Consider the following 115343-nt stretch of genomic DNA (forward strand, 5'->3'; position numbering starts at 1 on the left):
TCAGCGTATTGGCCTCAAGCGAGAGAAACCAGAAAAAGATGTTATTGACCATCCCCGCCAGCACCCCGAACAGCAAATAGTTGACCAGCGTCCCAGCCCGCTTTTTCTCAAGAAACATCATCGCCGGCAACCCGATCATGAACATCAGGATGTAAGCCATTGTAATGCCGATAAACAGCAGCATCCCGATAGAAGAGATGCTCATAAACGAATCTTCAATATTGATGATCGGCGAAAGTAAAACAAAGAAAATGACAAGCACTAGAATACCGAGAGGAGGGGCGATAAAGCACACATACCCCATCCGCGTCTTGACGGTCACTTCCGTAAGCCTCTGGATTTCTTTTTCAACCAAAGCTTGATTGGGGGCATCTCTGCTCATAGTCCGCTATTGTAAATCAACCCATAGAGGATTGTCAGCGGAAATATTCAAATCTTGCGCTTCCTCAAGACATCGCCATGCGCCGGAAACCCTTCGTAGGCAGCCAGAGTCTCAACATCCTCCTTAAGGGCCAGAAATCCTTCTTTATCGCACCGGGAAATCGACGTACGCTTCAGAAAATCCCAAACAGAAGTACAGGAGTAGGTATGCGCCCACCCACCAGTCGGTAACACATGATTAACACCAATTCCATAATTACCCAGAGAGGAGGGCGTATATTCCCCGACAAGAATTTCCCCGGCATTCCTAATGCCCTCAACCATATCCTGGCCGTTTTTAACCTTTAAATGCAGGTGTTCCGGCGCGTACAGGTTGGCAAATTCCAGCGACTCCTGCAAACTGTCGGTCAAAACGATACCTCCGTAATCGCGCATAACATGGCGACAAATCCCTCGGTGCGGCTCCGGCAAGGACTCAATCACTTTTGACATATTGTCCCGCACATACACGGCGAGAGGCTCGTGATGGGTAACCAGCAAGGCCGCCGAATCCATCCCATGCTCAGCCTCGTTAAGAATATCAAGAATCGTATTGTCCGGATCCGCACTCTCATCCGCAAGAACAATGGACTCGGAAGGTCCGGCCGGCATCCCCGGATCAATCATATCGGACAAAAGCTTCTTAGCCGCTGCCACATACGGACTGCCCGGCCCCAGAACTTTTCGAACCTTGGGAACACTCTTCGTGCCGTAAGCTAAAGCGGCAATCGCCTGCGCGCCCCCGCATTTATAGACATTCTCAACCCCGCACAAACGCGCCGTAAACAGGGTCGCGGCATCAGTGGTCCCCTCCGCCATCGGCGGGCTGACGATGACGATCTCCCCGACTCCCGCAATGACGGCAGGTACGGCCAGCATATAAAGTGCAGACGGAAAAGCCCCCTTGCCCCGCGGCACGTACAGCCCCACAGAGTCAATCGGCGCCACCTGCTCACCCGCCCACACGCCCGACTCGACCTCCACCATCCACTGTCGCTCGACCCGCCGCATTTGTTCCGCATGAAACGCCTTCACGTTTTTCACGCATCGCCGGATCGCCTGTTTCAGGCGCTCGTCCAGTTGGCGTTCAGCGGCGTCGAATTCTTCATCAGAGGCCTTAAGCGAGGATAATGAAGCCCCTTCGAACTTTTTCGCATAATCGATAAGCGCCGCATCTCCGCGCTCACGAACATCAAGAATGATCGGACGCACCTGCTCGGTCACCGCCTCAATATCCGCCTGCGCCCGCCGCAAAATGCGCAGCCGCGTGGCATCATCGGTCTCGTTCCAGCGGTAAAATGCAACAGTCATTGTGTCTTGTATCTCTTTACAGTAAAACAGGGAAAATCCCCGCCCGGACATGGGAAGGACATACAACGAAAAGCGGCCCATGGCAAAAGAAACTGTTGTGATCATCGACTACGGCTCGGGCAATCTGCGCTCGGCGGCCAAGGCCTTCGAGCGGGTCGGGCGCGATGAATCCCTTGATCTCGATGTAAGAGTCTCAAAAGACCCCGATGATATTCGCAAGGCCACACGAATTGTGCTTCCGGGGCAGGGCGCTTTCGGCGACTGTATGCATGGCCTTTCAGAAATTCCGGGCATGATAGAAACGCTCAAGGAGACCGTAAAGAAAAACGCCACGCCTTTTCTGGGAATCTGCGTGGGGATGCAACTCATGGCCACCCGCGGTCTCGAGCACGGCGCCCATGCGGGATTGAACTGGATCGAAGGCGAAGTGGTGCCTATACAAACCGATGACCCGTCCCTGAAAATCCCGCATATGGGCTGGAATGATCTCGCGTTTCCCTCGGCATCCATCCAGCAGGACAACCGCCATTTTGTGCTCCGCAACATAAGTTCTGTAGATAATTTCTACTTTGTTCACTCTTTTGTGTTCAAATGTAAGCAGACGCATCACGTTCTGGCCCTGACGGATTACGGCGGTTTTCAAAATGCGATCGTCGGCAGGGATAATATGATCGGTGTGCAGTTTCACCCCGAAAAAAGCCAGAAGGCAGGACTGAGGTTAATTGCAAATTTTCTGGAATGGAAACCATAATAACGCAAACCGCGAATGATTATTTAGGAGACGATCGAGGAGTAGCCCACGGATGAACGAGAAAAAAAACGTCAAGACTCTGCCACCCGTCTTGAAAGTTGAGCATTTGAATACCCTCAACCGCGGCGACTTGAACGACCTGTGCGATGCGACCAACGCAGCCATCGAAAGTGGTGGCGGTTTCGGCTGGGTTCGCCCCCCCGAACGCGATGTCCTCGAACGATACTGGCAGGGCGTGGTCACCATGCCATCACGCATACTTTTTGTCGCACGTCTTGATGGCGTCATTTGCGGAACCTGTCAGCTCCTCAAGCCTCCCCAGAACAACGAGGCGCAGAGCTTCGCCGTTCAACTGACCACCAACTTCGTCGCGCCATGGGCGAGGGGACATGGGCTGGCAAAAATGCTCCTCGATGAAGTCGAGAAATACGCGCTTGAACAGGGATACGCCGTCATCAACCTCGACGTGCGGGAAACCATGAGCGCAGCGATAAGCCTTTACGAAAAGCAGGGCTACACCCGAATCGGGTTTCACCCCTGTTACGCCCGCGCAGAGGGTAAAATTCTTAAGGGGTTTTATTACTACAAGGTCATAGACGCCAAAGCCGTTCAACAAGAACCTTGAGTCCCTGCCCGTTTCGTTATATCCGTAAGGCATGATTATCTACCCCGCGATTGACCTGAAGGGCGGCAAATGTGTGCGCCTCTACAAGGGCGACATGAAGCTGGACACCGTCTATAGCGACGACCCGTCCGCGCAAGCGCTCGAATGGGCGCGTTCCGGTTTCTCATGGATTCATATCGTGGACCTCGACGGCGCGATTCAGGGAAAATCCATGAATGCGGCCTCCGTGCGGTCGATTGTCAAATCAGTGGACATCCCCGTTCAACTCGGCGGTGGCATCAGGAGCCTGGAACAGATCAAGCAATGGCTGGAGGAGGGTATAAACCGCGTGATTCTAGGGACGATCGCTGTTGAAGACCCGGCCCTGGTCATCGAAGCCTGCCGCTACTATCCCGGCCAGATCGCCGTGGGCATCGACGCCCGCGCAGGCAAAGTGGCCGTGCAGGGCTGGGTCGAGGACTCCGAGGTCAAAGCCACGGAACTCGCCAAAAGATTCGAGGATATCGGCGTCAGCTGCATCATCTATACGGACATCGAGCGTGACGGCACCGGCATCGGCCCGAATATCGATGCCACCATCGCCCTCGCCCGCGCCACCTCGATCCCCATTATCGCCTCGGGCGGTGTCGGCTCCCTTCAAGACCTCACGCGCCTGCGCGACGCCGAACATGAAGGCATCGATGGCGTAATCATTGGCAAAGCTCTGTACGAGAAAAAATTCACGCCCGCCGAAGCCCTGAAAGCCGTAGCGCCGCTGCAGACGGAGATAATATCTTGATAGAGAGACTAAATGCTTAAAACCCGCATCATTCCCTGTCTGGACGTCAACGAGGGCCGCGTGGTCAAGGGCGTGAATTTCGTCGATCTCATCGATGCCGGCGATCCTGTGGAACAGGCCAAAATCTACGATCAGCAGGGGGCGGACGAGTTGTGTTTCCTCGATATCACCGCCACCAGCAATAACCGTGAGACAATCTTTGATGTCGTCCGCCACACCGCCGAGGAAATCTTCATCCCATTGACCGTAGGCGGAGGCGTACGCACCCTTGCCGATATCCGCAGATTACTGGAAGCAGGAGCGGATAAAATCTCCATCAACTCGGCGGCGGTCAACAACCCGGAATTCGTGAAGGAGGCTGCCGAAAAATGCGGCAGCCAGTGTATCGTGGTGGCTATTGACGCCAAGGCGCGGACGGATGGAACAGGCGGCTGGGAAATCTATACCCATGGGGGGCGAAAACCCACAGGAATCGATGCCATCGAATGGGCCGTAAAAATGGCGGAATACGGGGCAGGGGAAATTCTGCTGACGTCCATGGACAGGGACGGAACCAAGCAGGGCTTTGATCTCGACCTGACGCGTACAGTCGCGGATGCCGTCAAAATTCCCGTCATCGCCTCGGGAGGGGTAGGAAATCTCACCCATCTGGTTGAGGGCATTACGAAAGGCCATGCCTCGGCGGTCCTGGCAGCCTCAATTTTCCATTTCGGCGAATATACAATCGCCCACGCCAAGAACGAAATGAAAAAGGCAGGAATTCCCGTACGATGAGCAAAGATATTCTTGCAGAACTTTATGAGGTTCTTCAGCAAAGAAAAGCTTCAAGCCCCGAAGATTCTTACGTTTCCAGCCTTTACGCCAAGGGCGTACGCAAGATGGCCGAAAAAATAGAGGAGGAGGCAAAGGAGCTGATCGAAGAGGGGCGCAACCTAGAAAAAGACCATGAAAATCAGGATGTACGCCTAAATCTTGTAGAAGAGGCCGCAGACCTTCTGTTCCATACCTTTGTTCTGATGTCTTTTTTCAACATCCCACCACAATCAGCCTTGGACATTCTGGAAAAACGCTTCGGAACGGGCGGACACACGGAAAAAGCTAGCAGACCCCAAAAAAAATAAAACTAGGGATCCCGCTCCAATGCGGGAATATGCTGCGCTTCAATCGCACCATCATTCTTGATCTTAAAGAGCACCCCGCTCAAATCACCCCCGAAAACATAGGTATTAGGGCGTTCACTCAAAGCTTTGTGAAACTTCGGATCGGCATTCCAGAACCTGTACGTACGCCCCTTGAAATCGACGTCATGAACGGGTTTTTCAAAATCGGCATATCTTTCCGAGGAACTGAAAAACATCCCCTCGCCCACAAAAACTGTGGCGCGGCGAAAATCCCCGATGAGATAAACGATATCCTTGTTTTTTGCCATAACGAAATCGCCCTAAGAAACTATACGCCGTGAAAAGGAATATTACAAATTTCTTGGCATAATACAGATGAACGCACTATGATCAACAGAGAAGTCGGAAAAGACAATGCCAGACCCGCAAGAGCAAACAACACCCCCTCTAGCCCCGCCTCCGGCCACACAACCGGAGCAGGGCGCATTAACCCGCACATTTCAGCGGGAGGGAGGCGGTTTTTTCAAAATTGACCTTGAACCCTATACATTCAATCCAAACGAATTGTCGCTCGAGGAAATCCATACGGACCCGAGCTTGTCGCGCCATTTGATCTCCAGCCCGTATATATACACCGACGCACTTAATGGTCACCTCTTTACGCCGGAACTCAGAAGACAGATCGAAACCCTGACCGACACTGGCGGAAAATCGCTTGAAGCGCACTACCTTGCGAACAGGGAGCAGCTGCGCGGCACCCTGATCGGCTCCGGGGAACAATTCATGAATAACCTCCGGGAGGCCGCGCCCGAATTGCACGGTTTGCTTGAGCGGGACATCAGCCAGAGAATGGATGAAATGTCAGTCGCGGGGGCAGGGCGGTCTGCGCAAGACCTCACAACAGAAGAAATGCTTGCCCTCGAAAGGCTCAGCAGGGCAAATAGCTTTCTCAATAACTACTTTGTCGACACCTTTTATCTAAGGGAGCCTCCGTCACAAACAGCGGAGGCGAACCCGTTGGACGGACAAGCCGCCGGAGGCCCGATAATATCTAAGACAGTGATCGCCTTTCTGCCCGGCGCGAATTTCTCTTTCGCCGAAAACACTAAAAGACACCCGTCTCTCCAGCAAGCAAACACGCCGCCCCCGGGCACGAATGAACAATGGGCCGCTCTCGTCGCCGCCCATGAGACGGAGCATTTCATCGACGCATCGAAAGACAAAGACCCTAAAATAATGCCGCCAGAAGTGAAGGCTGTCATGAAAACTCTTGACGGTCAGGGATCAAAGATGTTGGCAGCCATGGAACCCATCATGGCGAACTTGCGCGAGACGGAATCCGATATGTCCGCGATGCAGGCCCTAGAAGGGAGGATAGACCCGCAAATCCCGGCATACTGGGCCGCTTTAAGAATCGGTGACAGCATGATCGAGGCGCTTCCGAGGCTGACAACCCAGAAACTGAACACGACCGAGAATAATATCTTCGTCTCGGGAGGAACTCTGGGTTCTCATGACACGGGATATTTCCTTTCGGAATACAACGAAACCGGAGCCATCCCAGACTACCTCACCACAGCCCCGACCGTGATGGGCTTCTATGAAAAAACGGCGGAGCAGTACGCGGAACGCGTTAAACAAGCAGCAGGCGAGGCAGGCATTCAAGGCAACAGGCTTACGGAGATCAAGCCGCTGACCCTCTCGGAGACCGTCGATCTCGTACAGAGGACGCTGGCGCAGGACCCTCCGGTCTACACGCCTGCAGAGGCGCAGATCGCGCAGACCTTTGTCCAGAGCATGACCGAACAGCTGGGAATAGAAAGAGGGAACTTGGATCTGGCGATCAGAAACAACCTACAGTCGCTGCCGCTCGCTCCGGCAACAACACCGCCAGCCCCTGCTCCTGAAGTGCAAAGGCCCGCGCTCTAAAAACTAACCGCTCTGGCGGCTCTTCGGATAGTGTGACAGGCGCTGTAAGACCTCATCAAGCTGATCGAGGGTCTTGAACTCGATTTTAAGAACGCCGCTGACTCCGTCATTGGTATCGATCGTAAACTTCAAACCCAGCAGTTCGGACATGGTCCGCTCAAGCTCAAGCGTATCGGCATCCTTCGTGCGGACAACCGTCACGCCACGCCCCGAGCCCTTCCGGCTGCGCTCTTGTTGAACGCGTCCACTTGAATCGGCGGCCAGCTTCTCCGCCTCCCGGACACTGAGACCGTCACGGATAATCTGTTCGGCAAGACTTTCAGGGTTTTCGACGGTCACGAGCGTCCGCGCATGCCCCATCGAAAGCTTGCCCTCGCTCACCTGCTCCCGCACGGCTTCCGGCAAAGCCAGCAAACGAATCATATTGGCGATGTGCGAACGGCTCTTGCCAACGGACTTCGCGAGCTCGTCTTGTGTCTGCCCGTACGTCTCAAGCAGTTTAAAATATCCTGTCGCCTCCTCGATCGGATCGAGATCCTCGCGCTGCAGGTTTTCGATCAAGGCGATCTTCAGCGCCTCGATATCATCCAGATCAAGAACAATGACCGGAACTTCATGCAGCTGAGCAAGCTGGGCGGCGCGCCAGCGGCGCTCCCCCGCAATAATTTCATAGCCGCCGGAACCTTCACGGACGAGCAGGGGCTGCAGAATTCCATGCTCACGAATAGATAAAGCCAACTCTTCGAGAGCCTGCTGATCGAAATGCTTGCGCGGTTGCTGTGGCCCGGGCGACACTTCGGCCACACCAACAGTGATTCGCGTACGCCCCTTCGCGGCAGCTGCCGCTTCGTCATAACTCGGGTAATCATGCTCCTCATCTTCGAAAAGCGCATTCAACCCGCGCCCTAAACCGCGCAGTTTAACCAGTTCGTCGGATTTTTGCTTCGCATCGGTCATCAGAATCTAAGCCACATTTTGTTGTCGAATAAGGTCTCGCTCGCGTCCAATGACTTCTTTCGCCAGATGGATGTACGCCTGAGCGCCGGGAGATTTCATATCATAGATAATGGCAGGCAGTCCATAAGAAGGCGCCTCGGAGAGGCGAACGTTGCGGGGAATCTGGGTTTGATAGACCTTATCGCCGAAAAACTTCCGCACATCCTCCGCCACTTGCCCGGAAAGATTATTCCGCCGATCCACCATCGTCAGGACAATTCCCTGAATATCCAACTCGGGATTCAGCGTCTTGCGGACACGCCGGATAGTCTTGGTCAGGTGGCTGAGGCCTTCCAGAGCGTAAAACTCGCACTGCAGAGGCACGATCAGCGACTCGACAGCGACAAAAGCATTAAGGGTCAGCAGGTTAAGAGAAGGGGGGCAATCCACGATCACATAATCATAAGGTAAAGGCCGGCGAATCGCGTTTTTAAGACGGTACTCGCGGTAATGCGCCGTCACAAGCTCAATCTCCGCTCCCGCTAGATGGATAGAAGAGGGGACGACAGAAAGATTCCGAACCTTGGTCGGCAAAGCCACATCGGTGACGGGAACATCGTCAAACAACACATCATAGATGCTTTTCTCAATTTCACTGCGCTTAACGCCTAATCCCGTCGTTGCATTCCCCTGCGGGTCGAGATCGATTAACAGGACTCGCTGCCCGACGGCACAAAGAGCCGTAGAAAGGTTAATGGCGGTCGTCGTCTTGCCGACACCGCCCTTTTGATTTGCAACCGCCAGAAGGCGGGGATTTAAATGATTATTCATGACAGAGACTTAACGGGACGTTTAATCAAAGGATGTTAAGGAAAAATTAAGGAATCGATAAGGCAGCATCGCACAAATTCGCCAAAAAAATCAAGAAATTCAAAAGCCTGAAATACCATTACTCACAAGACAAATGAGAAATCCTTAAGATCCGAGCCTTCGGGTGAGTCAGGCTTGGAAACGATTCGACCGAGAGCGAAAAGCGCGTACGGGCATTTTCAATTTCATCGTCGGCGTTTTCTCCTTTCAGGAGAATCAGTTGCAGGGTCTTGTTTTTACGATTCCATACGGATGATAATTCCAGTATGGCGGAGATATCAGCAAAGGCTCGTGCCGTGACAATTTCAGGCACAAATGACTCCCTGACTCGCTCGATGCGCCCATGATGAATCGAAACGTCAGTATCTGTTTCACGTGAAACAGTCCGCAGGAAAAGGCATTTCCTCTCATCCGATTCGATCAGGTTCATATCGAGGTCAGGGTTCAAAATCGCCAGAACCATGCCCGGAAAGCCTGCTCCTGATCCTAAATCAGCAACAACCCGCCTATCCTTCGGTAAATACTGCAAGATTTGAGCTGAGTCATAAAAATGCCGATGCCAAGCTTCAGGCAGGGTCGAATCAGAGACAAGATTAATACTCTTTTGCCATTTAACAAGAAGGGAGTGATAAATGCACAACCTCTCCATCACGGATGAAGAAAGCGAAAGCTCCCTTCTCAAATCTTCAGGAGTAAACGCCTCAGGCCGCATCTTGATCCGAGGGCTTGTTACGGACAAAACGGAGCAGGGCGATGACCGCGGCCGGAGTCACCCCCGGAATACGCGAAGCCTCCCCAAGCGTCAAGGGCCGGACACGTTCCAGCTTCTGCCGGACCTCGTTGGACAAACTGCCCACTTTGGAATAATCAAGATCGGCGGGAAGTGTTAACCCCTCATCCTTTCGGTAAGACTCGATATCCGAACGATGCCGCTCCATATACCCCGCATAAAGCGCATCAATTTCAATCTGCTCCCGAATGGCGGGCAAAATGTCACAAAGCTCAGGCCAAAACCCCGCCAGCTGCTCCCATGTAACGTGCGGAAACCCCAAAAGGGAGGCCGCTGATCGCCGAATTCCGTCCTGATTGATGTTAAGCCCTTGTTTTGCAAGGAAGGTTGGCGTAGCCTGCAGCGAGGAGACCAACGCCCGCCCCTCGGCCAGCGCCCGCGCCTTGTCCGCCCAAGCCGCATCCCGCGCAGTGCCGATACAGCCCACAACAAGCCCTTTATCCGTCAAGCGTTGATCGGCATTATCCGCCCGCAGCCACAGGCGGTATTCCGCTCGGCTGGTAAACATCCGGTAAGGCTCCGGCGCCCCCCGCGTGGTCAGATCGTCGATCAGAACCCCGATATAGGCGTCCGCCCGGTCCAGAATAAAGGTTTCCGCATCGTTACGGGCCTCAATCCCCACTCCACCTTTCGCCTGAAGAGCCGCATTGATCCCCGCCATCAGTCCTTGCGCCCCGGCCTCCTCATACCCCGTCGTCCCATTGATTTGCCCGGCCAGAAACAGCCCCGGCAAGCGCTTGGACTCCAGCGTTTTCTTTAAATCTCGTGGATCGACATAGTCATATTCGATGGCATAGCCCCATTCCATCACAGAGACCCTCTCCAGCCCCGGAATCGTGCGGATCATGGCGTCCTGAACCTCAGAGGGCAGGGAGGTTGAAATCCCGTTCGGATAGACGGTCGAATCGTCCAAACCCTCCGGTTCCAGAAAGATTTGGTGCCGCGGCTTATCGGCAAAACGGTGGATTTTATCCTCAATGGACGGACAATAACGCGGCCCCGAACTCTTGATCCGCCCGGAATACATCGCCGAACGGTGGATATTCTCCTGAATAACCCTGTGGGTAGCTGCGGTCGTATACGTCATATAGCAGGAAACCTGCGGCACCGTGACTTTATCCGTCAATGTGGAAAACGGCACCGGCGGATCATCGCCCTTCTGTTCCTCCAGAATCCCCCAGTTAATCGTCCGGCCGTCCAGCCGTGCCGGCGTTCCCGTCTTCAGCCGCGCCAAGGGAAAACCTAGCCTTTCCAAAGTCTCGGCAAGGCCGATCGTCGGCTCTTCCCCAACCCGTCCGGCGGGCTTGGTTTCCTCGCCCCGGTGGATCAGCCCGCGCAGAAAGGTTCCCGTAGTCAAAACCACGGTCCGGCAGGTAAATTCCCGTCCATCCAGCGTCCGTAACCCGCAAACAGACCCCTGTGAATCAAGAATCAGATCTTCCGCCGCCCCGGCGACAAGACTGAGATTCTCTATCCCGCCCAGAAACTCCTGCATGGCGGACTTGTAAAGCTTCCGGTCGGCCTGCGCCCGGGGTCCGCGCACCGCCGGCCCCTTGGAGGCGTTCAGCATCCTGAACTGAATACCGGCCCGGTCGATCACCCGGCCCATAAGACCGTCCAGCGCGTCGATCTCCCGCACCAGATGCCCCTTGCCCAGCCCCCCGATCGCCGGATTGCAGGACATGACCCCGATCGTCTCGATCCTATGAGTGAGCAGGGCGGTTCTGGCTCCGATCCGCGCAGAAGCCGCCGCAGCCTCGCATCCCGCGTGCCCACCCCCGACAACGATGACATCAAAATCCGTTTTCATAGCGCCGTGTTATACAGATTTTCCGTGCCAAACGCCATAAAAGAACAAAGCAGCTACTTCCCGATACAAAAATCCCGGAAAACGATATCCAGAAGATCCTCGATATCCACCCGCCCGGTAATCCGCCCCAGATGCCGGACCGCCAGCCGCAAATCCTCTGCCAGCAGTTCCGGCAAGCGGGCCTGCTGACAACGCCACAACGCCTCCAGACAGGCATTTAACGCCTCCCGATGCCTGAGGCGCGTAAGGGCAGGAGCCTCGGCAACCCTCTCACCGAAGGTAGAGACAATAAGCCCCTCCAAGGCCTTAAGAAAAACATCCAGCCCCTCTCCCGTCTTGACAGAAACAGGAATAAACGGCTCGGACAAATCAACCCTGACGCCGAGATCGCTTTTATTGACAACCCTTAGGCTGAACGAATGAGCCAGAACCTCTGTAGAAGGGTCAGGCTGCACCTGCGTCCCATCATAAACCAGCACCCTTATATCCGCCGAAAGCGCACGCTCTCTCGCTCGCCGGATTCCTTCCGCCTCGATTTGAGCATGGCCCTCATCCGAAAAAAGCTCCTCGGGCCGCAGCCCCGCCGTATCACTCAGAACAACCGGATACCCGCCAATATCCAGATGCACCTCGATAATATCCCGCGTTGTTCCAGCCAGATCGGAGACAATCGCCACGTCCCTTTGTGCTAAAGCATTGACAAGGCTTGATTTTCCCGCATTCGGCGCCCCAATGACCGCCACGCTGACCCCCTCGCGCAACCGCTCACCCCGCCGCCCGTCATTCAAATGCCCGAGCAAGGCTCGAATAAGCTCCTGAAGGTCAGGAGTGACATCTTCCAACAGATTACGCGGCAAATCCTCGTCGGGAAACTCGATCTCCGCCTCCACATAAGCTAGAATTCGGCTCAATTCCTGCCTCCACCCGTCATAAAGACGCGAAAGCGCCCCGCCCATCTGCCCCAGAGCCTGTTCTTTTTGTAAAACCGTTTCGGCATTAACCAGATCGGCAACGGCCTCGGCGGCGGTTAAATCCATCTTGCCGTTTTCAAACGCCCGCCGGGTGAATTCCCCAGGCTCCGCCATCCGATGCCCGTTCTGCTGCCCCAACACCTCAAGCATCTGACGAACGACCGCCGGACTGCCATGGAGATGATATTCCACCACATCCTCACCCGTATAGCTCCCCGGGCCCGGAAAGGCGACCACCATCGCCCGATCGATGGTTTCACGTGAAACGGGCTCCCGGAGACTCTTACAGAGGAGTTGACGAGGAAAAAAATCAGAAACTCCAGCCAGCGTCCGCAGACTTTCAAGTGCGTCCGGCCCCGAAACCCGGACCACCGCCACCCCGGCCCGTCCGGCTCCGCTGGCCAGGGCAAAAATCGTATCCCTCATTTTTTATCTTTGTCTTTTTCCGGTTTAATCCCCATGGTGCGCGCCGTTTCCATCTGCGACCAGAAGATTTTCTGGAATTCCGTCATGCTCTGCAGGGTCAGCGGCATCCAGGTCTTGACCATCTCCTCGGGACTGAGGCTGCGGATATTATCCTGCATCTTCTTCTCAAGTTCCTTCATCATCTTTTCCTGCAGTGGCGCCACGTTGGGCAACCCGATGAACAAACGGGCCTCCTCGGGCGTGCACTCAATATCGAACTTGAATTTCATGGTCTCCCTTTCTTGCGGCAAAGCCACAGAGCCTCTATAGTGATGGCATGATCTGAAACTAGCGCAGTTTAAACCGCAGGCAAAGACGTTATCGTGACCGACACCCCCGAAAACCCTTTTGAAAACCCTGAACTGCCCGAAACCTCTCCCGCAGAGGGTCAGGAAACGCAAAGCCCGACAAAGGTCAAAATCCACAAGCTCGAAATCGACCCGGATTATAAAAACAAGGCGCTGGAGCGGGTTCACAAGATTATCGAGGGCAATAAGTACGATCTCGAAAAAGTCCTGCTGGTGAATTTTGAGGGCGAGATTCTTCAGTTCCCCGCCGAGACCACCCTCAAAGTCTCAACCAAAATCAGCAAAAAGAAAATGCCCGGACGTGTGAAGGGGCCGGTACTTGTCGATAACGAACAGGCGCTGAAGGTCGCCTTTGCCAAGGAATACGACAAGCTCGCGCAGGATCCTGAAGCAATCCGTCAGATCACGGAAATCGCCACAGCCAGGGAGGATCGCTGCTTCGCGCAGCAAAATCTGGTCCTGCAACTGCCTTTCTGGAAAAAGGAATTCGTCTGGTTCGAAGGCTGCACAAGCTGCCGCACGACAGGTAAAACGAAATGCCAGCGCTGCGCCGGAAAGGGCGTAGACCAGTGCCCGCGCTGCAATGGCTCGGGAATGTGTCCTTGCACCCAATGCCGCGGCGCCCAGATGATCAACGGTCCGCAGGGGCGCAAGATGCAATGCCCGACCTGTCATGGTCGCGGCCGCATGAGCTGCGTCCTCTGCAGCCAGAGCGGCCGTGTTCAATGCCCGGTCTGCCGCACGAAAGGTTTTACGGTCTGTCCGGTTTGCCAGGGCAACGGTTGGAGCAGCAATCTGGAAATCATCGAGATCGAGGCCAAAACCGACTTCACCTACCCGGAAGAGGAACTGCCGGAAAAAATCGCCGCCCTGATGAAGGAACTCGGCCCGAAAATGAGTCAGCACGCTCAGATTCAACTTGTTCTCCCCGAGGACGACCCCGAAAAAATCAAACTCGAAGAGGAGAACAAAACCGAGGAGGAAAAAAAGAAAGACCGTCAGAACATCGACGTTTTCACCATTCCCATCAAATACGACGTCCTGCTCCCGTACGGCCATGTCGAATTCGATATCGGCGGCCAGTCCTATTACGCCTTCATGTTCGGCCACACGGGCACGGTCATCCACGTCTCACCCTTCCTCGAGGAAATCATAAGTAACGGAATCCGCAAGCTGGAAGACGCCGTGGACGGACGTGGCGACGTCGCTGCCAATCTCCGCATGGCTGCGGAATACAGAACAATCAAGGACGTCATCATCTGCGCCGCTCGTCTGCCGCTCATCAAGGCCATCGAAAAGGTGAAGGAAAGAAATTCTCTCGGCATCCGTGACGAAACAGTGAACGATCTCGTCGTCAAGGCCGACCGCGCGATCAAAAAGATCACCGACCGCCCGCGCTTCTTTGGTCTGCTGACGGGGCTGACGCTGAACGCGGGCCTGTTCGGCGCTTATTTCCTCGGCCCTGTGCGGGGAATATTGGGAACCAAACTTCCCGCCGAAATCCTCCTGAACCTCGCCGACTTCGCCCTGCTCGGTATTGGCATCTACATGGGCATCCTGCTCATGAAGTCCTTCGCCTCCGGCGCGATAAAAAAGGCAATGGCGGGCATAGTACCGAAGGGCAAGGAAGGCAAGATGACGCCCAAACTAGGCACCAAGGGCTTCTGGGCCTTCATTATGATCGCCGCCCTGTTCTTTGTATGCGTGGAAACAACCCGCCACACACCGGGCGCCACAACCCCAGGCTGGTACCAGGGCTTCATCGGTCGCCTGATCCCCGGCAGCGTCCCAAAACCTTAGTTAGCATCACAGACTCACAGCTTTTATAAAGACCGTGTTTGCAGGTCTTTATAAAAGCCGTGGATTTTGAGCTAAAAAAAATCGGCCGTTCTGAGCCCGAAGGCTGCAGAACGACCAGCGACGTGAGGGACGTCTAAAAACCCGCCGCGATTGGCGGGGTTCGCTGCTACCGGCTCCACCGGAAAGTCTGGGACAGGTCGCGCAACGCCATCTCTTTCCGGCAATCACGGTACAGGGCGACCGCGAGAGCAGAGCGGTGGCCGTTGACCGCGTCCGGGGAGTACCCGACGCTGAGCAAAGTCTCAGATTTTTCGTTTCCGGCCCTCTCCAGCGGTCCGGGGGCAAGTCGGACCCCGAGAAGCAGGCCAATCACAGCAATTTGTCCAGCCGGGCGCTGGCTTCGATCGAGAACGGATGGTGGGGAGATGTGAGGGATGGATGTGAGCAGGGGAAGGCATTCATCCGCGTTCGTCGAGGTAGGAACTTGTTTAAAAATGTCTCGCGCATGATCTTCGGGAAATGCGCTGGGGCTTTGAGGGTCGTTAAACGGCAGGGACGCCTTGAGCGGTCCATACGACCAGGCGCTGCCGACGGGGAAACTGATAAGGGCGAGGGCGATAAGCGGGCGCACAGCCTTACGTACCGTCTGCACAGACGGGCGGAAAAGAGGGGTGCTGTTGATACGCCGTGTCATAATTACCACCGTGTTTTTCTCTGGAGCGGCGCTTTCCGCGCCTGTGTTATTTCCCCTTTGGTGGGGACAGAGAAAGAAGCATTCACTTCCCTAATTTGACCACAGCAAATGTTTTATGACAAACATTTTCGTTTCGGATTTTTGGCGGTTTTTGCTGGAATATCAATGAAATAAGAAGAAAATTTATCGCTAATTTTATCCAATGAATAAAACTGCTACCTCGAGATATGAACCTCCTCTTCGTCTGCACCGCCAACAAACTCCGCAGCGCCACCGCCGAAACCGTCTTCAACGAAGTTGAGGGCATCAACGCCATCGGCGCCGGAACCGACAAAACCGCCCCCACGACAGTCGATAGCGACCTCATCGAATGGGCGGATGTAATTTTCTGTATGGAACAAACCCACAAGAACAAGGTCAAACGGCTGTTTCACAGCCTCCTGAAAAACAAGCGCCTCGTGGTTCTGGGTATCCCCGATGATTACGATTATATGCAACCCGAACTCATCCGGCTCCTGAAGGCGCGGGTCAGGAAAAGCATCAACTATTCTTTCTCCGTCGCGGACTCCTGAAAAATCGCCCCCAGAATCCTGAATTTCTCCCCCTGCGGTCCCCGGATCATCTCATCCAGACTCTGATCCAGTTGAACGGATTTCATCCCGGCCTCCTCCAAAATCCGCACAATCTCGGCCTCATTCTTCCCGGCGGCCAGCGAAAGATTCCGCACCGGCAACGCGTTCAGGCGGTTAATGATCGCCTTCGGCCCGCCCCCGCCCCCTTCTTGAGGAAAAAGATTCAGGAACGAAACCGAAAGCGCCGCCACGAAAACGCCGATCAGCCCCAGCTTCACCGGATCCTTAAAATGCAGCCGGAACGACCGGAAATGGGAAACGATATGCGCGAACGCCGCAGCGACAAAAACCAGCCCGCCCCACTCATGCACGGTCTTGTTCAGCGGCGTCTCCAGATGAAAAAACATCAAAACCCCGGTGACGCCCATCAATGCCAAACCGCCGATCATTAGCGGCGTCGCCCAGTCTCTCAAACTCCTGACCATGTCCTGCTCCTCGTTATACTCCAGCGCAAATGATACGGCACAAAGCCGTGCAAACATCCGCGCAGCAAAGAAAGACTAGCCCGAAATGACCGGAAAGACTTTGACCAAGGTCAGGAGTAAAGGCGGATACAGAATTTACTGTCGGTCAAACAAATCTCTCCAATGTGTAATGAGCCAGCGCCATTGCTCCTCCGTATCCGGCACCGGGCATCTCCGCGCTTCGGAAACCCGCGCAAACGCCTGTTCCGGCGTAAAACCCTCTAGTACAAGAACACTCGCAGCCGCCAACCCCGAACGCCCGATCCCGGCGCGGCAATGCACGGCGGCATGGGCGCCGCCCTGTACCTGCTCATACAACGATAAAATGAAGGCTTTAAAGCGGGCAAGAGACTCCGGCAAGCCCCGGTCCTCTATGGGAAAGGACAGAAAAGCAATTCCATGCCGCTCGGCGATCTCCTTTTCACCCTGCAAACCCAGTTCATAGGCTTCAAATTCCTCCAGCAGGGAAACAATAAGGCTGATCCCGCTATCCCTGTAAAACCGGAAATCGCCTTCCAGCCATTCCCCGGCAACGGGCTTGGCCATCACGCAAAGCGACCCAAGACCGATGGTCTTGATCTTGTATATTTGGGGTTTCATGAAATTTTATTAGGAAGAGATTTTAATAGCTCTCTTAATTCCTCATACTTGCCTAAAGGAAAGCAGTGGGCGTTCCATTTTTTCTTGTATCCATTCAAACACCAGATCGAAAGCAGATCGTCCATAGACTGATTGAAAGCCAATGCAAAATCATGAAGCCCCGATGTTTCATCGAAGATGACTTCGCCAATATCTTCTGGTTTCCGACGGTAAGGCGTACTCCTGAACATGGTTACTTTTATTGATACTTTTTCAGATGAAATTTTTCTGATTTGCCACAAATATTCTCCGGGTTCCTCAGGAAAGCTAAAGCTTTCAAACTCAGAACCTTTAAGCAAATTGATGACGGCTGTATAAAAATCAAAAAGAATGTTCGAAAGGTAAGACCCGCGCATACCACGGCAGACGGAATCTATAGATATGATGCACCAACACCATCCTAATCCGATTAGCTCATAGGAAATTTTTACGGTCACATTTCAAGGTCTAAAAGACCAAAAGCTACAGACTTACTTACTGATTCATGCTCGAGAAGAACTCGGAATTGCTCTTCGTATTCTTCATCTTGCTGAGCAGGAATTCCAGAGCATCGACAGTGCCCATCGGATTGAGAATCCGGCGCAGCATCCACATCTTCTGCAGCATATCTTTATCCACCAGCAGCTCTTCTTTCCGCGTACCGGATTTCTGGATATCGATCGCCGGGAACACGCGCTTGTCCGCCAGCTTGCGGTCCAGCACGATCTCGGAGTTACCCGTACCCTTGAATTCCTCGAAAATCACCTCATCCATCCGCGATCCGGTGTCGATCAGGGCCGTGGCGATGATCGTCAGGGATCCGCCCTGCTCGATATTCCGCGCCGCCCCGAAGAACCGCTTCGGACGCTGGAGAGCATTGGCGTCCACACCCCCGGTCAGAACTTTACCGGAGGAGGGCACAACGGTGTTATAAGCCCGCGCCAGACGCGTAATCGAGTCAAGCAGGATCACGACGTCGCGCTTGTGTTCCACAAGGCGCTTGGCCTTCTCCATCACCATCTCGGCTACCTGCACGTGGCGGGACGCCGGCTCGTCGAAGGTGGAGGACACAACTTCCCCCCGCACACTCCGCGCCATATCCGTCACCTCTTCCGGCCGCTCGTCGATCAGCAGAACGATCAGATAGGCATCCGGGTGGTTGATGGCCACCGAAGTCGCGATATTCTGAAGCATCACCGTCTTACCCGTCCGCGGCGGCGCCACGATCAGGGCGCGCTGCCCGAACCCGAGCGGCGAGGTCAGCTCGATCACGCGTTGAACCCGGTGATCTTTGGTCGGATCGTCGATTTCAAGGGTGATTTTTCGTTCGGGATAAAGGGGAGTAAGGTTATCGAAATTGATGCGGTGGCGGACTTTCTCGGGCGTTTCGTTGCCGATGGACCCCACTTTCAAAAGCGCAAAATATCGCTCGGAATCTTTCGGGGCGCGGATTTCACCTTCGACGATATCGCCAGTCCGCAGACCGAAACGGCGCACCTGACTGGGCGAAACATAAATGTCATCCGGTCCCGGCAGGTAATTTTCCTCAGGGGAGCGCAGGAACCCGAAACCGTCCTGCAGCACTTCCAGAACCCCGACACCCGAGATTGGCACACCCTGCATCGCCAGCTGCTTGAGAATGGCAAACATCATGTCTTGCTTACGCATCGCGCTGCAATTTTCGATGTCCAGCTCCTCGGCAAACGCCAGCAACTCGGCAGGCGAGCGGGTCTTTAATTCCTGTAAATTCATGGGATACTCATGGTTTTCGTTAAATCAATCAAAAGGAAATCTCACAACGGTGTGAAAAGATGTCTGCAGTCCCAGCACAAGGTTCTTAAAAACTATTTTTTTCTTACTGCGCTGACCTCTGCCAAATCCTTTTGGCGAAAAAATCGGTCGGCGGCATTTCTTGGATTTCTCTACTAGACACGTCCCTTATATCCATGGCCCTTAAGCCTGTCAAGAGATTATGTCTACGTGTAAAGCATATCCTTTATACTCTACAACCAAATTGAAAACAAGTCTGAATAAATTACTGTTATAAAAGGATTATTACTTCCCGAAAGACGGTTCCACCACAGCCAGAATGATGATCACAATCATCAGAATAGTCGGAACTTCGTTAAGAATCCGGAAAAATTTCGCGCTTTTTTTATTCTCGTCCCGTGCAAAAACCTTCACATGTTTGGCCAGCATCCCGTGAACGCCGGACATGACCAGAACCAGCAACAGCTTCGTATGCATCCACGGCGCACTCTTGTAAACCGCCCAGTTGGAATAAAGCATCAGCAGCCCGAACACCCACGCCGAAATCATGGCGGGGTTAATGATGATTTTCAGCAGCCGCCGCTCCATGATCTTGAACGTCTCCGATTTATCGGAACCGATCTCCGCCTCGGCGTGATAAACAAACAATCGCGGCAGATAAAGCATCCCCGCCATCCACGCCATGACGCTGATGATATGCAGGGCGCGAAGCCATTCGAAATACGCGGTCAGGAAATCATCCATAACGCTCTCAACCCTCAGAAAAGTTGCAAAAATGCGGAATTTTTGACATAAGAAACGCTTATCCGCGACAACGCCTCAATGGACCACAACGCATCGACAAAAACAAGGCCGCCATGACCACGGAAGAAAAACAGAAAAAATCAGATACCCAGGTCGCAGGCCTCGTCTCCGCAACCTATGTCGGTCTGGCCGGAGCCTTCGGGAAGGGCGCCGCCGAACTGGTCAATACGCCCAATGAATTTGCAACGCCTTATCTGGCCATCGCGGCGCTGGCCTGTCTTTTCCCCGCGCTAAGAACGGCCCGCGACTATAAGGACGAAGTGCCGCTGGAATTCGCCAAGGGCATGGTCATACCCTTCCTCGCCCTCAACCTGATCTGGGGTAAAATCGAATACGACCACAACCCGGATGATTTTTTTTCCCGCTACGAACAGCGGACAGTAGCACCGGACGCAGGGAAGAATTAAGCAACGCCATGAAAAAGCCCCTCCAGCAAAGGCCTAAGATTGACCTCTTCAGGTTAAGCGGAGTGGCTTTACTGATAGAATATCCTAGCGGCGTTCGATACTCCAATCAGGTCGGCGGTCATTCGACCAATCATCCCTTCATCGAAGGATTTATCGTTCCTTTATCGACAGGTGGATCTGCCCAAAACATTGAAAACTTATGTCCCCTGGCCGTAGAGCTTTTTGAATACTTCTTTCGAGGACCAAAATGGAAAGGCAACTGCTACCTTGGTCGCATGGATGAAGAAACCGCAGATGCTTTAGATACCTTGTTCAAAAAATACAAACCGACACAACATATACTGGTAAACCGCAACCGCTTATATGACTCTTGCGAATCCTGGGTCCATGTAACCCTGCATTACCCGGATGAAAAATATTCATTATTTAAAGACTTACCATTCAAGCGCGGCATCTTGACTTGGCCGAACAGTGATTAAAACCCAAGGCCGTTTGAAGCCCCATACAACACCGCCCGAACGCCTCCGGGCAAATCCTCTTCCCGCCTTCCGCGCAAATTCCCTGACGCCCGAGATGATCGCGCACCAACGCCGCCAGCCCCTCGATAAAAGCCCCGTGCGTCCCCGCCGTTTGGGCCCGGTAATATCCCGGCAGCTTCAATTCCTCCGCCTTATGACGATATTCGATATCCAACTCCACCAGCGTCTCCACATGCTCCTGCGTAAAGGCGTGCGGATAAATCACCACCGCCTTCTTGTCCGCCGCCGCCTTTTCCAACGCCTCCTCAACCGACGGGCCGATCCATGTCAGCGGCCCGACCCGGCTCTGATAGCAAATCTGCCAATCCAGCGCCTCAATCGACAGCGCCCCGCGAACTTTCTCAGTCATCGCCCGCGCACTCTGCTCACACTGCCACTGATACGGATCGCCGCCTTTAATCACCTTCTCCGGCAACCCGTGCGCGGAAAATAAAACCCGCGGCGCTTCATGCCCGTCCGCCTGCGCCTGTTTATAAACGCTCACGATATTTTCAACCGAAGCCTCCACAAACCCGGAATTTTCAGGATAGCAGCAGATCACACTGGCCGGCGGATGATACCCGGCAATATCCGCAGCCTTCTTCCAGTTCTCCAGCGACGACCATGTTGTTGTCGTCGAAAATTGCGGATAAAGCGGCAGGAACACAACTTGGTCCGCCCCCCAGTCCCGCACCTCCCGCACCACCTGCGCCGCCATCGGATGCCAGTACCGCATGGAGACAAAAACCTTGAAAATCTCCCCCGCCGCACCTCCGTTCAAAACCCTCTCCAGCGCTTGCCCCTGCGCCCTCGAATTTTCAAGCAGGGGAGACTTGTCGCCCAGAAGCCCATAACTATCAGAAGCTTCCTTCTTTGACCTCTTGCCGCTGATATACGCGGCAATAAAGCAGCGAAGGGGAATAGGGGCGCCGATAATATTTTTATCCATGAAGAAATTCATCAGGAACGGTTTGATCGCGCCCCTGGAATCCGGCCCGCCGAGATTGAACAACACGACGGCGATCTTGCTCATCCCTTCATCTCCCGCAGGCACTTCACCAGCAGCGCGACATTCTGAACGGGCGTATCCTTGTGAATGCCGTGTCCCAGATTGAACACGAACGGCCCGCCCGCGAAATCATGAACGATTTTTTCTATCGCCAGGATCAGCGCATCACCACCCGCCATCAGACAGACCGGATCAAGATTCCCCTGAACCGGAACCGAACTCTGCAAAACCCGCACCGCCCACTTTGTCTCAATCTGCGGATCAAGCGACAGCGCATTGACGCCCGTATCCTGCAGGTAGGAGATATAATTCACCCCCGCCCCGCGTGGAAACCCAATAATCGGAACATTGGGATAGGCCTCGCGGACCAGATCAACGATCTTACGCGTAGGAACGCTGACCCATTTTTTGAACTGCTGAGCATCAACGATCCCCGCCCAGCTGTCAAAAATCTGCAGAACCTCGGCCCCCGCCTTGACTTGTCGGATCAGATAAGCCGCCGTCCCCTCAACCAGTAAATCCATAAGCTTTTCAAGTAACTCAGGATGCTGATACGCCAGTTTTTTGATCTCAAGAAAATCCCGGCTCGATCCACCCTCAACCATGTAACACGCAACCGTCCAGGGCGCCCCGGCAAACCCGATCATCGTCGTTCCCGTAAACCCCTCGGACTCAAGCCCGGAACGCACTTTTTTCACGGTTTCGTAAACAGGAGATAGTGTCTGGTCAAAAACACTGAAATTCAATTTTGCGATATCGGACCCACTCCGCAAAGGCTCCAGCTTCGGCCCTTCGCCCTCGACAAATTCAAGCTTCTGCCCCAAGGCTTGCGGAATAACCAGAATATCTGAAAACAAAATCGCCCCGTCCATTCCGAACCTGCGGATCGGCTGCAACGTCACTTCCGCCGCCAGATCGGGATTATAAACCAGATCAAGAAAACTTCCCGCCTTCGCCCGCACCTCCCGGTATTCCGGCAGATACCGCCCTGCCTGCCGCATCAGCCAGACCGGAACATGATCGGGCTTGTGCTTCCGAAGTGCTTCGAGCATATTTTTCTTAATCCCACGCATACAGACATTTCCCTTTCTGAAAACGCCATCAGAATATCCCTAAAAATAAAAATAAAAAGATATTTTAAAAAGGTATTTTTAGATAGTAGGGGCTGTGCAAATCGGGGATCAAATTTATGCCGGATTCTATGCACAATTTAACGGAGTTGAAAACCCTATAAGCGTTCACGATTCGCTATGATTCCTCCCCGTACACGAGATTAGCCCTCAGGATCTTTTCTACAATAGGATAAGCCCCCCAATCGGCCTGATGATAGATTCGGGGTAACTTGATCCTCAGCTTCATACAAAAACAGTTCTTCGATTCCCGCACAGACTTTTGCAGAGACGTTAGGGAAAAATTAATGTATTTTATGTCAGATACAGGGCAGGGAAGAGCCAAAAAGACCTTAAGATTCGCGAATCGAAAAATGTTCAAGGAAGCCTTTAAAAAACTGGAAATGGAGGAGGTGGCCGCGATCGTGGATCAGGTCAACAAACAGGTGGACGGCAGCCTGTTTGACCCCCTGGAAACAACGGTTTTATCCTTCGATCTCTCCTTCTATCCTGGTTATCGGTTTCTCGACATCTCCGACCACGCCACGAACCCGCCGCTCCAGCGCTACGTCCTGCACAAAGATGAGAATTACACGCTTCTGGACTGGACCTACCGCCCGATCTACAAAACCAACGAACAGGCGCCAATTAGCCTCAACCCGAGCAATGTCTTGGATTACGTGCGCTTTTTCTTCTCCAACGTTCGCGGCCGTCACGGGCGTTTTCACATCATCGAAAGCCTTGAGAATATTAACTGGAAGGAAGAACCGTCCCCCTCCGAACGTAAATCCTACGGCAAGCTAATCGCCCCTATGAAAATCGTTGATAAGCTCAAACACGGCGTCTTTAAACTCGAAGCCCGCATGATGCTCAAAGCCACGCTTTTCAAGGCCGATATCTACGTCGAACCGAATGGAAAAGCCGTTTTGGCCAACCACGATATCCTGCAGGAAAATATGCCGGTCCTCGACCATGTGACGGGCCAGTAACCCTCCAAAACCCCCTTTTATTAAACCTTCGTTAATCACAGCTTAACTATCTGTTAAGTCATTGTGAACAATAGAAAATTTTTTCAAAAAAAAGAGCCGATTTTTTTACCTTGGTAGGAAAGCTTTAACATCTCACGCGCATAATGAACTCATACCCTAGGAAATCCGCGGGTTTCAGAGTTTTGAGCAGGGAAATCTGGATCAGGTATGAGCGACATTATTGAAAAAACCTTTGGCCAAAGAGGACAAAACGACCGCGTTTGCCGCGTGGCCTATACGCTGAACCATTCACAACCCATCCTCTGCACGATTATCGACGACACGCCCCTCTTTTATTTTGACGAAGATCCCTGCGACGATGAAATGGACATCGGCCAGTTCGAGGGCACCGCGCTCGAGCGGGAAATCCAGCTCCTCAAGGAAGAAATCGCCACCTATGACCGTTACGCCTTATTCAGCAAGAAAGATGAGGAAAAACGGCTGCAGGAATTTTCCGAAAATTTCACGTCAATCGAAAATTTTCACACAGGTGAAACAAGCGAAGACATCAACCCGCTTCTGTCGATTCTTGAAAAAAGCAGATTGGCTTCGGCATTCTTGGAGCTGGCAGAAAAACACAAAATAACGATTAAAAAAAGCCGTCAGGTCGAAGACGTCTTTTACGACCGCCGCGCCGGAACAATTCTTCTGAATCCTGAAATGAGCGAAGAGGATCAAATCCTCCTCCTCTCCCGCGAACTGCGCCGTCACTGGCAGCACCGTCAGGGCGCATTGATCAACCCGCTGCTCTTTCATCCCGACAACGCCATTCTGGTCAATCGACTTCAGGAAGCCGACCTGACCGCTGCGATGGTCCGCATCGGATGGGAACTTCAGCTCTCGGGCAATCGCACCGTCTGGGACCGGATCGAGGATTCACCGATGAGCGACCTCGCCCGCGCTTACGTCCGCGAAGCCAATCAGGATTTCCGTACAATCAACAACGGCACCGCCAGCGCGGCCGTCTTCGAGGCTTGGTTCCTCTCCGAACGTTGCCGCCAGCAGGACAAAAAACTTGTCCAGGCAATGCTTGCCGACTATAACGGTTACGTCTTCGAAGACATTCAGTCTTCTCGCACCTTAACCGCAGAATTGATCTCAGGATTGGGCAGTATGCCATACGGCAAAAATTACCTGTCGGTCCATGCCAACATCATCATGAACGACCCGATCTTCACCGAAGTTCGTGACCGCTCAAACGCGAATTTCCTATGGTTTATAAAATTCGAGCGCTCCTTCAAGGAAACGGAACACGAATTGCAAAACGATCCTGACTTATCCACACACGACATTCGTCATGTGGTCAAATCTCAGACTCAGGATCCCCTCCATGCAAGCGAACCAGCCGCAAAAATTGTCCAACTTTTCGGAACTCAAGAGACAGATTCAAAGACAGAGAATTCAGGAAAGCCCTCTCGTCGTTTTGCCAAGACCGGAAAAAATGACAGACACCTTCAGCCGGGAAAGGGTGAAAATATCATCCACCTCCGGTTCGGTTCCGAGGAATGACGATCCTGTCTGCGAAATAGAGTTTTTGAAGAGTAACGGGTACGCTCAAGTGAAGTCGAAATGGACTCCAAAAAATACCTATGACCTGATCGCCGAAGATCGCGTGTTTGGCTTCTCGGAGCTTGAGCGTTGGACTCTGGGTACTCTTCTTCAAAATACCCAAAACCTCGAAACCGACCGGGATCTCTGCTCCTACGGCGAAGTGCTGGCCCACTGTTTCGGCCTCATCAACGAAAGCCCAGCCGCCCGCCTGATGATTCAAGAAGCGGTTGCAGGAAAATGGCAGATCACGCTTTTCGATCTTAAAGGCGGAGATTACTGGATCGACGTCGAGGAAAAGCTGATTCTCCTCGACAGCAACGCCTTGACGCCCGCAGCCTTGGGTCGGTCAGTCTATTTCAAAAACGCCGTGATCGTAACGCTGATTAAGGCGTTGCGCGATATATGGCAGGAAAAACGCCACGGCGGCTTCGATGAGAAATACCGCACCGAATTCGTCCTGACCATGGAGCGCATCCGCTCCGCCGATTGCGATGTTCTTTCAATTCTTGTGGCCTGGGAGTTACGCAGCGGCGCTTATCCCGATCTCTGGCGCCACCTGATCGGTTCTGAAAACGGCGACATGGCGATGGCCTTTTCCGGCTTCCTTGAGCGCAATCCGTCCGGCCAGTTCAACGGTCAGGCGCTGGCGGCGTCTTTCCGCCAGTGGTTCCGCTGCGAACACCGCGTCAATACCTGCGACCACAACACGCTGGAAAATCTTGATGACATCCTCAGAGAGACACAGGAGCAAAATCCTTTCGGCGAGAGAAAACCAAAAGCCGTTGAAATTGAGATGCTCTCCTGCCTGCCCGACCGCACAGCCTATCTGCAGGGCTACGGCGCGGAAATTCTCTCCGATCCCCTGTTCTCCGGCATGGACGACCCGATCAACCAGTCGCATCTCTTTCATATCCTCTACGATCTGGAAGCCACCATCATAGAAAACGTGCCCTTCCGGGACTCCGAACTGGCGAAAAAAATATTCCCCATGCAGCCTTTGCTGCTCGAAAAGAAAACCACAAAAGCCGATCAGTAGAAAGTCAGCCCGTTTCTTTAAGTTTCTTCCACAGCGGGTCTTTGATCCCTGCAATCATCTCCTCATGCGCGGTCAATTCCTCGGCGCTTGCCTGATGCGGGCGGGCGGGTCGGAGGGGTTTTTCGCCCGTAACCCTGGTCTGAGAGACACGTTGAGTCGAAGTGTTCTCGGTCATCAGGCCAAGCCCGTGCTGCCGGCCTCCGAGCAGTTCAAGATAAACCTCCGCCAGTAATTCGGAATCCAGTAAAGCCCCGTGGAAAGTACGGTTGGAATTATCGATCCCAAATCTTCGGCAAAGCGCATCAAGATTGGCGGGCGACCCTGGAAATTTCTTCCGCGCCAGTGCTGCTGTATCCAGCGCACGGCTCCAAGGCAAGGGAGAGTGCCCAACCTGCTTGAGTTCCGCATTCAGGAATTTCATATCGAACTCGGCGTTATGAATGACCAGTTTACTGTCGTCACCGATGAAATCCAGAAACTGTGTGTATACCTGCGAAAAGACGGGCTTGTCTTTAACAAACTCATTCGTAATCCCATGAACGGCGATGCTCTCATGCGGAATATCCCGTTCAGGATTGATATAAAGTTGTAACGTTTTTCCCGTAGGCACATGGTTAAACAACTCCACGGCCCCGATCTCCAGCACTCTGTGACCTTGCTCAGGGTCCAGCCCCGTCGTCTCCGTATCCAGAACGATCTCACGCATGGGAAAGCCCCTCCAGCCACTCGCGCAGGAAAAGCGCATTTTGTTTCTCAAGCGTTGCCGCATAAGCGGCGGTATCACGCCTCAACTCCTCAAGTTTAGCGTTTACATCGCCCAAACTTTTCAAATCTTCGGTGAAATCCTCGAAGCACCCGCAGAGCTGGTTTTCACTGATCTCGGCATGAAATTGCACGGCTAAGACATTTGACCCCATTGAAAAAGCCTGATTTCTGTAGAGATCGCTCGATGCGAGTAGTGCGACTCCCTCTGGCAAATCGAACGTATCCCCATGCCAGTGGAACATATTCGTATTTTCGGCCGCAAGATGTCTTAAGGGAGATGTCTTTCCTTCTTCGGTAAGGCGCAACGGTCGCCATCCGATCTCCTTGCCTTTCGGCCCTTTATAGACTTCGGCCCCCAGCGCAGCCGCAAGAATCTGCGAACCAAGACAAACACCAAGAGTCGGTTTATTCGCATCGACCCTTTTGCGGGCGATTTTAATTTCCTCGAGCAGATGAGGATGAGCCTCCGTTTCATAAACCCCCATAGGCCCGCCCATAATGACCAGAAGATCGGCCTTCATGATCTCTTCTGCATCGAGGGCTTCTGTGGGCGTATTGATATACCGATAAGAATACCCGCACGCGCTCAGGATCGGTGCGAAGGTGCTGAGGTCTTCGCCGTCATAATGCCGGAAAACAAGCGCGCTTCGCGTCATCTCTTACCTCTGGATGGGCATCGTCAGGGGGTTGGTATCTGCAATATTATCTCCCGCGCTATCGCCGTAAACCTCCTGACGGATACTCTCTAGAATCTCCTTAAGCGAACTGAAACTATGCGCTCGCCCAAGCCCTGTCTGGATGACGAAATCCGACCGCGCCCGCTTTTCGGCATCCGGCATTTGCCGCGACAAAATCGCATGAAATTTTTCCTCGCTCATATCCGGCCGTGCCAGCACCCGTGCCCGTTGCAGAAAATAGGGGGCGCTCACGGTGATCGTATAATCGACCCGCGCCTCTGCACCGGTCTCAAACAAAAGCGGAATATCCAGAGCGGCGATCCGGGCACCTTTGATTTTCGAAGCTCTCAAAAACTCTGTCTGCGATTTTCGCACCATCGGATGGATGATGGCTTCAAGCCGCTCCCGTGCCTCATCGTCCGAAAAGACGATTTTTCCCAGTTCGCGCCTGTTGATATTATAGGTTTTTTTCTCATAAATTTGCGGATATTGATAATGAGGAAAAGCGGCAGCGATGGCCAGCCGCGCCTCGCTTTTCGGCTCCAGCAGACGATGCGCCGCAAGATCGGAATCATGGACGGGAATGCCCAGAGCGTTCATCATCGCCGCAACGGTCGATTTCCCCATGCCGATAGAACCGGTAAGGCCCAGAACGATCATCGCGTGACAAGCTCCGTAAGTTCATCGGTGACTTCGGGCATAATCCCGTGCCAGCGGGAAAACGCGGGCCGCGCCTGATGCAAAAGCATCCCGATCCCGGTCACGATGGGATTTCCTTGCTTACGGGCCGAAATTAAAAACTCGGTCATCAGCGGCGCATAGACGATATCATGCACCAGCGCCTTGGGGTTTAATAACGAAAGATCAATCTCCAGCTTCGGCTTCCCCGTCATGCCCAGGGAGGTGGTATTGACGATCAGGTTCGCCTCTTTCAACGCTTTCGCCGACTCTCCGCTATTCCATCCCAGCCGAACAATTTTCGCGGGCAGCGAGGAAGTTTCGATCAGCGTATCCGCTTTGGCCGCAGTCCTGTTACTCAGCAGGATCTCGGGAACACCCTCCTGCAGCAATCCTTGGACGATGGCCCGCGCCGCGCCCCCCGCGCCAAGAACGACGGCGGGTCCGGCGGTAAAATCGAAATCCGGCGCATGGCTCTTGATATTCTCGATAAACCCGAACACGTCGGTATTGGTGCCGATCAGACGGCCTTTCTCAATCGTCACGGTATTGACCGCACCCACGACCCGCGCCAATTCATCGACCTCGTCACAAAGTTCAAGCAAAGCCACCTTGTGCGGAACCGTCACGTTAAATCCCCGGAAACCGTCCGCCTTGATTTTTTTAATCCCGCTTTCTAGCGCCTCGCAAGCGAGATCGACCAAAGTATAACTTCCGTTCAAACCGTGCTTCCTGATCCAGTACGAATGGATCAGCGGCGATTTGCTGTGGCTGACCGGATGACCGATCAGTCCGGTTTTAGTCCCTGTCATGGCCCGATCCTGTGTTCCTCATAAAGATAACCCAGAAGCGGCAGCAAAGGCATCCCCATAATCGTAAAAAAATCGCCCGTGACCTTGCTGAAAAGCCATGCCCCGGCTCCCTCGATCTGATACGCCCCAACACAGGAAGTCAGGGCATCGCCCGCTGCATCTGCGTAGGATCTTAAAAAATCCTCATCCAAAACCCGCATGGTCAGATCGGCATGATCGGCATGATCCCAGAGGACTTCGCCTCCCCGCGCGACGGCAACGCCAGAGATCAGGCGGTGCGTCTTCCCGCTCAGCATCCGCAGCTTTTCGAGAGCATCCTCACGGCTCTTCGCTTTGCTGAAAATGATTTCGCCAAGACAGAGAATTTGATCCGACCCGATGATCAGCGCATCGGCTTTTTCACGTGAAACATTGAGGGCTTTCTCACGTGCCAGAAACAAAGCCTTCTCGGCCGGACTATCTCCGGCGCGTTCCTTCAAAAGCTCGGTTTCGTCTATTTTCGCAGGAAGGATATCAAAATTTAACCCGGCTTGCCGCAACATTAACTGCCGCGCCGCGCTGCCGGAGGCCAGGATCAAGGAAGTTTCATCAGACTTGGTCGAATGTACCGGACGCATCGCCGCTCTCGCGCTCTCGCTTGGCCTGAAGTAGACTCATGATCTCTGCGGCGGTCTCCTCGACGGATTTTTTGGTGACGTCGATGACCGGCCAACCGTGCCGACCGAAAATTTTTCGGGCCTTGCGGATTTCATCTTCGATTTTCTCCTCATCAAGATAAAGGTTTTCAGAAAGAATTTTCTGATCGGCCTTATCGGATTTCAGACGCGACTTTCGGATATGCATCAGCCGCTCAGGCGTGGCAATCAGCCCGACATAAAGCGGAAATTCAAAATTCAGATGCTCCTCGGGAACGTCCACCCCGGGAACCAAAGGGATATTAGCGGCTTTGATCCCGCGCCGCGCAAGAAAAACGCACGTCGGCGTCTTGGACGTTCGTGAAACGCCGACAAGAATGACATCGGCCTTTTTCAAGTCTTTGAGATTGCGGCCATCATCGAACCGCATGGCGAAATCAACCGCCGCCACGCGCTTGAAATAGGCATCGTCCATCGTGTGCTGCAAGCCAGGAACTCCCTTGGGCGAACGCCCCAGAAAGGTCGAAAGCCCATGAAAAATCGGGTCGAGAACCGGAATGCAGGGAACGCCAAGATGCTCACAGCAATCAATCACCCGCCGCCGCATCTTTTCATTCACGAAAGTGAAAATCACCGGCCCCGGATTTTCCTCAATCCTCTGGATCACTTTCTCAAGTTGTTTTTCCGTACGCACCAGCGGCCAGAATTTTTGATTCGGCTCGATATGCTCGAATTGTGCAAGGCAGGCCCGCGAAAGCCCAAGCAGGGTCGTACCCGTCGCATCGGAAACAAGGTGCAGGGTGAACTTTCGCGCCTTCATAATCAGGCCGCCTGTTCGGAGTTATCTGCGCCCTGCAGACGGTCTTTAAACCGCTCCAGATAAAGCGCGTGAAAATCCACGGGCGAAAGAAGAACAGGCGGAAATCCGCCCTGCTGCGTCAATGCGGACAGTATCTGCCGGACAAAGGGAAACGAAAGGCGGGGAACCTCGATCAGCAGGATCGGGTGGTGCTGCTCATGCGGGACGGCATCGCCGATCGAAACGGTCGAGCAATAAACGACTTCTGCGATGAAAACCGTGTCCTTTCCGCGCCGTGCATTGACATGGGCGCTCAGGGCGACCTCGAAATAATTATCGAACTTGGCGTGTTTGAGCTTCCGCGCATCCATGCTGATATTGATCTCCAACTCCGGGACAGGAAGATTTCCGCTCAAAGCCTGCGGAGCATGGGGGTTCTCGAAGGAAAGATCCTTCACATACTGGGAATGGATCGTCACCGGAATATTCCTGACTTCCGTCTTGTTTTCGCTCTCTTGGGGATGTCCCGATCCGTTCGTCTCGCTCATAAAGTTGTCCTTACTGAAGATAAATATGTCATTTTAACTGCACCTGATTAGCACGAAGTCTTAAGGGTTCTCAAGCGCAAGCCTATTTTGAGCTTGAGTTTTTCCTGTTTTCCGTCTCATCCAGCCGCTCATACTCCCCCTCAATAATGCTGGGATCGTTGGCCGGACTGCGCGTATAAGGGCCACGGTATTCTTGCGAAAAATGCGCGGCACGAAATGTGGCCGAACGCTCCAGCCTTTTTCGCAGTATCGCCCGCACGGGCGGCAGCAGCAAAAGCACACCGAGAAAATCCGTAATGAACCCCGGCGTCAGAAGCAAAGCCCCCGCCGCCACAATACAAAGCCCGTCGAACATTTCTCGGGAGGGAACACCCCCGGTCATCATCTCCGCTTGGGCAGACCTAAGCGCATTTAAGCCTTGCGCCCGTACCATGCTCCCGCCGATCAACGCGGTCAAAAAACACATCAACAAAGTCGTGCCCAGCCCGATAAAACGGGTGACCGTCAGAAAAACCCACAATTCCAGCAGCGGAATAACAATAAAAATCAGAAAAAACGGCATCGACAGGCTCCTAATCATAAGCGGCCCAGCAGTATGCCCCGAATCACGCTGAAACCAAAGAAAAACTGTGGTAATATGATCGTTTAGGCGCTAACGTAGGCGCTGGAATAAAAGCATAGGATAAGCCCTTGCCCGCAGATCTGATTGTATACGCCCTTGTCGCCGCCGGCCTGATCGTCTGGCTCAGAAGCATCTTGGGAACCCGCCACGGCGATGAGCCCGAGCGCCCCGCCCCCTACCTCAAGCCCGAAGGCCAGTCCGGCCGCATGGAATTGCCTGGCCCGTCTCGGGAGAGTAAAATCGGCCCGGAGGATCGCATTGCCGAACTCGCCCGAACACCCAAGGGCAATATTTCGATCGCCAACACCGCCACCGAACTGGGCTTGATGGAAATCGCCCGCGCCGACCGCACCTTTGACGTCGATCACTTCGCGCAGGGCGCACAGGACGCCTTCGTCTATATCGTCGAATCCTTTGCCGACGGTGACCGCGAAACGCTCAGGGATCTGCTCAGCCCACCCGTTTTCGCCGCCTTCGATGAGGCGATCACGGCCCGCCAGCAGTCCGGCCAGACCCTCCACGCCGAGATCAACGCGATCAACAAGGCCGAGATTGTATCAGCCCAGATAGAAGGCCGCTTCAGCAAAATCACCGTCCGCTTCCTTGCCGAGGAAATCACCTACACCAAAAATGCGCTCGGCGACGTGATTGAGGGCCACCCCGAACGCATTACGCAAATGCGCGACCTCTGGACCTTTTCACGCGAAACGAAATCCCGCGACCCGCGTTGGCTGGTGGTAGCCACCCTGATCGACACCGAAAGCGATAACGATACGTTGCCGAATTCCTCTTCCTCCTGATTTTTTATCCGCGCTCCTTTTGAAGCGCCAGCAGGCATGATAAACCATCTCCATGCGCCGCTTCCTTCTCATCCTGATTCTGGTCCTGACCGCGTGCGGTGAGGAGGAATCGCCGCAAAAAACGGAGGCCACTATGCGACTGGTTCCCGCGTCTTTTTCCGATCTTCCCGGCTGGGCGGACGACGATCTGCAGACCTTTTCCGTGGCCTTTGCCCGCACCTGCACACGGATGCTCAAGGCGCCGCCCGAAAAACCCCTCGGCCCGCTCCCGCAGGCCGGAACCTACGCCGACTGGCAACCCGCCTGCCGCGAATTCAGAAGCCTGAAGGATATCAAGCCCCAAACACTCCGCGCTTTTTTGGAAAAAAACTTCACCCCCCACGCAATCTGGCTGGGGGAGCAAAACACAGGCCTCTTCACCGGCTATTACGAAGCTGCCCTCAACGGCTCAAGGACGCGTGAGGAACCGTATACGATTCCCCTCTACCTTCGCCCCGATGATCTCGTGATGGTCGATCTGGGACAATTCAGGGAGGAGCTGAAGGGCCAGCGGATCGCGGGCCGTGTGGAGGACGGCAATCTCAGACCTTACGAAACCCGTGAACAGATCGTGGCGGGGGACTGGCCGCATAACGACAAGCCTCTGGTGTGGGTCGATGACGCGGTGGACGCCTTCTATGTCGAAATTCAGGGCTCGGGCATCGTGACATTGCCGGACGGCTCCGAAATGCGGATCGGCTACGCGGGCCAGAACGGCCACCCTTATACCGCCATCGGCAAGGAACTCATCGCCCGCGGCGCCCTGACGAAGGAGAACGTCTCCATGCAGGCGATCCGCGAATGGCTCTCGGCCCATCCCGATCAGGCCACCGAAATCATGAACGTCAATAAATCCTACGTCTTTTTCACCGAAACCAAGGGGGAGGGGCCGCTGGGCGGCGAAAATGTACCCTTAACGCCCGAACGCTCGATGGCGATTGACCGCTCATTGTTTCCCTACGGCCTGCCTTTTTGGCTGGAGGCCGGGCACCCGCTGGAGAAAACCAGACCAATCCGCCGCCTGATGATCGGGCAGGATACCGGCGGCGCTATAAGAGGGGCTATAAGGGGCGATGTCTTCTGGGGCCACGGACCGGAGGCCGAACACCACGCCGGCCCGATGAAATCACAGGGCCGCTATTGGGTTCTGTTGCCGAGGAAATTATAGCCATAAGGCACAGACAATGACTCGATATAAAAACCTGACAACAAAAGTACTCATAGAAGCAGCTTATAAAGAGGAAAACGAGGATGACTTTTGGGAAATGATCCTTGATCTCAGTTCCCGCGCCTCTGACACCGAACTGGCTGCTTCTTTGGATTTGATAAAATCAGACGATCCTATTTATAGACAAATCGGCGCTCAGATTCTTTCCCGGCTTGACCCGGGAAAGAAGACTTATCACGAACAGGCTATCGAGGCACTTATCCCGCTGTTAAGTGATAAAGACGAAGATGTAATCGAGGTCGCTGCCTTTGGCTTGGGCCATCGTCGGGACACAAGAAACGTCCCACATCTTTTGAAGTTTATTGAGCACCCGAACCCCAACATACGACATGGCGTTGTTATGGCATTAACCGGATTGGAAGATCCTGCGGCACTAGACGCTCTGATAAAGCTTTCCGCCGATAGCGATTATGATACACGAAATTGGGCAACGTTCGGCCTTGGTCAACAGTGCGACGTAGATACGCCGGAAATTCGCAAAGCCTTAAGGGAAAGATTGTCTGACGAAGACTCCGAAATAAGAGGAGAAGCACTGATCGGCCTTGCCAAGAGAAAAGACGCTCAGGTTAAACAAGCGATAATAAAGGAGCTAACAGGTGAGTTTCTCGGCTCATTGGCAATAGAGGCAGCCGGTCTCTTGGGAGACCCGGACTTTATTCCCCTTCTGGAGGAAATAAAACAGGCCGAAAAGGATAATCTCCCTGACTCTATGCTTCGAGACATAGAAGAAGCGATAGAAATATGCACTAAAAAGGCGATAACTAAAGGCAAAAAATGAAGCGCCTTGCGGCGCCTCACCATGACTCTACAAAACGAAGCCATCCAATCACTGAACGGCGTGTTTCTTCTTATGATCGCGGATGTCTTCCCGGTGGTCGCGAAGATCTTCCTTCCGGTCGGCGATCTGCTCCTTTTTATCGAGAATATCTTCGCGCTCATCCAGAACATCTTCCCGCGCATCGCGGATATCCTCAAGCTTGTCCTTTTTCCCGCCGTCATGCTGGGCATCCCGGATATCCTCTCGGGCATCGCGCAGATCTTCTTTTTTATCCGCAATTTGCTCTTTCTTGTCGCGGATATCTTCCCGATGATCCCGAATATCTTCGCGGTGGTCGCGGAGATCCTCGGCTTTATCATGGATCGGCGGCCGGACCTTAAGCCCGGGCTTGGGGGCATCGGCAGAGGCGGGGGTCACCGCGCCACTGAAAAAAACAAGCGCCAGAGCGCAAACACAGGCAAGTAACTTCATATTAACCTCTCGTTAATAAATTAAGGAAATAAAGGCATTTCGAGTTCTACGCGCGGGGAACCAACCACCCTTCGCTGAAACCAGAATAATCAAAGAAGATGAAAATATGATTATGAAAAACTAAGTTGGTCCTGCCCCGGGTACAGGCGGCTCTTCCGCGCCTTTTGGCTGAAAAAGAAGGGTATTCCCCGGCCCGAGCGTGAAATTCGCTCCGGATCGTAAAACTTCTCCGACGGTCAAAGGACCGCCGCCGGAGGGCCGGATATGCTTGGCCAGCAGCCCTGTGACCTCGTCGTTAGAGCTTCCCAGTCCCTCGCCTAAATCATCGCTCAATTTATCAAGCATCTCATTCAGCAGATCGACCTGCCCCTCCGGAGACAAATGAGGAAACACCGTCTCAAACGCCTCCTGCCTCTTGGGTTCGTCGCTCACGCCGATCAGACAGAAGACCATCCGGTCCGCAAGCGTATCGTTAAGCGGCTCTTCCTGGGCGATGCGCCGCACCGCCTCAAGCGTGGCTCTATCCGTCACGCTGCGGGCATTCTCGGAAATCCCCTCGGTGCTGGAGAGTTCGTTGACGTCATTCAGCACATCGACAAGGTCGGAAAGGGCAAGCCGCAGCGTCTGAATCTGCTCCCCCCTGACCAGTGAGGTCACCATCTCACGCTTAAGTCCAAAATCCGTCATAAAATCACCCCATCGTTGTGAATAAACTATCACCCCTAGCACGGCGGACGCAAAAACTTTGTTATTGCCAAAGAAGTCGCGTATAAAATACAAGAGTTACAATAACTTAAAACAATTTGACGGCCCGTCAAACCCCATGTAAAATTATGGGAACTAAAGCGGGCCATAAGAAAAATGAGCGGAAAATCCTTCAGAAACTGGGCGGCGGGGCTGACGATTGCGGCAGCAGCAAGTTATATGCTCGTATCCGGCGATCCGCAGACGGAAGACGGTCTGTCCGAAACCCCGGCGGCCGTAACGCCCGCAAAACAGACGCCTCCGGTTCCGCAAGCGAACGCCTTCCCTCCGCCACTCCCCGGACGGGACGAAACGGCAACCGCAGAGAAAAAAGTCGAAAAGGCCTGGTCGCAGGCATCCAAACCGCCTCAAACCGCCGCAAAGGATCAACCCTCTTGGGTCGCGCAGGCGCGGGCCAAAAATTTCTATGAAAAGTTCAAGAGGGAAAACGATTTTGCAAAAAAACTGGAGTACCTTGATTACATCTTTGACGCGTTGAACAGTGATATCAAGAACGCCTCCATTCTTGGCTTGAAGCCGGAGGAATTGGCAAGCACGATCAGGAATACCGCGCACCGGGCATTTCAGGATTTATCCTATCGCCAGTCGCCAGAAACAGCCCTGGATCAGCTTTTTTTGGCAAATGATATGAGGATCGCGCATCGCCTGTCGGGTTTGAAGGATGACGGCTCATTTGACGAGACCTATGCCGAGCAAATCACCGGCATAAGCTACGATGCGGTCAATAGCAGAAAAAAAGAGGTGGCTGTTCCGGCGGCGGGCGAAGCCCTTGCACAATTAAGGAATTTGGAACATCAGGCGCTCGTTGCTCCTCAGGCTCTGCACAGTCTGACGGACGAACAGATTCAGGAATACTTTACCAGGTTCAATCTGGTTCAGTATGTTCTGGAATCATACGATCTGGATGAACAGCTGATCCAGAATCACGGAACCTCAAACAAATTTACAGCCCTAAATTTAAACCGCACACAGTGGCAAGACCTGTTGGATAACCTGGGCGAATCGCTTTTTAACGTAGAAAAAGAGCGCCTGCGGCGCCAATTCGGCAACCCTCTCCTGGCCCCGGAGCCCGGAAACTAGGGCGCGGCCACCGCCATAAAACTCTTCCACCCGCCCGCCAGCGATTTCTGCGCGGCGTTGGCCACCAGAGTCCGCTCGATCTTGAGCATATCGTCCGAAACGATATTCGCGGGGTTCGCAGGATCGGTCAGGCTCGAACTCTGGAAATCGGTAGCCAGATAAACCAGAACCTCCCTGATATGGGTTTCCAGATCCTTGCTCTGCGCCAGCGGCTTCTGGCCCTTTAAGGCCTCGATCACCGCAAGCTCCAGCAGGAAGGAGGGAAAGAAAATATCCTTGGAATTGCGCCAGAGCTTCATCAGCCGGATTTCGCTCAATCGTCCAGACAGCGCAACATACTGCGTATGGGTCTGCAGATTGGTCACCGCCCATTCTCCCGTCTTCCGGTTGAACACGCGGTGATTCTCGCTGCGGGAATCAGCCCGCCGTGCGGGGATCAGGTCGATCTCATGCCCCTGAACGGTCACGCGAATCGAAATGTGGTTGGCGCGGGTGCTGGGGTATCCGTTCCGCCGCAGATACTCGAACAAACCCCTGTAAATCGTAACAGGCGCATAATTGTAATCATGAGCCAGGGAGATCAGAAGGTCCGAATCCGCCCCGCCGGGCACATTAGTCCCTTTAGCGAACGACCCGATCACCCGCGAATACTCAATAGCCTCGCCGCCCCACTGCTTCACATCGGGCAGCAGGGTCTTTAAAGCATCCTTGACAGTGCGGAAGCCAGCTTCCTCTGTCCTTTTTTGCGTAAAAACTTTCATAAGACCTTGGCAGGAACTGCCCGGAATGAAGAACAAGTGCGAATCAAGTATACAGCTTTAGTAAGGAATCGGGAAGTCCCGTCTAACGGTGTCGATATCCGCAAGCACTTCGGGGCCGAGCGTAAGATTGATCGAATCGATATTGCTCTTAAGCTGCGTCATGCTTGTCGCCCCGATGATGTTCGACGTCACGAAGGGCCGGGAATTTACGAACGCCAGCGCCATCTGGCAAACATCCAGCCTGTGCTTTTTTGCCACCCCCATATAGGCCTTGACCGCTTTATTGGCTTGCTCGGTATCCCGTGCGGAGCCACCAGCCAGCAACGTCCAGCGCGACCCCTTGGGCCGCTTGCCGCCCAGGTATTTTCCACTGATCATGCCCGTGGCCAGCGGTGACCACGCCAGCAACCCGATATCCTCCGCCATCGCGACTTCATGCATATCCGGTTCGAACAGACGATAAAGCAGACTGTATTCATTCTGAATCGACGCCATGCGGGGCAGGGACTTGTCCTCCGAGAGCCGCAGCCACTTCATGGTTCCCCACGCCGTTTCATTGGACAGGCCCGCATGGCGGATTTTCCCGGCCTTGACCAGTTCCCCGAGAGTCTCCAGCACTTCAAGGAAATTATCCTCAATCTTTTTGGAATCGAACTTGGGCGTATAGGTCCAGAGCTGGTTAAAGGCATAAGACCCCCGGTTCGGCCAGTGCAACTGGTAAAGATCGATATAATCGGTTTGCAGCCGCTTGAGGCTACCCTCGACCGCCTCCAGAATGTTTTCCCGGTCGATCTTGGCCTTCCCGCCGCGCACCCACGGCAACCCCGGTCCTGCCACCTTGGTCGCCAGAACAACTTTGTCCCGGTTCTTCTTGGCCTTGAACCAAGTCCCGATAATCTGCTCGGTTTTGCCGAAAGTCTCCGCATTCGGCGGCACGGCGTACATCTCGGCGGTATCGAAGAAATTCACGCCCCGCTCCAGTGCATAATCCATCTGGGCATGGCCCTCGGCCTCGCTGTTCTGCCGGCCCCACGTCATGGTACCCAGGCAGATCAGGCTGACGTTAATCCCGGTGCGTCCAAGAGGGCGGTAATGCATAAATCACCAGCTAGCGTCTCGAAAAGAGAGGCTTTCTGAAACGGTCGATTTCAAATTGTATATCTTCCAGGCTATCCGGTATAGGCATAGGCAGGGTAAGATCGGGAGGATACTTAACGAGATACGGGATGGCAAAATTAAATCTTTCGACAAGCTTTGGATCAACACTCAGCTTTCCAACCTTCGCTTCAGCCAGAATCAAGGAACCAGATTTTTCGTCCTTGGCAAACATACAGACAAAAGGCTCCAAACGGTAAGAGCCAAAAGAGTCAATATGAGTAAACCAAATTCGAACGCCCCCATTCCTAATAGTACTGACTTCACTCAGCAAAATAGTATCAGGAAATGTAACATTCAACTCGATAAAGGTCTTGCAGATGCCGTAAGGAAGTCCGCCTTTAAAGGGGGCAAAAAGAAAATAGAAAAGATAAAATACCAAACAAAAACCGACAAACTTGGCAATATTTTTATACTGCTTTTTCTTTTTCTCGGCCTTTTTTTCCTTTAACTTATCTGACAAGGAGACAGCTTGCCCAAGAGCAGTATCCTCAAAAGCGGTCTGTTGAGCTATAGCCTGAGCCTGTTTGATATCCTTGATAATTTCACTCATCTATCTTTCAGACTTATACGCTTCCCTTCTTCTCTCTCTTGAATTTTTTTGCTTTCCTCAACAAGTTCATTAACAATTTCCTCGATAACGGCGCTGATCATGGCCTGCCGCGAATCTCCAGTTTCGCTGTTTGCAAGAACACGCCTTCTAATTTCATTGCGAGCACTACCGCCCGGGTAGGCAAAAGAGAGCATTTGCCGCGCACGCGAAGCGCCAAGATAAGTGTAAAGTCGATTTCGAATAGCCACGTCCTCAGCAGAGGTGTTCAACGACCACAACTCAATCGGCCCAAGAGTATTATAAAGATGCTGCTCGTAACGGCCCGATGTCGTTCCCAGAACCAAAAGACACGGAGCTCCGATAGACTTAGGACCCGTTAGACGGTAACGTATAACGTGCCGTGCGGTATTAGAGAGACCGAACCTCTGGACAACATCGTCAACAGCCTTATCGGAAATCGCTGTACCGAGAACCCAGACACCCGTAGCCAGATCGACCATATCCTTGTCGAAGTCATCAAGAAGCTGGGAGGTGAGAACAATCTGAACGCCGCGCTTCCGGCCCTCACGAACGTCACGTATGACCTGCGCACGAACTGAATTCGATTTGCTCGTTCTATGAAACTCGTCAAAGTTGAGTCGCTTTGGCGTTTCAGCGACTTCTTGCAGTCTCAGGGAGTGGAACTGCTGGAACTTCTCAGGAATATGCTGAATGGACTCCTGACTCATCCACCAAGAGCGCACCAGCGCATGACGGGCCAGCATATACATGATCGAAGTCTGACGATCCGCCGCCTCGTCGCCTTGAGGGGCGACGTCCATCAAGTCCAGCGAACACAGGCGGGTATCGGCGATATCGAACTGGGTAACAGAAGAAAGGATCGGATACTCGCGGATGGCCGAAGTAACCATACGCTCAAAAGCGCTAAGGACAGTCTCTGCACTAAATCCAACGGAAGTTTCTTCAAGCAGGTTTCTGATCTGCGGCCGTCTCGAGGCGGTAATAGAGTCATTGAGAGTCGGAACGGCATGACGCTGTGCAACGTTGGCCAAATGAAATTGTTCGAGTTCGAAGAGTTTGTCAACGATATCCCACCAGAACGGATCAGTGGGCAGATGGATATTATACTTGTTGATGGCCGCGTCAATGTCGGCTTCCAAGCGGGGCAGATAAGGCCTTGCCTCGGCGTTCGCAGCCGAATCATCTCTCCATCGGAACATCTCATCAACCACCAAGCCGCAAAGCTGCTGCATCCCGTCATAAGGTTTGTCATATCCTGGGGGCGTAGTCAAAAGAGTAAGCAATTCAACAAGATAAGAACGCTCGTCAGGGAGAGGGTAACGACAGCCTAACTGCGTATCGAACGGGTTGATGGCGTACTGGTGAGCCATCTGCAGCCTGAAGTAGGAGGCTTCATGATGGCGGGCCAAAGGCAAAGCCTCTTTGATCAGGGAGACAAGACCGGAAGACGATGGCCCAATATCAACAACTGCGACATAAGGCAGCTTCGAAAGCCCAGGAGAGATACAAGTGCCTAAATTGAGAGAGTTAAGCAATACGGACTTTCCCGCCCCAGGTTGGGCGAAGATCAAATCAAACCACGTCGTTGTAAGATTCGTTCCAGTTTGATAGGGCCAAAGTTTACCATCAGGAGTTCTGAAGATAATAGCTCCCTCATCGAAGGGACTCGAAGGCCGCTGCCAAGGCAACAGCTTCATAATCTCAATCATCGGGGCAATCCCGGTTGGGGCGGTGCCACCGCAATGAATACCCATGGCGGACGACATAACACAATCAAGCGGGTCACCGGAAAACTCGCTCACCTGAGCGTAGCCCCAACTTTCAATGGCCTGAAGGAGTACTGACAGACGGTCCAGGATTTTATCTTTTTCCTCGATCACACACCAAGTGGCAAAGGAAAGCCTGAATTTTACGACAGGCTCCTTACGCGCCAGAGCCATCAGACTTTCCAGAGAGTACTTAATTTGTTTGTTTGAACCATTGGTAGGCCCAAGTATCGTGGCAGCAAAAGCCCGAAAGGCCAGTGCGGATGCGCCGCCACCCTCGATCAGAAAAGATATCCTGAAGGGAATATCTGCTTCAACCAAACGGTTCATAAGAATGGGAAAAGCCGTCGAATCCATCGGGCCCAAAGTCATATCGCCCCCGGCCCATAAAAGGTTGCCTATCCTGACCACTGACTTGCCAAGAACGCGAGCGTCTGCAGCAGTAATCTGGTTAGGAAGGGTGGGCCACAGGATATCCGACATATCAACAGTGCTTTGCGGCGCACGCGGAGGGATCGGATCACCAGGAAGACAGGCCCGCCAGTTCTCATTGGCACGATCAGGAAACATATTATTGCGAACGGCTGTGATGGCATCGTGAACTTCCATAAGTTTGCATCCGATGCCCATCTCATCCAATCCCGACAAAATAGCGCTCACAAAACTTTTATGTCGGGTTCGTAGGGGTTCCATAACTCCGAGTGGATACTGGGCGTGCCCAGCCGGAAGCCAGTTCTTAGCTTCATCTTTAACGCCCTGCACAGCTCTCTTAACTTCGCTCTTGCTGAGGATTAATGGCCTAGTCCACACAACAAAATAACACTCCTCATGCGTACAAAAACGCTCAAGGTTCTTGATCCTCTCCTCCAAAAGATCATCAACTTCCAATCCAATATTACTCGCAGAGGTACGACTGGGTTTGACATAGTTTTCCAGCATCTGTCGAACCCTGCCAGGATCTCTAACAAAATAGACCTGCATGGCATGACCCTGTCGGTCGAAACGCGAGCCAATCTTGATAGTTGAAGAGCTGACAATAGTGTTATACTCATCATCACCGATTATCTGCCTGCTGCCTTCAATTTTAATGTAAGAAAGCAAAGAACCGTCAGAGGAAACGATGGTCGTCTCATTTTCCATCGTTTCAAGTCGGATGAACGACGAAACTGAGAACTTTAGGCCTTTTTGAAAAGGCAAAAGCATTTTATCAAGTAACTTCATGTGCGGCTGTGAATGTGTTCTTCCCAAGAGTACTCTTGTCTGATCATATTACACAAACAAAATAAGAAGGAAAGGCTTAAGAAAAAACAGAGCCCGATTCGTAAGGTTAATAAAATTAACTGCTATGAATGCTGTTATAAATACTGAACCATTGCTGTGGAGGCTTGCCGCCGAAAGGCCCGTCCTTTGAACGCCAATAGGCAAGAATTTGAGGAAACTGATTAAATTCAAGATCTGCTTCCTTAATAATACGGCGATCAAGTGGAAAAAGCTTGACACCCTCAAGTTTCTGGGCGCGGATACCGTAGTGATGGTCGCTTAGATAATCCTTCAAAACCGTTGCGAGGGTATAAGCGTCATCAGTTCCAATTCTCTTACGAATAGGATCCCTTCTTTTCATAAGTCCATCCAGAGCTTTTCGGGCAGCCTCTGCGATCGGTCCCTGAGAAATTCGAGCAACATAAATAGCGCGGGCCATATGATGGAGATCAGCTTGATCAATCTCAGGTAGCCACAACAAAACACCCGACTTCATAACTCCGACTTGATCTAGGTTAAAGCACTGGTGACAAAAAATACACACCGTGGCGAGGTTGCCCTCACTGATATCCGCCACGTCACCATTAACCTGGATGACTTCCTGATATTTCTTTGACTGGAACCCGCAGCACCTACAAGAAAAACCATCGCGTTCGAATATTGTTTGCTTAAGGTCTTTCGATACAGCCTCTCTAGCAGAAGAGGAGCCGGAATCTCCGGCTCCCTCCTTTTTCTTTTTTGACCTTCCGGTAAACTTGGAAAGCCCCAAAGTGATCGGTATACGATCCACTTCTTGTTCCTGACTTAAGAAACGTTAAAGCTGACAGAGTTCATAAGAGCAGCAGAAGAGTTCTGACCTTGGTTACCGCTGTCAAGCGTTTCTGCCATCGCTTCCATCAGGATCGGGAGAGCGAAGAGGATACCACCGGCAGCAAGACGGATCGCACCATCTTTCAACGGGGTCTGGGTGGGGTTTTCAACGTGGTCTTTAATCTTCAGAACACCGAGAACGCCAAGGAGCAAACCAAAAAGGTAGCAAAGAGCGGTCAAGAGACCGGGGATGCTGGCAATAGACGTTGTGATGTTTTGAGCGATAGAGCTGAAGTTGTTCGCGCCCCCTGCTGCAGCGTACGCGCTGGTAGCAGAAGATGCAATAGCACCAGCCGTCATGGCTGCGCCGAGTTTGTAGTATGTGAGTTTGGTTGTCTTGAACATTTAAGTTCCTCCTCTTACCAAAGTTTTGCTTACTTAATAACCAATAGTAACAAGAATAACATAATTTTGCCACAATTATTTTTGGCAAAAACTACAAAATTTTGAGAAAAAGAAACATTAAGGAACTATTAAGCGAAGGTTACGCCAAAGGCTGTAATTCCTATTGTTTGCTGGACAGCGTTAAGAAGGGGCCCGAGATTGACCGCCATAGCGCCGCCGATGATATGAGTCATTGACGACATAAGAGAAGCTTGCTGGTTGCCCTCGGCAACCTGTCTCATGATAAACAGACCGCGGACGAAACTGATCGAGCCCACAATAATCATAAAACGGAGGATGGCGCTGACGACATGGTAAACGGCGTCGGTCTCTGCAGCAGCCATACCGGCGGTGTAAGTTAAAGTAGCGAAAGTAGCCGTCTGCGGGTCTCCGAACAAAGTCGAAGAAAAGGCGCGCATGATAACGTTCGCAGAAATAAGGATTCCCCCAATCGTAAAAGTAGACACGGTGCCCATACCGCCCGGCCCCCTCGGGCCGTCTTGTGCAGTTTTGACGAGCCTCGAGATGCCGATCATGATGAAAATCATGCCAGCAACAAAACAGAAGAAGTTAAGAACAACCTGGCTGGGGCCAAGAACCTCACCCATGAAACAGGCCATGACCATATCAAGGGAATTAGTGCCCACGCCGCAAGCATTGGCACCGAAAAGAAGAGAAAGATCCCCCTCGTACCCAGTAGTAGTGCCAAGCCCAGGTAAGCGATAGGCATTTAACGGAGAAAGATCGGGTAGAAAAGTCATTTGAAAAGCAGAAACTACAGTGGGGAGGGAGAAAAAAGCGCCACCCGCAATTAACCTGGAAACCCCATCCCACAAAGAAGTCTGCTGGGGGTTTAAAACATGGTTCTTGATTTTTACCAAAGCCCAGACCCCGAAGACTAAGCCAAGCATATAAGCAATTCCCGACAAAAATGCAGCGATACCTGAGGAATTTAGCCATGCCGCGCAAATGACCTCACCGACCCTGGTTGGAGCCGTCGCGGTCAGGGGGTTACAGGCTATACCTGTAGAAAGCGTCACATAAAGCCAATCGTCAGACGCAAAGGTAAACGATGCAACGTTAAGTAAGCCCGCCGTAACCTCCCAAACGCCGAGCCCCCCTCCGCCTACAGTGTTCCACATAGCTTCAAAAACCGCAGGCAGACCGAACATGGCACCGCCTATAATCAGGTTAATGACACCCTCCTTGAGAGAAACCCGAGCGGGATCCTCCACATGATCCTTAAGCTTAAGAATACCGATAACCCCCATGAGCAGACCAAGAAGGTATGCAACAGCGGTAATAAGACCGGGCAGCAGTTGGGTTTCGGCGACGATATAGGACAAGAGAGAGTTGAAATTCATACCGCCAAGGCCTGTAAAAAGCCCCAAAAGTGCGGAGGCACTGTTAAAGAAAGTGACAGTATCAACACCAACCCAACCACCACCGCCGTAAATAGTTTCCGTCATGGCCTCGTAAACGATAGGCAGGGAAAAAAGCGCACCGCCAGCGATATAACGGACAACGGGAACGCGAAAAGGGGTCTGATTCGGATTGTTGACGTGCTCAATAGTCTTCATGACCGCCTGGTAGGCGATATAAAGCCCGAGAGTATAGGAAAAGGCCGTAATCAGTCCCGGAATGAGGGACGCTGAGGTAGTCATATTCTCCGCGATATCGTCAACACCCTGCGCCCACGCCGAACCGGATAGAACCGCAGAAGCAAAAAAAGCTGAAAAACCAGCAAAAAAACGCGAAAAAAGGCTATTTCTCATCATGACACACTTCTTCTGCCTAAGTATTCCCTTGCTCCATTAGAGCATAACTAAGCTCTAAAACGCAAACTTTCTGTTAACCAAGGAGCAAAGTCCATACCTTAACTCCCCATCAAAAACAGTACGATAAAAGCGAACAAAAGTTAACAAAAAATTAACTCTTACTGGCTTAGGCTCCCCATCGTACCTTTGATAACCCACTTACCGTTAACTTTGGTAATGGATTTAATTTTACCGAAACCCGCAACGCGGTCCCCAATTTCAACAGACTTCACATCTCCAGTACGGCTGTCATAAAGAACGGCACTACCGGGTTGTGCGGACCTTAACTTCCAAGAGGAAGCAGGGGTGGTTTTCTTGGAAACGACAACGGGTTTCTGTGGCGATGTTTCGGCTTTTTTATCGGGGACAACTGGGTTCTGTGCCAGCATTTCCGGCTTATCGACGCTAACATCCACGGCCTCAGGTTGAACTCCGCTGTTCGAAGACGTCCCACCAGTGCTATCCTTCGCGGGAACCAAAGACACAGAAGGAGAAGGCGAAGCAAGAGGCTCAGAAGCCGATATCTGATCTGGTTGTTCGTTCAAATCGCCCAAAGCGGAACTCTCGGCGAGATCACCATCGCTGACCATTTCCAAATCTTCCTTGTCGGAGCTTTCTGAAACGGCCATAGGAGAATGATCTGAATTTTCGGGTTGCTCCAGAGAAGACAAGTCGTCCGGCTGAGTCAAGACACCGCCTTTCTCAGCTGTCAGGTCAGCCGAAGCGGCCAAAGAAGAAGAGGCCGCGTCAAGGCTACCGTTCAAAGTTTCGGCAGATTCCAAAACCTCATCGACCTGTTTGCCGAGATCTAACTCACTCAAAGAATCAGACTCGGAAGCAATAACAACAGTATTCTCTGTCTCCGGGGTCTGTAAATCAACCGCCTGCCCGTCAGAAAGGCCGACGTCAGGTAAAGACTCACTTTCGGAGCCTGTCGAGGCAATAGTCCCAGGGGCCACTTCGGGAGCAAGTACCTGACCCGAAGGATCCTGAGCCAACATTCCATCTTTTTCAGCCAGAGGAGCAATCTCTCGGATCTCCCCGTCAGCCATTTCTAAAGGCTGCAAATCTGAAGTTGAAACATCAGCACCAGGAAACGGAGTCAACACACCATCCCCATCGCTGTCGCCAGTCAAGGAGGTTGAATCAGTCGACACGCCGGCGGCATCACTTTCATTGGACGTCGGACCCTCTTCCTTGGCAGATTCCAGATCCAGCTCTTGCGGAGCAGAGCTATCCTGCGGCATAGGGGGCAAATTCTGTAGCTCTGAAGATGTTAATGAGTCGGACGATGAAGGTATCGCTTCCTCTATTACAGACGAACTCGCAGAAACGGCAGAAACACTTTTTTCAGTCTCCAATCCAGGGATAAGCTGGTTCTGGTAGGCGTACCAAGAGCCCCCACCCAAAAGTGAAATCAAAACCAGGCCAAATAACAATCCACCAGAAGACCTCTTTTTAGCACCGCGCAAAGCGTCTTCAGGCGAGGAAGCGCCCCCCTCAGAAGCTACAGCACTATCAGTCTCCTCACCCCACTGATCTTCATCAATAGTATCGAGATCGTCGAAATTTTCGACCTTTCCCTTGCCTGTCATCAGCGAATCCTCTTCCGCTCAAATATTAGAGAAAGCCACAAGAGCACTTAAACTCAAGAATAAAAACCAGCTTAAGGACTAGGTATCGTCATTCTCAGAAGTCACAGCCTCAGTAAAAAGAATCCCGATAGGTGTACCAGCATGGATCTTCACGAGAACCTGAACATCATCATTGATCTCTTCAATAATATCTCTGACTTCCTCACCAGCCTCTTTCACACCAAGAGCAACCTCCTCTTCTGTGTCTAAGTCTTGCTGTGTATCAGTCGTAGTCGTGCCGCTCGATCCCGTTTCGATAACGATGCTCGTGGCGTCAGATTGTGCGATGGCTTCGGAAAAGCCCTCGATAAAAGCCGCCGCCGCAGGCAAAAGAATTCTCTGCAAATAACGGTGATCGACTTCCGTGGCCATACCAGGCAAAGAAGTGTCAGGATCTAGAGCTATGGCAGAAATTCTGCTGTCACGCCCGTCGACGACAATTCTATCGAACTGTAGGGTAAGGTAGTCGTTCTGAACAGTGAACGAGCCGATCATTTTCGAGCCTCTCAAAGGGCCGGAAACGAGAAGTACGAGAACGGGACCAGGTATGTCAGAGTTAGCCTCAAGTAAAAGCTGACCATATTCAATCTCTCCGGCAGGAATAATAATCTCGGGGTCGACCTCTTCTTCCTCTCCGTCGAACTCTCCATTCCCCTCAGCGTCACCTTTAGGGGCGCCTCCACCTCCGCCGGCTCCTTCAGCTTCAACTTTATAAATGCGCTTATACTGCATACGAATACGCTCACCTTGGCGGGAGAGAACATTCTGCATCTGCTTGGCCATGGAGTCAGCCATCTGCTTCATGGCTTCATTCTGCTGTTCAGAATCAAGAACAGTAACCGGCTCTACATCCTCAGAGTCGCCAGTATCCCTAAGAACGCGCTCTTCCTGCAGACGTCTCCACCGATGTAGAGGATCCTCCGTCTCCTCCTGCTCCTCAGGAAGCTGAAGACGGTCGGAGGGGGTTTCAACAGGGACAGGAATGGTACTTTCTCCAGTCTTTATAGCCTTCTCAAAATCGGCCTCGTTAGCTTCTTCAACTGCCTCGACATAAGCAGGCGAAGCCTCGGCACCGCCCGGCGGGGAGTTCACCTGTGACGGCGCAGGAACCATAGACTTCTTAACCTCGTCAGGTTTAGCCCCAAAGAAGTAAAGAGCGCCAATAAAAAGTGCAACGACACCAAGAACGACCCCGACCTTTACGACCGGACTGTTCCGCCACATATCTCCAAGAGTGTTCTTCTGTACAAACTCACCAAACCCCTCTTCAGAGCCAATGATTTCCTCGTCAAGATCGTCATTCATCTAGCAACTCCTCACGCTCAGAAAGATAAGCACGAACCATACGCCCTTTATCGGACAACAGAAGGACAGGGGCATCGGCAAGCGCATAAACTCTAGTCCCATCAGCGGACGACACTGAACTCTCCCAGCCGGGCGACAAAAGCGTCAAAGGTGTCCGCACGTAAGTATAGTTATTATACTTAAAAGCGCTTGTACGGCCGTCTACGCCGGTAACGGAAAGCTTCACAGCTTCCTTAGGCATAACCCCGGATAAAGCCGCCGACATATCAACATCTCCGGCCGCCAAAGTCACACCGGGCTGCATAAGGGGAGCTTTGGCAAAGGGCCCGTTACCAGGAATAACAGCATCAAAACGGTAATAGACAATATCCCTGTTGGTCTCCAGAGTGAAAATAATAGGGGTATCAAGACCAACCATCTTCATGGACATATTGCCGTGACCGAAATCGTTCTGTGCTGAAACCCGCACCATATTCACAAGATCAGCCTTCCCGTCACTCTGAATTGCAAAGTTGCCAACCCACGAAATATCCTCAATAGGCCAAGGTGACCCGGAGCTGTCGACCATACTGATGCTGGTAACATACCCGAAGGCTAGCTTTATGGTAAGAGGGGGGCTTCCAGGATCAAGGGAGATGTTCTGAACTACACTCTCAGGCCTGGGATAAGGATGAACAGGCGTCTCGGTAGACTCTACAGTCCTGTCCAAGCGCTCAAGCAGGGTTCGAATTTCATTTGGCCGCAAAGGAAGAATTCTGTTAAGAGCAGCTTGAAAAGCACCCTTTCTGAAATCATCCTCAAGCTGCTCGGAGGTTTTCTGAAATTCATCAAGACCCTCATCTTCCTCAAATTCAAAAGGATCCTTCTCAGGATTTTCAACATCGAGAGCTGGCATAGACTCAAGCACACTCTCATCAGGAGCATCATTCTTATCACTATCCTGGCCGACAACCTCTGCCGACTCGCCACCGCCGACTCCATCTTCCAGATCGGAAAGGCCGCCATCTTCAAGAGCCCCATCACCAGAAGAATCGTCGTCGACGGCTGGAGAGCCTAATCCCCCTGCGGCATCCTCGACCTCAGAGGTTGGAGATGCGCCCCCATCCTCCTGCGCGTGAGCCGGAAACGCAAAGGTTGCAGAAACAAAGAAGGCACCAGCAGACAAGCAACTGGCGACCCCAACTAATAAGAAATTAAAATTCGATGTTTTATTTTTCATGACGAAAGATCTAACCCAGAAACTCAAAAACTTCGTTAAACGATACAATGGAAAATTCTGATTGTCACGTACTATCAACACCGTATCACAAATAATATTAAAACAAAACAACAACAACGCTGACAGAAGCTAAGAAAAAACTAAACTTAAGGCATGGTCCATGCTGCAGCTTAGGGAGCAGGGGGGGGCGGTGCCCAAAAGCAGGTTAGCGGGGAACCGCGACCCATTGCTCAATACCCACACCATTGGGGCTTTCAAGGCGGGGGACGCGAACAACAACAACCGTTACGAGCAGTCCCGTATTCTGTGTGCGGGCTCCGGATTGATAAGTTAAAATCAGTGGAACCTGAACCACCCACTGGTAGCGGCCAGCAACCAGCCCTTCAGATTCAAGAATGGGGGCACCTTTGGGGGCGGCGGTAAGAACCTGCTGATTGACTTCCACCATTTCAATAATTCTTGATCGTTGAAGTGCTTGTGTAAAGCTCTCCCATCCGCGCTTGGTAAAATTACGCGACGCCTCTTGGAGCCTCCGGCGGTAATCGCTAAATCCGAAAGTCATGACCTCGGTGGAGGCTTGGGCAACCCAAGACATGAGCGCTGGAGCGCTAAGGTTGGGTTGATTAAGGGGGACCATAGGAACAAGGCGACCGTCCTCTGTTGTCGCAAAATATCGATGCTCGGGCTGGTGGGCGTAGATGACATAATACATCGCGCCAATTAGGCCTAAGATAATAAGGCTCTGTATGAGCGTAAGCTTAAGAAGGCTCCGGTAGCCGTCCCTGTAAAACTCATTCCGTATGACCACGGTACCCAACCCGGAGGTGTCGGCCTCAGGCTCAGCATCAGCCCCTGCCTCAGTTGTTTGCGGCTCCGAGGGGGGGTGTTTTTTAGTGATTTTGCCTAGCATAACATTCTATTCTGGGAGTTAACTGCAAACCCATTATCTTTTTTTGGAGAAAAAAATCAATCCCAAGTATCAATTATTAATGATATTTATACTTTTGGTTAAAAATCGTGCCTTTACCAAAACCGTTATGCTAGTATAACCTCTGAAGGAAGGCGGGCGCTTACGCTTCTATCTTTGTGCGTTTTGTGGGCAACTCAGGATCAGTCCATATTACATTGCCCGTTGTTTTCATTTGCCAGTTTGGTTATATTACTAAAGACCTCATTATGACGAAGATGCTAACGATCCGTAACCTTAAAAACTCCAGTATTATTGGGCGTATGATTTTTCACATCTTCGCCCCTCTCGCGATTGCTGTCGTAATTACGCTTCTTTTAACCCACTCGGCTTATGCAGCTTGTGGATGTTTGGTTGGCACGTGTTCGTCAGCGGATTGCGCGGCCGCAAGCAGTCAGCTCGATCAGTATCATGACGACATTGAGCAAAACACTCAGGATGAGTTTGATGACGATCTGGAGGCCTTTGAGGACTGGCTTGTAGAGCAGTTTTTTGAAGGGGAGGTGGTGCCGGCAATGGCGGACATGACCACCCAGATGAATGCCGTTGCGATGCAGCAAATGAATATCATTGGCGCTTTCATGGATGCTGACATTCAAATGGATACGCAAAGACTTTTCCAGCAACTTCAGGCGGAGGCTCACAAGGATTACCGCCCCTCCGATGATTTTTGCTGGTTTGGGACAAACGTCAAGAGCATGGCGCACTCGGAAATTAAAGGAAATCACAATGCTTTGGCGTTATCGGCCATGAGCATTAAGCGACAGATTGGAAACGCAAATCTAAACTCTTCTGCTGGCGTTGAGCAGGATTTGAGGGGAAGATGGGGGCAGTTTGTCGATACCTACTGTGATCCTAAAGACAATAATTGGCTGGTTCCTTCTGCTCTGCCTCCTGAAATAGACGCCACTGATAATCCGCCGGGCAGTTTTTACGGCCAGTTGTCCGGGCTTGAATACGCCTGTGATCGTGATGGCGATTTCCCCGGACCTGATGCGAATCGCGGGGGGCCCAAGGGCGCGACAGATCCATGGCGCACAAACATAGATATTGACTATACCCGCTTGGTGGAGGCACCAAGGACGCTCAATATAGATCTTTCAAATGCCACAATGACCGATGACGAGGAAGATGTCTGGGCTCTTTCAAGAAATATTTTTGGCCACGAGGTTCTTACAAGAGATCTTTCTCGGCAAAAGACCCAGTCGAATAATGGTAAGAAGCTTTATCTGGCGGTAAGAAGCATTGCAGCAAAGCGCAGTGTCGCGCAATATTCTTTCGACAGTATAATAGGTCTGAAAACGGCCGGTACGGGATCTAATTTGGCTGCCGGTTCTCAGGTCCGCGAGTTTCTTGGGTCGATCATTAAGGAGATTATGCCTCTATCTACGCCTGACGAAGAAATATACGAATATATGGGTGAAGAGCCGAGCTATTATTCCCAATTGGAAATCATGAGCAAAAAACTATATCAGAATCCCGATTTTTACGCCAATCTCTACGATACACCGGCTAACATCAAGCGTAAACACGTGGCGATGCAGGCTATTGAGGTGATGCTTGACAGGGCGATTTATGAAAGTCAGCTAAGAAAAGAGATGGTGGTCTCAGTTCTCCTTTCCAGTAAAATAAGGGCGGCCCAAAGAGAGGCCAATAAGCAGGTGGTAAACGCAACCGGGGGGCGAAAATGACCGGAGAGGGCAAGCTTCAGTCAGAAGCAAGCGGCTTTGCTCGCCCCAAAATGACGCGGGGGTGGGGTCTAAAATTGTCGCCTGTTTTAAAAAAGTTTCTCTTGGTGTTTCTCATGATTTCGGTTTTGGCAGGTTCAACCCTGACAATGAAAAGCAGGGAATCCGAAGCCATTTGTATTCCTTGCTGGATGTGCGGCCCTATAGATTGCATCATTGTGCCCATTTTGGCGGAGATTATCGCTGAGATTTTTGAGCTCATCATTGAAGAAAACATCGAAGACCATATCAACAATGAAATAAACTGGATCGTCGAGGATTTCTTCGAGGATTTCTGGGTTATTGGTTTGGCGGAAATGACAGAGTTTCTCTCCGCCATGGGGATGTATCAGATGGAAATTGTAGGCGCGATGCTTGATGCAAAGCATCAGCTTGAGACCCAACGTCTGTTCTGGCAGTTGCACGCCGAAGCTCACAAGGATTACCACCCCAGCGATGAAATTTGCTGGATGGGGACGGCAGCCAGAAGTATGGCTGCTTCCGAAGCTCGCGGCCTTTTTAATAAGCGGATATTGGCAGATTTTGGACTTGATCGGCAGCTTGGCAACGCAAATATGACCGGAGCCCAGTCTGTACAAAGAGACAAGGCTTCGCGATGGAGGCAGTTTGTAAGAACCTACTGCGATCCTAAGGATAATGACTGGGGGGGGCCAGGAACCGGTTTGGATTTGGCCTGTGATCATGACGGTCCCGGAGGGGCCGGAACGACTGGGGCGACGAATCCGGCCAGAAAAAATATAGATATTGACTATGCGCGGTTAATTGACCAAAGGCGCACACTCGAAGTTAATTTTGAAGGCGCCACGGCCATTCCGCCCCCTGCGGACGAAGAGGATGTATTCTCTATGTCCGCCAATCTTTACGGGAACAGCGTCCTCTCGCGTAACCTGTCCCGTTTGAAACTAAGAAGCAAAAGTGGACAAAAATTATATTTGGATCTTCGCAGCGTCGCCGCAAAGCGAAGTGTGGCGCAGAATACGTTTAACTCGATTGTAGGGATGAAGTCTGCCGGAACATCGGATACATCCCTTGTTTCTGGTGGTCCACCCTTGACTCGGACCTTTTTAGCGGCGGCATTTAAAGAGCTGATGCCTCCGGCTACCCCTGACTCAGAGATTTACGCCATTATTGGCGAGAACCCGAGCTACTATGCACAACTGGAGGTTTTAGCAAAGAAGATATACCAGAATCCTGACTTCTACTCTGGTCTTTACGACAAGCCCGCTAACATTGCACGCAAGAGTACCGCCATGAAGGCAATAGACCTGATGCTTGATAGGGTCCTTTTTGAAAGCGAACTGAGACAGGAGATGATTCTTTCGGTTCTCCTCTCAAGCTATTCAAGGGACGATTTCAGGGCCCTTAACAACACCATAATCAACACACAAAAAGCGAGAGATTAAACAGTTGAGATAATATGCTGTCATGATGATCAAGTTTCTGAAGCTAAACGGCGAATCGAAATACAAAAAGACTTTTAGACGGAGTCTGGTTTTTGCTGTTGTTTTATCTCTTCTTCTAACCCCTTCACGCCAGGCCTACTCGATTTGCTGTTCCTGTGCTGCCCTGCTTGCGCTTATAGATCCTTTTGTATGGCAAGAGGCAGAAGACGATTTCAATGAGAAGCTGAATGAAGAGTTTCTCAGGTTGGAGCGTTTTATTGTTCACGAAATGTGGGAACAAAGCATCCTGCCGACGATGATGCTGGCAGCCGAACAATTTACTGCAGTGGCCATTCAGCAGGTTATGGCGGTAGGAACCTTGTTCGATGCCAAGCAACAGTTGGAGACGCAACAGCTCATGCAGGTGATGCAGGCAAGAGCCCACAAGGACTACATACCCAGCGTGGAAATGTGCTATTACGGGACGATGATTAAAAGCTTGGCCGCGACGGAAAGAAAGGCTGAGGTGAATGCCGTCATAATCAGTCAACGTTCCCAGGACCGTCAATTGGGCAACGCTCATCAATCTGCCACTTACGGCAATGATATAGATAAAGCGAATCGCTTGGCTCAATTCACAGCAAAATATTGCGACGAGCATGACCGGGATACGGCACTTTCAACTTACTGTTCAGCTCTTGCTTGGGCGGGCCTTACCGTAGCTCAGAGGCAGCAGTTAAACAGAGACATCGATTATTTTTCTGTAATTGATTCTCCTTGGACAATAAAAATGGATTTCACGAATACAACACTATCGGCTGCTGGTCCTCCTGCAGTTGACAATATTGAGGAAGAGGACGTTCTCTCCCTGGCCAGCAACCTTTTCTCACACAATGTTTTCCCGCGGGTTCCGGCCCGACTTCTGGCAAATAACATTGATCCAAGGCACCCGGCCTTAAACGATATGCAGCAAGCGTATATGGAGCTTCGCTCTATCGTGGCAAAACGTAGCGTAGCTGAAAACAGTTATAACGCTATAGCGGCGATGAAATCCGATGGAAGTACAGCCTTGGATGCGGGGGGTAACGTAGTACCCATGAACGCAAGAATTTTTCTTGAGCCAGTCCTGACGGAACTTGGGGTGCCTGCTGCAGAAGTTTTGGCTCTCATAGGCGAAAACCCGAGTTACTATGCCCAAATGGAGATCTTAACCAAGAAAGTGTATCAAAACCCTGACTTCTTCACGAGCCTGTATGATACCCCGGCCAACGTAGACAGGAAATTGGTCTCTTTGCAGGCAATAAAGCTAATGCAGAAGTTTGATCTTTTCAAAAGCTTCCTCCGTAACGAGGCATCTTTTGCAGTTTTGTTAGAACTAGCCGTGGTGGATCTTCAGCGAGAGATTGAAGATCAAATAAAGACCGCTAATACAACGGATGATTAATCATGGTTTTTGTAACGATGAGAAAATACTTTAAGAAGCCAGTTCTTCTTATTCTTTTTGTTATTTTTCTCTGTACGGCACCTGTGACTGTAAAAAAGGCAGAGGCCATCTGTTGCGGCTGCTGCAGCTGTCTTACAGACGTTGTTTTTCCAGATGATCTGATCGCGTGGATCGAGAATTGGATCAACATCAACATTCATATTTTTATTGAACTCACACTTCACCGGATATTTTTCATGGATTGGGAGTTTTGGCAGGAAAATCTTCTTCCGGCTATGATGGCGATGGCTGAGCAGCTGGCTGCGGTCGCTATGCAGCAAATGACCATATTAGGGGCATTTATTGACGCTCAGGAGCAGTTGGAAACCCAAAGGCTTTTTCAGCAACTCATGGCAAAGGCCCATAAAGATTACCATCCCAGCATCGAGATGTGCGAATTCGGAACGAGAATAAAAAGTTTGGCTGCAACGGAGCGCAGGGGTGAATTGGCGGCATACGCTCTAAGCCAGCGCTCGCAAGACAGGAATCTTGGTAACGCGAACGTTGCGGCTTTTGGTGGCCCGAGAAGCGATATCAAAAGTCGGGTTAACCAATACCTCTCAACCTACTGCGATCGCAGGGACAACAACGATGCGCTGGGTTTGATTTGTACGACGGGTGCTGGCGCCGCACAAAGAGAAAGGTACAACAAGGATATCGACTTCCCTCGGACTATTGCACACCCTTGGACGATCAACGTAAACCTTACGAACTTCGGTGCCGCAACGCCCCATGAGGAAGATATCTTTGCCTTGGCTCAAAATCTTTATGCATTTGATACATACGATCGGCCTAACGCAAAAACGCTTGAGAACAACCCGACTCGGGAGGTAAACGGAGCGCAGCAGGCCTATCTGGATATGCGTTCCCGTGTGGCGCAGTTAAGTGTCGCAGAGTCAAGCTACAACGCTATAGTTGGGTTGAAGGCAGAGGGCACAGGCGGCTCACGCACTTTTATTGAGGCGTTTCTTCAGAATTTAGGACTGGCGGCTGCAGACGCCACAGCGTTGCTGGGGAATAACCCAAGTTACGACGCGCAAATGGAGATACTGACAAAAAAAGCTTATCAGGATCCAAGATTTTACACCAACCTCTACGATAAACCTGCGAACGTTGAAAGAAAGGGCGCTGCCATTCAGGCAATAGGGCTGATTCAAAAGTTCGATTTATTCAAGAGTTATCTGCGAACGGAGGCGTCTCTGTCTATCTTGTTGGAGTTGGCCGTGGAAGACCTTCAAAACGAAATAGAGGACGCTATCGATGATATCCATACTGCGTCTGAATAACTTATCTCTAGGATGGTTGACATGACTGAAAAACGCAAAAAAAACAAGAAAGTCTTAGCCGCCGCTTCACTCTTGGCGATCTGTGTTACTTTTTTTGCAGCCTCGTCACTTTATTTCGACTCCAGCAAAAGCTTGAACGATTCATATCTAAATCTATCCCATTTCAATCCAAATGCGACTCTGAACTACGAAATCTTTAGCAATGGAGAAATTATTGAAAAAGGAAACAAGCAATTTGATAAGTCTGGAAGTATAAAAATAGACACATCGTCATACTTAACTCCTGAAAAGGAAGGGAAACTGGCCTATAGGTTTGATATACAGTCCGGGCCACAGCAAAATCAAACGGACAATTCTGCTGTCAACTTTCTAATTAAACTGGACAGAAAGACGGGAGGGATTGAATACACAGGATCGGGTCTGGCCGAGTTTTCAAAAATTCTTGTATCAGATGGAAGCAACACACACGAAACCAGCGCTGATTGGGCGGGATATTTTGCTGGAGACAACCTATTCAATACCATGGATAGCAAAAACCGCAACCTCATGAAACTGGCATTCCAAAACTACAATCTGGAGAATGACGGTGACGTTGATCGTGAACCGCCGGTTGTGGAGGTTTTGTTTGGTGACCCTTCCGCAGACGGTGTATCGGACGTCCAGGCGCGTTACAGCGCGGCTATGATCATGATGACCGAGCAACTCTCGGCGGTCATGATGCAGCAGGCTTTCATTATTGGAACCTTCTTCGATGCAAAGATGCAGTTGGAGACACAACGGAAGCTCCAGGAGCTTATGGCCCGCGCCCACAAGGATTACCACCCCAGTGAACAGATATGTCGCTTTGGTACCTTTGTCAAAAGTCTTGCTCATTCTGAGCGTGCATTCGAGTTGGACATGAGGGCTCTGAATAAGGCTCTTTTGAATGAGGCTCTGAGTGTGCAGCACGACAGTGCGGGGGAAGGTTCGAAACAATCTGTCTTAAACCGCATCAATCAGTTCTCAACAAAATATTGTAATCCACGGGACAACAACGACAGTTTGGATGCTTTATGTTCAACCCTGACTGCCGCGACTCCTGCCCAAAGGGAAAGGTTTAATAAGGATGTTGATTTCTTCCGCACGATTGATAGCAAGCTTACTCTAGATGCAAACTTTGCAGATGGGACACTGACAAATGAGGAAGAGGACATTTTTGCGCTTGCATTGAATCTTTATATGCCCAACTCTTTCGACACTATGGAAACCAACGACGTTACTGAAAATCCTGTGAGCCAATATAACGCACGTAGGCATGCCTCTATAGTCGCCGCGGCTCAGAACAGCTTTATCAATATTGTTGGAATGAAGACAAGTGCGCCCCCGGGACAGGCAACGGTTGCACCAGGAGCTTGGCCTCCGAATATACTACCTCCCCCACCCCCGGCCCCCGCTTTAACGGAAAATACGGGTTGGACTTTTATGAAGGCATTCATACGGGAATTGGGCTTACCCGGGATGACTGACGCAGAAATCCATGCGTATTTAGGCGAACGTCCAAGCTACTATGCCCAGATGGAGGTTCTGACGAAGAAAATTTATGAAAGCCCGAACTTTTATACCAATCTTTATGACAAACCAGAGAACGTCGATAGAATAGGTGCTGCAATAGATGCAATTGGATTGATGAGTATGAGAGACAGGTTTGACTCCTCCCTGCGCCGCGAAATGCTGACGGGGCTCCTGGTTGAGGACGCCCTTCAAACTCACATCGAAAGCAATACCGTAAGAATTTTCAAGAACATTCAGGATGAGCAGCCGACTCTTAGAAATTAGAAGAGCGACCTCTAATGTCTATGCGTCCGAGCTAACCTGATTTCTTGGCACCCTCCTTGCATATCTCCTCCATGAGTCGGCAATAACGTCGGCCAAGCGCGGGTTAGCCGCGCCGCTGCAACGGAGTAGATTATGGGTCTTTCAGGACTGGATGCCGCGCTTTCCGGCCTAAAAATATACCAGAAACAGATCGAAACCATCTCCGCCAACGTCTCTAATGTTGGCACGGAAGGCTATACCCGGAAAATTTTGCCGCAGGCGGCGCAATCGGTCGGCGGTCAAACCGTAGGGGTTCTGGCTCGCACGGTCATCAGGAACGTGGATATCAACCTGGAGCGCGATCTCTGGACCCAGGTCAGCGCAGTGGGTTTCTATGACGTCCAGAAAACCTATCTGGAGCGAATCGACCAGTTTCACGGCGAACCTGGTGCTGGGATTTCCGTGGCCTCAGAAGTGACAAAGCTTCACGAATCCTTCGTGGCCTTGGCCGATACGCCCGAGGACAGGTTTCTGCGCGCCGATGTGGTCGATCAGGCCGCTGATACGGCCAATAAAATCAATGAGTTATCCGATTACATCACAACTTTACGCAACGACGCGCAATCCGAGGCGGAAGTGGTCGTACAGAGCATCAACGACCTTCTCGAGCAGATCGCCGAACTCAACCAGCAGGTCCGCTATGCCATGGCCGCAGGGAACACATCGGCAGCCATGGAGGACAGCCGCGATCTGGCGATCAAGGAACTCTCCTCTCTCATAGAGATCAGCCTTTTCCGGCGCGGCGATGGCGTTCTCGTCGTCCAGACAGTCGAGGGGGCCGAACTGGTAGGCGAACAGCCCAATCTCCTCACCTTCGATCCTTCGCCCCTCTCGGCCAATAATGCCTACCCGGCAACGGCGGCAGGCGTCTTCGTCGGCGACCCCAACACGGATCCTTCGGCCCTTGACATCACCGCCCGCACGGTGGGCGGCAGACTGGGCGGCCTTCTGCAGCTCAGGGACGAGATTTTCCCCAAACAGATGGCCCAGATCGACGAGTTGGCCCATAAGCTGGCCCTCCGGTTCGAAGCGCAAGGGCTGAGGCTCTTCACCGATTCCTCTGGCGGTATCCCGTCCGACAACCCGCCCGACATCGGCGTCAGTCCGGCCGATCCGGTGGATTATGTTGGCTTTTCCGCCCTGCTTCAGGTGAACAGCCGTATCGTAAACGACCACAGCCTGTTACAGAAGGGCACCTACGGGGCCATATTGCCTCCCGGCTCGAACGAGGTGATCCGGCGCGTATTGGAATTTACTTTCTCGGGAACCGAATTTCAGGAAGCAGTTAATCAAGTGACGGCGACTTCGGTCGATATCCGCGCTGCCGCGACCGGTGCGACGACCCTCCAGAACTGGCTGGGCCTCCGCTCCAGCAACCAGCTCGCGGGCAGTGTGGATTTAACCGCCTACAGCAGCATCGCCGATCTGGTGAACACCGGCGGCACGAACGTGTTCGGCATCGGCGGCGCGGAAACCGACCGCTTCATCATCCGCTTCGATGACCCGGATTTCGGCGGCGGCCCCTACGATATCGAAATCGACCTCAGAAACGTGGCGGTCTCAGGCAGCGGCGCGGTGCAGGATCTCATCAACCACATAACGGCCGACGCCGACTGGGCTAACGCCGTGGCCGATTATGGCGCCAGCGTTTCAGCCGGAGCCGACGGCGAACTCCTCATCCAGAGCCGCGGCAACATCCAGACTCTGGCCAGCGGTACCGAGCCCCTCTCCGATACGGGCTTCGCCTTCCTCGGCCTGAAGCCCGAACTCAAGGAAGCCACGGACCCATACTTCGACGTGAGCGTCGGAAACAACGCTGCGGTGCGAATCACTATCGAACCGACGGATACGGAAACAGACATCCTTGCCAAGCTCAACGCCGTGCCCGGTCTGGTAGCCCAGACCGATGCCAATGGTTTTCTGTCTCTGCGTCCAGGCGGCAGCTTCGTGTCCCCCGATTTCGGCGGCGATATCAAGCTGGTGGGCGGCCCCTTCGAGACCGATTCGGCGGCGCTGGCGGGCACGGCTGCAGGCCGCGCCTCTGTTGATGACGGCGTGAACATCGTTTCGGCTCTTTTCGGAACCTATTCCGTCCTCTCCGGCGGCGCGATCAACGACGAATCGCCCATCGTGGACGTCCCCTATACCTCTGAAACCGAAAACGGCACAGGCTCTTTTGTACATTTCCGCTCGGAATTTTTGGGGCCGGGGGCGAATATTGAATCCGAAGTCGTCGGTGCCCTGACGTTGGAGGACTACGCCCAGAAGATGGTAAACCAGCATGGGCAGGAGCTGAACCTCATTAAGGAGCGCCGTGCGGATGAGGAAACCCTGCAAGGTTTGCTCGAAAAGGAACTGGTGGACAGCTCCGGCGTAAATCTGGACGAGGAACTGGGATTCCTGATCGTGGTCCAGACCGCCTATGCCGCCTCGGCACGGGTGATCAACGCGATCGACGAGATTTTTCAGGAACTGTTAAGAGTCGTATAGACGGAGAGAAACGATGACAGGCATATCGACATTAGGTCAGGCGCTCAGGCAGATAGAAAATATCAAAAAGCAGCAAACCACTTTTTCCGACCTGTCCACCCAACTGGCAACCGGCAAGAAAAGCCAGAGTTTCTCAGGTCTGGGAACCGATGCCTTGACCACAATTCGCTCCCGCTCCAGCATCGTCTCCCTTGATTCGTATATCAGCAACATAGGCAAGGCCGATACGCGCCTGAAGATCATGCTCTCCTCGATCGAGGAGTTCCAGGCGCAGGGCAATAACCTTGCCGACGGCTTTATCGGCTTCGTCCAGCAAGGCACCCACCAGCTGGGCGAGATCGTCACCTATGACGATCCCTCGACCCCGTTCGTGCATGAGGAGGTCGCCGTGGGCATGACCTCCGCCACCTCCGATGAGGAGCTGCAGGGGCTGATCGACCTGTCGAAAAATCTCTACAACTACATGACCGAGCTCATCAACAGCAAGGACGGCGACCGTTACGTCTTCGGCGGGGCCGAAACCCTGACCCCGCCCCTGAACGATACCGGAACGCTGGACGCGGCGGTCAGCACCCTGCTGACCAGCTGGAAAAACGGCACGATTACGACCGACCAGCTTCTGGCTGATATCCGCGACCGCACGGCGACCGCCGGCAACCCGGACGCCCTGACCGACAGCGTGATTGGCTACTCCGCGCCGCTCAGCGCCGGTAACGCGGGTCGCGTATTCGTGCGGGTGGATGATGATTCGGAACTCGAATACACGGTCCACGCCAACGAGGACCCCTTCCGGGATATCCTTGTGGCCCTCTCCTTCCTGAAAAACGAGAGCTTCCCGCCGATTGCCGACACCTACGAGGACGGCGTATTCCCCGGAACCCCCGACGTGCAGGGCGCCCCCGGTTACACTCTGGCGCAGCAGCAGGAAAGCTTCTACACCCTCTACAACGAACTGACAGAGATGGTGAGCCGTTCCCTTGATGAAATCGACAATATCCGCTTCGATATGGAGGGGGTGCGCGTCTCCATGAACGAAACCAAGGAATTCCACGTCGACCAGAAAAACCTCTTCCAGAGCATCGTCTCAGGGATAGAGGATGCCGACACCAACGACGTCGCGCTCAAGCTGAACACCTTGCAGGTCCAGCTCGAAGCCACCTTCCGGGTCACAGCCCTGGTCAGCCAGCTTTCACTGGTCAACTTCATATAAAGCCAATCCAAACAAAAAACCCCCGCAAGTCCGCGGGGGCTTTGCCAATTTTTTCAACAGCTTAACCGCTGGCGGCCTCATCAATGACCAGAGCAGCGTCCGACCCTGTCTTGAGGTTATGCGAGGGGCCGTTTTTAATAGCCTGCGCGAACAAAACTTTAACCGCATTGTCGAACGTCCCGCTGATCAGGATATTGCTGCTCAGCGTATAGTCCTTCTCGGCATTCCATTGCAGAGGCACGTTGGCCTGCTTGGACCAGCTATCCAGAGTTTCCTTCAGGCTCGATCCCTGTTTGGCTTCCCAGATCCGGGGCTGGAACAGCTGCTCGTTCGAACGGGAGGAGGGCGCAGGCTTTTCTGTTTCCTCGGCTTTGGCGGCTTTCAGAGCATCATCGGCAGGAGGTGCAGGTTCGTCAGCCTTTGCCAGAATGACCTCCTCAATCTCTTCCTCATCCGATTTCTCGGCCTTTTGCGCTTCATCTGCAACAGGGGCTTTTACATCGCCGGGATCAAGAATGACGTTGCGTCCGGGCGCTTTCTTAATTTGTGGCTCCGGCGCAGTCTCAGGAGCGGAGGCAACCTTTACAGGCTCTTCAGCAACCGCAGCTTCGACAGCGGTCTCCTCATCGGCCTTCTCTTCAAGCACCTTGGCCTTTTTAGCCAGCTTCTCGGCCTCTTTCTTGCTCAGCTTTTCAGCCTTCTTGTCAGCCTTGACGGGCAAAACCTCCGCTTCCGGAGTCTCGAGTGGGGCAGCCTCAGGCAGAGGAGCAAGAGCGGCGCTATCCTCGGCTACTGGAACAGGTTCCGGCGCGGGGGCAACAGGTGCTGCACCCGAAACCACCTTGACGACATTGCCCTGGATCAAAGCCTTAATATTGAGAGGCCGGAGCATATCGTCCAGAACCAGATTCCAGGGCTTGCCTCCCTCCCAGGACACGAGGTACCCGGGATTAACCCCCCGGCCGAACGAAAACGCATACTGGGCGGGAACAACCTGACGCAGAGCCAGAGCCAGCGGCATATCGGACCCGAACCCCTCGATCACGTCAAAAGCCCCGCCTTTCCAGGTAATCTCTTCCGGCTGGGCAGGAGCGGCAGTAAGTGCAGGCTCGGTATGGTCTTCTTCCTCAAGCGGATAAGGGTTGATGTTGAGCCCCGGAGGAGGTTCTTTATTAGCAGGCTCGTAAACACTCTCGGCGGGTTCAGGCATAACCGTGCCGGTTCCCTGATGCGTTTCGGTGATTGGGAACGGCTCGGGTGCAGCTTCAACACCCTCTGACTTGGGAACAAGGGGGGCGCTCATAACGACAGGCTCAGCAACGCTACCATTATAGTCAAGGCCGCGTTCTTGGGTACTAGCTTCATCGTGGGGGGTGATAACTTTGACCTTTAGACGCCCATCAGTACGCGGGGGCTGCACATCTTCAATAACTTGGTGTGCGGGCTCCTCGCTAATTTCAACGTCTCCGACCTCGGGAAGGCCGCTTGATTCACTTGAAAAGTCTTGTGTCGAAGAGGATTTCGGCAGCGGCGCGGCTACCTGCCTTTCTGGCGGAGTCCATTCAAATCCTGCAAAAACAGGGCTAGGAATCAAAAAAAGTGGAAAAGCCAGAAAACCAAGGCACGTAGAAGTCAAAAAACGATTCGTTCTTACAGACATCTCATTATTCCCAAAAAAACATAAAGCCAAGCCCCGACGGACAGACAAGAGAGAATATCGTTAAATCTTTGAAAAAACAAGAGATAAGAAGACGGCTAACACCAACAAAAAACAACTGCAATAAAGGAAAGGCAGGAGATATTTAGTTTGGAGTTAACCCCAATCGATAAAACGGTGCCTCCAAGCCTTTACCAAGCCCGGACGTTCCCTTCCGACAATCCAGGACCGTAACGCACGCAAAGCAGAGGGTAAAGACAGCCCCTTATTCTCAAGAAACCTAAAAATATAGAAAACGGCAAAGCTAATAATTATTGTCGACCATCTAAGATAAAAGAGCCACACGGGAATCATAAACGCAACGCGACCATCAAAGCCCAAAAATCGGACAGTTCTCATACTGTCCCGCCAGTGCCAATTAATCTTGGCCTCAAGGTTCTCTAGCTCTTTAACCACGGTAGCACCCTATAAAAAAATACAAAAAACTCCAAAAAATCTAACCTGATCCCGTGCTTGATGACAATAATAAATAAGCGCGGCGATCAATGAGCTTCGCCTCGAAAGCGATTTCAGCTGATTTCTGCATACTCCGGCCATATTGATTGAGAATACGCTGGATCTCGTTGGACCACTTTGTAAAATGCATATCCATCAGCTTTTCACGTACATCGTCGGGAAACTGCATCCACTCCCGCACACCACAACGTCCGCCGCCGACTCGCGGCACAAGCGCCTGTGTGACAATCAGCCTTAGGGTTTCCATAAGAGCAACAGCACGCTCCTCGCGCTCACTGATATCGTAGGTCGAAAGCAGACGCGAGACAGTGTTGGCCACACCGAGTGTGTGCGTAGTGGTGTAGACCGCATGGCCCGTCTGCGCGGCTTCGATGGAGGCGTTGATCGTTTCGCGATCCCGGGATTCTCCCACAAGAATCACTTCCGGTTTACGGCGCAGGGCGTTACGGATTCCATGGGCAAAACTCGGCAAATGCCGAGGTATTTCAGTCTGGGAAACGAGGGAGCGCGGACTGTGAATGCTGTCGTAAACATATTCGATCGGCGCTTCGTATGTCAGCATTTTACCGCAGCCCTTAGGGCGTTCGAGCAACATACGGTTTCCTGCCGCCAGAAGCGTCGTTTTTCCGGAACCCGTCGGTCCTGTGATAATGACAATCCCCTGACGCGGTGCCCAGGCATCGATGATTTCCCGCTCGATATTCAGATCGCGCATCGTCGGCGGTTCGCTGGGCAATGCGCGCATGGTGATCTGCGCGGCATCGCGTCCGCGGGAGAGAACGGCGGTGATATTGACCCGGAAACGGATCCTTGTATAGCGATCAGGTCGGATTTCATAAGAAACATCAAGGTCTTTGGCTGAAGCAAGGCGGGCGCGAGCCTCCGGGCCATAGAGTTTTTGCAAAAAAATACCCATATCGGCCGCATCAACATCCCTGAAAGTCGCGGGATAGAGAACGCCATGTATCTCGTTATAAACGGGGCGGTCGCTCTGGATGGTGATATCTGAGGAGTTTTGCTTTACACACCAAAGGAGAAACTTGTCTATATGCTCCTCTGTAAACCTGTTGGGCTCATCCGGCCAGGTTTGCGCGAAACTGTCCTGCTTTTTAAGAAGGCTTACTGGTTTGCGGGCTTCCACTGGTCCGCTCCCGTAACAAACTCTGGTACTCCAGTGATTTGGACGGCGCGGTCGCCAACTTTCATCTCTTCCCCTCCACCTGTCACTCCGCGGTCAACCTGAAGCGCATAAGGAGGAGAAACCATGCCCTGCGCGAGCAAAAGCTTGTAGCGAACCATCCCCTCAAAATCAAGGGTCAGACGGCTCAAATCATCGTTAAAAATCTCATCAGCCTGCTCATAGCCTACTTTCCAACCTTTACGTACGTGTTCTTCCCAAATAACCCTCTCATCGTCATCTCTGGGCAAAAGAATGGCCGGAGGGGGGATAACCTCGCCCCATTCGCGCTCAAGATACTGACGCCAGTTCCGGGGAGCCGAGACGATACGGGCATTTTTGATAATGTTGTAAATCCGGTCGGAAACCGCAGCCTCCTGTCCAGAAAAATCGACAATCATTGCGTTCATGGCCTCAGTCACGATAGGGGGCTCGATCTTGAAGCCTGAAGGCGCGGCAACGAGGAGCTGCTCGAAATCGTAGACCTTATCAAGGTAGCGTGCACGGGTGTCAAGATTCTTACGAATCTCCCACGTTCTCTTGGCTAGGCCACCACGGGCTCCAAAAGATATCGCAGCTTCCTTCAAGGCATCTTCTCGGATATCGAAGGGAAGAGCCGTGTCATCGTCTGGATCCTCCTCAACCTCATAGCCCAAAAGAACCTCGATATCGACAGGCTCGACGTCGCTTTCAACAAGAGGCCTATCCTCGTCAGTGGGAAGCATACCGAAAGAAACACTCGGGAAACCAAAAGTCCCCAGCAGCAGAAGAAACGAACAGGCACCAATCTTGAGGGTCTTACGCATAGGTCAATCGGCCTTTCTTATCCACCAAGTCCGGCATTGGGAGCATAATAGATTTCAACCATACGGCTCTTGGCGTCAACTCTGACATCGCCGCGCATACCCAGTTGCAGGCCGATATCGCGTAGCGTATCGACGACGCGCTGGTTTTCAGCGTCAATCGAGACAACCACGGGCGTGGAGGGCTTGTTTCCGAGGACAAGGAAACCATATCCCGCACGATCCGCAAGTGTCTTGGCAATCGGTTCGATCGGTCCGACCCAGTTGACCGTGATCGCCCGTCCAAGTTCCGGCGGGACGTTATCGATCGGTGAAACGGTCGTCGCCGGGGTTCTGGCACGCTCGACAGCCGCCAGAGTTTCCAAGGCGGTCGATGCCCGGTCTGCTGACTCGGCCAGCATGGCAGTGACCTTGTCCGGGGAGGCGACAAGCTGAGGACTTCCGCCGCTGAAAGCAGCATCGGAGGACTCGCATCCTGTGACCAAAACCATACTGAATAAGAGCAAGAGAGAGAGCTGTTTACGTGACATAACTTTTAAAAACCCTAATAAGACAACTTAGTCTATTGGAAATACTAGACAAAATAATACTCCAAATCAAGAATAACTGCACTTTACGGTAAAGATCAAGTCGAGTTTTACCGAAAGGCCCACACTATCTCCACAAATTTTTCAACAGAACCGCGGATTTCAGCCAAAATTTAACAAAACGGCGGGAGCAGAAAAAATCGTTAACGCTCCGATTTTAGAAGCCCGTGCCCCCTCAGAATCCCCACAACGCGGTCCTGATAGCGTTCACCATAATAAGAAGTCCGGGAATGATAATAGGAAAGGGCGCGTCCGAGACTCTGCGTTTCACTCAGATGATTCCTCAAAATCCAGGCGGCAACACTGACATTGGTACAGGCATTGTCGCGCAGCTCCTTGCGGGCCTTTGTATTGCTGACACCCCACTTTTTCGCAACGACCGGAACCCAGAGCGTATTGATTTGCATGGGCCCAAGGTCATGGGTTCCATTGGTGTTGGCCACCTCCTGGCCCACACGCCCACCCTCGGCTTTATATATACCCGCGAGCAGAACCGGCGGCACATTATAAGTCTGCGCGGCCAGTAACAGACAGGTCATAAGCTCTTTTGCGGCCATATCCTTTATCTCTCGTAAAAAAAAGCACCAGCGCCACATTATATATATCTGCGATACGAGCCGTCATCATTTTTTAAAGAAAGCCATGGGGGTGCCCGAGGGCTGTCCGCCTGAGCCTGTATCGCCACCTTCATCGCTTTCGGTATTCTCGTTTACGGCAGAGAGATGAACCGCAGGCGTTTCCGGGGGCGCACTGTCCGAAGCCTGAGGATCCCCCCCTTGGGCAAGCGGGATGAAGCTGGTCGCCAGAGCCTCAAGCATAAGCATTCTCTGCTCGAACAGATCCCAGATCGTGGACGGCTGAATCGCCAGCCGGGCGGATTCGTGAAGTTTGATGAAACGTTCAGTTTCGGAAATATGGCAGTCGGCGTAAAGCGAAGCCAGAATGCGGAGCAGGGACAGCTCCGCGATTCGGGCTTGATTAAGGTCAAGCCCACCTCCGAAAAGCTTCCCGCGTAACTCGGTAGCACGCAGGATAAGCTTGTCACAAATATCCTTGACCATCTTGCTCCCGGCTTGCCCGAACGAAAAAATACTGACGGCGCGGATAATGGGCAAAAACGCATGAAGCAGATGAACGTGAATCTGATAGCCGCCGAAGAGGGCAAAATCCTCGCCAAGCTTGCGCAGGGGTTCAAGGCTCTCTTCCTCGGGAATAAGATCATCGGAAAAAGCCAGGACGGCCTCGAATCCTTTTGTAACCCTCTGGACATCCTGTTCGGAAAAGGCTTTTCCCGAATTCTTTTGATGGGCGGCGATCATTTGCGCGGCAAGGACGGTCAGGGCGATCCGTATTGATTTTTTATCGCCGTCTGCAGGAAGGTGAAGGGCTTTACGCAACTCTTGACCCAGACTCTTGGATGCGGCGAGTAAATCCTTAAGCCGCTCGGCCTCCTTAGCGGGGTCCGGGGCAGACTTCCAGGAACTGCTGTCGACAGCCTGAATAAGGGGCAGGCCCAGATTTTCAAGCAAAGAAAGCAGCAGGTCCGAGCGGGGGGTCATCCTGAATCCGAAAAACGCAAAAAATTAACTCCTTGCCCCGAGATCGCCGATCAGGGACTGCACGTTCTTCGGCTTGCCCTCGATGATCTTAACGCTCTCGTCCTTGGCGCGATAAATGAGGGTCGGCGTCCCGGAAAGTTTCCACGCCTGCATGATCGACAGGTTGCGCTGAACGCCCTGCGTATTGATTTCGCTCTTGGCGGGCAGGGCGTTTGTATCGCCGTCCAGATTGCGCCACCAGAGTTCGATCGGGTCGGGCGCGGCCAGAAGAAAGGCGGCCTGCGCCTCGGTCTCTGGCCGGAACCCGATGGGGATCAGCCGAACCTGCGCTTTCCCTTCATCCAGCAAGGGCTTGAGTTCCTTCATCATCTCATGGCAATGCGGGCACTGCGGATCGATGAAGGAGTAGAAAACGGGCGTTCCGGCCTTGCCGAAGGCAATCCAGTTGCTGTTCTCGACATCGTAGAAAAACTGCTCGGACGGGGTTTTGAAATCATACTTGGTTTTATCCGGCGAAGCCTCAGAAGGTTTATTGGGGGTCTCGCTGGCCAGACGGTCAAGCAGGTCGTCCCCCTGTCCGCGTAAGCGCTGCACCTGCTGCACGGTCAGGGCGTTGCCCTGTTTATCGAACATGATCCCGGTGATAAAAGCACCGGTGGGGAGGACATAAAAATACTGCTCCACGCCGTTTTTAATGACCACCCAGCCCTCCGCGCCTTCATCACGGCCAAGGAAGCGGATTTGCGCCCCCTCGTTGACCAGGCTCTTCAGCGGATCGGGAATGGTGGGCAGCAACTCCTCCTGTGCGAAAACACAGGGCGCTGAAACGGTCAGCATGGTCGTAGCAAGGATAAGGGCAAGGCGTCTGATGCGGCGAGTAGGGGTCATAGGGGCTCCGTCTTGAAAATTCCCTGAAATTGAGGCAAGGCCTAAGATAGCGGGATCGGCGGACGAGTACAAATTCTTTCTTCAGAGGAACAGAATAAGCAGCCCGGTATAGCCGTAAAGTCGGGCGTTGTTAATCTCGCCCCCCGCATAAAATCCCGTCAGCGGTACGTCCCCGATCACCTCCCGGACCGCATCGATCTCTTTCTGTGCGGCTTCGGGGGTTTCGGCGAACCCGCGGGCGATGCAGGAGATATAAAGTCCGGCCTTCGGTGTGAAAGACCCGCGTTCATTCTCGATTCTCTGGCGCAGCCCAAGCAGGGTCTTCGACAGATCCTCCAGCACCGTCTCCTCCGTCCTCCGCACGAAAAGCAGGGTTTCCCCGGCGGAAACGCTTTGCGAGAGGGTCAGGCTCTCTTCGGCGGGGTCGATCCCCATGATATTGCGGACAAGGTAGTCCTTCTGGTCCGATTGTGAAATCGGCAGAGCGATATGGATATGCCCGCTGAACAGGGGCAGAAGCTCCTCAGGCACATCGTCGGAGGATTCCATATCCCGAAGGTCGGGAAACGGAGCGGAATCCGCGCTTTCGGCACCCTGGCCTTTCAAATCGCGCAGCAGGGCGCACAGGGCGCTGATCCCGTCCAGTTCATAAACCGTGGTTCCGCTGGCTTTGGTAATCGTGTGAAACCGGCTGATCGGCTGACAACCTTGCGAAAGCGAGGTGGCAACGGGGATTTTTTCGGAAAAAAACACGCCGCTGACGGAGTTTTCACAGACCGTATTGGCGAATTGGTAGTGATACGACCGTGAGGATGTCAGTCCACCCACGATAAACCCGCTGGAAAGCGAATCAAGATCGGCAAGCACGGCCATCGGGTCGTCATCCGCCATCGGGTCGGCATGAACGCAGACAAGGAAGGGCGCATGGGCGTCCAGCCATTTTTTAACCCTGTTTTGGCTGCGGCCGGAAGCTCGTGCAAGGGAATCGGAATCCTCTTCATCCGTTTCCGGAAAAACGCAGAATTCGTCCTCAGGGAAATGCCCGATCAGCGCGCTGATGGCCGGCTGGTTGACGAACGCCTGCCCGGTGCCGATGACTCCCATCCCGACCGACCCGATCCAGTGATCGATATGCGTAACCGAGCGGAAGAGGTTAAGAATGCTCGGCGCAAAATCCGCCAGCATATCGGAGATATAAAGAAAGCCGAAATTAAACTGGTCGTTCTCGGTGCGGATACTTTCAAGCTCTTCCAGAACGGCTTTGGACGTATCCCGCCAGTCCGTGCCTGAGGCAGCGGCGGCGGCAAATTCTCTGGACGTAAAAAGAGGCATGATTTTTTCTGCCGGTCACTTTATTTTCTGAAGACAAAGCCTTGCGATATCATTAAGATAACCCACAGCGTTTGTTAGGAAAAGGGAATTTAAGGTCATGGAATGGATTGTCTTGGCGGTCATCGTCGTTGTGGCGCTTGTAATGGTTATGCTTTACAACCGCTTGGTCGCCTTGCGTCAGACGCGCAACAACGCCTTTTCCGATATCGACGTCCAGCTCAAGCAGCGTTACGACCTCGTGCCCCAGCTTGTGGAAACCGTCAAGGGCTACGCCGCACACGAAAAGCAGGTTTTTGAAAACGTAACCAACGCTAGGGCTCAGGTCGGCGCGGCCAGAAGCGGCAACCCGGAGAGCCGGATGAAGGCCGAAGGCCTTTTCGGTGGTGCGATTGCCGGACTTCTGGCGGTGGCGGAAAACTACCCGCAGCTTAAGGCCGACCAGAATTTCCAGCGCCTGATGGACGAACTCTCCGACATCGAGAACAAGATCGCCGCCGCCCGCCGCTTCTTCAACAGCGCGACCGCCGAATACAACACCGCAACCGAGCAGTTTCCGGCCGTTCTTATCGCCAACTCCTTCGGCTTCAAGAAGGAAGTCTTCTTCGAACTGGATGAGGCGGAGAAAGCCGCGGTCCACAAGGCGCCGGTGGTCAAGTTTTAACGCCGCATTATTCGATATGGCCTTCAGGGTTTGAGCAATGGCTGCAACGGTCGGTCTGAAATCCCACATCTGGAACAATAACCTCCGGTCAGTCATCCTGCTGGTCCTCTATCCGGTCCTGCTGATGATCATGGTCTGGGCGATAAGCCTTGTGATTGGTGTATCGATGGAGGGGCAGCATCAATATAACACTCAGCCCGACCCAACCGCCTTTGCCAACGCCATCCTTATGGAATACTGGCCCACAATTCTGACGGTCGTTCTGATCTGGTTTGCCATTTCATGGTTTTTCCACACCTCGATGATTCGCAAACTTTCTCATTCCCACCCGGTGAGCCGGACCGATGAGCCGGAGCTCTATAACCTCCTCGAAAATCTATGCATATCGCGGGGCATGAAGATGCCGCGCCTCGAAATCATCGAAACCCACGCCCGCAATGCCTTCGCCAGCGGCATAGACGAGAAGTCCTACAGCATTACGGTGACACGGGGGCTGATGAACTCCCTGACCCGTGACGAGATGGAGGGGGTTCTGGGCCACGAACTCACCCACATCATCAACCGCGACGTTCGCCTTCTGATTATCACCGTGATATTCACCGGAATGTTCGGGTTTGCGGCCCAGCTGGTCTGGAGCAGCATCCGCTATCGCGTCTTCTACACCCATGGCCGCCGGGACAATAACGGCGGCATCGTCGTGGTCGTGTTTATGATCGCCATCATCCTTTGGCTCGGCTACCTCGCCACGCTTCTTATGCGCTTTGCCCTCTCGCGCCACCGCGAATATATGGCCGACGCCGGGGCGATCGAACTCACACGAAACCCCGAGGCCATGATGCGCGCCCTTATGCGGATTGCGGGCCGCGACCGCATCCCCCAGACCACCGACGACATAGCCATGATGTGCATCGAAAACCACGTCCCGTTTCTCGGCCTGTTCGCCACGCACCCGCCGATAGAGGCCAGGATCAGAGCGATTTCCGAAACCACCGGAACCCCCGTCCCTGAACTTCCGCATACTGGCCCCGCCCCGAAGGAAGAAGCCTTCGCGGCGCTAAAAGAACAGGGAGAAAGACCCAACCCTTGGCTCACCCGTGGACGCAGGATATAAAGAAGCATGACGAACGCCGCCCCCGTTTCCGTCCAGCCCCCGAGCGTTTCCGCCGAAGCGCAGGAAAAATACGGCAAAGCGCTAACGCTGATTTCCCAAGGCAAAACAGCGGAGGCTAAAATCCTGCTCATCGAAATCCTCGAACAGGAAAAAATGCCCATTGCCTTTAACGAACTCGGAAAAATCTTTTTTGCCGAGGGCGATTCGGACAGCGCTTTGGGCTGTTACGAGGAGGCGATAGAGGCTGACCAAACGCTTCACGAAGCCCTCGCCAACGCCGGCGATCTGTTCATCAAGGAAAATCTGGGCCTGCAGGCGCTGGACTTCTATATGCGGGCGATCATGGCGAAACCCGACCACATCCCCTACCGCGACCGTTTCATCGCCATCGCTACGAATTTCCATTTCAAGAAACTGATCCCGAACCTTAAGCCGCTGCTCATCGACTGTATGCAAAAACCCGGCATCGATCTCAGTAACATCGACCGCACATGGATCAGCGTCCTGACCGCCGACCCCGTCTTTTCCGAACCCCTGAAACTGGTAGGGGCGAAGGATTACGGCGCCTTTCAGAAAATCTTCTCAAAACTTAAAAACCACGTCGGCCTCGTCGATCCGCTCTTTCTCTCCGGCCTGAAACGCATCCGCTTCCAGAATCTGGAATTCGAGGGTCTTCTCACGCACCTGCGCCGCTTCATGCTGGATAATCTCAACAACCGCGGCGTTTTCGGCCACCCGGACCTCTTCACCCATATCGCCGCCCACCTTGCGCTCTACGCCTTCAAGACCGATTACATTTTTGATTGTGACCCCGAAGAGGAAAAATCGGCACAAAAACTCAAACACCGGATCGAAAGCGAAGACCGCCTGTCATCGGAGGGTTATCCCTTGCTGGCCCTTCTGGGCGCTTACATCCCGCTTCATTCTCTGACAAACGCGCCGCAAATCGCCAGGGCGGGCGTCCCCATGGTCCTGCAGGATCTGGTGGACCAGCAGATCGTTGAGCCGCAGCGCCTCAGGGAGATTGAAAAAACCGTCCCCGTCCTCGTCCCCGTGGAGAACGAAGTCTCCCAAAAAGTCCGCAGCCAGTACGAAGAGTCTCCCTATCCCCGCTGGACCGACTTCGCCAAAAGACCCTATCACGAGGAACTGGAGGGGCAATTCCGCGGCAAAAAGGCCAAAATGCTGGTGGCCGGATGCGGCACGGGCCGCGAAGCCATCGAACTCGCCGCCGTTTACCCGGACGCGGAAATTCTGGCCGTGGACCTCAGCCGCGCCAGCCTCTCCTACGCCATCGACCGCGCAAAACATCTCGGCTTTTCCAACGTCACCTTCAAACAGGCGGACATTCTCGGCCTTGGCATTTTGGGCAAGGATCAATTTGATTTCATCGCCAGCTCCGGCGTCCTCCATCATATGCAGGAACCGCTGAAGGGATGGGAAGTCCTGCGCGATCTTCTCAAACCCGGCGGCATCATGCGGATCGGCCTCTACAGCCGCATCGCCCACGCCCCGCTGATCGAGGCGCAGAAGATCATAGCCAGACACAATCTCGGAGCATCGCCGCAGGATATCCGAACCTTCCGCAAAAATGCCCCCAAATGGCTGGGCCGCAAACTGTTCGACTCCTTCTCCGGCATGATCGACTATTACGCCACCGCCGAATGCCGCGATATGTTCTTTCATGTGCAGGAAACGCGCTTCAGCATGCCGGAAATCAAACAGGCTCTGGAAACCCTCGGCCTTGAATTCAGGGGCTTTAACCTGCCTCTGGCCGTCCTTGAAAATTATCGTAAATTGAACCCTTCGGACCCCGAGGCGCTGGATTTAAGCCGCTGGGACGCCTTCGAGAAAAAGAACCCGCGCACCTTTGCCTCCATGGTTAATTTCTGGTGCCAAAAACCCTGAAAAACCTGTAACGCCTTGCAGGAGCGGCACGAATAAGACAGCAGAAAACACCCTCTGCGAATTATTCGCATATTCTTTGTAATGTGATAGAATAGGGTGTATAAACGGCAAGGTTTTAATTTTTGGAGAAAAAAATGCAACCTTCTTACCTGTCCAAAGAACGCGCAAAAGGCAGAGAGTTCGATGCCGGCCTGCGTAACTATTTGAATAACATCTATTTCAAAATGGCTACGGGCGTACTTCTGACCGCTCTTGTCGCCTACGTTGTAGGAAGCTCACCGACACTCCTTCAGCTTTTTCTAGGCGGTCCACAAAAGCTGATCGTTATTTTTGCACCTGTGGCCATTTTATGGTTCGGCTTTAATCCGATGAAGATGAGATCATCTCAACTCATGCTGGCCTTCTATGCAGTTTCTGCTTTGTACGGGATTAGCTTTTCGACAATCGCTGTCCTTGCGGGCCAAGACATGACCTTCGCGGTCGATGTCGCCAAGGCTTTCTTTATAGCCACGGCGATGTTCGCAGGCCTGAGTATTTTCGGTTATACGACCAAGATCGACCTCTCACCCATGAAAACCTTCCTGTTTATGGGTATCACGGGGTTGTTCGCCGCTGGGCTGCTGAACTACTTCTTGTTTCAAAGCAGCATGATGTCAAACCTGATCGCTGGTGTCGGGATCGTTGCCTTTTCCGGCCTGACCGTCTGGCAGACCCAGGAAATGAAACGGATGTACGATATGGCAAATGCTATGGAGGTTGGTGTAGCAGCGGAAGTCGGGGAGCGCCTCGCATGGGCCGCCGCGCTGAACCTCTACATCAGCTTCATCGTTCTGTTCCAGAACATCCTGCACTTCATGAACCAGCGCTAATCCGCAACAATTCCGAACAAAGCCCCGCCCGCCGCGGGGCTTTTTCTTTTCAGCGTCATCCACCCCAACCGCATTGACAAAATCCGCGCCTCTGCTAATTTGCCCCTTTCTACATCACAAAACGATAATATAACTCTTTGAGGAGGGCTTAACTATGTTGAAGGAGTTCAAGGACTTTATCGCCCGCGGCAATGTCATGGACATGGCGGTCGGGATTATTATGGGCGCGGCCTTTACCGCGATCGTCAATTCCATGGTGGGCGACCTCATCATGCCCGTCATCGGTGTGCTGACCAGCGGCGTGGACTTCGCCGACAAGTTCGTGGCCCTCGACGGCAATTCCTACGCCAGTCTGAAAGCCGCCAAGGACGCCGGAGTCAGCGTCATGTCCTACGGCATTTTCATCAACGCCGTCATCAACTTCCTGATCATTTCCTTCGTGGTCTTCATGCTCGTCAAGGGCGTCAACAAGATCAAGGCCGCCGCCGAGAAGGAAGAAAAGGACAAGGCCGCCGCCGCCCCTCCCGCGCCACCCGCGGACGTGGTCCTCTTGGGCGAAATCCGCGACCTGCTGAAAAAGGCCGCCTGAAATCGGCCGGAATCCTGAAAATTAAGAACGGCGCCCTCATCGGCGCCGTTTTTTGGCTTGAAATCCCCCCCTTTTCGCAGTACTCATTACCCCTGCCTTTTCAAAAAGGGCCCTTAGCTCAGCTGGGAGAGCGCTTGCATGGCATGCAAGAGGTCGTCGGTTCGATCCCGATAGGGTCCACCAACTTACCTGTTAGCAACGTTCACCAGCAACCACGATTGACCGCAAACCCCTTGTAAATAAAGGGGTTTAGTTTTTTCTGCATTCTTTTCTGTTCGCAGATATTCGTTTACAGCCCGAAAATTAGGGGGCAAGATATGGGGGCAAGCAGAAAAAACAGGGGGCAAGATGAAGCTCACAAACACATCCTGTAAGAACGCCAAGCCGGACAAGAAGCCATACAAGCGCTTTGACGGTGGGGGTTTGTATCTGGAAGTGATGCCGAATGGCAACAAACTCTGGCGCGTGAAATACCGCTATCTAGGGACAGAGCGCCGCCTGTCCTTGGGGGCATATCCCCTCATTACGCTGGCCGAGGCACGGGAAGGACGAGACGAGATCAAAAAGCTTCTTGCAAAGGAGATAGATCCCGCGAACGCAAAGAGAGAACGGAGGCACCAGATCAAGAGAGATGCGGAAAACACCTTCAAGGCCTTAGCTCTAGAGTGGCTGGACACTCATTCGCACCGCTGGAGCGAGGGATACACGAATAAGGTCAAGCGGCTGCTTGAATTGCACCTGTTCCCGCATATCGCGCATCGTCCCATATCGCAAATCACGCCGCCAGAGCTTCTGGAGTGCTTAAGGAAAGTAGAAAAATCTGGGGCTTTGGATATGGCTGGACGCGCCAAGCAGGTGGCAGGGCAGATTTTCAGATACGGGATACAGACGGGCCGCTGTGAACGGGATGCCTCTGCGGATCTGAAAGGCGCCCTGAAAACCCACAAAACAGAGCATTACCGCACTTTAGAGGAAAAGCAACTTGGGCCTTTTCTAAAGGCACTAGATCGTAATGAAGCCCGCCTATATCAGCGCACACGCCGCGCAATCTGGCTCTCCTTGCTGACATTTCAAAGGCCGGGGGAAATTCGGCAAGCCCGCTGGAGCGATATAGATATGGAGCAGGGAATTTGGTCTATGCCTGCACCAAACACGAAAAGCCGGAGAGCGCACATCGTGCCCCTCAGCAAGCAAGCCTTAAAAATATTGAAAGAACAACAGGATGAAACCGGATTCTTGAATACCGATTACGTTTTTCCTTCGCAAATCCGTCCAAGAGAATCCATGAGCGATGGAACGGTGAACAGAGCTATAAAACGACTAGGATTCGGTGAAAGCATGGTAGCGCATGGCGTAAGAGCTTTGGCGCGGACATTGCTACGGGAAACGCTGGGCTTTGATAGCGAAGTCATAGAAAAGCAACTGTCGCATAAAACCAAAAACCCACTAGGGGAAGCTTACGACCGGACGCAGTTTCTTCCCCAGCGCCGCAAGATGATGCAGGTATGGGCAGATTATTTGGATACAAACTCTCAACAAGAACAAATGGTTGTAGGAATAATTAAGATAAGGAGCGCATAGTTATCCATGGCCACAGAGAGGAAAAATAAAGCCGATCCCTTTTTTTTAGCATCCGAAACGCTAGCAGAATTAGAAGAATCTGAAAGAATAAATATCAAAAAAAAATTATATGAAATATTCGAAAAGTGGAAAAATGAACATGGGGTTTATCCACCTAGGGCAGCCGGAATGATAGGAGTGTTAATAGAGCTTGGACTAAGACCGAAGAAGCCTGATCCAGAACCTGCCAAAGCTTATATTGAAAGACAAAAGCTTATAGCCTTAGAAGCCGATACTGTTCCAAAGCACATTGAAGCTTGGGAGTGTGACAGCTTTGCTGACACACCAGTAAAGCTTTTTTATAAACTTAAAGCAGATAACTATGAACCGATAACAAGCATCATTATGGAAAGCGGAGAACCTCACACTCTAGCGACCGCCATGTTGTTATGTAAATCGATAGCAAAGCATCAATGCTTGTGTTGTAACGAAGCGGCTTTTAGGCTGGCAGAATACTTCAAAGAACAAACAAAAAAATATAAAACACCAGCACTTAAGAAAAGCAGAGTTTTAAAAGAGAATCATGAAAAGAGAACAATAGAAGTCAAGGCTACTAAACAAGAAATTCACTCACTAGCATCACAATTTTTATACGAAGGCAAGGCAAAATCCAACATTGTGAGCCTAATTCATAAAAAAATTAAAGAAAAAATAAGTAAAAGGCAGATAAGAAGACACCTAGAGGATCATCCCTCTAGCAACTGGATATCTAAAAACATCAAAAAAAAGTGACATCGCGTTAGGCATGTCACTCTGTAATTCCCCATATTTGATTTCATGCAACGCATGGTGCGTTCACTGACATTTACATGGGGTAATAAATGCAAATCTCTTTATCTATAGAAGAAGCCCGTGCTGCAACTGGCTTAGGCAGAACAAAGCTATATCAACTAATAAACTCCGGTGAATTAAAAGCCCGCAAGATTGGAAAGCGGACCATCATCCTGAAGGAAGACCTTGAAGATTTTTTAAACAACCTTCAGCCCTATAATTCCATAACATCAAGCATAAGACCATGAGAAGTATTACATGCTTTAAAAAGGCACTAGATCAGCTTGGCCTAAACACTAACGATAAGATAATCCCAGACGGCAAGCTGCGTCGTTTTCATGTGAAAGGTGACAAACCCGGCTCAAAAAACGGTTGGTATGTTCTATATGAAGACGGCCTGCCTTCTGGTGCTTTCGGATGCTGGAAGCGCGGCATTTCGGAAACATGGTGCGCAAAGCCTCACAGGGAACTGACACAGGCGCAGAGGGAACAAAACCGCAGCCGCATGATCGAGGCGCAAAAGGCCCGCGAAACCGAGGAAGCCGAACGGAGGCAAGCTGCGAGAGATCAGGCGCTGCTGATCTGGAAGTCCTCGCCCCTAGCGCCGGACAGTCACCTCTATCTGGTGAAAAAAGGCATTAAAAGTCACGGCCTGCGCTTGTATAAGGGCTTGCTGGTTATTCCTATGTGCGACAGCGCTGGGAATCTTCACAGCCTGCAATTCATCGACGAAGATGGGAACAAACGTTTCCTGTCCGATGGGCGGAAAAAGAGCTGCTATTTTCTCGTAGGAAGCCCGCTGGATTCGGTCTGCGTTTGCGAAGGCTTTGCCACCGCCGCCAGCATATATGAGGCTTCAGGTTATCCTGTGGCGGTAGCCTTTGATTCTGGAAACCTTACTGCTGTGGCGGTGGCTTTAAGAGCCAAATACCCCACTTACAAGATTATTTTGTGCGCCGATAATGACGCTCATACAAAAGGCAATCCCGGCCTGACCAAAGCACGCGAAGCCGCCGATTATATTGATGGATATCTCGCTGTTCCGCCAAACGCGGGTGATTTTAATGATTTGTCGCATCAAAAATCCCATGAATAAAGTTAAGAAAATCATCGAAAATGCTAAGCCACCGGAAAGCAATATTTCTTATTGCCGGCTTTCAGAGGTTAAAGCTGAGCCAATTAAATGGCTTTGGAAAAATAGGATTGCCAGAGGAAAGATAACCATCTTGGCTGGTGATCCCGGTCTTGGAAAATCGCAGCTTACGGCATGTATGGCTGGCGTAGTAACAAACGGCGGTGCTTGGCCCGTGGATAATGAACCTTGCCCGAAAGGTAATGTCGTATTTTTGTCAGCAGAGGATGATGCCTCTGACACGATCAGGCCAAGGTTAGAAGCTGTGGGGGCAGATTTGAATAAAGTTTTTCTTATCAATGCCGTTAAAAATTACGACCCCGAACACGAGAATTCTGAAAGAAGCTTTGATCTCAAGCGGGATATTAAGAATCTTGAGACATTTTTAAGAGAAATCGGTGGCACGGTCTTACTCATCATTGATCCAATCAGTGCCTATCTCGGCGGAACGGACAGTCACAAAAACGCGGATATTCGTGCATTACTCGCACCTTTATCTGATCTGGCAGCCAAACATAAGATTGCCGTTATAGGAGTTACGCATCTTAATAAAAGTCAGTCTAGGCAGGCATTGCAGCGTGTAACTGGATCGCTGGCTTTTGTAGCTGCGGCACGAGGGGCCTTTGTAGTAGCAAAGGATCAAAACGAGCCTGATCGCCGCCTGCTTCTGCCCATTAAGAATAACATTGGTGATGATCGAACGGGATTTGGATTTTCTATTGAATCCGTAACTTTATCGGGAGGAATCAGCACAAGCAAAATTGTGTTTGAACCTGATCTAGTTATGGAATCTGCTGACGATGTCTTGAATTTTGGCAACAATTTACAAGATCGTGGCGCCTTGGGGGAAGCAAAGGAGTTTTTGCAGCATGTTTGTATTATTGGGTGCACTGCTCAGCAAGTTAAGGAGCAGGCAGAAGAAGCCGGAATTTCCTACGCTACATTGAAACGGGCAAAGAAAGAACTGGGCATTAAATCCAAGAAAGGTGGTCAAAACGGTTCTTGGATGTGGAGGTTGCCTGATTTGGAAGAGGCTCAAGATGCCTACGATTAGAATGTGAGCATCTTGAGCATCTTCCAGCTTGGATTTTACATAGGATATGTCATGCTGAAATTACCCGCAGATATGAAAATAACCAATACTGCAGAAGCGGTGGCCATGAAATTATCTGCTAAGAAAATGGAAGATGATGCTGCTGTTAACGTCGATGATAATTTTAGTAGGCAGATCGCAGCTGATTTGGATGAAGCTGCTGATTCTTATTTGATTTTGACAGAAACTCCTGTGAAGGGAGTGGGCGGGGAATTCGTTCAGCAAAAGGAAGGCAATCCCCTGATTTCTTGCCCTTCCCTGAAAAAGGCAGATCGAATTAACGTGGATGCAAGCCTTGACCGTGTGGAACTGGCGCACAAGAACGGTGTGTTAAATATGGCTCTGGATACTGCAGAAGCCTTAGGGGCCAAAAACGGGGCGGAGCAAATGCTGGCACACCAGATGGCGGCTGTGCACAGGATGAGCCTTGATCTGATGGCCGAGGCTGGAAACACACGCGATCCCGTTGAAAAATGCCGTCTACTCAACACGTCCGCACGGCTGATGGAGACTTACCAGAAGGGCTTGTTAACTATAAACCGCATCAGAACCGGCGGTCAGCAAACCGTGACTGTGCAACATGTGCAGGTATCTGATGGTGGACAGGCCGTGATTAACGGCTCTTTAGATGTCTGCGGGAGGGGGGGCAGTAAAAAATGAAGGGGGAGTGTGATCGAAAAATGAATAACCCCATGCACGAGGCAAGAACAGCTCTAGCCCAACATCATAAATGCGGGGCGAACTGCCGAACGACCGGAAACCCGTGCCGAAATCCTTCGATGAAAAACGGCCGATGCCGGATGCACGGCGGCAAATCGACAGGCAGACCGATAATTCACGGCAGAAATACAGGGACTAAAAAGAAACAATATGCCGAAGCCAGAAGATTACTGGCTACATTGAAGGATATCCTGTCCAGCTTATAAGGGATAATCTCCGTCGGTATCCTCTTCCCTTTCATCTTCTTCATCAGCGTGCTTTCTCCAGAACTCTTTCAGATCAAGCCATGAAACGTGCTGGTTAAAAGCGTCCAATGCATCTTCGCAGGCACGGAAGTATTTGCATGGCTCTTCCATGTCGTACCACACTCCAAGAGATGGGTGATCTGCCAGTTCATGCTCATGCCAAATAATTTCTAGTTTGCTGTCATCTGGCGGCTCGCCGCATACGAACAGCACGTAATTTTTAGCGAGTTTAAGGCACAAAAGAATCCACGCCTCATCATCAGGCATTTCACCTGTATCGACGCTGCCAATATTTTCCCAAGGCATCAGTCCTCCTTAGCCCCATTTTTCTTCTTCTGTGAAGAATCATGCCTAAAAGCACGGATGTCTTTAAGGAGTTCGTCTGTTGAAACAGCTTCCATTACTACTCCTTCCTCGGACAGTACAGGCATAATGATGCAATCCGGAGCAGAAGCCTTTTTCTTACGTCCCCCAAAGCCCCATAAGATCAGGGTAAAACCAAGAAAAAACCAAGGATGAGATGTCAGGAAGAAAGCAGCAATTACCAGCCCCACAATCCCGACAGTAGGCCCGTAGATAAGCAGCGTCCGTAACAGCGGATTCCAGAATATTGCGGGATGATTGTGTCTAGGCTGGATAAAATAGGAGTTATAAACCCACCAGCCAATCTGTATAAAAATGACCTGTAAAATTCCAAAAATCCAGATCATTGTTCGTCTTTCAATTGAATCTGAAAGTAACCGGACTGCTCGCTCACGCTGGCTTGAATGGCATCGCCAAGAACGCCGAGGCCGTAACCGCCCATGACGTTACTGCCGCGCGGTGAGATTTCAAAGTTATAGGTCTTCTGCGGATCAGCATTGAATGTCAGGGCGAATTGTCCGGGTGCTGTCGGCGTCGATACGGAGAGCGTATTCCGTCCTTGAGGAATCTCATGGACCACGCTTCCACCTCGCCCCAGACTGGCGATTTTTTCACCGTTTGCCCGAACATGCACAGTCGCGGCCAGATACATCATGCTGGTGTTGCGGGTGATAACGACGCGCGCCTTATCTTCGGGAACAGGCTTATTCAGTGCTGTCACATCAACCGGGCCTGTCGTGCCACACGCAGTTAGAAAAATGACAGTAAATAATGATGGTAATAGTTTTTTCATAACTTTCTCCCCTTTTGTTGTAAAAACGGCCTCCAGATTTCTCTGGAAGCCGGGGAGTTTTCAACCGTCACATGAACGGCGCAGCGTATTCACGCAAGCGCTATTATATTCCGCCGCCTCCCCGACCACAGGTCGAGAAGGCATCGCTGGTAACGGCCCGATGCTGTTGGCCGCATGTGAAGAGGTTGAAACGCCCCAGAAGGTCAGATTTTCTGTCCTTCATGCAAAATTACTAGCACATTTTTTCAGCAAGCAGATAGCTCTTTATGATAAGACGTAAAATGAACTTGAAACCTTTAAGAAGGACTATTTCGATGGTCGATTTCTCAAAAATCAGAATATATAAAGGCGGTCAAAGTGCCGGATTTGAAGAGTTTATATGCCAGCTCGCACGGAGAGATACGCCTACAAAGTCTTTAGAGTTTCGGCGAGTAGAGGGCGCAGGTGGTGATGGCGGCGTAGAAGCCTATTGGGAGAAAAAGGATGGCACAAAAATAGGTTATCAAGCCAAATTTTTCCTTAAATCAGGGCAGATTGATTGGGCGCAAATAGACAAATCCGTAAAGCAAGCTCTTGATACGCATCCTACCCTAACACGCTATGTTGTCGCCCTTCCATGCGACCTTACTGACAAGAAAGGTAAAAAGGGCCAAGGCAAAACAGGATGGGGACACTGGCAAGAGCGTAAGAAGAAATGGGAAGGTTGGGCCGCTGCAAAGGGCATAATCGTTGCTTTTGAAACTTGGACAGCTTCCGAGATCCTTGACAGGCTGGCGAAACCTAATGCTCAGGGGATAAAAAAATTTTGGTTTGATACAGCAGAATTTACTGAGGATTGGTATACGCAGCACATCGTTGAGGCGATTGCGAGACTGGGTGAGCGTTATCATCCCGAAGACCATGTGAATGTAACCGCACAGGCCATAGGACACGGTATTGTTCGACATTCCTCTTTTGTTAAAGAACTATCTGATTTGTGTTCCAAAGCTCTAAAAATTCCATCAGCTCCTGATTTGGCAAATGACGATAGCGTTAAGGAAGTAGAGAAATATCTCCAAAAATTAGAGAAGCTCTCAAAAAATTTAGCTGACTTGGATTTTTCTGTGCCATGCGAGGTGGCTTTTCCAATAGATGAGCTTAATAAAACAATAAAATCTATTCGTGAGGAAATATCGCATAGTGAAGACTGGTATTGGAAAAAAAGGCGAGAATTTAATGAGGAAAATAAAATACCAAATTCACTTTATTATTTTAAGCAGAATCTCGAAAAGTTTGAAGACAGAGTAAGGAGGTTTTCGTATTTCATAGAGAGAGATCAATTTTTAGCCGACCAGACAAAGTTTGCAATCATTTCAGGTGCAGCCGGTACAGGAAAATCTCATCTTTCAGCTTTTCTTGCGGAATCGGCATACAAAGATCGGCGGCCCGTTTTCTTATTTAATGGAAATGATTTTTTTGGGGGTATCCAAGCTTTACAAAAGATAGCCGATATAATTCATAAAGGACTTCCGGAAAGCGAGGTTTTGGGAGCGATTAATGCAGCAGGAGAAGCTGCAAGAACTAGAGCCATAATAGTAATTGATGCTATAAACGAGGGGGCAGGTTCACATTATTGGTATAATGAACTTCCTGCTTTCATAGCTGCATTAGATAAATACCCCTATATTGCGTGTATCCTAACTTGCAGAGAAGAATATGAAGCGTACGCCGTTCCTAAAACAATCCATGATAAAGTAATACGGCTACGCATAAATGGATTCTCTACAGTTGAAGAACAAGAAGAAGCGGCTCGCGTCTATTTGGATAAACGTGGGATTTCTCGTCCTGCTACCCCTTGGCTTAATCCTGAATTTATTAACCCTCTATTTTTACGCAGCGCCACAACAGCACTGCAAAGAGATGGAAAAGCGGAGTTTCCAAAAGGTTTAACGGGAACAAGTGCTATCTTTTCGTACTTTGTAAAGGCCACAGCAAATAATATGGCTGGCTTGTATCCGGCCCTTGGCAAAGGATTGCTGCAACGCATATTGGACAGCTTGCAAAAAATTGCAAAAGAAATGCTTGCCCAAAAAGAGGATCGGTTACCTTTCGATAAAGCTTTAGAAATTGTAAATAAATCCTTTGAAAATTATGCCCCACCCGCTGGCACAACATGGCTGGATGTTCTCATTCGCAATGGTCTTCTGCAATGTTTCCCGGCTTACAATCCTGACCCAGACCCTCTATTGCCTATAGAAGAGTCCGTTTGTTTCGCCTTCCAAAGATTCCAAGATCATGTGATGGCAAACCAGCTTCTTGAAAAGGTTATAGACCCGGTATCTGCTTTTGAGAAAAATGGCGTTGCAGCTTTCTGCATTGAAAAAATGGGTCAATGGAGCGGTTTAATTTCTGCCCTTTCGATCATCATTCCAGAAAAATACGGAAAGGAATTGATTGACTGTCTGCCAGAGAGAAAACAAGGGTGGTGGAATTACTCTACAGCCAAGGCATTTGCAGAGAGCGTTCGATGGCGTAAGAAGGATGCTTTTACTGATCGAACGCGAGAATTTTTAAGATATCTGCCCAGTCAAGGAATTGATGAGCTTTCATTGGTTCTTGAAATGAGTGTTTGTGAGGATCATCCCTTTAATGCAGCGAATCTTTTGCATCCAATTTTGATTGGCTTAAAGATGCCCAAGCGCGACTCTTGGTGGTCTATTGCTTTGACTGAGACAGACGACGATCATCCAATATACCAAATTATTGATTGGTCTTTGCAGGGTGCTCGCCATGTTAGCGCAGGGGAGGCTCATAAGCTCGCGGCTTTGATATTGGCTTGGTCTTTCTCCACTACAGCCCGGATCATTCGTGACAGAGCAACAAAATCTCTAGTTTCTTTGATCGAAATCGACCCAGATATATTTTCTTTGCTAATTAAAGAATTTGGAGAGATCGACGATTTTTATATTCTTGAGCGGATTTATGCCGCCGCTTATGGAGCAGCTTGCAGAAACCATGATGCAAAATGGATTTCTTCTTTTGCAGAAATTGCATTTAAGCATGTATTTGCTGGCGGAAAACCGCCTCTGCATATTCGTATTCGTGATTATGCCCGCGGTCTGGTCGATATAGCTAAATCACAAAATCGTTTACCTAAAGGCGTTAATGAAAAACTGGCTTATCCTCCATACAATTCGTCTCCTCCCAAGTTTAAAATCAAAGAAGAAGCTATTAAAAAGATCGCTGAAAAGGCAGGAGATAACAGGATATTAAATTCATGCTCCGCCTTTATAGGAGATTTTGGAATTTATGAAATTGATCCCGGCGCAAGACATTTTCTTACAGTGCCTCTTACACAAGAAATGCCTTTAACTGCAAGAGAGAAGTATGAGCGATTCAAAGAAGAGGTGATAGAGCCAAACAAGGCATACAAACTAGCATTTAAAGAATTAGAGGCAGCCAATAACGACTTATCAATGTCTTTGTTCACAGTCTCTAAGAGTGATGACAATAAGGCAATAATAAAGATTAAAAAGCATTTAGAAAAAAATATGCCATTAATTGAATCGGCTCAAAAGAAGCTCTTGGCACTTTTATCTAAAGACGAGAAGCAGCGTTATAAAAATGAAGTTGAACCCTATCATGATAGATCGGGTAAAGATAATGATCCAAAACCTTTTGATTTAACTCAACTTAGGTGGTGGGTTGCAAAACGAGCTTATCGTTATGGTTGGACGAAAAAGCTTTTTGAAACGGAGCCTTCCAGACGCGGCTATTATTCAAGGGACAGACCAGTAGTTGAGCGTATAGGGAAAAAATATCAATGGCTTGCTTTGAGTGAATTGCAATGCCGACTTGCCGATAATTACTGGCTTTCAGAAAGCTACAGGGGCACTTCAAGAAAATACGAAGGTCCGTTAAGCATCGGCTTTGAAAGAGATATAGACCCTACCATTTTACGACCGGAGAAAATTGAACAGGCGCAAGAGGAAGCTTTTGTAGGTCATCTCATGGGGCCGGAGATAGATTTGGGTGAATGTGAAGATAAAGATATTAGCCAATGGCCCTTTCTAGTTAATCCGGGCGATAAGCTTCCTTCGCTTGTATCTCGCATCGCGCCTGACGGAAAGAAATTTGTTGTTTTGTATGAACACCGCAGCACATCAGAGAAATATCCCGGCGATGATGATGATTATCGTGGGTACAAACGACAGGAATTTCGTTTTCTTTCCGCTGTGATCGTTTCAAAAGCAGACCGCATGAAGGTGGTTGATATACTGAAAACGACCAACGATTTGCATTTTGAAGATTGGGATCCTCTGGTTTTTACAGACGGCCCTTTCCTGTTGGAGCATCCTTGGCATTTCACATGGCAGTATGAGGAATGGGATAAGGTATTATGGAGAGAAGAAGACAGCCCCAAAAAAGCGCAAATCGTAACCCGTTATTGTTGGGAATCACATCTTGATAAAGCAATGACGGAAGGGTGTACGGTTTATATGCCTTGCCCATGGCTATGCAAAGTGCTTGGCCTGAAAAGAGCGGATGAAACTTCTACAAAATATATCGATAAAAAGGGGAACATCTCTGCAGTATGCGGCCACAGCCCCGAAGGGGGACGATTTGTAGGTATTGAGGCAGAATCATTTGAGCAATATCTCAAAGACAACGGCTATGAATGTTTATGGATTTTTCTCTCCGAGCGAAACACGTTCCTTGATGGAAGACCCGGCGGCGGCGCTTATCGTAGGATAGAAGGCGTTGCATGGAGGCAGGGCAAAGGATTGGCTAAAGAGATATGGAACAAGGATAGGACGCACTAGTACCGGAACTCAAATATGGGGTTGAACAAGATTATAGCTTGAAAACTATATGACACATCGAATTATTACTTTGACTGGATAATCAGAATCTTGCTATCAGAATGGAATTGATGTTTGTACACATTTTAGTTTTAGTCTTAAATGGATAGTGCATTAAGAGGTGTAAGTTTTTTCAATGTTCTTGCATGATTAAAGCAGAATACAAAGGGTAAATTATGAATAAAGTTGTTTGCTGTATTCTGACTGTCCTTTTGGCTTTCCTCGTTTCTGCTAGCTTTAGATATGCATACGCAGAACCGACATTAGAGTTAAGTCGTCAGGAAAAAATAAAGCGCTCCTTCGAAAAGTATCTTGAAAATTTTTTGTTAAAGAGCCTTATACCAGAGAGCAACGTCGCACCATCAGTTATTTCACATAGAGAATCCCACGATTCCGTGTATGAAGAGCTTCACAAAAGGCATCCACAACTGATCCCGCTTTTTACACTAAATAAAACACATGATTTGTACTCACTTTACAAATTATCAAACCCTCCGAAAGTGTTTCTGGGCTACCCTGAATACCTTCAGCCAAGATATGATGGAGAAGAAAAACAGGAGGGACGCAAGAAAGCATTTGAATATTCAAAGCTACTCAATGAGAAACTAAAGGATTTTGAGTGGCCAGAAAATTTTTCGGTCGTACTATCGCCCAAAGAGGCGAACATCTTCATCTTTCCTGTTGAAAAGAAAACATTCATCTATGTCTCGGTACCCAGTCGTCTCTCAATACATTCCAAATCACGAGGCAACTATGAAAATTTATTCTTAAACATTAACGATACTTTCTACAACGCTACATCCTTCAAGTTAAACGATGAGGGATTAAGCGGAGAGTTCTTTACTACAGAGGAAAGAAAAATACTTGTCTCTTTCTGCCCAATAGACATGCAAAAGAGTGATCCTGAGATCAAAGAAAGCGTAGATCTATGCCTTATTAAATCACAGGGACTCCCCGGATTTAGCCGAATAATGCCCTTCCAGAAAGCTTATTATCGAGAATGGGGAGCGATCCTTAATAAATTTTCTGCCTGTATCTTTGATGAGGGCACGAGTTCTTTCACCGATATCGATTTCTCATCTGCTTTTAAAAAGTGCTTGAAAGAAAAGGATTATATAAATGCCGGTAAGCTTTTCGAGTGATCATCCCTCTGTCAGCAACTCCGATATTAGGAACGCAACTAACAACCTAATTAATAAGTCGGCCAGTCTTCGCCGCGCCATTGATGCATTGGAAAAGAAAGGGGTACAAATAGATATTAAAGTTACAGACAATCCCGATGCGGAAGGCGCAGAAATAACGGAAATAGGTAATGATGACAGTCATTTTGAAATCAAAATTCCTAAGCAAGTATTTGATGGAGAAAAATATACTGACCCTGATAATCAGCAACATGACACGACATTTGAAAGAAATTTAGCTCACGAACTTGTTCACGTTTACAAGGACGTTATGAATAAAACAGACTCTGAGCAGATTGCTGAGGACGGTGCCGATAAAATTATGAAAGAGGCCTATCAGGAGAAGGAAAATCAATACGATAGTAATCCCCCAGACTCAACTTCAGGTACTCCTAAATTCCACGACACTTCTCCACCCGATCCAAATGATTACGAGTGGCCAGGTCAACCCATTTATACACCGCCAGCCGATCTTCAGCCGATAGGATTTGTGCCCACCCAGTCTGGAGGTTCCGGAGTCGGCATGGGAGGCGGACTTGATCCCTTAGTATTTGACTTAGATGGAAGCGGAACTATTGACCTAATATCTGTACAAAACTCTGGTATTCATTTCGATTTCTGGGGCGATGGCTTTGCTGAGGCTACTGGATGGGTTGCAGCCGCAGACGGAATGTTGGCGTGGGATATAGATGAGTCCGGACTTATTGATAGTGTAGCCGAGTTGTTTGGTTCTAATTTCCCAATCTCTTATGTCACAGAGGCTGATTGGGTTCAGTTCAGAGATTTTGAGAACGGATTCGCTCGTTTAGCAGCGCTAGACTCGAATCTTGATGGAGAAATTAGCTCCAGCGATGCGATCTGGACTGAATTACGCATTTGGCAAGATGTTAATCAAGACGGCGTATCGCAGAGCAGCGAATTATTAACGCTGAGCCAATCTGGTATTTCAAGCATTGACATTACTAATTATGTCTTAGACTCGTTTCAGGGGCTTTCTAGCGGTGGTTTCACGAGAATCATTGAGGGGAATACAGTTACCCATTCAGGCAGTTTTGAATTGGTAGGTGGGGGAACAAGAGAGCTTGTAGATGTATGGTTTGATGCCAACATGGACAACACTGTGTATTCATCAGAGTACATATACGAAGGGGATGTTCTTTTTCTTCCGATGCTTCGCGGTTATGGACAAATTGCGGACCTTTATGTTTCTATGAGTATCGATAATCAAGCAGGAGGATTATTTGATCTTATTCAAAATTTCTCTGTAGCAAGAACATTCTCGGATATTTTTGTCGATTTTAGTTCAGTCCGTGATGAGGTAGAGGAAATAATTCTTCGTTGGGGTAGCATCGACTCAATCTCTTTTGAAGAGCAGAAATACGGTGTGTTCGGCCTAATGCAAGAATTTCTTTTTCTAAAAAAATTATCAGGCACTGATTCTGATTATCAAGGTGTTTGGTTTGATGGAACCCCCTACTTACCTCATACGGTAGATGGAATAGAAGCGATTCATGATACATGGTCTAGTCTGATTGACTCTTATACCGTAAGATTAGCCTTTCAAAGCGGAGCTGAAGCACTCTTTGAAAATGTAGTGGCTTATGACCCTGATCGCGATTTATTCAATGGGGACTTAAGTCTTTCGCAGGCTGCAATAGCAGCACTCGAAACAGGGGCAACTGGCCATGCTGATATTCAGGGATTCTGGCATTTTGTGGCCAATTTTATCAATGAAGTTAAAGGTATATCTCAGCTCACGACCAATGAAGTGACTTGGTTATCGGATGCTGTCGATGATAGCTCTTCAAGTGCTTTAAGCTGGAGCGGGATCGTAGCGACTTTAAGTGAGCAGACAATAACAGGAACCAGTGGCAGTGAAACCCTTAACGGCACGCGCTGGGATGATAATATTAATGCCTTGGCAGGCAACAATATTGTTAATGGCGGCGACGGCAACGACTCTCTTCAAAGCAGCACAGGCTCAGATATTTTAAACGGCGGTTCCGGGAACGATATTTTGCGAGGCGGTTCCGGGAACGATATCTATATATATGACTCAGGTCACGATGTAATCGCGGAAGATTTCAATAATTTTACGACCAGCACGGACACTATTCAATTTGGTGCGGGCATAGCTGTTGGCGACGTGACTCTTCACATTGCCCAGATGATCGCAAATGTGAGCACATGGCACATTTTTCTAGAGATTGCAGGACGCGGTACATTAACGATTGATACTCCATCGGGAGGCAGCGGCCCCTTTACAAAAATTGTCGATACTCTCGTCTTTGCTGACAGCACGACATTCAATATAGCCACAATGGACGTGACCTTTCATGGGCAAGTCGGGGATGATTATATCAACACCGCTAACTGGGCCACGACAGGCGATCAGTTTGTCTATGGCTATGGCGGAGATGACCGGATTGACCTGATCGGAACGCAACCTATTCAAGTGGACGCAGGAGAGGGCAAGGACTTAATTTATGGCAGTGTTAATAACGACACGTTTGTTGTCAGTCCCGGAGGCGACCAGTTTGTTGGAGGCGGTGGAACCAATACGATCTTGCTGCCGTCGGGATATTCTGCTGGAGACGTTACTTATTACCGCTACGAAGATATATCGACTCCGTATAGCAGCCCCAAAACATGGGATGCGTTGATTACTGTCGCGGGGTTGGGTTCTATTACGGTTCTAAGACAGTTTGAAGGTGATACGGACTCTATTATCCAAACGCTAAAATTTTCAGATGGCTCGACAGTCAATCTACTGACTCAGGAATATGTAACGTTTGGCACATCAGGCGATGACACTTATGACAACGTTGGTTCCTTGTGGGCAAACAAGAATGATGTTTATCTTTTTGGACAAGGGGACGATATTGTTCAAGAGGATACCGGAACGGATACCATTCTTTTCGCAGCAGGGTTAAACCTGTCAAATATTACCGTTCAAAAGCGTGATACAGGCAGCCATTTCTCTACAACCAAATTCCTTGTAATCGAGGACGGTAATGGAAATACTCTTACGTTCAAAGGTCACTTTGACAATAATGCTTACAAGGCAGAGAACTTAAAGTTTAACGATGGCTCTATTATCAGCATCTCTAGCCTTGAAATCGACTCTCATGGCTCAGGGGGCGATGACAGGCTTGATGGCATAGTGGCAGGTTCTGATCTCACTACTAACGATGTCATGTACGGTCATGGCGGCGCTGACCAGATTTACGCGGGCGCGGGCAACGATGTGTCCTATGGCGGCACGGGCAATGATTACATTTTCGATGATGCCGGGAACGACACCCTGTATGGTGAAGACGGGGATGACCAGCTCTATGGTTACTCCGGGAACGACACTCTTTACGGCGGCATAGGAACCGATATTTTGCGGGGCGATGACACGTTTGCCAGTTCTTCGATTACTGGCAACGACTTCCTCTATGGTGGCGATGGCAACGACAATCTCTCCGGAGGTCGGGGCAATGACCTCCTCGACGGTGGCGCTGGTGATGATGTGCTGAGCGGGGATAATGACACCGATACAGTGGCCTACGCCTCTTCAACAGCAGGCGTGACCGTTTCGTTGGCTCTCACTTCAGCCCAGAACACAATCGGCGCCGGAACCGATACCATCACCAATACCGAAAACCTCACCGGATCGGCTTTCAATGACGTTCTGACCGGCGATGCCAGCGCCAATACCCTGACAGGCAGTGACGGGAACGATGTTCTGGAAGGTTTGGCCGGGAATGATACCCTCGATGGCGGGAATGGCAGTGATACGGCCAGCTACGCCAATGCGACCGCTGCTGTGACGGTCAATCTGGCCACCACGACCGCCCAGAATACTGTGGGTGCAGGAACCGATACGCTCGTCAGTATCGAGAACGCAAAAGGCTCGGCCTTCAACGACACGCTGACCGGAAGCTCTGGCAGTAACGTCATTGAGGGCGGAGCGGGCAACGACACGCTCAATGGCGCGGCCGGTACGGATACGCTGAGCTATGTCTCGGTGGCTTCAGCGGTGACGGTCAATCTGGCCACGACTACGGTGCAGGCCACGGGCGGGGCCGGATCGGACACGGTCTCCAATTTCGAGAACCTGACAGGCTCGGCCTTTAACGACACGTTGACGGGCAATACCGGAAACAACGTCATCGAAGGTGGCGCGGGCAATGATGCCATTAACGGCAGCACGGGAACGGATACGGCTTCATACGAAAATGCAACTGCCGCCGTCACGGTGAGCCTTGCCCTCACCACAGCTCAGAATACGCTCGGCGCAGGCACAGATACGCTCACAGCCATGGAGCATCTGCGCGGCTCGGCGTTCAACGATACCCTGACCGGAAGCTCGACGGACAACACCATAGAAGGCGGCGCCGGGGATGACACGATGAATGCGGGGTCCGGCTCCGACACACTCCTGTATGCAAGCGCGACCTCCGGCATTACTGTCAGTCTTGCTCTCACCACCGCGCAGAACACGGGCGGCGCGGGGACGGACACGATCTCGAACTTCGAGAAAATCACCGGATCGGCTTTCGCGGATGTTCTTACAGGAAATTCTGCGGCGAATACGTTGGATGGCGGATTGGGCGATGACATTCTGGACGGTGGCGCAGGCAACGACACGCTGAACGGCAACACCGGAACGGATACGGCCAGCTATGCTTCGGCAACAGCGGCCGTTACGGTCAGTCTGGCCCTCACCACGGCGCAGAATACGGTCGCCGCTGGATCGGACACCATCACAAACACCGAAAATCTGACGGGCTCGGGCTTCAACGACACGCTGACGGGCAATACAGGGATCAATATCCTGACCGGAGGGGCTGGGAACGATACTCTGCGAGGCGGCGCAGGCAATGACGCGCTCAAAGGCGGTCTGGGCACGGATACCCTCTACGGCGAGGCGGATGCCGATTTGTTTGTCTTTGAAGCGGCCTCAGCGTTCACAGCGCAGGATACAGTGGCGGATTTCTCGATCGCGCAGGGGGACAAGCTCAACATTGCCGACCTTCTGATCGGCTATACGGCTGGACAGAGCGCGATTGATGATTTTGTAACCTTCACCACCGCCGGAGCCAATACCAACTTCGCTGTAGACCGCGACGGAACCGGAACGACATACAGCGCCATTACGATTGCCAGCATCACAGGTGTTACTGGCCTTGATGCCGATACGCTTCTCAATAACGGAAACCTGATTGCGGTTTAAAAGGCCTTTGCGGATTGAACTTAAGCCTTGCCGAGTTTACTCGTCAAAGCTTCCATTGAGACGGTTATGCGGTAATGCCTTTCACTGAGCTATTGAGCGTGAAAAACCTGTGGTAAAAACTTTGATTGGGGGCAGGATAGGGGGCAAGACAATAAATATGAATTAATAATATGTTTAACAACAAATACTTAATAATATGGTTCGATCCCGATAGGGCCACCATTTCTGTCCTCCCCAGTGACAACTCCTGTAAAAGCCTGACTGGCAGCGAGGTTTCAGCGGTTCGAAAACCCGTTTTCTTGTCATAGGCCAGTTTGCTGGTAAAGGTGAGTTTTATCACGGCGCGTTTGTGTTCGAGGTTGCCTTTAGCCCATATTTTCTGCGGGTTTGAGAGGAAAGAGAACGCGGTTCGAAAGGTTTCATCGAACGGAGCCAAAGGGCGACCGCATTGCGCGATTTTCTCATCCAACCTGATCTTCTCCTCTTCCAGAATTCTTATCTGGTTCTCGTAGGCGGCGATCAGTGTAGGGTTTTCATTCTGTGCAATCCTCTGAAAAAAATGAGTGGATTTGCGATCAAGCTGGAGTGCTTGCTGGCGCAATGTTTCCGTGTCCGTTTTGACGGCCTCGCGTTTGGCATTCCAGAGGTCCGTAAACATGGCGGCAGCCATAAAGAACACATGCTCCGAAGGCTTCAGATCGGCCAGGAGGCTCTCAAAATCGCCTTCGAGCTGTTCACGGCGGATAGATTTCCCATCGCGCTCACACCCATTTGTGCGGCACAGGTAATAGGGATACTTGCCATTACGTCCCGTGGACCAGCAAGCGGCCATCGGCCTTTCGCAGCAGGCGCATATGACAAATCCTCTTAGCGGGAAGTCCGCATTGATATTCAGCTTAGCAGGGGCTTTGGCTTGCCCGTGGAGGCGGTCTTGTATCTTGCGGTAGGTCTCGTAGCTGATAAGGGGTTCGTGCCTGCCCTTAACCATCGACAGTCCCCATTCGGGTTTGTCGATGTAGCCTGCATAAAAAACGCGATCCAGCATATCCCTGACCTGCGAGAAATAGATTTTACCTTTGCGGTCGCGCTGAAAATGCGGCGTACCCATAAAGAAATGCCGGAGTTCGGAAATCGTTTCAAACCGCCCGCAGGCATACCCTTCCAGCCCCTCGGCAATGATGGAGGCCAGAGGCTCATCCCGCACTAGAATTTTCCCGCCGGAGCCTTTTTCCTTAGCGTAGATATATCCGGGGACCGGATAAAAGGTCCAATACCCGTTTTGCATTCTGGACATCATCCGGTTTTTGACCTGTTCAGCATTTTTCTCGCGCTGGTGCGCGGCCACAGACGCCAGCAGATGCTCGACCAAGCGGCTGTCAGAATCCTCGCCAAACTCAATCGAAGGTGATTCCAGCTTGCCGCCTGCATCGGTAATCGAAGTCCTTAAACGAATATGGGTTTCAATATCTCTGGCCAGTCTGGAGATGTCGTCTATAATAACGACAAGATGATCGTTTTTATGTTTCTTGAGATAACCCAGCATCGCTTTCATATTCGGACGATCCAAGAGCTTGCCTGACAACCCTTCATCCCGAAACACGTCAATAACCTCATAGTTCTTGTGCTTGGCATAATCACGGCATCGTGTTTCTTGCGAGGCAAGGCCGTTTCCTTCGGTCACCTGCTTCACCGAAGAAACCCGCGCATAGATGACAGCTTTTTGAATCATGGGTTATTCTCCTGTGTTTCCACGCCTGCGGCGGCGCAGAACGTCTCTTTCATTTGGGGATGATTAACGTCTACCACATCGCTTAGAATTTGCCGAGGTATATTGATCGTTCTGGGCCATGTGTTGATGATTTTTTGTGTCCGTGCCACTTGCACAGGGTGCTGATTAAAAGCCGAGGCCACGCATTCGCGCATAATGCCCCATGCGAAGGCGATGATTTCATCTTCATGGTCTTTGGCAAGGCCAAGGGGACGCAGGAACGCTCTGTATTTTTCCGTGTCTGGTTGCATGAGTCTCTCCTGTGCAGGCAAAGTCTTTTGCCCGCATAGTGTTGTGTTTCCGATATGTCTGAAGTGTACCAACGCTAAAAGCCGCCCTTGGGCGGCTTTGCGGTTAATTCTCCGATGATGGAATTGTGGCGTGTATGCAAATACATATATCAAAATCCGATCAAAAACGCCAGAAAAAAGGTCGGCTGACAGAGTCACATCTGCGCCGACCTTGCATAGTTCAGCGCTGCAAAACTTCGTAAAAATCTAAGCCCTCGTAAGACGTTCAGGGACTATGCCTGCCTTTTCGTGTTTGACGATGGAGGCTGGGCGAAGGCGGCGCAAAAGCAATAGCGCGGCCCGCTCCAAAATTCCGTGTTGGCTATTGCTTTTGCGCCTGATGCCCTTCGCCCGTGTGGCTCTCCATCAACACAAAAAGGAGGCACACGCCATGAATACGATCCGATATTTTCACGACCTGCATACGGTGGGGGAGATCAAAACCCGATACCGCGACCTTGCCAAAGCTCACCATCCCGACCTTGGCGGCGATGAAAACACGATGAAAGAGATCAACGCCCAGTATCAGGCGGCTCTGAAATCCTGCCACGGTCAGCGCACCGAAGAGCGCGAATATACCTACAAGGCCGACATTGAACAGGAACTCATGGACAAGCTGCTAGAGCTTCTCAAGCTCCGCAATCTCGACATTGCCCTGATCGGATACTGGATTTGGGTCTCCGGCGATACCAAGCGCAACAAGGACGCCCTGAAATCCGCAGGGCTGCAGTGGAACCCGCAGCGCCGATGCTGGTACTACAAGCCCAAAGACTGGCGGCGCAGTTTCAAGAGCAACGGCAGCTTCCAAGATCTTGCCCAGAAATACGGCTATCGCGGCTATCAGACCGCCGACACCGAAAAAGTCCCCGCCGCCACATAAGGCAAAGTCTTCTCTCGACAGGCGGTTTCGGGGCAACCTGAAACCGCCTTTTTCTTATCCAGCCACCAAAAGACAAAAGCGGTTCGAAGACTCCGCCAAAGCAGGGGTTCGCCGCCTCAAAAACCACCTCCCCACGATCCGCAAGCTGTGTGGTGTATTACACCACGCTTGGCAAGGGGAAGGGTAAACCTCCCCCGTTGCATCCCCCTCCCGTGGCGCTCCCGTTCATCATTCTTGCGCCATGCACCGTCTGGCCGTTGCATCACCAATCAAGGGAACCTTCAAGCTCCCCCGATACCCCCATGATGATCTCATCAAGACCAAAGAGCCTTCGTGCCCCTTGGAACCCAGACCAACCGTCCGCCGATTGGATACGCGCCAAAGGGCATTTCATAGCCCCTGTGGAACCCTCGACCTTTTGTTCCAGCAACTGCTTCTGGCAAAGGCTTAACCTTATGCAATCCCTTCATAATCATAAAATAGCATGAATCATTAATGAAAAATCATGCAGTCTAGCTAATCTTCCTGTAGAGTGGAAGTATGGAGAAAATGCCATGAGTGCGCTTGAGCAAGTTAAACATCATCTTCGGGAGGGCGAAGTTTATCGCCGCGCTGACCTTGAACAATGGTCAAATGCCGTTGATCGTCACCTGCACCAGTTACAAGAAGAAGGGGTGCTGGTGAAGCTCTCTGGCGGCATGTATTATCGCCCGAAGATGACCGCGTTTGGCGCAACCCCTGCCGATGATGAAACGCTGGTTGAGGCGTTTCTCAAGGATCATCGTTTCCTGCTGACCTCCCCAAATCTTTATAACGCTTTGGGGCTTGGCATGACGCAGCTTTATAATGAAACGGTAGTTTATAATCACAAGCGGCATGGCCAGTTTAAACTAGGCGGCAGGACATTCCGCTTTGCGATGAAACCGCATTTTCCGTCCAAACCAACCCCTGAATTCTTGCTGGTGGATGTTGTAAATAACCTTGGCCAGCTTGCCGAAGACAGGGAGCAGGTATTGAAGCAGGTTCAAAAAAAGGCGCTTTCTATGGAGAGGATCATCCTTGCCAAGGCCGTGCGCGACTATGGCGGCGCACGGGCGAAGAAAGTATTTGCCAAACTTCTTTCCACAGATACGATGTAATATGTACGATATTAAATTCTTACATAACTTACTAATTATTTTGCGCTCAAACGTATTGCCGTGGAACACTAAAAGTGAATATAGCAGAAATCGGAATAGAACTTGGTGATCTGGTCAATGAAAATTTTGATCCGGCTACATTCATCTATCGTTTTCTGGAAATATACAAAGCCCCCAAAAGCACACTTGATAAATTTCGCAAAGGCACACAAAACAAGGCCGATATAAACGGAGATTTGCTTTGGCAGAGAAAGATATATTTCCGCCAAATACAAAGCGGAGATACAGCCAAAGCACTTGATGAAATCAAAGCCCTTAAAGTTATAAAAACCTACAAGCCCAGATTGATATTGGTTACTGACGGCAAGGAAGTATCCGCCCTCGATTTGAAAACAGATGATTCTCTCCATTGTGATTTTATAAAATTGAGTGACCGCTTCGGTTTTTTCTTATCTGTAGCCGGAATAGATGTATATAAGGCAGTAGAGGAAAACTGCGCAGATATTAAAGCCGCAGGACTTTTAGCAAAATTCCATGACGAAATCATGCAGGTGAATGCTGGATGGCATACGCCTGAAAAACGCCATGCCCTCAACCAATTTATGATGCGAGTTTTGTTTTGCTTATTTTCAGAGGATACAGGCAGTTTCAAAGAAGATTTATTCGTACAAACTGTATCAGATTACGGCGGTGATAACGGCGAATATATCCAAGACCTTCTGACACAGCTTTTTGAGATCATGAACACCTCGAAAGAGAAGCGGGGCAATATTTCAACGCATATATCCGCTTTTCCCTATGTTAATGGCGGCCTGTTTGCCGATAAAACTGAAGTTCCGAAGTTCAGCAAACGCGCTAAACGCCTCCTGATTGAAGCGGCAAGGCTGGATTGGCGCGAAATTAACCCCGATATTTTTGGCTCGATGATCCAAGCGGTCGTGGATACCGATATGCGCGGTGATCTGGGAATGCACTATACGTCCGTTCCCAATATCATGAAGGTTCTGCATCCGCTTTTTCTCATGTCTTTGGAAGAAGAATTTGAGGAAGCGCAGGGACGGCGTGATGAACGCGCACGGCTTCAAAAGCTGCTTACTCGCATTTCAAAAATCAGGGTATTTGATCCAGCCTGTGGCTCTGGAAACTTCCTGATTATAGCCTATCGAGAGCTTAGAAAGCTCGAAATGCGAATATTCCAGCGTGAGGATGATCTGGACGGCGGCACGATCCGAAACCGTTATGAAACCCATGTTAAAATCTCAAATTTCTATGGCATAGAGCTTGCCGATTTTGCCGCAGAAACCGCCAAATTATCGCTCTGGATTGCCGAATATCAGATGAATCAGAGATTCAAAAATCTATTCGGAGAAATGCCAGACCCTTTTCCATTGAATGAAGGCGGTCATATCACCAGTGGCAATGCCCTGCGAGAAAACTGGGAAGAAATTTGCCCACCCGTAAATGATCCAGAAATTGAAACCTATATCGTAGGAAACCCGCCATATTTAGGAAGCACTTTCCAAAATCCAGAACAGAAGCAGGATATGGCGTCGGTATTTTCCCCCATAACCAAAAACTATAAAAACCTAGACTATGTAACGGCTTGGTATCTAAAAGGAGCGCACTACTGCACCAAACATCAGGCAGAATGCGCTTTTGTAGCGACCAATTCGATTTGTCAGGGTGAACAAGTAGCTCTGCTCTGGCCTTTGATATTCAAAATGGGTTTAGAAATAGGTTTTGCACACCAATCTTTCAAATGGAGTAATCTGGCAACAAATAACGCAGGTGTTACCTGCTCAATTATTGGAATTAGAAAAAATTGTGACCAAAAAAAAATACTATTTCATGATGAAATTGCCCGTAATGTAAAAAACATTGGGGCATATCTCATTGAAATGCCTAATGTTATAGTTCAAAAATCATCAAAGCCGCTTAACAGCTTGCCTAACATGGATTACGGCAATAAACCTGTAGATGGTGGTAATCTCATTCTATCCGCTGAAGAAAAAAACGAGCTTATTGGTAAATACCCTCAAGCAGAAAAATTGATACGACGTTTCTATGGATCACAAGAGCTTATCAAGGGTATTGAGAGGTGGTGTTTGTGGATTCAAAATGATGATCTACCTTTCGCAAACAGCATACCGCCTATAGCACAGCGCATTAAAAATGTTCATGCTCTTAGATTAAAAAGCAAAGATAGTGGCGCAAATAAAATGGCAGAGCGCGCACACCAATTTAGAGAGATGAATATTGCTCAGGAACACTACCTGATTATTCCCAGTGTTTCCTCGGAAAATAGACCTTATATACCCGTGGACTTATCAGATTCAAAATCTTGTATTAGTAATCTGGCTTTTGGAATATATGACTGCCCTATATATGTATTTTCGATAGTTGCCTCAAAACTGCATAACATATGGATAAAAGCCGTTTGCGGCCAGCTAGAAACACGAGTGCGCTATTCAAATACCCTCGGTTACAACACATTTCCGCTCCCAGCTTTGACTAAAGAAGATAAAGAAGAGCTGGAAAACCATGCTTGGAATATCTTAGGAATACGGCAATCCTACACTGGCAAAACAATCGCATGGCTTTACGATCCCAAAACAACGCCAGCCGACCTACTCGCCGCGCACAAATCTCTCGATGATTGCCTTGAAAAAATCTACATAGGCCGCCCTTTCAAAGACGATACCGAACGCCTCGAACACTTGTTCAAAATGTATGAAAAAATGACCGCAAAAGGGGGTAAAAAATGATTTTTGATAATATTGATTATTCAAAACTCCCCTCAAGCGGAGAAGAAGCATTCATTGAATTTGAAAGACAGTTACGACATGAATACAACGGCACAGTTGAATACGACAGAAATGTCAGAGAAAATACAGACATGAACGGTAATTATATAGGCTCTTATGCCCCTGAAAGAGCCTATCTAAACTCAATCATGGCTTTTATTGATGAATATAATCTTGATCTTGACATAGCAGACTGTGGTAGCCTCAGGGGTTACGAATTTTATGAAAAATTTGAAGAACTAAAAGCAAAAATTGGCTATGCCGTAACACGATTTAGCATCAGAAAACATAGGATTGGCGAAGGAACAGTTGGGACGCTTATATACATAGAAAGCTCGTATAAAGCTGAAATTGGATCGCTTTTGGAAAAGATTAGAAAAATTGTGAATCAAGAAGTTAAAGATGTTAAGAAGAGAGATCATATATTTTCAAAAATCGCCTCTTTGCAATCAGAAGTGGATAGGGATCAAACAACTGTTGATGCGCTGTTTTCTCGAATGCTTGATTTATCTTCGACAATAGGCGAAAGCGCAGAAAATTTAGAACCTTTAATAAATCTTCTGGAAAGAATAAAAAAAGTGTTTTGGGATAAATCTAATAAAGTTGAATTGCTGCCGCAAAAAGAGCGGCAAAAGCTAATCACAAAAGAAAATAAATCCTCAGAAATAGATGAATTTGAGGATGAAATACCATTTTAGAAAAGGTGATATAAATGCCAAATTTTGTTGAGGTAGCATACGACCAAACAGGGGAAAGCCAGAAGCAAAATGCTATGGGCATGAGAGCCATGCAAGCCAGAGCCTTTGCAGAGCGCGGGTCTCAATATCTTCTGGTAAAAGCACCGCCAGCATCGGGCAAATCCCGTGCTTTGATGTTTATTGGTCTCGACAAACTCGAAAACCAAGGCATTCAAAAGGTTATAGTAGCTGTGCCGGAACGCTCAATCGGTTCATCCTTCAAATCAACAGAGCTTACAAAATACGGGTTTTCTCGTGATTGGAGCGTGGATGAGCAATGGAATCTTTGTACTGCCGGAGGGGATGCAGGGAAGGTTAGCAAATTTCAGTCCTTCATGGAAAGTGACGCCAAAATTCTGGTTTGCACCCATGCCACGTTGCGCTTTGCCTTTGATAAAATCGGGGTAGAACCTTTTGCCAAATGCCTGCTGGCGATTGATGAGTTTCACCATGCCTCTGCGGATGCCGATAACCGCCTTGGCGAGGTCGTGCGTAAACTTCTTGATGATGGCCGCGCCCATATTGTCGCTATGACAGGAAGCTATTTCAGAGGCGATAGCCTGCCTGTCCTGCGGCCTGAGGATGAAGAGAAATTCACCCGTGTAAGCTATACCTACTATGAGCAGCTTAACGGCTATACCCATCTTAAAACCCTTGGAATTGGTTATCATTTCTATCGGGGAAATTACCTCGATGCGATTATGGAGGTTCTTGACCCTAAGAAAACCATCATTCACATCCCGAACGTCAACTCTGCTGAAAGCACCAGTGAAAAATACGTCGAAGTTGACAGGATTATTGACCATCTGGGCGAATGGCAGGAAACCTGCCCTGACACAGGTTTGCACATCATAAAGCACAAATGCGGTAAATTACTGCGTGTTGCCGATCTGGTCGAAGATGACGCAAAGACCAGAAACCGTGTCATGGAAACCTTGCGAAATGTGTCCAGTGCGGATGATCTGGACATTATCATAGCCCTTGGCATGGCGAAAGAAGGTTTTGACTGGACGTACTGTGAACACGCTCTTACGATTGGTTATCGTGGATCATTGACAGAAATTATCCAGATTATTGGCCGCTCCACCCGTGATTGCCCTAACAAAGCCCACGCCCAGTTTACCAATCTGATTGCAGAGCCGGATACCAGCCAAGAAAATGTAACCTCTGCTGTAAACGATATGCTCAAAGCCATAGCTGCTTCGCTGCTTATGGAGCAGGTTCTAGCCCCCAATTTTAAGTTCAAGACCCACCCAACAGGCGATAATCTCGACGGCTCTGTGAAAGTCGTAGATATTGATTACACTCAGAGCGAAACAACAGTTGCGATCAAGGGTTTCGCAGAACCTAGCACGCCCCGTGTTAAGCAAATCGTACAAAACGATCTAGTTGATTTAATGGCAAAAATTATGCAAGACGAACGTGTTATCAGGGCAGCGATTAACCCTGATGAGATTGCACCTGAAGTAGTTTCACAGGTTTACATCCCTAAGGTTATTGAGAAAAAATATCCAGAATTATCAGAGCAAGAAGTTGAAGAAATTAGGCAGCACGTCATGGCAAATGCTGTATTCAAAACCTCGGCAGAGGGCGGAATGCCGGAGCTAAACAATAACCTAATAAAGTTGGTTAATAAATTCGTGAATGTTCGGGATTTGGATGTTGATCTTATTGACTCTATAAACCCGTTCCAGCTTGCCTACGAGGTTATGTCAAAATCTATTGATGCCGATATTCTAAAGGTAATTCATGGTGCAATTACCGCTACAAAAATCAAAATGACGGAGGAAGAGGCTACCTCATTATATCCGCGTATTCGTGCTTTCAAGGATTCACATGGGCGAGAGCCAAGTATGGTTTCTTCCGACCCTATGGAACGACGAATGGCAGAAGCCCTTGAATGGATACGCAACAAGAAACGTGAAAAATTGCGTTCTCAGCAATCGGCATAGGATTTCAGGATATGCCAAGAATGACTTTAGATGATATTCTTGCCCTAGATGATGATCTTTTGGACGTGAAGCTCTCTAGCAACCATGCCGGAACAGAAGATCAAAGAATCCTTAGTGTATTTGAAGAAATTAATTTATTCATAGACAAGCATAAGCGAAAACCCGCAGAAGGCAAAAATCCTTCTGTTTTCGAGCGTAGCCTTAAGATCAAACTTTCCGGCATTCTGAATGATGCAAATAGGCATGACTTTTTACTCGAACATGACAGGCACGGGCTGTTACCTTCTGTTCCAGTGAAGTCTCCTAAAACATTGGATGAAATCCTTGATCTGGACGATGATCTTTTAACCACCCCGAAAGACGATATTTTTAATTTGGTTCATGTGCTATCTGCGGCTGATAGACCAGATATGATTTCTGACCGCCGCCCATGTCTTGATTTTGAGAGCTTTAAGCCTCTTTTCGAAAAATGTTCCCAAGAAATCAATACTGGTAAGCGCAAAACGCTTAAATTTTCAAAAGAGCAGGAAATCAATGCTGGTGAATTTTTCATACTGAACGGTGTCATGGTTTATGTTGCCGAAGTGGGGGAAACACACATTCGAAATGGCAAAAAAAATGCTCGCTTAAGACTAATATTTGACAATGGTATGGAGGGAAAGAACCTTCTTCGATCATTAGCTACAGAACTGTATAAGGATAAAAACGGGCGCCGCGTATCTAATCCAGAAGTTGGCGGCCTTTTTGATTCTCAGCCAGAAGAAGGGGACTTACAAACGGGCATGATCTATGTGGTTAGAAGCCTGTCACCCGATCCAGAAATCAAGAAATACGATGGAATGCTCCATAAAATCGGATTCACCTCTGGAAAAATGGAGATTCGTATTCAAAACGCCAAGGATGATCCAACATTTCTTATGGCGGCCGTTCATCCTGTCGCAACATATATTCTCTACAACATTGACAAAGTTAAGCTGGAATATCTTCTACATAGCTTCTTCGCAGAAGCACGGCTTGATATTGATATAGCCGACCGTTTCGGGAAGAAAATCAAACCTAGAGAATGGTTTTTATTAAAATATGAAACGATTGCCGAAGCTGTATCCAGACTGAAAGACGGTTCAATCGTAGATTATAAGTTTGATTTAGATACGGGAAATTTAATCCTACGGGAACAAGTAAATGCAAAATGATACCTCAAAAATTACTTGCTTAAACAGCTATTTGCGGAAATGATATGTCTTATGAGTAATAGCGCAAAAGACTGGAAATCATTTGAAGAGCAAATAGGCATCCTCCAATCAAGGGGGATGATTATTGATGACAAATCGGAAGCATTAATATTTTTAGAACGTGTTGGCTATTATAGGCTGAGTGGCTATTGGTATCCCTTTCGTAAATTTGATAATGGTGCGCGGCAGGACGACTTTATCCCTGAAACACGTTTTTCTGATATTATCTCATTATATGATTTTGATCGCAGGCTTCGCTTGCTTGCCCTTGATGCGGTAGAGCGTATTGAACTATCTGTTCAGGTTGATATTGCTTATCTTCTAGGAAAACGCGATCCTTTTGCTCATGAAAGTCCGAATGAACTTCACGGTAATTTTTCAAGACCCAGAAGAAGCGGACAATCAGAATATGACCTGTGGATTGAGGATTACAATCGGCTTGTAGATCGTTCTAAGCGCAAACCCTTTGTAGCCCATAATTTGAAAAAATATGGCAAATTACCTATTTGGGTAGCTATTGAAATATTTGATTTTGGGGCAATGTCAAAGCTCTATGCGGGCATGAAACATCAAGACAAAATCAATATAGAAAAGAAATTTGGTCTTAACGCGGGAACAGAATTTGAAACATGGCTTAGAGGCTTTAACTTTATCCGCAATACTGCTGCACATCATAGCAGGCTTTGGAATTGCAATGTCTTGGAAAGGGCTATAATTCCGCGCTCAAAATTAAAGCTATACCCCTTAAACAATTCAAGGCCGTTTCTATATTTTTGCATGATGCAAAGTGTTTTAAAGGTGATCTGTCCTGATGCCAGATGGGGTGAAAGATTTATTGAATTGCTGAATACATTTCCAGAGGTTAAAAACCAAGCAATCAAATTGGAAGATATGGGATTTATAGAAGGCGCAAAAGAATGGCCACTTTGGAAAACATGATCCCTAAAAAAAGAAAGCCGATGCGTACACTTGCGTGAAGAGGCATCGGGCATATTAAGGATAGTGTACAATTTTATAAATTTTAAAGCAATTTAAATTTCTAAACTAGTTTAGTCCTTAAACTGTTTAAATAATTAATTTAAAACATAACCAGTTGATTTGTCTTGTATATTTCAAGACAGACAGTTGGTGTCTATGGTAATTATTTTGGTAAATCAACACTTACAATGTCTTCAAGAATTAACCTAATAGGTTGATTAGAGGCATCTCTAACAAAATAAAACGACGCTCCAATCCGCTCTGAACGTAATGCCTCAGATATAATAGCAAGTTTTTTCTTTTTAATACTCATTGGAACTTGAAACGCGATAGGTTTAATAAACTGCACTTCATTTCTAAATTTACCCCAGCCAGTATCCTTATCGTAAGCTCTAACAATCCCTTCGATATAGGTTGGAGTTTTGTCGATATTCACCTCCCCTAGGTTTTCTAAAGATTGCCTATCGAATACGCATACTTTCTGATCCGATTGTCCTAATGAAATTGAAAGAGAATTTGCTGATCCTCTTAAAGGAAGCGCTAATTCTTGGCTATGTTTTCTAAATAAGTCTGACAACTGTACTAATTGTTCATCACTAATTGATGAAAGAACGGACTTAATTGGCTCAGAAGTTTTTTCAAATTCTATTTCGGCAAGCAATTCCTGTTGTATATAATCTTTCTCAAATTCTGTTTCAATAGCATTAGGTTTAAGATGGTTTACTTGTGGTAAGCTATAACCAGCAATAACCTCCAAAGCTTGCTGGGCAGTCGCTTCCTTAGCTCCTAAAATATCTGCCATTATTTGCAATCTTTTAGTCTCCTCAGATGATTGAAGTGTTCTTTCTCTTTCGCGGGAAAGCTCTATTTGGGCAAGCTCCATAGCTAACTCTTTACCTTTTGAAGGAGGCTTTAATTTATTCATGATGTAAGAGAAAAGAGAAGTGAGAGGGACTTTTAAAGTGCATTGAGCTATGTTGGGAATTTTTTCAAGTATTACAGAAAGTTCCCAAGAACCTTCCTTGGCCGCCGAAACTCTAATATCTGCTTCAATTTTTTTTGAAATTCGATCTAATACTATGCCTTTTTGCCTAAAGTGTTCGATCTTATAAATCAATTTTGCAGCCGCGTATTGAAACCTAGCAGCCTCATAAAAGTTAAGTTCGTGACTGTCTGCTATTCCACCACTAAAAGAAAAAACTATTGCATCATCTTGCATTCAAAAACCTCTTAATCTGTAAAATCAAGCTCAATCTGATCGCCCATTTGCGGAAATGCTCGCTTAAATGATCTCTCAAAATCAATCTTGCTTTTAGATGCGTTACCAATACCTATCACTTGCCATAGATGTGCTCTGAAGGTATCCAAGCCTAATTCCTGACTCAAATATTGATGTAGCTTATGTTTGCGCCCACCATTAACATAAACCGTTGGGGTTTTTTTATCCAACTCTTCTAGTATCGCCCCATTGCTGCCAGCTAACGGAAAATAAATATACTTCCTAATAAATTTTCCAAAAAACGCGGGGTGTTGAAATGACTTCGGATTTTCTCGTTTTAAACCGTATATCCTATAAATCATGTCAAAAAACTGATCTGGAAACTCCTTCGCCCATTCTCGACACTCATGAGCAATAAAATCACGAAAAAGCTCTCGATATTCTTCTTTCCTCTTATCTGCAATATAGCCAGTAGCCTCATCAATAAGAGCAACTATTCCTAATTTAGCTGCAGACCGGATAATAATTTGCGCGTTTCTTGCAAGAAATTTTTGGGAATCTGCCAATTTCCCTTCATTATCCGCCTGAATGATTGTGTCACAAACCTCAATTAAGGTGGCAGCTTCATATCCATGTGTTAAAATCCCGGATGTGTTTTTGAACTTAATAGGATTATCAATTTTTTCTTGAAGCGGATCAGTTATTTTTTGAGAAATGCCCTTTCTTGTCATTGTCCGCAAAAAGGCATTTCCGCCTTGAGATTTCAGCCCAAGAGCATTTGCCATTTCTTTCTTATGAAACAAGCGCCTCTTATCATTAAGAACATAACAATCAAGTTCCACATCACCAATGTATAGCTCTCCTTGGTAACTTGCTGTGGGCAATACATTGGGGTCAATCTCTTTTGACCACCTTGCAGTAGCAGCTTGTGTGGCAATCTCTTGACGCTGCTCTGGCGAGAGTTTTTGCGCTCTCGCTTTTCCTCCTAAACTTTGACTGCTTTGCAAAATTATATCTCCTAAAATGCTTGCTATAATTACTAATTAATATGCTTGCTGAATAATAGCAAGCATTATTTTAAAAAACACATTTTATGCTTGCTGCCTTGCTGCTAATATGCAGTTGTATACTCAAATTTGGATTGAAGCATGGGCTTTGGTAAAAGCCTAGTATTATGGAGGTTAATCTTCAATAATACTTACTGTATGGCTTTTGTGTTTCTGCAATATCTTGCTCTCCCCCATCTCCCCGTACCGCGCCATATCCAGCCGCAGGTTTTGCATACTCCGGTAATAAGCCGTGCGGTGTTGCTGGATTTTGGATTGCAGGCGCTGGCGTTCTTCAAGCTGACGCAGGATCAGGGCTTGCTTTTCTGCGCGGTCACGTAAAAGGGCATTCTGCGCTTCGATCTCATTTTCCTTACAGATTTTCTGGTATTTCCCCGTAAAGCGTTGCCACAGGGCAAACAACCCGCGTGGCAGGCGCTCCATTCTGGCCTTGTCCTCCTCTTGTCTGCGCTTGGTTTGCTCGTTATCCAGCGTTTGCCGTGCGGCGCGGTGATGGTCGCGCATGGTTTGGGCGGCGTGTTTGATCGGCTTGAAGTCTTTTTCTTTCTTGCGCTTGATTTCCGTGATGTAAGTTTGAAGCTTCTCGCTCATGCCCTGCGCGATTTCGGTTCTGACCTCTTGCAGCGATGGCAAAGTTTCCGCATTCCCCAGCCGTTCTTGCAAAATCCTCGGCTTTACCCCTGCCCAGCGGGAGAGAGAATAGATTTCACCTTTGTAATCCACGGCGACAAAGCCCCGCCGCTCCCCCCGTGCCAGCCAAAATCCATGCTCTTTCAGGGCATGGGTGAAGGCCTTTGCGCTGTCAGAGGATTCCCATGCCCGTATAAACAGAGCTTTCAAAAGGCGCGGGTCTTCATCTGTCCGTTTGGCCTGTTGCCATTCCTCCCGCGTGAAGTTGAGCGGGTTCCGATAGGCTTTATCAATAAACCCTTGCGGAATCTCCCAGCCGTGATTCAGATACAGTTCTTTTGAAAGCTCATTAAGTTTACGTTTATAGTGCGGCAGGTTAATCGCTGTCATGGTCTGCGGATCAATCCTTGACCAGACACAGTGCGCGTGTCTGCGCCCTTGCTTTTCATGGAAGACAATTACACGCGGCTGACCCTTCAGGCCCAACCTGTCTCCCATATCTGAAATCGCCTGTTCAAAGACCTCTACGGGAACGTCTGCTTTGTGCGGCGGGTTCAGGGACACCGAAAACATATATTGCCTGCACTTTGTCCCATAAGCCGAGGCTTTAATCTCCTGAAACGCACCCTGCACGGTATCAGAGACAAAGCCCGAGATTTCATGGACTTCAACATGGTCATTGTCCTGTGTGTTCAGGAGGTGGCGGGCCAGATGTCCTGCGCCACTGCGCTGATTGCCCTCAAGGATCATGAGCGGCCTCCGCTTGAAAGCCCCAAGGCCTGTATCAAAAGATCACGCATCTGGAGTATGGCTGTGCAGGCTTCCTTTATCATCTCTTCAGTTTCCACCGAGACAATCAGGGAGCCTGTATTCAGGCCTCTGGCAATCTGGTTCAAATTGCTGGCCATTCGGGACGCTCCCAGCAGGGCGAGTATCTGCGCCAAGGGTTTATGATCTTTGATCGGGGCTTTGAGGCGGTGCTTTCTGGGGCAAGGAACCAAAAGCATGGTTTGGCGGATAAAATCACTCAGCGTTAAAGAACCAGCTTTCTGGGCAATCTGCGCCCGTTCTTCCTCAGTGAGGCGCAGAGAAATCGTGCAGCGGCGATGTCTGTTGTTCTGTGGCATGGGTTTTACGTCCTTGCGATCAAGAACAGGATAGCGTCACCGCGCCAGAAAGCTGGGCGGGGAACGATCATCCTGTAGTGATTGGGAAAATAAAAAGCCGGACCTAGGGGCAGGTCTGGCGCAGAAGATTCATAAAAAGTTACGGTTCGAAGGTTTATGAAGGTCCAGAACAAACTTCAGGAAAACCCTTGAAAACCTTCTCCCATTCCTCTAAAAGCGAGAAAATCTGGTTCGTCAGGTGGGGGGCGATGTCCACCAACTTATTCCTTTTCCTTTTATTATTGTCGGAACGCCCGGAGCTCGCCGAAATCTCACTTAATTCCGGGCGGCTTATCCTGAGGCGCGGTAGCGGCCGGTGCCGCAGCCGCCGGAGCGGCATCCGGTTTCGGCGCCATCTCTGCGGTCAGCCTTTGGCTGTACTGCATCATCTGGTCCATCAACCCGCCCTGATTGTATCCGTAAACGGTCATGCTGGCACTTTGCATAGTGGAATCCTGACCGCTGATCAGACGCACGCGCCAAGTATCGTCTGTGCGCTGGGTTTCGCCGAAATGCTGCTCCTGCCGGGCCCAGCCGCTAAAATTCGAACCCTCGCCTCCAGCGTTCTGGATCGAAAGCGCATAGGGGTTTTGCCCCGGCGGTATCACCGCAGCCAGGTTGGGCACCCGGCCGTCAACACGGTAATCCAGATCGAAGCGCATCCGGTCGATGACCATAGCTTGCCCTTCCGGCAGAGGGGTGCGAAAAAGCATCGCACTGTCCCCCGTCTGGCCGGGGGCAAGCGTTGCGAGACTCGTCGCGGTCACGGAAGTCCTGTCGATATTCGGATTGGTCTCGATGCGCTTATAGGCCTCGTTCAGGAGTTTCCTGAAAACATCAGGCCGGAACACCCCGTGCCCGCCCCCTTCGACGAAGGTTTGCCCCGCTGTATTCGTGCGGGACGGCATCGGTTCCGTACGCCCCTCGCGGGTTTGCGTATCCACGGTCGCCATCTTGGCCAATGTCGTGATTTCATCCTTGGTCAGGATAGGTCGGTTCCGATCCTCCCGACGCGTTTGTTCGTACAAGGCGCCTGAGATATATCCGGCCACCTCCGGTGCGGAAAAAGACGTGCCGTCCATTCCTGTGACAGACCCCTTGCGGTCGATCGTCTGGCTCTGTCGGAACTCCGCCATGATCTGCGAATGAAGAGTCTCCGGCCTGGCCATATAGCCCTGAACCTGCGCGTTGATTTTTGCACGGTACGCCTCGGCTTTTTCATATTCGACCTGCTTCTCCTGACGGATTTTATTATAGGCATCCGTAAGACCGGATTCATCCAGTCCTTTGGCTGGGTCTGACTGTTTAAATTGCTCGAAAGCCTGCTCGATATCCTTGTCGCGGTCCGCCTCGGTCATCTCATATTGACGATGCATGGAATCACTGAGTTTTACATAGGCATTAGAAAGGCCGATCTCATCAAGCCCCTTGGCCGGGTCGGTGGTCTTGAACTGCTCAAAAGCTTGATCGATCTCCTTGTTGATGATCCATTTGCTGATCAGACCCTCATGCCCGGTCAGTGAGGGGCTGACATTGTAAAACTGATACTTCTGCCCCCGGTTGAACGGGCTGTCGGCAGTCAGAGTTGGATTAATTCGGCTGCTGTGCTCTTCGACAAAAGGCTTCCCGCGGCCCATGTTGGCTTCGCCCACCACCAGGCTGTTGCGGGCGAAATCGGAGACTCTGGGTAAACCCGTCTGAGGGGTCAAACCTTCGTTCCCGGCGGCTTCGACAAAGACAGGCATATCGCGCTCTGCGAACGCCTGTTCGTATGCTCTCGCAGTTTGCTGGTTCGCAACGCCGCTGCTATTGGTAACGGCTCCCAGTTCGACTCCGGAACTGACCGAAACGACATCGTATTGCTGCAGACGACCGAGCGTACCCTGCAGATTATCAGGCACGATAGGACTCTCTCGCACAAGATCGACAGTCAGCCGTTTGTTGCCCGTAAAAGTCCTGAGGGCATCCTGATGGATATCCCGCGCAACCTCGGCATGACGTGTGTAAAGCCCGTAAAGGCTCGTCACCTTTGTGCTTTCAAAATGTGCAAATCTCGGTTGGTTTGGCTCCGGCACACTCACACCCGTACATTATTCAGTATTTTTTTCTTCTATAACACTACCATAACCGGGGTGCAAAAAGGAAATTTTACGGGATCAAGGTACAGGGCAAGAATAACGGGAGTAAATTTCCCTATTTATTGAGTATTATTTCACAAATATTCCTTGCTTTTTCATAGACTTATCAAGTATACCCTCCCGCTATGAAACAAGCGGTCTATACTTCCCTCTTCGGCGGTTTGGGTTTGTTTCTATCTTTAAATTTCCTTAGAAACGCCTGAACATCCTCTACGGATTTTCCTTCGATAGAAAAAACAGGCTCTCCCGGCTCAGGGGCAAGCTGCCAGAGCGAAGTTCCGGGGTAAAATGAATCAATCCCTATATCTTCGTTATCGGTCTGGATGAGGGTCAGTACGCGCTGATCAAACAGTATACTGACTCTGGAAAACTCTACCATCTCGACCAGGAAATGGTACACAAGACCCAGATTAGGGGGGATAAGCCTTTCGAAATTCTCAAAAGAGAAAACAACGCCTCCACTCGGAACAGCAAAAAAATTCAGCGCAACGCCGAGATCATGCAGATGACTGTCTATGATACGACCGAGGGAATCCTCCAGATGCTCTGTGAAAGCGCCCCAAGTCGTGCAGTCAAGACGGATAATCTTGTATCCGTAGCCCTTAAGCTGCTCTAGATGTTCATTAAAATAGTCATGCTTTCGGTAAAACTGGAGACCGCCCTCCATGAAAAGTCTTAAATCCAGCCGATCGCCGTCTTTTTTTGAAAAAGCCATAAGTTCCTCCGCGAGAAACTTCATTTATAATAAACACAAAAAATATGTCAAATATCTGATGGGGAATAACGAGAACTGACAGTTTATTTCATAAGAGAGACTCCTTGCCTGTTCACAGACTTATCAAGTATAACCCCCCGCTATGAAACAAGCGCAGAAAACCCCAATCGTCGGCATGGTCAGCCTCGGATGCCCCAAGGCTCTGGTCGATTCCGAGCGGATTCTGACCAAGCTGCGCGCCGACGGGTATGACTTCACGAACTCCTACGAAGGCGCGGACGTGGTGGTCGTCAACACCTGCGGCTTTATCGACAGCGCCAAGGAGGAAAGCCTGAACGCCATCGGCGAGGCTTTGGACGCCAATGGTCGCGTCATCGTCACGGGCTGCATGGGCGCCGAAGCCGAAACCATCACCGAGCGTTACCCGAAACTTCTGGCCATCACCGGCCCGCATCAGTACGAACAGGTCGTGGACGCCGTAAAAAAGGCCCAGCCGATCGCGCACGACCCCTTCGTCCATCTCGTGCCGGAGGAGGGGCTGAAGCTCACCCCCAAACATTACTCCTACCTCAAAATCTCCGAGGGCTGTAACAACCGCTGCTCGTTTTGCATCATCCCCGCCCTGCGTGGCGATCTGGTCAGCCGCCCGATCCACCGTGTCCTTCATGAAGCCGAACAGCTGTTAAAAGCCGGCACGAAAGAAATTCTGGTGATCTCGCAGGACACCAGCGCCTACGGCATCGATCTGAAATATGCCGAAAGCCCGTGGCGCGGGCAGCGCATAAAAACCAAATTCTACGATCTCTGCCAAGCGCTCGGGACGCTGGCCAGGGAATACGGCGCCTGGGTGCGCCTCCACTACGTTTACCCTTACCCCCATGTCGATGACGTCATCCCCCTGATGGCCGAAGGCCTGATCCTGCCCTACCTCGACATCCCCTTCCAGCACGCCAGCCCGGCGGTGCTGAAGGCCATGAAGCGCCCCGCGGCGCAGGAAAAAACGCTCCACCGTATCCGCAAATGGCGGGAAATTTGCCCTGACCTCGTCCTGCGCTCGACCTTCATCGTCGGGTTCCCCGGCGAGACGGAGGAGGATTTTGAAATCCTTCTTAACTGGCTGGAGGACGCGCAGATCGACCGCGCCGGCGCCTTCAAATACGAAGCCGTGGACGGCGCAAAGGCGAACGAAATCGCCGAACATATCCCCGAAGATGAAAAGCAGGAACGCTGGGAACGCTTCATGACCCTCCAGACCGAAATCGCCGCCGCGAAGGCCCGACAGAAAATCGGTCAAGTTCTGGAGGTCATCATCGACGAAATCGGCGAACCGGACGAAGACGGCGCGATAGGCGCAGACGGCCGCTCAAAGGGCGACGCGCCGGAAATCGACGGCACCGTCTTCATCCGCGATCTGCCTGCAGGCATAAATAAGGGCGATATCGTCAACGTTCTGATTGAGGATGCCGAGGACTACGACCTTTTCGGCATCGTGCAGAAGCGGTGATTAAAAAACACCACCTACATAAGTAATTGTAATATAATAATAAATTTATGCGTTACAAAATCAAGTTTTCTTGCCATTCGCATTTTTAGTATGTCATAATAGCGCAACCGGCTAACCTAAAAATTTCGGTAACGCATAATAAAAGGGGAAAATCATGGGGGCTCGTAAACTCGACGAGACAGGCGGGGAACTGTCCATGCGCTTTGGAGGCGTTTCCGAAGGCACAATTTATATCGATGCAACACTCCAACAAAGACAGGAACTCGCGCAGTTTCTGCAGCAAAGCATCGACACAAAACAGATTGACACAAGTAACGCCGCAGGAGCGCCTGAATATTACGCGGTTCTTAAGGAAAAAATTTTAAGCCAGACCGATGAAACCAAACCGCTCTTGCTAACCCCGCAGGAGTTTCTGGGGCTCACGACTCTGGCCAACGCCTGGTCCTACGGTTTTCGTATGGGTGGAGATGAAGTCGAATATGACGTCTCCCCGGATATGGTTGAAAACTTGAGGCAAATATCGGCCGACTATCTGGATCGTGCCCCCTAACGGAGTGAGGGCGGGATGCCCATAACCTTTGACGATCTTCTGGAGTATGTATCCCGAGGCCACGCTTTCCCCGAGCACGTTGAGGGAAGGGGGAATAATTTTCGGGGTCGTCCCAGAAACGGAGCGAATGAATTCCAGCAGGCAGGCATTGATATCCGAAATCCCGAGGATCTTAAAGATTATATGGGGCGGATGCTGGACTCTCCCCAAACGCGCGGATACGTCAGAGGCGACGGGGCTCTTGTCGTTTTTAACAGCACAGACAACGTAAAGCTCGTCTTTAATCCATCGCGCGGCGAAGTTGATCTGGGGACGATCTACCCCCAGCAAGGGGCAGGGGCATCGGATTTTGATACGGAGTGGAGGCAAGCCCAAAGACATGGCCAAGCCTTTGATAACGCGCGTACTCCCGGTTCTGTTAGGGCTCAGGCCGAAACATTCGCCCGGAGCATCCCGAGCAACCATCCCGCGCTCTCACAAGTGCCGGGGTTCAGAGCGGAGCAGGATTTTTCCGGTTCAAGAAATCAGACAATTAATCAATTAAGTCCTC

104 protein-coding genes, 1 tRNA gene and 1 pseudogene (2 of these 106 only partly in view) are annotated in these 115343 nt (G+C 50.6%); 49 read left to right on the plus strand and 57 right to left on the minus strand.

The window, feature by feature from the left end:
• Positions 1 to 382: the 5' portion of a hypothetical protein gene (locus IPN28_01660; protein QQS57551.1), read on the minus strand. The gene continues 86 nt to the left of window position 1, outside the view; 382 of the gene's 468 nt are visible here — the first part of the coding sequence; it begins with the start codon at positions 380 to 382; the stop codon falls past the left edge of the window.
• A 47-nt stretch (positions 383 to 429) separates the two neighbouring features.
• Positions 430 to 1731 carry a histidinol dehydrogenase gene (gene hisD, locus IPN28_01665; GenBank protein ID QQS57552.1) on the minus strand — a complete coding sequence of 434 codons (1302 nt, stop codon included), beginning with the start codon at positions 1729 to 1731 and terminating at the stop codon, positions 430 to 432.
• A 79-nt stretch (positions 1732 to 1810) separates the two neighbouring features.
• Between hisD and hisH the strand changes: the two genes are divergently transcribed.
• From hisH to IPN28_01690, 5 genes are read left to right on the plus strand one after another with little or no spacing between them, the layout of a single operon-like run.
• A complete protein-coding gene (gene hisH / locus IPN28_01670; GenBank protein ID QQS57553.1) occupies positions 1811 to 2482 on the plus strand; it encodes an imidazole glycerol phosphate synthase subunit HisH in 672 nt (223 codons plus the stop codon).
• A 52-nt stretch (positions 2483 to 2534) separates the two neighbouring features.
• The gene (locus IPN28_01675) at positions 2535 to 3107 is read left to right on the plus strand and encodes a GNAT family N-acetyltransferase (protein ID QQS57554.1); all 573 of its coding nucleotides are present in this window, start codon (positions 2535 to 2537) and stop codon (positions 3105 to 3107) included.
• 31 nt (positions 3108 to 3138) lie between these two features.
• Positions 3139 to 3885 (plus strand): 1-(5-phosphoribosyl)-5-[(5-phosphoribosylamino)methylideneamino]imidazole-4-carboxamide isomerase, encoded by a 747-nt coding sequence (gene hisA / locus IPN28_01680; protein ID QQS57555.1) that lies wholly within the window; start codon positions 3139 to 3141, stop codon positions 3883 to 3885.
• Between the two features lie 12 nt (positions 3886 to 3897).
• Entirely contained in the window at positions 3898 to 4659 is a 762-nt protein-coding gene (gene hisF / locus IPN28_01685; protein QQS57556.1) for an imidazole glycerol phosphate synthase subunit HisF, read from the plus strand.
• On the plus strand, positions 4656 to 5006 hold the full coding sequence (locus IPN28_01690) for a phosphoribosyl-ATP diphosphatase (GenBank protein QQS57557.1): 351 nt from the start codon (positions 4656 to 4658) through the stop codon (positions 5004 to 5006). The genes hisF and IPN28_01690 overlap by 4 nt, the downstream gene beginning before the upstream one ends.
• Before the next feature lie 2 nt (positions 5007 to 5008).
• Here IPN28_01690 and IPN28_01695 read toward each other — a convergent pair whose 3' ends face one another.
• A complete protein-coding gene (locus IPN28_01695) occupies positions 5009 to 5314 on the minus strand; it encodes a hypothetical protein (GenBank protein ID QQS57558.1) in 306 nt (101 codons plus the stop codon).
• Between the two features lie 106 nt (positions 5315 to 5420).
• Here IPN28_01695 and IPN28_01700 point away from each other — a divergent pair, with 106 nt between their 5' ends.
• Entirely contained in the window at positions 5421 to 6935 is a 1515-nt protein-coding gene (locus IPN28_01700) for a hypothetical protein (GenBank protein QQS57559.1), read from the plus strand.
• Between the two features lie 3 nt (positions 6936 to 6938).
• On the opposite strand, the gene IPN28_01705 is transcribed toward IPN28_01700, so the two are convergent.
• From IPN28_01705 to IPN28_01730, 6 genes are all read right to left on the minus strand, one after another.
• Positions 6939 to 7892: a ParB/RepB/Spo0J family partition protein gene (locus IPN28_01705; GenBank protein ID QQS57560.1), complete on the minus strand. Its 954-nt coding sequence runs from the start codon at positions 7890 to 7892 to the stop codon at positions 6939 to 6941.
• A 6-nt stretch (positions 7893 to 7898) separates the two neighbouring features.
• Entirely contained in the window at positions 7899 to 8702 is an 804-nt protein-coding gene (locus tag IPN28_01710; GenBank protein QQS57561.1) for a ParA family protein, read from the minus strand.
• Positions 8703 to 8820: 118 nt separating this feature from the next.
• Positions 8821 to 9453, minus strand: a complete 633-nt coding sequence (rsmG, locus tag IPN28_01715) for a 16S rRNA (guanine(527)-N(7))-methyltransferase RsmG (GenBank protein ID QQS57562.1) — start codon at positions 9451 to 9453, stop codon at positions 8821 to 8823.
• A complete protein-coding gene (mnmG, locus tag IPN28_01720; GenBank protein QQS57563.1) occupies positions 9443 to 11341 on the minus strand; it encodes a tRNA uridine-5-carboxymethylaminomethyl(34) synthesis enzyme MnmG in 1899 nt (632 codons plus the stop codon). The genes rsmG and mnmG overlap by 11 nt, the downstream gene beginning before the upstream one ends.
• Positions 11342 to 11394: 53 nt before the next feature.
• Positions 11395 to 12738: a tRNA uridine-5-carboxymethylaminomethyl(34) synthesis GTPase MnmE gene (gene mnmE, locus IPN28_01725; GenBank protein ID QQS57564.1), complete on the minus strand. Its 1344-nt coding sequence runs from the start codon at positions 12736 to 12738 to the stop codon at positions 11395 to 11397.
• Positions 12735 to 13007 carry a hypothetical protein gene (locus IPN28_01730; GenBank protein QQS57565.1) on the minus strand — a complete coding sequence of 91 codons (273 nt, stop codon included), beginning with the start codon at positions 13005 to 13007 and terminating at the stop codon, positions 12735 to 12737. Before IPN28_01730 ends, mnmE begins: the two co-directional genes overlap by 4 nt.
• 93 nt (positions 13008 to 13100) lie before the next feature.
• Here IPN28_01730 and IPN28_01735 point away from each other — a divergent pair, with 93 nt between their 5' ends.
• Positions 13101 to 14885 (plus strand): hypothetical protein, encoded by a 1785-nt coding sequence (locus tag IPN28_01735; GenBank protein ID QQS57566.1) that lies wholly within the window; start codon positions 13101 to 13103, stop codon positions 14883 to 14885.
• 166 nt (positions 14886 to 15051) lie between these two features.
• On the opposite strand, the gene IPN28_01740 is transcribed toward IPN28_01735, so the two are convergent.
• A complete protein-coding gene (locus IPN28_01740) occupies positions 15052 to 15579 on the minus strand; it encodes a hypothetical protein (GenBank protein QQS57567.1) in 528 nt (175 codons plus the stop codon).
• A gap of 227 nt (positions 15580 to 15806) precedes the next feature.
• On the opposite strand from IPN28_01740, the gene IPN28_01745 reads away from it, so the two are divergent.
• Positions 15807 to 16151, plus strand: coding sequence for a phosphotyrosine protein phosphatase (locus IPN28_01745; protein ID QQS57568.1), 345 nt, complete (start codon positions 15807 to 15809; stop codon positions 16149 to 16151).
• Here IPN28_01745 and IPN28_01750 read toward each other — a convergent pair.
• The 5 genes from IPN28_01750 to hemJ form a co-directional block, all read right to left on the minus strand.
• Positions 16124 to 16693: a DUF4405 domain-containing protein gene (locus IPN28_01750; GenBank protein QQS57569.1), complete on the minus strand. Its 570-nt coding sequence runs from the start codon at positions 16691 to 16693 to the stop codon at positions 16124 to 16126. The two genes, IPN28_01745 and IPN28_01750, sit on opposite strands and share 28 nt — an antisense overlap.
• Before the next feature lie 78 nt (positions 16694 to 16771).
• A complete protein-coding gene (locus IPN28_01755; protein ID QQS57570.1) occupies positions 16772 to 17275 on the minus strand; it encodes a dual specificity protein phosphatase family protein in 504 nt (167 codons plus the stop codon).
• Positions 17272 to 17751: a hypothetical protein gene (locus IPN28_01760; GenBank protein ID QQS57571.1), complete on the minus strand. Its 480-nt coding sequence runs from the start codon at positions 17749 to 17751 to the stop codon at positions 17272 to 17274. Before IPN28_01760 ends, IPN28_01755 begins: the two co-directional genes overlap by 4 nt.
• A gap of 37 nt (positions 17752 to 17788) precedes the next feature.
• Complete coding sequence (gene rho, locus IPN28_01765) at positions 17789 to 19045, minus strand: transcription termination factor Rho (protein QQS57572.1); 1257 nt, start codon at positions 19043 to 19045, stop codon at positions 17789 to 17791.
• A 303-nt stretch (positions 19046 to 19348) separates the two neighbouring features.
• Positions 19349 to 19807 (minus strand): protoporphyrinogen oxidase HemJ, encoded by a 459-nt coding sequence (gene hemJ, locus IPN28_01770; protein QQS57573.1) that lies wholly within the window; start codon positions 19805 to 19807, stop codon positions 19349 to 19351.
• A gap of 113 nt (positions 19808 to 19920) precedes the next feature.
• Here hemJ and IPN28_01775 point away from each other — a divergent pair, with 113 nt between their 5' ends.
• Positions 19921 to 20274, plus strand: coding sequence for a hypothetical protein (locus tag IPN28_01775; GenBank protein ID QQS57574.1), 354 nt, complete (start codon positions 19921 to 19923; stop codon positions 20272 to 20274).
• A gap of 8 nt (positions 20275 to 20282) precedes the next feature.
• Complete coding sequence (locus IPN28_01780; GenBank protein ID QQS57575.1) at positions 20283 to 20753, plus strand: hypothetical protein; 471 nt, start codon at positions 20283 to 20285, stop codon at positions 20751 to 20753.
• On the opposite strand, the gene hemH is transcribed toward IPN28_01780, so the two are convergent.
• Together hemH and IPN28_01790 are read right to left on the minus strand one after the other, a co-directional pair.
• Positions 20716 to 21825, minus strand: a complete 1110-nt coding sequence (hemH, locus tag IPN28_01785) for a ferrochelatase (protein QQS57576.1) — start codon at positions 21823 to 21825, stop codon at positions 20716 to 20718. The genes IPN28_01780 and hemH overlap by 38 nt on opposite strands.
• Positions 21822 to 22874 (minus strand): uroporphyrinogen decarboxylase, encoded by a 1053-nt coding sequence (locus tag IPN28_01790; protein QQS57577.1) that lies wholly within the window; start codon positions 22872 to 22874, stop codon positions 21822 to 21824. Before IPN28_01790 ends, hemH begins: the two co-directional genes overlap by 4 nt.
• Before the next feature lie 410 nt (positions 22875 to 23284).
• Between IPN28_01790 and IPN28_01795 the strand changes: the two genes are divergently transcribed.
• The 3 genes from IPN28_01795 (at position 23285) to IPN28_01805 (ending at position 26525) form a co-directional block, all read left to right on the plus strand.
• Positions 23285 to 23899: a hypothetical protein gene (locus IPN28_01795; GenBank protein ID QQS57578.1), complete on the plus strand. Its 615-nt coding sequence runs from the start codon at positions 23285 to 23287 to the stop codon at positions 23897 to 23899.
• Positions 23900 to 24106: 207 nt separating this feature from the next.
• Positions 24107 to 25447: a hypothetical protein gene (locus tag IPN28_01800; GenBank protein QQS57579.1), complete on the plus strand. Its 1341-nt coding sequence runs from the start codon at positions 24107 to 24109 to the stop codon at positions 25445 to 25447.
• Positions 25407 to 26525, plus strand: coding sequence for a hypothetical protein (locus IPN28_01805; protein ID QQS57580.1), 1119 nt, complete (start codon positions 25407 to 25409; stop codon positions 26523 to 26525). The genes IPN28_01800 and IPN28_01805 overlap by 41 nt, the downstream gene beginning before the upstream one ends.
• Before the next feature lie 4 nt (positions 26526 to 26529).
• Here the strand turns inward: IPN28_01805 and dnaQ are convergent, their stop codons facing one another.
• From dnaQ to IPN28_01845, 8 genes are all read right to left on the minus strand, one after another.
• Positions 26530 to 27231 (minus strand): DNA polymerase III subunit epsilon, encoded by a 702-nt coding sequence (dnaQ, locus tag IPN28_01810; GenBank protein ID QQS57581.1) that lies wholly within the window; start codon positions 27229 to 27231, stop codon positions 26530 to 26532.
• Positions 27224 to 27946: a glutamine amidotransferase gene (locus IPN28_01815; protein ID QQS57582.1), complete on the minus strand. Its 723-nt coding sequence runs from the start codon at positions 27944 to 27946 to the stop codon at positions 27224 to 27226. Before IPN28_01815 ends, dnaQ begins: the two co-directional genes overlap by 8 nt.
• A gap of 3 nt (positions 27947 to 27949) precedes the next feature.
• Complete coding sequence (locus IPN28_01820; protein QQS57583.1) at positions 27950 to 28627, minus strand: dephospho-CoA kinase; 678 nt, start codon at positions 28625 to 28627, stop codon at positions 27950 to 27952.
• Positions 28624 to 29457, minus strand: a complete 834-nt coding sequence (locus tag IPN28_01825) for a shikimate dehydrogenase (protein QQS57584.1) — start codon at positions 29455 to 29457, stop codon at positions 28624 to 28626. The genes IPN28_01820 and IPN28_01825 overlap by 4 nt, the downstream gene beginning before the upstream one ends.
• Positions 29454 to 30074 carry a septum formation protein Maf gene (gene maf / locus IPN28_01830; protein QQS57585.1) on the minus strand — a complete coding sequence of 207 codons (621 nt, stop codon included), beginning with the start codon at positions 30072 to 30074 and terminating at the stop codon, positions 29454 to 29456. The genes IPN28_01825 and maf overlap by 4 nt, the downstream gene beginning before the upstream one ends.
• Positions 30046 to 30912 (minus strand): kinase/pyrophosphorylase, encoded by an 867-nt coding sequence (locus tag IPN28_01835; GenBank protein QQS57586.1) that lies wholly within the window; start codon positions 30910 to 30912, stop codon positions 30046 to 30048. The genes maf and IPN28_01835 overlap by 29 nt, the downstream gene beginning before the upstream one ends.
• Before the next feature lie 2 nt (positions 30913 to 30914).
• A complete protein-coding gene (gene secB / locus IPN28_01840) occupies positions 30915 to 31439 on the minus strand; it encodes a protein-export chaperone SecB (GenBank protein ID QQS57587.1) in 525 nt (174 codons plus the stop codon).
• 82 nt (positions 31440 to 31521) lie between these two features.
• Positions 31522 to 32001, minus strand: coding sequence for an FxsA family protein (locus IPN28_01845; protein ID QQS57588.1), 480 nt, complete (start codon positions 31999 to 32001; stop codon positions 31522 to 31524).
• Between the two features lie 128 nt (positions 32002 to 32129).
• Here IPN28_01845 and IPN28_01850 point away from each other — a divergent pair, with 128 nt between their 5' ends.
• From IPN28_01850 to IPN28_01860, 3 genes are read left to right on the plus strand one after another with little or no spacing between them, the layout of a single operon-like run.
• Positions 32130 to 32861: a Tim44 domain-containing protein gene (locus IPN28_01850; protein ID QQS57589.1), complete on the plus strand. Its 732-nt coding sequence runs from the start codon at positions 32130 to 32132 to the stop codon at positions 32859 to 32861.
• Positions 32862 to 32913: 52 nt separating this feature from the next.
• Positions 32914 to 34068: a murein transglycosylase A gene (locus IPN28_01855; protein ID QQS57590.1), complete on the plus strand. Its 1155-nt coding sequence runs from the start codon at positions 32914 to 32916 to the stop codon at positions 34066 to 34068.
• A 16-nt stretch (positions 34069 to 34084) separates the two neighbouring features.
• Positions 34085 to 34906 (plus strand): HEAT repeat domain-containing protein, encoded by an 822-nt coding sequence (locus IPN28_01860; protein ID QQS57591.1) that lies wholly within the window; start codon positions 34085 to 34087, stop codon positions 34904 to 34906.
• Between the two features lie 48 nt (positions 34907 to 34954).
• On the opposite strand, the gene IPN28_01865 is transcribed toward IPN28_01860, so the two are convergent.
• Positions 34955 to 35377 (minus strand): hypothetical protein, encoded by a 423-nt coding sequence (locus IPN28_01865; GenBank protein QQS57592.1) that lies wholly within the window; start codon positions 35375 to 35377, stop codon positions 34955 to 34957.
• 120 nt (positions 35378 to 35497) lie between these two features.
• Positions 35498 to 36064: a hypothetical protein gene (locus IPN28_01870; GenBank protein ID QQS57593.1), complete on the minus strand. Its 567-nt coding sequence runs from the start codon at positions 36062 to 36064 to the stop codon at positions 35498 to 35500.
• 174 nt (positions 36065 to 36238) lie between these two features.
• On the opposite strand from IPN28_01870, the gene IPN28_01875 reads away from it, so the two are divergent.
• A complete protein-coding gene (locus tag IPN28_01875) occupies positions 36239 to 37222 on the plus strand; it encodes a hypothetical protein (GenBank protein QQS57594.1) in 984 nt (327 codons plus the stop codon).
• Here the strand turns inward: IPN28_01875 and IPN28_01880 are convergent.
• From IPN28_01880 to IPN28_01930, 11 genes and pseudogenes are all read right to left on the minus strand, one after another.
• A complete protein-coding gene (locus IPN28_01880; GenBank protein ID QQS57595.1) occupies positions 37219 to 37983 on the minus strand; it encodes a hypothetical protein in 765 nt (254 codons plus the stop codon). The genes IPN28_01875 and IPN28_01880 overlap by 4 nt on opposite strands.
• 57 nt (positions 37984 to 38040) lie before the next feature.
• Positions 38041 to 39081, minus strand: a complete 1041-nt coding sequence (locus IPN28_01885) for an aldo/keto reductase (protein QQS57596.1) — start codon at positions 39079 to 39081, stop codon at positions 38041 to 38043.
• A 10-nt stretch (positions 39082 to 39091) separates the two neighbouring features.
• A complete protein-coding gene (locus tag IPN28_01890) occupies positions 39092 to 39691 on the minus strand; it encodes a hypothetical protein (protein QQS57597.1) in 600 nt (199 codons plus the stop codon).
• A gap of 59 nt (positions 39692 to 39750) precedes the next feature.
• A pseudogene (locus IPN28_01895) lies at positions 39751 to 42699 on the minus strand (type IV secretion protein IcmB).
• A gap of 115 nt (positions 42700 to 42814) precedes the next feature.
• On the minus strand, positions 42815 to 43528 hold the full coding sequence (locus IPN28_01900; protein QQS57598.1) for a type IV secretion protein DotN: 714 nt from the start codon (positions 43526 to 43528) through the stop codon (positions 42815 to 42817).
• Between the two features lie 14 nt (positions 43529 to 43542).
• Positions 43543 to 43953: a hypothetical protein gene (locus tag IPN28_01905; protein ID QQS57599.1), complete on the minus strand. Its 411-nt coding sequence runs from the start codon at positions 43951 to 43953 to the stop codon at positions 43543 to 43545.
• 128 nt (positions 43954 to 44081) lie between these two features.
• Entirely contained in the window at positions 44082 to 45770 is a 1689-nt protein-coding gene (locus IPN28_01910; protein QQS57600.1) for a hypothetical protein, read from the minus strand.
• Positions 45771 to 45928: 158 nt separating this feature from the next.
• On the minus strand, positions 45929 to 47404 hold the full coding sequence (locus tag IPN28_01915; protein QQS57601.1) for a hypothetical protein: 1476 nt from the start codon (positions 47402 to 47404) through the stop codon (positions 45929 to 45931).
• Positions 47405 to 47482: 78 nt separating this feature from the next.
• Positions 47483 to 48748 (minus strand): hypothetical protein, encoded by a 1266-nt coding sequence (locus IPN28_01920; GenBank protein ID QQS57602.1) that lies wholly within the window; start codon positions 48746 to 48748, stop codon positions 47483 to 47485.
• Positions 48741 to 49967, minus strand: coding sequence for a type IV secretion protein DotH (locus IPN28_01925; protein ID QQS57603.1), 1227 nt, complete (start codon positions 49965 to 49967; stop codon positions 48741 to 48743). Before IPN28_01925 ends, IPN28_01920 begins: the two co-directional genes overlap by 8 nt.
• A 205-nt stretch (positions 49968 to 50172) precedes the next feature.
• Complete coding sequence (locus tag IPN28_01930; GenBank protein QQS57604.1) at positions 50173 to 50877, minus strand: type IVB secretion system apparatus protein IcmL/DotI; 705 nt, start codon at positions 50875 to 50877, stop codon at positions 50173 to 50175.
• Positions 50878 to 51143: 266 nt separating this feature from the next.
• On the opposite strand from IPN28_01930, the gene IPN28_01935 reads away from it, so the two are divergent.
• The 7 genes from IPN28_01935 to IPN28_01965 all read left to right on the plus strand — a co-directional run bounded on the left by IPN28_01935 (position 51144) and on the right by IPN28_01965 (position 62387).
• Positions 51144 to 52625 (plus strand): hypothetical protein, encoded by a 1482-nt coding sequence (locus IPN28_01935; GenBank protein ID QQS57605.1) that lies wholly within the window; start codon positions 51144 to 51146, stop codon positions 52623 to 52625.
• Positions 52622 to 54085, plus strand: a complete 1464-nt coding sequence (locus tag IPN28_01940) for a hypothetical protein (GenBank protein ID QQS57606.1) — start codon at positions 52622 to 52624, stop codon at positions 54083 to 54085. The genes IPN28_01935 and IPN28_01940 overlap by 4 nt, the downstream gene beginning before the upstream one ends.
• A gap of 22 nt (positions 54086 to 54107) precedes the next feature.
• Positions 54108 to 55508 (plus strand): hypothetical protein, encoded by a 1401-nt coding sequence (locus IPN28_01945; GenBank protein QQS57607.1) that lies wholly within the window; start codon positions 54108 to 54110, stop codon positions 55506 to 55508.
• A gap of 2 nt (positions 55509 to 55510) precedes the next feature.
• Positions 55511 to 56833, plus strand: a complete 1323-nt coding sequence (locus IPN28_01950; GenBank protein QQS57608.1) for a hypothetical protein — start codon at positions 55511 to 55513, stop codon at positions 56831 to 56833.
• A gap of 21 nt (positions 56834 to 56854) precedes the next feature.
• On the plus strand, positions 56855 to 58648 hold the full coding sequence (locus tag IPN28_01955) for a hypothetical protein (protein ID QQS57609.1): 1794 nt from the start codon (positions 56855 to 56857) through the stop codon (positions 58646 to 58648).
• A 132-nt stretch (positions 58649 to 58780) separates the two neighbouring features.
• Entirely contained in the window at positions 58781 to 61177 is a 2397-nt protein-coding gene (flgK, locus tag IPN28_01960; GenBank protein ID QQS57610.1) for a flagellar hook-associated protein FlgK, read from the plus strand.
• 13 nt (positions 61178 to 61190) lie between these two features.
• Positions 61191 to 62387 (plus strand): hypothetical protein, encoded by a 1197-nt coding sequence (locus IPN28_01965; GenBank protein ID QQS57611.1) that lies wholly within the window; start codon positions 61191 to 61193, stop codon positions 62385 to 62387.
• Between the two features lie 61 nt (positions 62388 to 62448).
• Here the strand turns inward: IPN28_01965 and IPN28_01970 are convergent, their stop codons facing one another.
• The 8 genes from IPN28_01970 to IPN28_02005 form a co-directional block, all read right to left on the minus strand.
• Entirely contained in the window at positions 62449 to 63690 is a 1242-nt protein-coding gene (locus IPN28_01970) for a TcpQ domain-containing protein (GenBank protein ID QQS57612.1), read from the minus strand.
• Positions 63691 to 64540: 850 nt separating this feature from the next.
• Positions 64541 to 65701, minus strand: coding sequence for a Flp pilus assembly complex ATPase component TadA (gene tadA / locus IPN28_01975; protein QQS57613.1), 1161 nt, complete (start codon positions 65699 to 65701; stop codon positions 64541 to 64543).
• Positions 65680 to 66462, minus strand: coding sequence for a type IV secretory system conjugative DNA transfer family protein (locus tag IPN28_01980; protein QQS58509.1), 783 nt, complete (start codon positions 66460 to 66462; stop codon positions 65680 to 65682). Before IPN28_01980 ends, tadA begins: the two co-directional genes overlap by 22 nt.
• Before the next feature lie 98 nt (positions 66463 to 66560).
• The gene (locus IPN28_01985; protein ID QQS57614.1) at positions 66561 to 67070 is read right to left on the minus strand and encodes a DotD/TraH family lipoprotein; all 510 of its coding nucleotides are present in this window, start codon (positions 67068 to 67070) and stop codon (positions 66561 to 66563) included.
• A gap of 200 nt (positions 67071 to 67270) precedes the next feature.
• Positions 67271 to 67684, minus strand: a complete 414-nt coding sequence (locus tag IPN28_01990; protein ID QQS57615.1) for a lytic transglycosylase domain-containing protein — start codon at positions 67682 to 67684, stop codon at positions 67271 to 67273.
• A gap of 66 nt (positions 67685 to 67750) precedes the next feature.
• A complete protein-coding gene (locus IPN28_01995; protein ID QQS57616.1) occupies positions 67751 to 68686 on the minus strand; it encodes a hypothetical protein in 936 nt (311 codons plus the stop codon).
• A gap of 24 nt (positions 68687 to 68710) precedes the next feature.
• Complete coding sequence (locus IPN28_02000; GenBank protein QQS57617.1) at positions 68711 to 69574, minus strand: thioredoxin fold domain-containing protein; 864 nt, start codon at positions 69572 to 69574, stop codon at positions 68711 to 68713.
• Between the two features lie 81 nt (positions 69575 to 69655).
• Positions 69656 to 70906, minus strand: coding sequence for an FIST C-terminal domain-containing protein (locus tag IPN28_02005; GenBank protein QQS57618.1), 1251 nt, complete (start codon positions 70904 to 70906; stop codon positions 69656 to 69658).
• Positions 70907 to 71003: 97 nt separating this feature from the next.
• Here IPN28_02005 and IPN28_02010 point away from each other — a divergent pair, with 97 nt between their 5' ends.
• From IPN28_02010 to IPN28_02065, 12 genes are all read left to right on the plus strand, one after another.
• The gene (locus IPN28_02010) at positions 71004 to 71567 is read left to right on the plus strand and encodes a LemA family protein (GenBank protein QQS57619.1); all 564 of its coding nucleotides are present in this window, start codon (positions 71004 to 71006) and stop codon (positions 71565 to 71567) included.
• Positions 71568 to 71604: 37 nt separating this feature from the next.
• Positions 71605 to 72678, plus strand: a complete 1074-nt coding sequence (locus IPN28_02015) for a M48 family metallopeptidase (GenBank protein ID QQS57620.1) — start codon at positions 71605 to 71607, stop codon at positions 72676 to 72678.
• A gap of 6 nt (positions 72679 to 72684) precedes the next feature.
• Entirely contained in the window at positions 72685 to 74586 is a 1902-nt protein-coding gene (locus tag IPN28_02020) for a methyltransferase domain-containing protein (GenBank protein ID QQS57621.1), read from the plus strand.
• Between the two features lie 134 nt (positions 74587 to 74720).
• Positions 74721 to 75455, plus strand: a complete 735-nt coding sequence (locus tag IPN28_02025) for a Bax inhibitor-1/YccA family protein (GenBank protein QQS57622.1) — start codon at positions 74721 to 74723, stop codon at positions 75453 to 75455.
• Positions 75456 to 75609: 154 nt separating this feature from the next.
• Positions 75610 to 76044, plus strand: coding sequence for a large conductance mechanosensitive channel protein MscL (gene mscL / locus IPN28_02030; GenBank protein QQS57623.1), 435 nt, complete (start codon positions 75610 to 75612; stop codon positions 76042 to 76044).
• 107 nt (positions 76045 to 76151) lie between these two features.
• Positions 76152 to 76227: transfer RNA gene (locus tag IPN28_02035), tRNA-Ala, on the plus strand.
• Between the two features lie 165 nt (positions 76228 to 76392).
• Positions 76393 to 77625 (plus strand): tyrosine-type recombinase/integrase, encoded by a 1233-nt coding sequence (locus tag IPN28_02040; GenBank protein ID QQS57624.1) that lies wholly within the window; start codon positions 76393 to 76395, stop codon positions 77623 to 77625.
• A 6-nt stretch (positions 77626 to 77631) separates the two neighbouring features.
• Positions 77632 to 78396 (plus strand): hypothetical protein, encoded by a 765-nt coding sequence (locus IPN28_02045; GenBank protein QQS57625.1) that lies wholly within the window; start codon positions 77632 to 77634, stop codon positions 78394 to 78396.
• An 89-nt stretch (positions 78397 to 78485) separates the two neighbouring features.
• Positions 78486 to 78683: a helix-turn-helix domain-containing protein gene (locus IPN28_02050; GenBank protein ID QQS57626.1), complete on the plus strand. Its 198-nt coding sequence runs from the start codon at positions 78486 to 78488 to the stop codon at positions 78681 to 78683.
• A complete protein-coding gene (locus tag IPN28_02055) occupies positions 78680 to 79531 on the plus strand; it encodes a toprim domain-containing protein (protein ID QQS57627.1) in 852 nt (283 codons plus the stop codon). The genes IPN28_02050 and IPN28_02055 overlap by 4 nt, the downstream gene beginning before the upstream one ends.
• Positions 79461 to 80621, plus strand: coding sequence for an AAA family ATPase (locus IPN28_02060; GenBank protein ID QQS57628.1), 1161 nt, complete (start codon positions 79461 to 79463; stop codon positions 80619 to 80621). The genes IPN28_02055 and IPN28_02060 overlap by 71 nt, the downstream gene beginning before the upstream one ends.
• Before the next feature lie 51 nt (positions 80622 to 80672).
• Positions 80673 to 81320 carry a hypothetical protein gene (locus IPN28_02065; protein ID QQS57629.1) on the plus strand — a complete coding sequence of 216 codons (648 nt, stop codon included), beginning with the start codon at positions 80673 to 80675 and terminating at the stop codon, positions 81318 to 81320.
• Positions 81321 to 81580: 260 nt separating this feature from the next.
• Here the strand turns inward: IPN28_02065 and IPN28_02070 are convergent, their stop codons facing one another.
• The 3 genes from IPN28_02070 to IPN28_02080 are packed head-to-tail and all read right to left on the minus strand — an operon-like array spanning position 81581 to position 82781.
• Positions 81581 to 81931 carry a hypothetical protein gene (locus tag IPN28_02070; protein QQS57630.1) on the minus strand — a complete coding sequence of 117 codons (351 nt, stop codon included), beginning with the start codon at positions 81929 to 81931 and terminating at the stop codon, positions 81581 to 81583.
• Positions 81931 to 82335, minus strand: a complete 405-nt coding sequence (locus IPN28_02075; protein QQS57631.1) for a hypothetical protein — start codon at positions 82333 to 82335, stop codon at positions 81931 to 81933. The genes IPN28_02070 and IPN28_02075 overlap by 1 nt, the downstream gene beginning before the upstream one ends.
• Positions 82332 to 82781, minus strand: coding sequence for a hypothetical protein (locus IPN28_02080; protein QQS57632.1), 450 nt, complete (start codon positions 82779 to 82781; stop codon positions 82332 to 82334). Before IPN28_02080 ends, IPN28_02075 begins: the two co-directional genes overlap by 4 nt.
• Positions 82782 to 83095: 314 nt before the next feature.
• On the opposite strand from IPN28_02080, the gene IPN28_02085 reads away from it, so the two are divergent.
• The 3 genes from IPN28_02085 to IPN28_02095 all read left to right on the plus strand — a co-directional run bounded on the left by IPN28_02085 (position 83096) and on the right by IPN28_02095 (position 94024).
• A complete protein-coding gene (locus tag IPN28_02085; GenBank protein ID QQS57633.1) occupies positions 83096 to 87583 on the plus strand; it encodes an ATP-binding protein in 4488 nt (1495 codons plus the stop codon).
• Between the two features lie 215 nt (positions 87584 to 87798).
• On the plus strand, positions 87799 to 88764 hold the full coding sequence (locus IPN28_02090; GenBank protein ID QQS57634.1) for a hypothetical protein: 966 nt from the start codon (positions 87799 to 87801) through the stop codon (positions 88762 to 88764).
• A 1753-nt stretch (positions 88765 to 90517) separates the two neighbouring features.
• Entirely contained in the window at positions 90518 to 94024 is a 3507-nt protein-coding gene (locus IPN28_02095; GenBank protein QQS57635.1) for a type I secretion C-terminal target domain-containing protein, read from the plus strand.
• 64 nt (positions 94025 to 94088) lie between these two features.
• Here the strand turns inward: IPN28_02095 and IPN28_02100 are convergent, their stop codons facing one another.
• A complete protein-coding gene (locus IPN28_02100; protein ID QQS57636.1) occupies positions 94089 to 95753 on the minus strand; it encodes a recombinase family protein in 1665 nt (554 codons plus the stop codon).
• Complete coding sequence (locus tag IPN28_02105) at positions 95750 to 96043, minus strand: hypothetical protein (protein QQS57637.1); 294 nt, start codon at positions 96041 to 96043, stop codon at positions 95750 to 95752. The genes IPN28_02100 and IPN28_02105 overlap by 4 nt, the downstream gene beginning before the upstream one ends.
• Positions 96044 to 96473: 430 nt before the next feature.
• Between IPN28_02105 and IPN28_02110 the strand changes: the two genes are divergently transcribed.
• The 7 genes from IPN28_02110 to IPN28_02140 all read left to right on the plus strand — a co-directional run bounded on the left by IPN28_02110 (position 96474) and on the right by IPN28_02140 (position 105765).
• Complete coding sequence (locus IPN28_02110; protein ID QQS57638.1) at positions 96474 to 96962, plus strand: hypothetical protein; 489 nt, start codon at positions 96474 to 96476, stop codon at positions 96960 to 96962.
• A gap of 554 nt (positions 96963 to 97516) precedes the next feature.
• Positions 97517 to 98101 (plus strand): hypothetical protein, encoded by a 585-nt coding sequence (locus IPN28_02115; protein QQS57639.1) that lies wholly within the window; start codon positions 97517 to 97519, stop codon positions 98099 to 98101.
• 74 nt (positions 98102 to 98175) lie between these two features.
• Entirely contained in the window at positions 98176 to 100866 is a 2691-nt protein-coding gene (locus IPN28_02120; GenBank protein QQS57640.1) for a class I SAM-dependent DNA methyltransferase, read from the plus strand.
• The gene (locus IPN28_02125) at positions 100863 to 101603 is read left to right on the plus strand and encodes a hypothetical protein (GenBank protein ID QQS57641.1); all 741 of its coding nucleotides are present in this window, start codon (positions 100863 to 100865) and stop codon (positions 101601 to 101603) included. Before IPN28_02120 ends, IPN28_02125 begins: the two co-directional genes overlap by 4 nt.
• 14 nt (positions 101604 to 101617) lie before the next feature.
• Positions 101618 to 103594, plus strand: a complete 1977-nt coding sequence (locus tag IPN28_02130; protein QQS57642.1) for a DEAD/DEAH box helicase family protein — start codon at positions 101618 to 101620, stop codon at positions 103592 to 103594.
• Positions 103595 to 103614: 20 nt separating this feature from the next.
• The gene (locus IPN28_02135; GenBank protein QQS57643.1) at positions 103615 to 104787 is read left to right on the plus strand and encodes a GIY-YIG nuclease family protein; all 1173 of its coding nucleotides are present in this window, start codon (positions 103615 to 103617) and stop codon (positions 104785 to 104787) included.
• A 51-nt stretch (positions 104788 to 104838) separates the two neighbouring features.
• Positions 104839 to 105765 (plus strand): Abi family protein, encoded by a 927-nt coding sequence (locus tag IPN28_02140; GenBank protein ID QQS57644.1) that lies wholly within the window; start codon positions 104839 to 104841, stop codon positions 105763 to 105765.
• A 202-nt stretch (positions 105766 to 105967) separates the two neighbouring features.
• On the opposite strand, the gene IPN28_02145 is transcribed toward IPN28_02140, so the two are convergent.
• The 6 genes from IPN28_02145 to IPN28_02170 all read right to left on the minus strand — a co-directional run bounded on the left by IPN28_02145 (position 105968) and on the right by IPN28_02170 (position 112739).
• Positions 105968 to 107023: a hypothetical protein gene (locus IPN28_02145; GenBank protein QQS57645.1), complete on the minus strand. Its 1056-nt coding sequence runs from the start codon at positions 107021 to 107023 to the stop codon at positions 105968 to 105970.
• Positions 107024 to 107034: 11 nt separating this feature from the next.
• Positions 107035 to 108030: a hypothetical protein gene (locus tag IPN28_02150; GenBank protein ID QQS57646.1), complete on the minus strand. Its 996-nt coding sequence runs from the start codon at positions 108028 to 108030 to the stop codon at positions 107035 to 107037.
• Between the two features lie 174 nt (positions 108031 to 108204).
• Positions 108205 to 109470 carry a relaxase gene (locus IPN28_02155; protein ID QQS57647.1) on the minus strand — a complete coding sequence of 422 codons (1266 nt, stop codon included), beginning with the start codon at positions 109468 to 109470 and terminating at the stop codon, positions 108205 to 108207.
• On the minus strand, positions 109467 to 109847 hold the full coding sequence (gene mobC / locus IPN28_02160) for a plasmid mobilization relaxosome protein MobC (GenBank protein ID QQS57648.1): 381 nt from the start codon (positions 109845 to 109847) through the stop codon (positions 109467 to 109469). The genes IPN28_02155 and mobC overlap by 4 nt, the downstream gene beginning before the upstream one ends.
• Before the next feature lie 311 nt (positions 109848 to 110158).
• Entirely contained in the window at positions 110159 to 111913 is a 1755-nt protein-coding gene (locus IPN28_02165; GenBank protein ID QQS57649.1) for a hypothetical protein, read from the minus strand.
• A gap of 250 nt (positions 111914 to 112163) precedes the next feature.
• A complete protein-coding gene (locus IPN28_02170; protein QQS57650.1) occupies positions 112164 to 112739 on the minus strand; it encodes a hypothetical protein in 576 nt (191 codons plus the stop codon).
• A 142-nt stretch (positions 112740 to 112881) separates the two neighbouring features.
• Here IPN28_02170 and rimO point away from each other — a divergent pair, with 142 nt between their 5' ends.
• The 3 genes from rimO to IPN28_02185 all read left to right on the plus strand — a co-directional run.
• Positions 112882 to 114243: a 30S ribosomal protein S12 methylthiotransferase RimO gene (gene rimO / locus IPN28_02175; GenBank protein ID QQS57651.1), complete on the plus strand. Its 1362-nt coding sequence runs from the start codon at positions 112882 to 112884 to the stop codon at positions 114241 to 114243.
• 154 nt (positions 114244 to 114397) lie between these two features.
• A complete protein-coding gene (locus IPN28_02180) occupies positions 114398 to 114793 on the plus strand; it encodes a hypothetical protein (GenBank protein QQS57652.1) in 396 nt (131 codons plus the stop codon).
• A 15-nt stretch (positions 114794 to 114808) separates the two neighbouring features.
• Positions 114809 to 115343, plus strand: the 5' end (the start) of a protein-coding gene (locus tag IPN28_02185) for a hypothetical protein (GenBank protein ID QQS57653.1). Its footprint extends 2000 nt past the window's final position; 535 of the gene's 2535 nt are visible here — the first part of the coding sequence; its start codon is at positions 114809 to 114811; the stop codon falls past the right edge of the window.

It is taken from the genome of Alphaproteobacteria bacterium (assembly GCA_016699735.1).
Lineage (GTDB): Bacteria > Pseudomonadota > Alphaproteobacteria > Micavibrionales > Micavibrionaceae > JAGNKE01.

Bases quoted from the DNA above. Each gene is read 5' to 3' on its own strand.
- hisD (QQS57552.1), bottom strand. From the start codon at position 1,731: ATGACTGTTGCATTTTACCGCTGGAACGAGACCGATGATGCCACGCGG.
- hisH (QQS57553.1), top strand. From the start codon at position 1,811: ATGGCAAAAGAAACTGTTGTGATCATCGACTACGGCTCGGGCAATCTG.
- IPN28_01675 (QQS57554.1), top strand. From the start codon at position 2,535: ATGAACGAGAAAAAAAACGTCAAGACTCTGCCACCCGTCTTGAAAGTT.
- hisA (QQS57555.1), top strand. From the start codon at position 3,139: ATGATTATCTACCCCGCGATTGACCTGAAGGGCGGCAAATGTGTGCGC.
- hisF (QQS57556.1), top strand. From the start codon at position 3,898: ATGCTTAAAACCCGCATCATTCCCTGTCTGGACGTCAACGAGGGCCGC.
- IPN28_01690 (QQS57557.1), top strand. From the start codon at position 4,656: ATGAGCAAAGATATTCTTGCAGAACTTTATGAGGTTCTTCAGCAAAGA.
- IPN28_01695 (QQS57558.1), bottom strand. From the start codon at position 5,314: ATGGCAAAAAACAAGGATATCGTTTATCTCATCGGGGATTTTCGCCGC.
- IPN28_01700 (QQS57559.1), top strand. From the start codon at position 5,421: ATGCCAGACCCGCAAGAGCAAACAACACCCCCTCTAGCCCCGCCTCCG.
- IPN28_01705 (QQS57560.1), bottom strand. From the start codon at position 7,892: ATGACCGATGCGAAGCAAAAATCCGACGAACTGGTTAAACTGCGCGGT.
- IPN28_01710 (QQS57561.1), bottom strand. From the start codon at position 8,702: ATGAATAATCATTTAAATCCCCGCCTTCTGGCGGTTGCAAATCAAAAG.
- rsmG (QQS57562.1), bottom strand. From the start codon at position 9,453: ATGCGGCCTGAGGCGTTTACTCCTGAAGATTTGAGAAGGGAGCTTTCG.
- mnmG (QQS57563.1), bottom strand. From the start codon at position 11,341: ATGAAAACGGATTTTGATGTCATCGTTGTCGGGGGTGGGCACGCGGGA.
- mnmE (QQS57564.1), bottom strand. From the start codon at position 12,738: ATGAGGGATACGATTTTTGCCCTGGCCAGCGGAGCCGGACGGGCCGGG.
- IPN28_01730 (QQS57565.1), bottom strand. From the start codon at position 13,007: ATGAAATTCAAGTTCGATATTGAGTGCACGCCCGAGGAGGCCCGTTTG.
- IPN28_01740 (QQS57567.1), bottom strand. From the start codon at position 15,579: ATGACACGGCGTATCAACAGCACCCCTCTTTTCCGCCCGTCTGTGCAG.
- IPN28_01745 (QQS57568.1), top strand. From the start codon at position 15,807: ATGAACCTCCTCTTCGTCTGCACCGCCAACAAACTCCGCAGCGCCACC.
- IPN28_01750 (QQS57569.1), bottom strand. From the start codon at position 16,693: ATGTTTGCACGGCTTTGTGCCGTATCATTTGCGCTGGAGTATAACGAG.
- IPN28_01755 (QQS57570.1), bottom strand. From the start codon at position 17,275: ATGAAACCCCAAATATACAAGATCAAGACCATCGGTCTTGGGTCGCTT.
- rho (QQS57572.1), bottom strand. From the start codon at position 19,045: ATGAATTTACAGGAATTAAAGACCCGCTCGCCTGCCGAGTTGCTGGCG.
- hemJ (QQS57573.1), bottom strand. From the start codon at position 19,807: ATGGATGATTTCCTGACCGCGTATTTCGAATGGCTTCGCGCCCTGCAT.
- IPN28_01775 (QQS57574.1), top strand. From the start codon at position 19,921: ATGACCACGGAAGAAAAACAGAAAAAATCAGATACCCAGGTCGCAGGC.
- IPN28_01780 (QQS57575.1), top strand. From the start codon at position 20,283: ATGAAAAAGCCCCTCCAGCAAAGGCCTAAGATTGACCTCTTCAGGTTA.
- hemH (QQS57576.1), bottom strand. From the start codon at position 21,825: ATGAGCAAGATCGCCGTCGTGTTGTTCAATCTCGGCGGGCCGGATTCC.
- IPN28_01790 (QQS57577.1), bottom strand. From the start codon at position 22,874: ATGCGTGGGATTAAGAAAAATATGCTCGAAGCACTTCGGAAGCACAAG.
- IPN28_01795 (QQS57578.1), top strand. From the start codon at position 23,285: ATGTTCAAGGAAGCCTTTAAAAAACTGGAAATGGAGGAGGTGGCCGCG.
- IPN28_01800 (QQS57579.1), top strand. From the start codon at position 24,107: ATGAGCGACATTATTGAAAAAACCTTTGGCCAAAGAGGACAAAACGAC.
- dnaQ (QQS57581.1), bottom strand. From the start codon at position 27,231: ATGCGTGAGATCGTTCTGGATACGGAGACGACGGGGCTGGACCCTGAG.
- IPN28_01815 (QQS57582.1), bottom strand. From the start codon at position 27,946: ATGACGCGAAGCGCGCTTGTTTTCCGGCATTATGACGGCGAAGACCTC.
- IPN28_01820 (QQS57583.1), bottom strand. From the start codon at position 28,627: ATGATCGTTCTGGGCCTTACCGGTTCTATCGGCATGGGGAAATCGACC.
- IPN28_01825 (QQS57584.1), bottom strand. From the start codon at position 29,457: ATGACAGGGACTAAAACCGGACTGATCGGTCATCCGGTCAGCCACAGC.
- maf (QQS57585.1), bottom strand. From the start codon at position 30,074: ATGCGTCCGGTACATTCGACCAAGTCTGATGAAACTTCCTTGATCCTG.
- IPN28_01835 (QQS57586.1), bottom strand. From the start codon at position 30,912: ATGAAGGCGCGAAAGTTCACCCTGCACCTTGTTTCCGATGCGACGGGT.
- secB (QQS57587.1), bottom strand. From the start codon at position 31,439: ATGAGCGAGACGAACGGATCGGGACATCCCCAAGAGAGCGAAAACAAG.
- IPN28_01845 (QQS57588.1), bottom strand. From the start codon at position 32,001: ATGCCGTTTTTTCTGATTTTTATTGTTATTCCGCTGCTGGAATTGTGG.
- IPN28_01855 (QQS57590.1), top strand. From the start codon at position 32,914: ATGCGCCGCTTCCTTCTCATCCTGATTCTGGTCCTGACCGCGTGCGGT.
- IPN28_01860 (QQS57591.1), top strand. From the start codon at position 34,085: ATGACTCGATATAAAAACCTGACAACAAAAGTACTCATAGAAGCAGCT.
- IPN28_01865 (QQS57592.1), bottom strand. From the start codon at position 35,377: ATGAAGTTACTTGCCTGTGTTTGCGCTCTGGCGCTTGTTTTTTTCAGT.
- IPN28_01870 (QQS57593.1), bottom strand. From the start codon at position 36,064: ATGACGGATTTTGGACTTAAGCGTGAGATGGTGACCTCACTGGTCAGG.
- IPN28_01875 (QQS57594.1), top strand. From the start codon at position 36,239: ATGAGCGGAAAATCCTTCAGAAACTGGGCGGCGGGGCTGACGATTGCG.
- IPN28_01880 (QQS57595.1), bottom strand. From the start codon at position 37,983: ATGAAAGTTTTTACGCAAAAAAGGACAGAGGAAGCTGGCTTCCGCACT.
- IPN28_01885 (QQS57596.1), bottom strand. From the start codon at position 39,081: ATGCATTACCGCCCTCTTGGACGCACCGGGATTAACGTCAGCCTGATC.
- IPN28_01890 (QQS57597.1), bottom strand. From the start codon at position 39,691: ATGAGTGAAATTATCAAGGATATCAAACAGGCTCAGGCTATAGCTCAA.
- IPN28_01905 (QQS57599.1), bottom strand. From the start codon at position 43,953: ATGTTCAAGACAACCAAACTCACATACTACAAACTCGGCGCAGCCATG.
- IPN28_01910 (QQS57600.1), bottom strand. From the start codon at position 45,770: ATGATGAGAAATAGCCTTTTTTCGCGTTTTTTTGCTGGTTTTTCAGCT.
- IPN28_01915 (QQS57601.1), bottom strand. From the start codon at position 47,404: ATGACAGGCAAGGGAAAGGTCGAAAATTTCGACGATCTCGATACTATT.
- IPN28_01920 (QQS57602.1), bottom strand. From the start codon at position 48,748: ATGAATGACGATCTTGACGAGGAAATCATTGGCTCTGAAGAGGGGTTT.
- IPN28_01925 (QQS57603.1), bottom strand. From the start codon at position 49,967: ATGAAAAATAAAACATCGAATTTTAATTTCTTATTAGTTGGGGTCGCC.
- IPN28_01930 (QQS57604.1), bottom strand. From the start codon at position 50,877: ATGCTAGGCAAAATCACTAAAAAACACCCCCCCTCGGAGCCGCAAACA.
- IPN28_01935 (QQS57605.1), top strand. From the start codon at position 51,144: ATGACGAAGATGCTAACGATCCGTAACCTTAAAAACTCCAGTATTATT.
- IPN28_01940 (QQS57606.1), top strand. From the start codon at position 52,622: ATGACCGGAGAGGGCAAGCTTCAGTCAGAAGCAAGCGGCTTTGCTCGC.
- IPN28_01945 (QQS57607.1), top strand. From the start codon at position 54,108: ATGATGATCAAGTTTCTGAAGCTAAACGGCGAATCGAAATACAAAAAG.
- IPN28_01950 (QQS57608.1), top strand. From the start codon at position 55,511: ATGGTTTTTGTAACGATGAGAAAATACTTTAAGAAGCCAGTTCTTCTT.
- IPN28_01955 (QQS57609.1), top strand. From the start codon at position 56,855: ATGACTGAAAAACGCAAAAAAAACAAGAAAGTCTTAGCCGCCGCTTCA.
- flgK (QQS57610.1), top strand. From the start codon at position 58,781: ATGGGTCTTTCAGGACTGGATGCCGCGCTTTCCGGCCTAAAAATATAC.
- IPN28_01965 (QQS57611.1), top strand. From the start codon at position 61,191: ATGACAGGCATATCGACATTAGGTCAGGCGCTCAGGCAGATAGAAAAT.
- IPN28_01970 (QQS57612.1), bottom strand. From the start codon at position 63,690: ATGAGCGCCCCCCTTGTTCCCAAGTCAGAGGGTGTTGAAGCTGCACCC.
- IPN28_01980 (QQS58509.1), bottom strand. From the start codon at position 66,462: ATGCTTCCCACTGACGAGGATAGGCCTCTTGTTGAAAGCGACGTCGAG.
- IPN28_01985 (QQS57614.1), bottom strand. From the start codon at position 67,070: ATGTCACGTAAACAGCTCTCTCTCTTGCTCTTATTCAGTATGGTTTTG.
- IPN28_01990 (QQS57615.1), bottom strand. From the start codon at position 67,684: ATGGCCGCAAAAGAGCTTATGACCTGTCTGTTACTGGCCGCGCAGACT.
- IPN28_01995 (QQS57616.1), bottom strand. From the start codon at position 68,686: ATGACCCCCCGCTCGGACCTGCTGCTTTCTTTGCTTGAAAATCTGGGC.
- IPN28_02000 (QQS57617.1), bottom strand. From the start codon at position 69,574: ATGACCCCTACTCGCCGCATCAGACGCCTTGCCCTTATCCTTGCTACG.
- IPN28_02005 (QQS57618.1), bottom strand. From the start codon at position 70,906: ATGCCTCTTTTTACGTCCAGAGAATTTGCCGCCGCCGCTGCCTCAGGC.
- IPN28_02010 (QQS57619.1), top strand. From the start codon at position 71,004: ATGGAATGGATTGTCTTGGCGGTCATCGTCGTTGTGGCGCTTGTAATG.
- IPN28_02015 (QQS57620.1), top strand. From the start codon at position 71,605: ATGGCTGCAACGGTCGGTCTGAAATCCCACATCTGGAACAATAACCTC.
- IPN28_02020 (QQS57621.1), top strand. From the start codon at position 72,685: ATGACGAACGCCGCCCCCGTTTCCGTCCAGCCCCCGAGCGTTTCCGCC.
- IPN28_02025 (QQS57622.1), top strand. From the start codon at position 74,721: ATGCAACCTTCTTACCTGTCCAAAGAACGCGCAAAAGGCAGAGAGTTC.
- mscL (QQS57623.1), top strand. From the start codon at position 75,610: ATGTTGAAGGAGTTCAAGGACTTTATCGCCCGCGGCAATGTCATGGAC.
- IPN28_02040 (QQS57624.1), top strand. From the start codon at position 76,393: ATGAAGCTCACAAACACATCCTGTAAGAACGCCAAGCCGGACAAGAAG.
- IPN28_02045 (QQS57625.1), top strand. From the start codon at position 77,632: ATGGCCACAGAGAGGAAAAATAAAGCCGATCCCTTTTTTTTAGCATCC.
- IPN28_02050 (QQS57626.1), top strand. From the start codon at position 78,486: ATGCAAATCTCTTTATCTATAGAAGAAGCCCGTGCTGCAACTGGCTTA.
- IPN28_02055 (QQS57627.1), top strand. From the start codon at position 78,680: ATGAGAAGTATTACATGCTTTAAAAAGGCACTAGATCAGCTTGGCCTA.
- IPN28_02060 (QQS57628.1), top strand. From the start codon at position 79,461: ATGGATATCTCGCTGTTCCGCCAAACGCGGGTGATTTTAATGATTTGT.
- IPN28_02065 (QQS57629.1), top strand. From the start codon at position 80,673: ATGCTGAAATTACCCGCAGATATGAAAATAACCAATACTGCAGAAGCG.
- IPN28_02070 (QQS57630.1), bottom strand. From the start codon at position 81,931: ATGCCTTGGGAAAATATTGGCAGCGTCGATACAGGTGAAATGCCTGAT.
- IPN28_02075 (QQS57631.1), bottom strand. From the start codon at position 82,335: ATGATCTGGATTTTTGGAATTTTACAGGTCATTTTTATACAGATTGGC.
- IPN28_02080 (QQS57632.1), bottom strand. From the start codon at position 82,781: ATGAAAAAACTATTACCATCATTATTTACTGTCATTTTTCTAACTGCG.
- IPN28_02085 (QQS57633.1), top strand. From the start codon at position 83,096: ATGGTCGATTTCTCAAAAATCAGAATATATAAAGGCGGTCAAAGTGCC.
- IPN28_02090 (QQS57634.1), top strand. From the start codon at position 87,799: ATGAATAAAGTTGTTTGCTGTATTCTGACTGTCCTTTTGGCTTTCCTC.
- IPN28_02100 (QQS57636.1), bottom strand. From the start codon at position 95,753: ATGATTCAAAAAGCTGTCATCTATGCGCGGGTTTCTTCGGTGAAGCAG.
- IPN28_02105 (QQS57637.1), bottom strand. From the start codon at position 96,043: ATGCAACCAGACACGGAAAAATACAGAGCGTTCCTGCGTCCCCTTGGC.
- IPN28_02110 (QQS57638.1), top strand. From the start codon at position 96,474: ATGAATACGATCCGATATTTTCACGACCTGCATACGGTGGGGGAGATC.
- IPN28_02115 (QQS57639.1), top strand. From the start codon at position 97,517: ATGAGTGCGCTTGAGCAAGTTAAACATCATCTTCGGGAGGGCGAAGTT.
- IPN28_02125 (QQS57641.1), top strand. From the start codon at position 100,863: ATGATTTTTGATAATATTGATTATTCAAAACTCCCCTCAAGCGGAGAA.
- IPN28_02130 (QQS57642.1), top strand. From the start codon at position 101,618: ATGCCAAATTTTGTTGAGGTAGCATACGACCAAACAGGGGAAAGCCAG.
- IPN28_02135 (QQS57643.1), top strand. From the start codon at position 103,615: ATGACTTTAGATGATATTCTTGCCCTAGATGATGATCTTTTGGACGTG.
- IPN28_02140 (QQS57644.1), top strand. From the start codon at position 104,839: ATGAGTAATAGCGCAAAAGACTGGAAATCATTTGAAGAGCAAATAGGC.
- IPN28_02145 (QQS57645.1), bottom strand. From the start codon at position 107,023: ATGCAAGATGATGCAATAGTTTTTTCTTTTAGTGGTGGAATAGCAGAC.
- IPN28_02155 (QQS57647.1), bottom strand. From the start codon at position 109,470: ATGATCCTTGAGGGCAATCAGCGCAGTGGCGCAGGACATCTGGCCCGC.
- mobC (QQS57648.1), bottom strand. From the start codon at position 109,847: ATGCCACAGAACAACAGACATCGCCGCTGCACGATTTCTCTGCGCCTC.
- IPN28_02170 (QQS57650.1), bottom strand. From the start codon at position 112,739: ATGGCTTTTTCAAAAAAAGACGGCGATCGGCTGGATTTAAGACTTTTC.
- rimO (QQS57651.1), top strand. From the start codon at position 112,882: ATGAAACAAGCGCAGAAAACCCCAATCGTCGGCATGGTCAGCCTCGGA.
- IPN28_02180 (QQS57652.1), top strand. From the start codon at position 114,398: ATGGGGGCTCGTAAACTCGACGAGACAGGCGGGGAACTGTCCATGCGC.